General features: G+C 71.3%; 85 protein-coding genes and 1 tRNA gene (1 of these 86 cut by a window edge). 34 read left to right on the top strand and 52 right to left on the bottom strand.

All coding sequences use genetic code 11. The features are described from left to right. Both ACIA5G_RS32780 and ACIA5G_RS32775 read right to left on the bottom strand, forming a co-directional pair. Positions 1 to 650: the 5' portion of an ABC transporter permease gene (locus tag ACIA5G_RS32780; protein WP_395930223.1), read on the bottom strand. It extends 169 nt beyond the left edge of the window; only the first 650 of its 819 coding nucleotides appear in the window; its start codon is at positions 648 to 650; its stop codon lies off the left edge, out of view. A 184-nt stretch (positions 651 to 834) separates the two neighbouring features. Then, entirely contained in the window at positions 835 to 1,545 is a 711-nt protein-coding gene (locus ACIA5G_RS32775; RefSeq protein WP_395930221.1) for an MBL fold metallo-hydrolase, read from the bottom strand. A 113-nt stretch (positions 1,546 to 1,658) separates the two neighbouring features. On the opposite strand from ACIA5G_RS32775, the gene ACIA5G_RS32770 reads away from it, so the two are divergent. Then, positions 1,659 to 2,021: a hypothetical protein gene (locus tag ACIA5G_RS32770; protein ID WP_395930219.1), complete on the top strand. Its 363-nt coding sequence runs from the start codon at positions 1,659 to 1,661 to the stop codon at positions 2,019 to 2,021. A gap of 2 nt (positions 2,022 to 2,023) precedes the next feature. On the opposite strand, the gene ACIA5G_RS32765 is transcribed toward ACIA5G_RS32770, so the two are convergent. After that, positions 2,024 to 3,136: a hypothetical protein gene (locus tag ACIA5G_RS32765; protein WP_395930217.1), complete on the bottom strand. Its 1,113-nt coding sequence runs from the start codon at positions 3,134 to 3,136 to the stop codon at positions 2,024 to 2,026. Between the two features lie 334 nt (positions 3,137 to 3,470). After that, positions 3,471 to 3,983, bottom strand: coding sequence for a DinB family protein (locus ACIA5G_RS32760; protein ID WP_395930215.1), 513 nt, complete (start codon positions 3,981 to 3,983; stop codon positions 3,471 to 3,473). 51 nt (positions 3,984 to 4,034) lie between these two features. Here ACIA5G_RS32760 and ACIA5G_RS32755 point away from each other — a divergent pair, with 51 nt between their 5' ends. From ACIA5G_RS32755 to ACIA5G_RS32745, 3 genes are read left to right on the top strand one after another with little or no spacing between them, the layout of a single operon-like run. Beyond that, positions 4,035 to 4,895, top strand: coding sequence for a hypothetical protein (locus ACIA5G_RS32755; RefSeq protein ID WP_395930213.1), 861 nt, complete (start codon positions 4,035 to 4,037; stop codon positions 4,893 to 4,895). A 54-nt stretch (positions 4,896 to 4,949) separates the two neighbouring features. Continuing rightward, positions 4,950 to 6,620 carry an ABC transporter ATP-binding protein gene (locus ACIA5G_RS32750; RefSeq protein ID WP_395930211.1) on the top strand — a complete coding sequence of 557 codons (1,671 nt, stop codon included), beginning with the start codon at positions 4,950 to 4,952 and terminating at the stop codon, positions 6,618 to 6,620. Beyond that, positions 6,617 to 8,368, top strand: a complete 1,752-nt coding sequence (locus tag ACIA5G_RS32745) for an ABC transporter ATP-binding protein (protein ID WP_395930209.1) — start codon at positions 6,617 to 6,619, stop codon at positions 8,366 to 8,368. The genes ACIA5G_RS32750 and ACIA5G_RS32745 overlap by 4 nt, the downstream gene beginning before the upstream one ends. Before the next feature lie 62 nt (positions 8,369 to 8,430). On the opposite strand, the gene ACIA5G_RS32740 is transcribed toward ACIA5G_RS32745, so the two are convergent. Beyond that, the gene (locus tag ACIA5G_RS32740; RefSeq protein WP_395930207.1) at positions 8,431 to 9,297 is read right to left on the bottom strand and encodes a LysR family transcriptional regulator; all 867 of its coding nucleotides are present in this window, start codon (positions 9,295 to 9,297) and stop codon (positions 8,431 to 8,433) included. Between the two features lie 47 nt (positions 9,298 to 9,344). Between ACIA5G_RS32740 and ACIA5G_RS32735 the strand changes: the two genes are divergently transcribed. Further along, a complete protein-coding gene (locus ACIA5G_RS32735) occupies positions 9,345 to 10,001 on the top strand; it encodes a dihydrofolate reductase family protein (RefSeq protein ID WP_395930205.1) in 657 nt (218 codons plus the stop codon). Between the two features lie 13 nt (positions 10,002 to 10,014). Further along, on the top strand, positions 10,015 to 10,563 hold the full coding sequence (locus ACIA5G_RS32730) for a hypothetical protein (RefSeq protein ID WP_395930203.1): 549 nt from the start codon (positions 10,015 to 10,017) through the stop codon (positions 10,561 to 10,563). A 54-nt stretch (positions 10,564 to 10,617) separates the two neighbouring features. On the opposite strand, the gene ACIA5G_RS32725 is transcribed toward ACIA5G_RS32730, so the two are convergent. From ACIA5G_RS32725 to ACIA5G_RS32710, 4 genes are all read right to left on the bottom strand, one after another. Continuing rightward, positions 10,618 to 10,827 carry an MbtH family protein gene (locus ACIA5G_RS32725; protein ID WP_395930201.1) on the bottom strand — a complete coding sequence of 70 codons (210 nt, stop codon included), beginning with the start codon at positions 10,825 to 10,827 and terminating at the stop codon, positions 10,618 to 10,620. Between the two features lie 11 nt (positions 10,828 to 10,838). Next, complete coding sequence (locus ACIA5G_RS32720; RefSeq protein ID WP_395930199.1) at positions 10,839 to 11,864, bottom strand: ABC transporter substrate-binding protein; 1,026 nt, start codon at positions 11,862 to 11,864, stop codon at positions 10,839 to 10,841. A gap of 97 nt (positions 11,865 to 11,961) precedes the next feature. Then, positions 11,962 to 12,372: an aspartate 1-decarboxylase gene (gene panD / locus ACIA5G_RS32715; RefSeq protein WP_395930197.1), complete on the bottom strand. Its 411-nt coding sequence runs from the start codon at positions 12,370 to 12,372 to the stop codon at positions 11,962 to 11,964. After that, a complete protein-coding gene (locus ACIA5G_RS32710; RefSeq protein WP_395930195.1) occupies positions 12,372 to 30,509 on the bottom strand; it encodes an amino acid adenylation domain-containing protein in 18,138 nt (6,045 codons plus the stop codon). Before ACIA5G_RS32710 ends, panD begins: the two co-directional genes overlap by 1 nt. A 136-nt stretch (positions 30,510 to 30,645) precedes the next feature. Between ACIA5G_RS32710 and ACIA5G_RS32705 the strand changes: the two genes are divergently transcribed. The 3 genes from ACIA5G_RS32705 to ACIA5G_RS32695 are packed head-to-tail and all read left to right on the top strand — an operon-like array spanning position 30,646 to position 33,562. Beyond that, complete coding sequence (locus ACIA5G_RS32705; protein ID WP_395930193.1) at positions 30,646 to 31,683, top strand: FecCD family ABC transporter permease; 1,038 nt, start codon at positions 30,646 to 30,648, stop codon at positions 31,681 to 31,683. Position 31,684: 1 nt separating this feature from the next. Continuing rightward, entirely contained in the window at positions 31,685 to 32,743 is a 1,059-nt protein-coding gene (locus ACIA5G_RS32700; protein WP_395930191.1) for a FecCD family ABC transporter permease, read from the top strand. A 3-nt stretch (positions 32,744 to 32,746) separates the two neighbouring features. Beyond that, positions 32,747 to 33,562, top strand: a complete 816-nt coding sequence (locus ACIA5G_RS32695; protein ID WP_395930189.1) for an ABC transporter ATP-binding protein — start codon at positions 32,747 to 32,749, stop codon at positions 33,560 to 33,562. Between the two features lie 94 nt (positions 33,563 to 33,656). On the opposite strand, the gene ACIA5G_RS32690 is transcribed toward ACIA5G_RS32695, so the two are convergent. Beyond that, positions 33,657 to 34,976 carry a lysine N(6)-hydroxylase/L-ornithine N(5)-oxygenase family protein gene (locus ACIA5G_RS32690; protein WP_395930187.1) on the bottom strand — a complete coding sequence of 440 codons (1,320 nt, stop codon included), beginning with the start codon at positions 34,974 to 34,976 and terminating at the stop codon, positions 33,657 to 33,659. Between the two features lie 115 nt (positions 34,977 to 35,091). On the opposite strand from ACIA5G_RS32690, the gene ACIA5G_RS32685 reads away from it, so the two are divergent. From ACIA5G_RS32685 to ACIA5G_RS32665, 5 genes are all read left to right on the top strand, one after another. Continuing rightward, positions 35,092 to 36,036, top strand: a complete 945-nt coding sequence (locus ACIA5G_RS32685; RefSeq protein ID WP_395930185.1) for a methionyl-tRNA formyltransferase — start codon at positions 35,092 to 35,094, stop codon at positions 36,034 to 36,036. A 57-nt stretch (positions 36,037 to 36,093) separates the two neighbouring features. Then, a complete protein-coding gene (locus tag ACIA5G_RS32680; protein WP_395930183.1) occupies positions 36,094 to 38,184 on the top strand; it encodes an alpha-galactosidase in 2,091 nt (696 codons plus the stop codon). A gap of 118 nt (positions 38,185 to 38,302) precedes the next feature. Then, entirely contained in the window at positions 38,303 to 39,574 is a 1,272-nt protein-coding gene (locus tag ACIA5G_RS32675; RefSeq protein ID WP_395930181.1) for an extracellular solute-binding protein, read from the top strand. After that, the gene (locus tag ACIA5G_RS32670) at positions 39,556 to 40,527 is read left to right on the top strand and encodes a carbohydrate ABC transporter permease (RefSeq protein WP_395930179.1); all 972 of its coding nucleotides are present in this window, start codon (positions 39,556 to 39,558) and stop codon (positions 40,525 to 40,527) included. Before ACIA5G_RS32675 ends, ACIA5G_RS32670 begins: the two co-directional genes overlap by 19 nt. Then, complete coding sequence (locus ACIA5G_RS32665) at positions 40,524 to 41,345, top strand: carbohydrate ABC transporter permease (RefSeq protein ID WP_395930177.1); 822 nt, start codon at positions 40,524 to 40,526, stop codon at positions 41,343 to 41,345. Before ACIA5G_RS32670 ends, ACIA5G_RS32665 begins: the two co-directional genes overlap by 4 nt. A 460-nt stretch (positions 41,346 to 41,805) precedes the next feature. Here the strand turns inward: ACIA5G_RS32665 and ACIA5G_RS32660 are convergent, their stop codons facing one another. Further along, on the bottom strand, positions 41,806 to 43,443 hold the full coding sequence (locus ACIA5G_RS32660) for an ABC-F family ATP-binding cassette domain-containing protein (RefSeq protein WP_395930175.1): 1,638 nt from the start codon (positions 43,441 to 43,443) through the stop codon (positions 41,806 to 41,808). A 146-nt stretch (positions 43,444 to 43,589) separates the two neighbouring features. Between ACIA5G_RS32660 and ACIA5G_RS32655 the strand changes: the two genes are divergently transcribed. The 5 genes from ACIA5G_RS32655 to ACIA5G_RS32635 all read left to right on the top strand — a co-directional run bounded on the left by ACIA5G_RS32655 (position 43,590) and on the right by ACIA5G_RS32635 (position 49,235). Further along, a complete protein-coding gene (locus tag ACIA5G_RS32655) occupies positions 43,590 to 44,501 on the top strand; it encodes a PaaX family transcriptional regulator C-terminal domain-containing protein (protein WP_395930173.1) in 912 nt (303 codons plus the stop codon). A gap of 2 nt (positions 44,502 to 44,503) precedes the next feature. After that, a complete protein-coding gene (locus ACIA5G_RS32650) occupies positions 44,504 to 45,283 on the top strand; it encodes an enoyl-CoA hydratase/isomerase family protein (RefSeq protein WP_395930171.1) in 780 nt (259 codons plus the stop codon). 147 nt (positions 45,284 to 45,430) lie between these two features. Continuing rightward, a complete protein-coding gene (locus tag ACIA5G_RS32645) occupies positions 45,431 to 47,686 on the top strand; it encodes a glycosyl hydrolase family 18 protein (protein WP_395930169.1) in 2,256 nt (751 codons plus the stop codon). Between the two features lie 185 nt (positions 47,687 to 47,871). Beyond that, on the top strand, positions 47,872 to 49,044 hold the full coding sequence (locus ACIA5G_RS32640) for an alginate lyase family protein (protein ID WP_395930167.1): 1,173 nt from the start codon (positions 47,872 to 47,874) through the stop codon (positions 49,042 to 49,044). A gap of 117 nt (positions 49,045 to 49,161) precedes the next feature. Then, positions 49,162 to 49,235: transfer RNA gene (locus tag ACIA5G_RS32635), tRNA-Pro, on the top strand. A gap of 116 nt (positions 49,236 to 49,351) precedes the next feature. Here the strand turns inward: ACIA5G_RS32635 and ACIA5G_RS32630 are convergent. From ACIA5G_RS32630 to ACIA5G_RS32555, 16 genes are all read right to left on the bottom strand, one after another. Then, positions 49,352 to 50,557, bottom strand: coding sequence for a tyrosine-type recombinase/integrase (locus ACIA5G_RS32630; RefSeq protein ID WP_395930165.1), 1,206 nt, complete (start codon positions 50,555 to 50,557; stop codon positions 49,352 to 49,354). After that, positions 50,557 to 50,733, bottom strand: a complete 177-nt coding sequence (locus ACIA5G_RS32625) for a helix-turn-helix transcriptional regulator (protein WP_395930163.1) — start codon at positions 50,731 to 50,733, stop codon at positions 50,557 to 50,559. The genes ACIA5G_RS32630 and ACIA5G_RS32625 overlap by 1 nt, the downstream gene beginning before the upstream one ends. Then, positions 50,726 to 52,075, bottom strand: a complete 1,350-nt coding sequence (locus ACIA5G_RS32620) for a replication initiator (protein WP_395930161.1) — start codon at positions 52,073 to 52,075, stop codon at positions 50,726 to 50,728. The genes ACIA5G_RS32625 and ACIA5G_RS32620 overlap by 8 nt, the downstream gene beginning before the upstream one ends. Before the next feature lie 103 nt (positions 52,076 to 52,178). Next, the gene (locus ACIA5G_RS32615) at positions 52,179 to 52,397 is read right to left on the bottom strand and encodes a hypothetical protein (protein ID WP_395930158.1); all 219 of its coding nucleotides are present in this window, start codon (positions 52,395 to 52,397) and stop codon (positions 52,179 to 52,181) included. 21 nt (positions 52,398 to 52,418) lie between these two features. Next, complete coding sequence (locus ACIA5G_RS32610) at positions 52,419 to 53,096, bottom strand: DUF2637 domain-containing protein (protein WP_395930156.1); 678 nt, start codon at positions 53,094 to 53,096, stop codon at positions 52,419 to 52,421. Positions 53,097 to 53,118: 22 nt separating this feature from the next. Further along, positions 53,119 to 53,340 (bottom strand): hypothetical protein, encoded by a 222-nt coding sequence (locus ACIA5G_RS32605; protein WP_395930154.1) that lies wholly within the window; start codon positions 53,338 to 53,340, stop codon positions 53,119 to 53,121. Next, positions 53,337 to 53,762: a hypothetical protein gene (locus tag ACIA5G_RS32600; RefSeq protein ID WP_395930152.1), complete on the bottom strand. Its 426-nt coding sequence runs from the start codon at positions 53,760 to 53,762 to the stop codon at positions 53,337 to 53,339. Before ACIA5G_RS32600 ends, ACIA5G_RS32605 begins: the two co-directional genes overlap by 4 nt. Then, positions 53,759 to 53,980 carry a hypothetical protein gene (locus ACIA5G_RS32595; RefSeq protein ID WP_395930150.1) on the bottom strand — a complete coding sequence of 74 codons (222 nt, stop codon included), beginning with the start codon at positions 53,978 to 53,980 and terminating at the stop codon, positions 53,759 to 53,761. The genes ACIA5G_RS32600 and ACIA5G_RS32595 overlap by 4 nt, the downstream gene beginning before the upstream one ends. A gap of 2 nt (positions 53,981 to 53,982) precedes the next feature. After that, positions 53,983 to 54,336 carry a hypothetical protein gene (locus tag ACIA5G_RS32590; protein WP_395930148.1) on the bottom strand — a complete coding sequence of 118 codons (354 nt, stop codon included), beginning with the start codon at positions 54,334 to 54,336 and terminating at the stop codon, positions 53,983 to 53,985. Then, the gene (locus ACIA5G_RS32585) at positions 54,336 to 55,703 is read right to left on the bottom strand and encodes an FtsK/SpoIIIE domain-containing protein (RefSeq protein WP_395930146.1); all 1,368 of its coding nucleotides are present in this window, start codon (positions 55,701 to 55,703) and stop codon (positions 54,336 to 54,338) included. The genes ACIA5G_RS32590 and ACIA5G_RS32585 overlap by 1 nt, the downstream gene beginning before the upstream one ends. A gap of 100 nt (positions 55,704 to 55,803) precedes the next feature. Further along, a complete protein-coding gene (locus tag ACIA5G_RS32580) occupies positions 55,804 to 55,986 on the bottom strand; it encodes a hypothetical protein (protein WP_395930144.1) in 183 nt (60 codons plus the stop codon). Position 55,987: 1 nt separating this feature from the next. Next, on the bottom strand, positions 55,988 to 56,251 hold the full coding sequence (locus ACIA5G_RS32575) for a hypothetical protein (RefSeq protein ID WP_395930142.1): 264 nt from the start codon (positions 56,249 to 56,251) through the stop codon (positions 55,988 to 55,990). Positions 56,252 to 56,256: 5 nt separating this feature from the next. Then, positions 56,257 to 56,409, bottom strand: coding sequence for a hypothetical protein (locus ACIA5G_RS32570; RefSeq protein WP_395930140.1), 153 nt, complete (start codon positions 56,407 to 56,409; stop codon positions 56,257 to 56,259). Between the two features lie 43 nt (positions 56,410 to 56,452). Continuing rightward, positions 56,453 to 56,620 carry a hypothetical protein gene (locus ACIA5G_RS32565; RefSeq protein WP_395930137.1) on the bottom strand — a complete coding sequence of 56 codons (168 nt, stop codon included), beginning with the start codon at positions 56,618 to 56,620 and terminating at the stop codon, positions 56,453 to 56,455. A gap of 478 nt (positions 56,621 to 57,098) precedes the next feature. Beyond that, positions 57,099 to 57,749 (bottom strand): hypothetical protein, encoded by a 651-nt coding sequence (locus ACIA5G_RS32560; RefSeq protein WP_395930135.1) that lies wholly within the window; start codon positions 57,747 to 57,749, stop codon positions 57,099 to 57,101. A 287-nt stretch (positions 57,750 to 58,036) separates the two neighbouring features. Further along, positions 58,037 to 58,414, bottom strand: coding sequence for a hypothetical protein (locus ACIA5G_RS32555; protein WP_395930133.1), 378 nt, complete (start codon positions 58,412 to 58,414; stop codon positions 58,037 to 58,039). Between the two features lie 301 nt (positions 58,415 to 58,715). Here ACIA5G_RS32555 and ACIA5G_RS32550 point away from each other — a divergent pair, with 301 nt between their 5' ends. Both ACIA5G_RS32550 and ACIA5G_RS32545 read left to right on the top strand, forming a co-directional pair. Then, positions 58,716 to 59,384, top strand: coding sequence for a hypothetical protein (locus ACIA5G_RS32550; RefSeq protein ID WP_395930131.1), 669 nt, complete (start codon positions 58,716 to 58,718; stop codon positions 59,382 to 59,384). A 5-nt stretch (positions 59,385 to 59,389) separates the two neighbouring features. After that, positions 59,390 to 60,184 carry a hypothetical protein gene (locus ACIA5G_RS32545; RefSeq protein WP_395930129.1) on the top strand — a complete coding sequence of 265 codons (795 nt, stop codon included), beginning with the start codon at positions 59,390 to 59,392 and terminating at the stop codon, positions 60,182 to 60,184. A gap of 387 nt (positions 60,185 to 60,571) precedes the next feature. Here the strand turns inward: ACIA5G_RS32545 and ACIA5G_RS32540 are convergent, their stop codons facing one another. After that, the gene (locus ACIA5G_RS32540; protein ID WP_395930127.1) at positions 60,572 to 61,657 is read right to left on the bottom strand and encodes a hypothetical protein; all 1,086 of its coding nucleotides are present in this window, start codon (positions 61,655 to 61,657) and stop codon (positions 60,572 to 60,574) included. 385 nt (positions 61,658 to 62,042) lie between these two features. Continuing rightward, entirely contained in the window at positions 62,043 to 62,912 is an 870-nt protein-coding gene (locus ACIA5G_RS32535; RefSeq protein WP_395930125.1) for an NAD-dependent epimerase/dehydratase family protein, read from the bottom strand. Between the two features lie 339 nt (positions 62,913 to 63,251). Between ACIA5G_RS32535 and ACIA5G_RS32530 the strand changes: the two genes are divergently transcribed. Then, entirely contained in the window at positions 63,252 to 64,064 is an 813-nt protein-coding gene (locus ACIA5G_RS32530; RefSeq protein ID WP_395930123.1) for an SAM-dependent methyltransferase, read from the top strand. Here the strand turns inward: ACIA5G_RS32530 and ACIA5G_RS32525 are convergent. The 3 genes from ACIA5G_RS32525 to ACIA5G_RS32515 all read right to left on the bottom strand — a co-directional run bounded on the left by ACIA5G_RS32525 (position 64,054) and on the right by ACIA5G_RS32515 (position 66,154). After that, the gene (locus tag ACIA5G_RS32525; RefSeq protein WP_395930344.1) at positions 64,054 to 64,401 is read right to left on the bottom strand and encodes a ClpX C4-type zinc finger protein; all 348 of its coding nucleotides are present in this window, start codon (positions 64,399 to 64,401) and stop codon (positions 64,054 to 64,056) included. The genes ACIA5G_RS32530 and ACIA5G_RS32525 overlap by 11 nt on opposite strands. A gap of 47 nt (positions 64,402 to 64,448) precedes the next feature. Next, positions 64,449 to 64,841 (bottom strand): hypothetical protein, encoded by a 393-nt coding sequence (locus tag ACIA5G_RS32520; protein WP_395930342.1) that lies wholly within the window; start codon positions 64,839 to 64,841, stop codon positions 64,449 to 64,451. A gap of 92 nt (positions 64,842 to 64,933) precedes the next feature. Then, positions 64,934 to 66,154, bottom strand: coding sequence for a GDSL-type esterase/lipase family protein (locus ACIA5G_RS32515; RefSeq protein ID WP_395930121.1), 1,221 nt, complete (start codon positions 66,152 to 66,154; stop codon positions 64,934 to 64,936). A gap of 151 nt (positions 66,155 to 66,305) precedes the next feature. On the opposite strand from ACIA5G_RS32515, the gene ACIA5G_RS32510 reads away from it, so the two are divergent. Beyond that, positions 66,306 to 66,578 carry a hypothetical protein gene (locus ACIA5G_RS32510; protein ID WP_395930119.1) on the top strand — a complete coding sequence of 91 codons (273 nt, stop codon included), beginning with the start codon at positions 66,306 to 66,308 and terminating at the stop codon, positions 66,576 to 66,578. Here the strand turns inward: ACIA5G_RS32510 and ACIA5G_RS32505 are convergent. The 3 genes from ACIA5G_RS32505 to ACIA5G_RS32495 form a co-directional block, all read right to left on the bottom strand. Continuing rightward, positions 66,575 to 67,414, bottom strand: a complete 840-nt coding sequence (locus ACIA5G_RS32505) for a GH25 family lysozyme (protein WP_395930117.1) — start codon at positions 67,412 to 67,414, stop codon at positions 66,575 to 66,577. The genes ACIA5G_RS32510 and ACIA5G_RS32505 overlap by 4 nt on opposite strands. A gap of 99 nt (positions 67,415 to 67,513) precedes the next feature. After that, entirely contained in the window at positions 67,514 to 68,962 is a 1,449-nt protein-coding gene (locus ACIA5G_RS32500; RefSeq protein WP_395930115.1) for a radical SAM protein, read from the bottom strand. Next, positions 68,962 to 71,547 carry a glycosyltransferase gene (locus ACIA5G_RS32495; RefSeq protein WP_395930113.1) on the bottom strand — a complete coding sequence of 862 codons (2,586 nt, stop codon included), beginning with the start codon at positions 71,545 to 71,547 and terminating at the stop codon, positions 68,962 to 68,964. The genes ACIA5G_RS32500 and ACIA5G_RS32495 overlap by 1 nt, the downstream gene beginning before the upstream one ends. Positions 71,548 to 71,686: 139 nt before the next feature. Between ACIA5G_RS32495 and ACIA5G_RS32490 the strand changes: the two genes are divergently transcribed. The 4 genes from ACIA5G_RS32490 (at position 71,687) to ACIA5G_RS32475 (ending at position 75,241) form a co-directional block, all read left to right on the top strand. Continuing rightward, complete coding sequence (locus ACIA5G_RS32490) at positions 71,687 to 72,781, top strand: sensor histidine kinase (protein WP_395930111.1); 1,095 nt, start codon at positions 71,687 to 71,689, stop codon at positions 72,779 to 72,781. After that, positions 72,778 to 73,431 carry a response regulator gene (locus ACIA5G_RS32485; RefSeq protein ID WP_395930109.1) on the top strand — a complete coding sequence of 218 codons (654 nt, stop codon included), beginning with the start codon at positions 72,778 to 72,780 and terminating at the stop codon, positions 73,429 to 73,431. The genes ACIA5G_RS32490 and ACIA5G_RS32485 overlap by 4 nt, the downstream gene beginning before the upstream one ends. 99 nt (positions 73,432 to 73,530) lie before the next feature. Further along, the gene (locus ACIA5G_RS32480; RefSeq protein WP_395930107.1) at positions 73,531 to 73,920 is read left to right on the top strand and encodes a hypothetical protein; all 390 of its coding nucleotides are present in this window, start codon (positions 73,531 to 73,533) and stop codon (positions 73,918 to 73,920) included. A gap of 1 nt (position 73,921) precedes the next feature. Next, positions 73,922 to 75,241 carry a DJ-1/PfpI family protein gene (locus tag ACIA5G_RS32475; protein WP_395930105.1) on the top strand — a complete coding sequence of 440 codons (1,320 nt, stop codon included), beginning with the start codon at positions 73,922 to 73,924 and terminating at the stop codon, positions 75,239 to 75,241. Here ACIA5G_RS32475 and ACIA5G_RS32470 read toward each other — a convergent pair. Next, entirely contained in the window at positions 75,223 to 76,788 is a 1,566-nt protein-coding gene (locus ACIA5G_RS32470) for an alpha-L-arabinofuranosidase B (RefSeq protein ID WP_395930103.1), read from the bottom strand. The genes ACIA5G_RS32475 and ACIA5G_RS32470 overlap by 19 nt on opposite strands. A 275-nt stretch (positions 76,789 to 77,063) precedes the next feature. Between ACIA5G_RS32470 and ACIA5G_RS32465 the strand changes: the two genes are divergently transcribed. Continuing rightward, positions 77,064 to 80,717: a family 78 glycoside hydrolase catalytic domain gene (locus ACIA5G_RS32465; RefSeq protein ID WP_395930101.1), complete on the top strand. Its 3,654-nt coding sequence runs from the start codon at positions 77,064 to 77,066 to the stop codon at positions 80,715 to 80,717. 104 nt (positions 80,718 to 80,821) lie between these two features. Here ACIA5G_RS32465 and ACIA5G_RS32460 read toward each other — a convergent pair whose 3' ends face one another. After that, entirely contained in the window at positions 80,822 to 81,166 is a 345-nt protein-coding gene (locus tag ACIA5G_RS32460; protein WP_395930099.1) for a hypothetical protein, read from the bottom strand. A 179-nt stretch (positions 81,167 to 81,345) separates the two neighbouring features. Between ACIA5G_RS32460 and ACIA5G_RS32455 the strand changes: the two genes are divergently transcribed. The 4 genes from ACIA5G_RS32455 (at position 81,346) to ACIA5G_RS32440 (ending at position 84,197) form a co-directional block, all read left to right on the top strand. Next, complete coding sequence (locus tag ACIA5G_RS32455) at positions 81,346 to 82,605, top strand: cation:proton antiporter (protein ID WP_395930097.1); 1,260 nt, start codon at positions 81,346 to 81,348, stop codon at positions 82,603 to 82,605. Positions 82,606 to 82,748: 143 nt separating this feature from the next. After that, entirely contained in the window at positions 82,749 to 82,931 is a 183-nt protein-coding gene (locus ACIA5G_RS32450; RefSeq protein ID WP_395930095.1) for a CsbD family protein, read from the top strand. Positions 82,932 to 82,993: 62 nt separating this feature from the next. Continuing rightward, positions 82,994 to 83,875: an alpha/beta fold hydrolase gene (locus ACIA5G_RS32445; protein WP_395930093.1), complete on the top strand. Its 882-nt coding sequence runs from the start codon at positions 82,994 to 82,996 to the stop codon at positions 83,873 to 83,875. Positions 83,876 to 83,984: 109 nt separating this feature from the next. After that, complete coding sequence (locus tag ACIA5G_RS32440; protein WP_395930091.1) at positions 83,985 to 84,197, top strand: DUF2795 domain-containing protein; 213 nt, start codon at positions 83,985 to 83,987, stop codon at positions 84,195 to 84,197. Here the strand turns inward: ACIA5G_RS32440 and ACIA5G_RS32435 are convergent. Beyond that, positions 84,194 to 84,484 (bottom strand): ribosomal protein L7/L12, encoded by a 291-nt coding sequence (locus tag ACIA5G_RS32435; protein ID WP_395930089.1) that lies wholly within the window; start codon positions 84,482 to 84,484, stop codon positions 84,194 to 84,196. The genes ACIA5G_RS32440 and ACIA5G_RS32435 overlap by 4 nt on opposite strands. Before the next feature lie 53 nt (positions 84,485 to 84,537). On the opposite strand from ACIA5G_RS32435, the gene ACIA5G_RS32430 reads away from it, so the two are divergent. Next, positions 84,538 to 85,104, top strand: a complete 567-nt coding sequence (locus tag ACIA5G_RS32430) for an isochorismatase family protein (protein ID WP_395930087.1) — start codon at positions 84,538 to 84,540, stop codon at positions 85,102 to 85,104. 333 nt (positions 85,105 to 85,437) lie between these two features. On the opposite strand, the gene ACIA5G_RS32425 is transcribed toward ACIA5G_RS32430, so the two are convergent. Genes ACIA5G_RS32425 through ACIA5G_RS32415 form a run of 3 tightly spaced genes read right to left on the bottom strand, consistent with a single transcriptional unit; the run spans position 85,438 to position 87,624 of the window. Next, positions 85,438 to 85,770 carry an antibiotic biosynthesis monooxygenase family protein gene (locus tag ACIA5G_RS32425; RefSeq protein WP_395930085.1) on the bottom strand — a complete coding sequence of 111 codons (333 nt, stop codon included), beginning with the start codon at positions 85,768 to 85,770 and terminating at the stop codon, positions 85,438 to 85,440. 44 nt (positions 85,771 to 85,814) lie between these two features. Continuing rightward, positions 85,815 to 86,717: a serine hydrolase gene (locus tag ACIA5G_RS32420; protein ID WP_395930083.1), complete on the bottom strand. Its 903-nt coding sequence runs from the start codon at positions 86,715 to 86,717 to the stop codon at positions 85,815 to 85,817. Positions 86,718 to 86,748: 31 nt separating this feature from the next. Next, positions 86,749 to 87,624 (bottom strand): LysR family transcriptional regulator, encoded by an 876-nt coding sequence (locus ACIA5G_RS32415; RefSeq protein WP_395930080.1) that lies wholly within the window; start codon positions 87,622 to 87,624, stop codon positions 86,749 to 86,751. 146 nt (positions 87,625 to 87,770) lie between these two features. Here ACIA5G_RS32415 and bla point away from each other — a divergent pair, with 146 nt between their 5' ends. Next, on the top strand, positions 87,771 to 88,646 hold the full coding sequence (bla, locus tag ACIA5G_RS32410) for a class A beta-lactamase (RefSeq protein ID WP_395930340.1): 876 nt from the start codon (positions 87,771 to 87,773) through the stop codon (positions 88,644 to 88,646). Here bla and rimO read toward each other — a convergent pair. From rimO to ACIA5G_RS32355, 11 genes are all read right to left on the bottom strand, one after another. Then, positions 88,643 to 90,025: a 30S ribosomal protein S12 methylthiotransferase RimO gene (gene rimO / locus ACIA5G_RS32405; RefSeq protein WP_395930338.1), complete on the bottom strand. Its 1,383-nt coding sequence runs from the start codon at positions 90,023 to 90,025 to the stop codon at positions 88,643 to 88,645. The two genes, bla and rimO, sit on opposite strands and share 4 nt — an antisense overlap. Continuing rightward, positions 90,022 to 90,339, bottom strand: a complete 318-nt coding sequence (locus tag ACIA5G_RS32400; RefSeq protein WP_395930078.1) for a hypothetical protein — start codon at positions 90,337 to 90,339, stop codon at positions 90,022 to 90,024. The genes rimO and ACIA5G_RS32400 overlap by 4 nt, the downstream gene beginning before the upstream one ends. Before the next feature lie 94 nt (positions 90,340 to 90,433). Then, complete coding sequence (locus ACIA5G_RS32395; RefSeq protein ID WP_395930076.1) at positions 90,434 to 91,054, bottom strand: NAD(P)H-dependent oxidoreductase; 621 nt, start codon at positions 91,052 to 91,054, stop codon at positions 90,434 to 90,436. Next, a complete protein-coding gene (locus ACIA5G_RS32390; RefSeq protein WP_395930074.1) occupies positions 91,051 to 91,983 on the bottom strand; it encodes a TauD/TfdA family dioxygenase in 933 nt (310 codons plus the stop codon). The genes ACIA5G_RS32395 and ACIA5G_RS32390 overlap by 4 nt, the downstream gene beginning before the upstream one ends. After that, positions 91,980 to 93,242 (bottom strand): ATP-grasp domain-containing protein, encoded by a 1,263-nt coding sequence (locus tag ACIA5G_RS32385; protein WP_395930072.1) that lies wholly within the window; start codon positions 93,240 to 93,242, stop codon positions 91,980 to 91,982. The genes ACIA5G_RS32390 and ACIA5G_RS32385 overlap by 4 nt, the downstream gene beginning before the upstream one ends. Continuing rightward, entirely contained in the window at positions 93,239 to 94,501 is a 1,263-nt protein-coding gene (locus ACIA5G_RS32380) for an ATP-grasp domain-containing protein (protein ID WP_395930070.1), read from the bottom strand. The genes ACIA5G_RS32385 and ACIA5G_RS32380 overlap by 4 nt, the downstream gene beginning before the upstream one ends. Then, the gene (locus ACIA5G_RS32375; RefSeq protein WP_395930068.1) at positions 94,498 to 99,903 is read right to left on the bottom strand and encodes an amino acid adenylation domain-containing protein; all 5,406 of its coding nucleotides are present in this window, start codon (positions 99,901 to 99,903) and stop codon (positions 94,498 to 94,500) included. Before ACIA5G_RS32375 ends, ACIA5G_RS32380 begins: the two co-directional genes overlap by 4 nt. Next, a complete protein-coding gene (locus tag ACIA5G_RS32370) occupies positions 99,900 to 102,881 on the bottom strand; it encodes an amino acid adenylation domain-containing protein (RefSeq protein WP_395930066.1) in 2,982 nt (993 codons plus the stop codon). Before ACIA5G_RS32370 ends, ACIA5G_RS32375 begins: the two co-directional genes overlap by 4 nt. Positions 102,882 to 102,892: 11 nt before the next feature. After that, complete coding sequence (locus tag ACIA5G_RS32365) at positions 102,893 to 108,187, bottom strand: SDR family NAD(P)-dependent oxidoreductase (RefSeq protein ID WP_395930064.1); 5,295 nt, start codon at positions 108,185 to 108,187, stop codon at positions 102,893 to 102,895. Continuing rightward, positions 108,184 to 111,639, bottom strand: coding sequence for an amino acid adenylation domain-containing protein (locus tag ACIA5G_RS32360; RefSeq protein WP_395930062.1), 3,456 nt, complete (start codon positions 111,637 to 111,639; stop codon positions 108,184 to 108,186). Before ACIA5G_RS32360 ends, ACIA5G_RS32365 begins: the two co-directional genes overlap by 4 nt. Positions 111,640 to 111,705: 66 nt before the next feature. Beyond that, positions 111,706 to 115,143, bottom strand: coding sequence for an AMP-binding protein (locus tag ACIA5G_RS32355; RefSeq protein WP_395930060.1), 3,438 nt, complete (start codon positions 115,141 to 115,143; stop codon positions 111,706 to 111,708). Positions 115,144 to 115,343 lie beyond the last annotated feature (200 nt).

The following is a 115,343-nucleotide window of genomic DNA, read 5'->3' as shown; positions in this document are numbered from 1 at the left end:
TCCCCGACGATCAGCGCGAGCCAGGCGAGGCCGAGCGACTGCCGCAGCCCGACCAGCGCCTGGGGCAGCGCGCCGGGCAGGACGACGTGCCAGAGCCGTTCCGCGCGGCTGAACCCGAGCGCCCGTGAGGCTTCGACGAGGTCCGGGTCGGCGCCGCGGATTCCCGAGTGGACGTTCAGGTACAGCGGGAACGCCACGCCGAGCGCGACCAGCACGATCTTGGTCTCCTCGCCGATCCCGAACCACAGGATGAACAGCGGGATCAGGCCGAGGAACGGCAGGGTGCGCAGCATCTGCACCGGCGGGTCGACCAGCGCCTCGCCCCAGCGCGACAGCCCCGAGACGATGCCGAGGAGCACCCCGGTGATCGCGCCGAGCGCGAACCCGGCGCCGACGCGGCCGAGTGACACCGCGAACGCGTCACCGAGCTCTCCGCTGCGCGCGACTTCGACCCCGGCCTGCACGACCGTCCACGGTGAGCTGAGCTTGTCCGGCGGCAGGACACCGGTGGCCGCGGCGACCTGCCAGACGGCGACCAGCACGATCGGGCTGATCCAGCGCCGCAGGTCGAGCCGCCTTCGCGCGTTGCGAGGCGGCGCCTCGGCGGTCTTCCGGGCGCGCGTCAGCACGCCCGTGGTGGAAATCGACACGGATTTCTCCCGGGGACGGGGATGTTCGGGATTGCGTGATCCCGAGCTTCGAGCCCCGGCGAGGGGAAGTCAATCCGTGGACGCGTGCTCCCAGTCCGTGAACGCCCGGTGTTTCATCCCGTGGAACGGCGGCCGCGCCCGGCTACCCTGGAGCGGACCGGACCGGCCTAAGTGGACGAAGCCGTCAGCCGCCGAACATGACCTTCCACTCGTCCAGGGACCGCGGCCGGTAGACGAAGTTCGTGCGCTTCACCTCGGAGAGCGAGGCGGACGGCTCGGCCGAGTACTGGTGCCCGGGGTAGACGACGGGGTCCCCGGCCAGGCCGGCGAGCGCCTGGAGGCTGCGGTAGATCTCCTCGGCGTCCCCGCCGGGGAAGTCGGTGCGGCCGCAGCCTTCGAGGAACAGCGTGTCTCCCGAGACGAGCTTGTCCTCGACCAGGAAGCACTGGCTGCCCGGCGTGTGCCCGGGCGTGTGCAGCAGCCGGATGGGGATCGACCCGACCTCGAGCACGTCGTCGTGGTCGTGCGCGCGCAGGTCGGTGGCGGACACCCCGGTGACGCGGCGGACCCATTCGGTCTCGGCGCCGTTGACGTGGATCGGCACCTGCTCGACCGCGAGGAGCTCGGCGATCCCGGGCAGTGAGAAGCCGAGCATCTCACCGCCGACGTGGTCGGGGTGGTGGTGCGTCGCGAGCACACCGGTCAGCCGCATGCCATCGGCCTCGAGCACACCCAGCAGATCCTGAACGGCGTAGGCCGGGTCGACGATCACCGCTTCCTTGGTGTCCCGATCGCCGATGAGGTAGGCGAAGTTCACCATCTGCGTCGCCACGGGATCCCCGACAGCGAAGTCCCGCCCGGCGAGCAACTGCCGGAAGTAGAGCCGATCTGCCATGTCCACACCCTACGGGGGCGACCGGTGGGACGCCGGACGGTGCCTCGGCGATTGCCCGGCAGCTGCCCTCTTCGGAGTCGATCCGAGACCTGCGTCCCGGGCCTCTCAGGATATTGAGCAGCGCCAAATCTCGGGAAGGCAGTCGCGATGTCCGAGCGACGCCGACCGAAGTCAAAGTCGATCTGCTGCGCCGCAACCTCGAACAGTCGGGTTGGCTGACCACCGAAATCGAAGCGGAGTTCCAGCTCCAGATCATCGCCCTCGAGCGCATCAAGGCAGAAGCGGATGAGAACCAAAAGCTTGCGGCTCTGCACCAGGACGAGGCCGACGCCGTCCGTGCGGTCATCGAGAGCGCACAGGTGAAGGGCGAACGCCCGGTGAAGCGGCAACAGTGGCTGTTCTTCCTGGCCGGGCTCTTCTTCTCGATTCCCCTCGGCGTCGGGGTCAACTTCCTCTACGACCTCATCACGCACTGAGGTCACTCCGCCGCCCACTGGTGGACGGTCCCCTGGTGCAAGGCCGCATACGCCCGGTCGCGCAGGACGTTCGCCTCGTGGTCCGACAGCGTTGTACCCATCGGGCGGAGGACCAGCCTGATCAGCAGGTTCTTCTGGTCCCGGCGGGCGCCGAGGCGGGCCAGTGCCTGTGGTGGCAGCTCCGCACACGGCGTCTCCTGGCGGATCTCGACCGACTCCACGACCTCCGCATCGTCCCCCAGAGCATCGCGGACGCGGTCGCCGAGGTCCTCGGCTCGGTCGTCGGACGCGACCGCGATCGAGAGGTCGCGGCGGACCGGTGGGAGTGCCGACACCGGGCGGTACGGCTCGAGGCCGGTGAGCTGCGCGGCGACCGCCGGTTCGGCCGAACGCAGGAGGCGGATGTCCGGGATGCCCTTGAGCAGCATCAGCATCCGGTCGAGGCCCATGCCGAGCGCGAGGCCCGACCAGCCGTCGTCGAGGCCGGCTCGCTCCAGGACGGCCGGGTGGGCGAGCCCGCACTCGGCGATCTCGACCCACTCGCCGTTGTGGTCGACGTCGAGCTGGGCACCGTCCACTGTGTACGGATGATGGCGGTCCTCGAGCCGCCACTTCCGGTCCGGCAGGAGCGCCTCGAGGAGTGCTGCCACCAGGTCTTCCAGGTCGGCGCGGGTCATCGGCCGGCGGGTGACGCGCCACAGGTCGAGCTGGTGGGGTGTGCCGCTGTGCAGCCGGTCGATGCTGTCGCGGCGGTAGACGCCGCCCGGGCACACGAGCAGGACGTCGTCGACGGGGCTTGCGGCCAGTGCGCGCAATGCGGCCGGGATCATCGCGCTGGAGTGGCTGCGCAGCACGTGGCCGGAGTCGACGTAGCGGGTGTAGCGCGCGTCGCGGGTGACGTCGGCCGGGTCGTAGCCGAGGTTGTCGTAGTTGTCGGCGATCGTGACGATCCGGTCGCCCGGCCACCGCCGGACGGCGCAGTCCCACCGGCCGGCCACCGCCGCGACGGCACGGTCGACGACCAGCTGGATCGCGTGCGGCCCGGCCGCCGGGTCGGTGAGGTCGCGGACGGCGAGGTCGCGGATGAGCTGGGCCGGGGTGAGTGCTTCGGGCATGACGGAACCTCCAGGGTGTGCGGGTTGGCTGGGAGAAAAACGCTCCCCCTGGCCCGGAACACCGTGGCGAGGTCAGTGCGGGCACGACGGCCGAAGCGAACATCGTGGCGTCGGACCGAGCGGTTCAAGCCGCCCGAATCAAGCAGATCACCCCGGACCGACCGGATCGGACCAGGCCGTGCTGATCAGGCCACACAGACCGCGGACGTGGCACCGGAACCCCGCTGGCACCCGGAAAGGGCCAGGGGGCCGGTAAATCGGCGGTACTCCGCAACGACGGCCACGAACCCAGGATAGCGATCCCGTCATCCGGTTTACGCAACCGAACCCCCCGTCATTCACCCACCTCCCCGTCGGCCAGCTCACGTAGCACGTCCAGGTGCCCCACGTGCCGCGCCGTCTCCTGGACCACGTGGGCCAGCACCCAGCGGACCGTGAACTCCGACCGCCGCCGGGTCTTGTCGTCCGGCCCCAGCCTCCGCAGCGACTTCTCGGCCCGCGCCCACTCCGCCCGGTACGCCGCCACCACCGACGCCGGCGTGTCCTCCGGCTTCAGGTCCCAGCTCGGGTCCGGCGTCCCCGCCCACAACGACGGCAGGTCCGCTCCGCCCGCTTCGATCGACAGCCACCAGCGCTCGACCGCCGTCAGGTGCTTCAGCACCCCCAGCGCGCTCATCCGCGGTGACGTCGGCAACGGGGTCGCCGCCGCTTGCTCGCGGGTCAGGCCGGCCACCTTGTTCACCGCCGTGGCCCGCAAGAACTGCAGGAAGTCCAGCTGCAGGCGCAGCTCGTCGGTGGCCAGCCGGGCGGGCCACGAACGGTGCGTCTTCGAACTCGTGTTCGACATACCCGGAACCTACCGCGCGGGTCCGACAAAATTCGCCATAGAGTGATCGTCATGTGGTGGGGTCTGCTCTGCGCCCTGGGCGCGGCATGCGCGTACGGCGTCGCTTCGGTGATGCAGTCGGTCGCTGCGCGCGCGACGGACACCGGCGCCGACGGGGTCGACCCGAAGCTGCTGGTCCGCGTGCTCGGCCAGTGGAAGTTCGTGCTCGGGCTGCTGCTGGACGTCCTCGGGTTCGTCGCGCAGATCGTGGCCCTGCACGTGCTGCCGCTGTTCGTCGTGCAGGCCGCGCTCGCCGCGAGCCTCGCCGTGACCGCCGTCGCCGCGCGGTTCCTCGGGGTGCGGCTCGGCCGGCGGGAGTGGGCGGCGATCGCCGTGGTGTGCGCCGGGCTGGCGCTGCTCGGCGCCGCCGCGGAGAGCGAGGGCTCGGACCCGGTCGGGCTCGGGTTCCGGCTGGTGCTCATCGGCGCCGTCGTCGTGCTGGCCGGCGCGGGAATCGTCGCCGGGAAGGCGAACCGCCGGGTGCGGACGCCGGCGCTCGGGCTCGTCGCCGGGCTGTGCTTCGGCGTGGTCGCGATCGCCGGGCGGATCATCCCCAGCCTCGCGCCGCTGGACCTGCTCACCGACCCGGCGACCTACACCGTCGCGGTCGCGGGCGGGATGGCGATGCTGTTCTACGCGACGGCGTTGCAACGCGGGAGCGTCACCACATCGACCGCGATGATGGTGCTCGGCGAGACGGTGTTCCCGTCGCTGGTCGGCGTGCTCGCGCTCGGCGACCGCACCCGGCCGGGGTTCGCCGTGGTCGCCGTGGCGGGGTTCGTCCTCGCCGTCGCCGCCGCGCTCGCGCTGGCCCGCTTCGGCGAACCGGCGACCGAACCGCGAACTGAGACGAAGCCGACCGTTTCCCCGTGAGTTCCTTACTTAGACTAGCCTTACCTATCCACGGAACAGGACAGGGAGGCGCGGGTGAGCACGACCGGACGGGAAGTCCTCCGCCGTTCGATCGCCGGGCAACGCCGGTCGGTGACGCTCGCGTCGCTGCTGACCGCGGGCCACCAGGGCGGTGAGGCGCTGGTCCCGGTGGTGATCGGCGTCGTGATCGACCAGGCCGTCGCCGGCGGCTCGGTGGGCACGCTGCTGATCTGGCTGGCGGTGCTGGGCGTGCTGTTCGCCGCGCTGTCGACCAGCTACCGGCTGGGCGCCCGCTTCGGCGAGCGCGCCGCCGAACGCGCCGCCCACGAACTGCGCCTCGACCTCGGCCGCCGCGTGCTGCACCCCGGCGGCGGCGCCGAAGCCGGCAACCTCGCGGGTGAGCTGGTGAGCATCGGGACGGCGGACGCGAAGCGCGTCGGCCAGCTCAACGGCGTGCTGCCCTTCGGTGTTGCCGGCCTGGCCGGGCTGGTGGTCAGCGCCGTCGTGCTGCTCACCATGTCACTGCCCCTCGGCCTGCTGGTGCTGCTCGGCACACCGCCGATGCTGTACCTGGCGCACCTCATCGGGAAACCCCTGGAGCGCCGCAGCGAAGCCGAGCAGGAACGGTCCGCGTTCGCGTCCGGCATCGCCACCGACCTCGTCGCCGGCCTGCGGGTGCTGAAGGGTGTCGGCGCCGAACGCGCCGCCGTCGACCGCTACCGCCGGACCAGCCAGGACTCGCTGCGGGCGACGCTGCGCGCGGCGCGCGCCCAGGCCTGGCACAACGGCGCGCTGCTCGGGCTGACCGGCATCTTCATCGCCCTGGTCGCGCTCGTCGGCGGCAATCTCGCCGCGGCGGGCGACATCAGCGTCGGCGACCTGGTCGCCGCGGTCGGGCTCGCCCAGTACCTGATCACGCCGTTCTCGATCTTCTCGTGGGTGAACGGCGAGCTCGCCCAGGGCCGGGCGTCGGCCGGGCGCATCGCCGACGTGCTCAACGCGCCGCCCGCGGTCGGCGAAGGCACCGCGACGCTGCCGGAGCCGTCGGCCGGGCACGTGCGGCTGTCCGCGCTCAGCCGCGGCGCTCTGCTTGACGTCGACTTCGAAGCGCGGCCGGGTGAGCTGCTCGGTGTGGTCGCCACCGATCCCGCCGCCGCCACGGACCTGCTCGACTGCCTCGGCCGCGCCGCGGACCCCGCGACCGGCTCGGTGTCGGTCGACTCGGTCGACCTGTCCACTGTGGACCCGAGCCGGGTGCGCGAGGTGGTGCTGGTCGCCGCGCACGACGCCGACCTGTTCGCCGGAACGCTCGCCGAGAACGTGGAAGCCGGGCCCCGCGCCGCCGAAGCGATGTCCGCGGCCGCCGTCGACGAGGTGGCGAGCGCGCTGCCCGACGGCGTCGCGACCGCGGTCAGCGAACGCGGGAGATCCCTCTCCGGCGGGCAACGCCAGCGGGTCGCGCTGGCTCGGGCCCTCGCCGTGGACGCGCCGGTGCTGGTGCTCCACGACCCGACCACCGCCGTCGACACCGTCACCGAGGCCCGGATCGCCGCGGGCCTGGCCGAGCTGCGGCGCGGCCGCACCACGATCCTCGTGACCACCAGCCCGGCGCTGCTCGCCGCGACCGACCGCGTCGTCCTGCTCGACGACGGGCGGATAGCGGGCGAGGGCAGCCACACCGAGCTGGCCGGTCGCGCCGACTACCGGGCGGCGGTGCTGTCATGACCCGCGAACTCCTCCCCGTGGCCGACGGCCGCCGGATCCGCGCCGTGGTCGGCGAGCTGATCGGCCGGGCGAAGGGCCGCGCGACGGCCGCGTTCACGATGCTCGTCGCCGCGACCGCGATCGGCCTGCTCACCGCTCCCCTGCTCGGCCGCGTGGTCGACCTCGTCGCGACGCGCCGGCCGGCGAGCGAGCTGATCACGCCCGTCGTGGGCCTGGTGCTCGTCGCGCTCGGCCAGGCGGTCGCGACCGCGATCGGTGTGTCGCTGGTCGCGCGGCTGGGCGAGACGATCCTGGCCGAGCTGCGCGAACGGTTTGTCGAGCGCGCACTCGGGCTGCCGCTCGACCAGCTTGAGCGCGCCGGCTCCGGCGACCTCACCGCCCGCGTGACGAACGACGTCTCGGTTGTCGCGGAAGGTGTCCGGCAGGCGCTGCCCGAGCTGGGCCGCTCGGTGCTGACGGTGGTGCTCACGCTCGGCGCGCTGGCCGTGCTCGACTGGCGGTTCCTGCTGGCCGCGCTGGTGGCCGTGCCGATCCAGCTGTGGACGGTGCGCTGGTACGTGCCGCGCGCGAAGCCGCTCTACGCCGACCAGCGCGAGGCCGTCGGGGCGCAACAGCAGCAGCTGCTCGACACCATCGGCGGCGCGAAGACGGTCCGCGCGTTCCGGCTGACCGACGTCCACCTGGACCGCGTGCGGAAGCGCTCCGACACCGCCGTCGACCTGGCGCTGCGCGGGATCCGGCTGGTGACGCGGTTCTACGCGCGGCTCAACCTGGCGGAGTTCGTCGGGCTGTCGGCGGTGCTGGCGATGGGGTTCCTGCTGGTCGGGGCGGACGCGGTGACGGTCGGCGTCGCGACGGCGGCGGCGTTGTACTTCCACAGCCTGTTCGGGCCGATCACGACAGCGCTGGCGCTGGTCGACGACGCGCAGGCGGCGGCGGCCAGCCTCGCGCGGCTGATCGGCGTGGCCGACCTGCCCGCCGAGCGGGAGCCTGCGCACCCGGCACGTCCGGTGGATGCGTCGGTCAAGACGGCGGCGGCCGGGTATTCCTATGTGGACGGACACCCGGTGCTGCGCGAGATCGACCTCGGTGTGGCGCCCGGCGAGCGGGTCGCGCTGGTCGGCGCGAGCGGCGCCGGGAAGACCACGCTGGCCAAGCTGATCGCCGGTATCCACCGCACGGACACGGGTTCGGTCACCCTCGGCGGCATCTCGCTGGACGAGCTGGGCCCGGCGGCCACTCGCCGGACGGTTGCGCTGATCAGCCAGGAGGTCCACGTCTTCGCCGGCGCGCTGGCCGACGACCTGCGCCTCGCCCGCCCGTCGGCGACCGACGCCGAGCTGCGGGCCGCGCTGGCGAAGGTGGGGGCGCTGTCCTGGGTGGACAGCCTGCCGGACGGCCTCGCGACGGTTGTCGGTGAAGGCGGCCACCAGCTGACGGTGACGCAGTCCCAGCAGCTTGCCCTGGTCCGGCTGGTGCTCGCCGACCCGCCGATCGCAATCCTCGACGAGGCGACGGCGGAGGCGGGCAGCGCGGGTTCCCGCGTGCTGGAGGCAGCGGCCGCGGCGGCCCTGGAAGGGCGGACGGCCTTGGTGGTGGCCCACCGCTTGACGCAGGCGGCGGCGTCGGACCGGATCGTGGTGCTCGACGCGGGTGCCGTGGTGGAGTCCGGGACGCACGACGAGCTCGTCGCGGCCGGCGGTCAGTACGCCACGCTTTGGGCGGCTTGGTCCGGTCAGCGCGCCTGATGTCGCCACGCCGGCCTCGCATAACGGCGGCAGCGGGTGGGTCTAGAGGCGTCTGACGCCGCTCAGTCTCGCGTCTCAGCCGCCTCCGTCAGCGCCGCCAGCACAGCGGCAACCGCGGGCGGGTCGGGCGGATCCCCATAGGTCGCAGCGTGGATCCGGCGGCCGAAGCCGACGAGCTCGGTGGCATGGACATCCGGCCGCCGGTGGGCCCGGAGCGCAAGGCCGGGCAGGATCGCCACCCCGATCCCCGCCGCCACCAGCGACTGCACCACAACCATGTCGTCGCTCAGCGAGCCGAGGCGCGGGGTGAAACCCGCCGGCCGGCAGACGGCGATCAGCTCCTCCTGGCACCGGGCGCACCCGCCGATCCAGGCGGAGTCGCGGTGGTTCGCGAGGCTGTCGCCGGCCTGCCGGCTGATCAGGTGGATCGGGTCGTCCCCGATGTGCCGGAACCGGAACCCCTCGAGCGGGGCGTCGGCGTGGTGGAAGACGAGCGCGACGTCGATCTCGCCGTGCCGCAGCATCTGCAGCGCTTCGACCGGGTGCCGGTCGAACAGGCTCAGCTGGAGTCCGGGGTGCGCCCCGGCCAGCGCGCCGGCCGCCTTCGGGACGATCGTGGCCAGCGCGGACGCGTTGGCCGCCAGCCGGACCTGCCCCGCCTGCAGGCCGACCTGCGCGGCCAGCTCGGTGCTCGCCGCGTCGACCCGGCCCACGATCTCGGCGGCCCGGTTCGCCAGCAGCCGCCCTTCCGGGGTCAGCCGGATCCCCCGGCCGACCCGCTGGACCAGCCTGACCCCGGTGGTCGCCTCCAGCCGGGACAGGTGGTGGCTCACCGACGGCTGCGAGTAGTGCAGCTCCCGCGCCGCTTCGGTCACCGATTCGTGCCGGGCCACCGCGGCCAGCACCTTGAGATGGACCAGGTTGAACACTCATCAAGGTTATCAATGTGTCCGGCGCGGAATTGGCATTGGACGTCATGTCGGAACTGCTCCAAGCTGAGGTCCACAGCAAGGAGGGCAACACGATGACCAAGGTGACCTGCGATCTCACGATTTCGCTCGACGGGTACTCGGCCGGGCTCGGCCAGACCGAGCAGCGCCCCTTCGGCGACGACGGCGGTGACGGCTGGGGTGACAAGCTGCACGCTTGGTTCGGCGAAGGCGCCGAGGAGCACCCGGACGAGTTCGCCAGGATGATGACGGCGAAGGCGTTCATCATGGGGCGCAACATGTTCGGCCCGGTCCGGGGCGAGTGGGACCGCCAGTGGAAGGGCTGGTGGGGTGACAACCCGCCGTACCACGGCCCGGTCTTCGTGCTCACCCACCACGCGCGCGACCCGCAGCCGATGGACGGCGGCACCACGTTCCACTTCGTCACCGACGGGATCGAGGCCGCGTTCGAACGCGCCCGCGAAGCGGCCGGGGACGGCGACATCTCCATCCACGGCGGCGCGACCACGGTCAACCAGTACCTCGCCGCCGGCCTGATCAACGAGATCCGCCTGCACATCACCCCGCTGATGCTCGGCGCCGGCACGCGGCTGTTCGACGGCGTCCCGCCGCTGAACCTCGAGCAGGTGGAGGGGCGCGCGACGAACTCGGTCACGCACCTGATCTACCGCGTGCTGTCCTGACCAGGAGGAGATCGTGGAACCCGCCCTGCGGACCTTCATCAACGACGTCGACCGCGTGGTCGGCGCCACCGACGACGAGCACAAGATCACCGAGCACGTCGCGGAGCTGCTGACCGCGCTCCTGGCCGGCGGTTACCGGCTCCCGCCCGAGGTCACCCGGCCGTCGGCCGAGCACCACGTCAACTACCCGCTCCACATCGCTCCCGGCGACCGCTGGTGCTTGGCCGCCGTGGTCTGGAACGTCGGTCAGCGCACTCCCGTGCACGGCCACGACACCTGGGGCGTGGTCGGCATCCACTCGGGAGCCGAACGCGAGTTCCGTTACGCCAAGCCGGAAACCACCGGGCCGCTCACGCCGGCCGGCGAGCACGTGTGGGAACGCGGGCAGGTCACCGTGTGCTGCACGACCGACGATGACGTCCACGCGGTCGCGGCCGTCGGCGACGTGCCCACCGTCGGGATCCACGTCTACGGCGCGAACATCGGCACGATCGAACGCCGGTCGTACGACCCGGCGACGGGAGCGGTCCGGCGGTTCGTCTCCGGCTGGGACACCCCTTGACCCGCGACAACGCCGGGAACCCCGTGGGCTCCCGGCGTTCTCAGCGGGTGAAGCTCAGTTGTCCATGGCGTCGGCCAGGGACTTCGGCCGCATGTCCGTCCAGTTCGCTTCGACGTGGTCCAGGCAGGCCTGCCGGCTCTCCGGGCCGAAGGCGATCGTCCAGCCCGCCGGGACGTCGACGAACTCCGGCCACAGGCTGTGCTGGTTCTCGGCGTTCACCAGCACCAGGTAGGTGCCGGCGGGGTCTTCGAACGGGTTGGTCATGACGGGCCTCCTCAGGCGGTGATGTCGGTGCGGGCGCCCTTCACGACCTCGGTCAGCTTCTGGATGACCGGGGCCGCGAGCACCGGGTTGAACCGCGGCTCGGTCGACCAGTCGGCGAGCTGGTTCGCCTTGACCGGGGCCAGCTGCGCCCAGGTCGGGATCGCCGCCAGCTGCTGGCGGGACAGCGCGAACGTGCGGCTGTCGCTGAGGATCAGGTCGGCCGGGTACTTGCCCGCCTGCTCCCAGCTGAGCGTCTCGAAGTACTCGTCCGGGCCGGCGCCGTCGACGATGTCCATGCCCAGCTCGCGGTAGTAGGCGAGGTCGGCGAAGAACTCCGGCTTGCAGACGTACAGGTTGTCCTTGTCGCTGGACACCACGAGCACCTTGAGCCCCGGCTTGGCCTTGAGCGCGGCCTTGAGGTCGTCGGACGCCTGCTGGAAGTCGTCCTTGCCCTTCTTGATGGCGGCGGAGTTCGCGTCACCGCCGAGGGCCACGGCGAGCTGCTCGTAGCGTTCGATCACCTTCGGCAGCGTGACCTTGTACTCCGACATCGCCACGATCGGCGCGATCGCCTGCACCTTGGGGCCGAGGTCGTCCTTCAGCACCCACAGGTCGGTCGGCTTGGTGCCGGTCAGGCCGGTGACGACCAGGTCCGGCTTGAGCGCGGCGAACTTCTCCATGCTGAAGTCGTCCCACGCGTTGCCGATCGAGGTGACGGCGTTCAGGTCGATGTTGCCGGCCTGGATCTCCTTGGCGCCGTCGGCCGTCTTCTGCGGGCCGAACACGCCGAGCGGGTGGACGCCGTAGTCCCACAGCGCGGCGGCCGAGCTGGCGTAGGCCACCACCCGGGACGGACGCTGGTCACGCGCGGCCTTCTGGCCGCGGTCGTCGGTGAACTCCCAGGGACCCGAGGCGGCGGCCGCCGGCTTGTCGTTGCTGCTGCCGCACGCGGTGAGCGCCGCGGCCGCGGCGAGACCGCCGGTGCCGATCAGGAATCCACGCCGGCTGAGCCCGGCACCGCCTTGAAACACGGACATGAGAACCTCTCGCCAACGTTTAGGATAGGCACACCTTATTTAGGTGAGGCTGCCAAAAGCAACCGTCGCGACCTACCTGTGTCCACCCCCACCTGCGTCAATTCCGACCGGACAACTGCGCTTCCGCGCCAGGAACCGGCTCCGCGGGGTCGTGTCCGAGGTGGACCTGGCGGTTGTCGGCGTCGACGTGCACCACCCGGGGCCGGTGCCCGGCGCGCTCGGCCTCTTCGACCTGGGCGTAGGTGATGATGATGACCAGGTCACCGGGGTGCACCAGGTGCGCGGCCGCGCCGTTGATGCCGATCACGCCGGAACCCGGCTCGCCGGTGATCGCGTAGGTCTCCAGCCGGGCGCCGTTGGTGATGTCGACGATCTGGACCTGCTCGCCCTCGACGATGTCCGCTGCCGCCATCAGGTCGGCGTCGATGGTCAGGGACCCGACGTAGTGCAGGTCGGCCTGGGTCACCGTGGCGCGGTGGATCTTGGCGTTCATCAGGGTGCGCTGCATCAGCTTCCTCGGTTGTCGGTCAGCAGGGCGGCCAGCCCGGCCGCGGTGGGGGTACGGAAGAACTCGGCGATCGGGAGCTCGGTCCCGGTCCGCTCGGTGATCCGGGTGCGCAGGACCACGAGCAGCATGGAATGACCGCCGAGGGTGAACAGGTCGTCGTCGGCGCCGACGGCGGCGACGTCCAGCACCTCCGCGAAGACTTCGCAGAGGGTCTTCTCCAGCGGTGTTTCGGGGGCCCGGCCCCGGGCCTCGAACTCGGGCACCGGCAGCGCGGCCTTGTCGAGCTTCCCGTTGCGCGTCACGGGGAACGCTTCGAGGGGGACGATCGCCGCGGGCACCATGTACTCCGGCAGCGACCGGGCCACGAACTCCCGCAGCCGTGCCGGATCCGCGTGCGCCGGGGTGGTGTAGGCGACCAGCCGCTTGTCCCGGTCTTCGCGGACGACGACGAGCGCCTGCTCCACGTCGTCGTGCCGGGCCAGGGCCGTCTCGATCTCACCAGGCTCGATCCGGAAGCCGCGGATCTTGACCTGGTCGTCGGTACGGCCGAGGTACTCGAGCTGACCGTCGGGCCGCCACCGCACCAGGTCGCCGGTGCGGTACATCCGCTCCCCCGGCTCGAACGGGTCGGCGACGAACCGTTCGGCAGTCAGCGCCGGACGCTCGTGGTAGCCGCGGGCCAGCCCGGCGCCGGCCAGGTACAGCTCGCCGGGCACGCCCGCCGGGAGCGGGGTCAGGCCGCCGTCGAGGACGTACGCCCGGGCGTTGTGCACCGGACGCCCGACCACCGGCCGGTCCGCGTCCGAGAACCGCCCGACGAGCGCGTCCACGGTCGCCTCGGTCGGGCCGTAGAGGTTGTACGCCTCCGTGCCGGGCATCGACCGCAGCGATTCCCACAGAGCCTGGGACACCGCTTCACCACCGACACCGACCACACCCAGCGCGCACGTCCCGTCCTCGACCACGCCGGCCGCGGCCAGCTGCGCGAAGTGCGACGGCGTGAGCTCGAGGAAGTCGAGCCCGCGCTCCCGCACCACCGCGGCCAGCCGGTCGGGGTCGCGGCGGACGTCGTCGTCGACGACGTGCACCTCGTGCCCGTCGAGCAGCCACAGCTGCGGCTGCCAGGAGGCGTCGAAGAAGAACGCCCACGCGTGCCCGACGCGCAGCCGCCGCCCGCCCGCCGCGGCCACCGCCGGGCGGTAGAGCGTCTCGCGGTGGCTGTGGAACAGGTTCACCAGCCCGGAATGCGGGATGACCACGCCCTTCGGCTTGCCCGTCGAGCCGGACGTGTACAGCACGTACGCCGGGTTCGCGGGCGACGGCGGGGTCAGCGCCGCATCAGTGTCCACAATGTCCTCGACGAACAGCGCGCCCGGAACCGGCGAGGCCAATGCGCGGCTGGTCAGCACCAGCGCGGCACCGGCGTCGGCGAGGATCGCCGAGATCCGGTCAGCCGGCTGGTCCGGGTCCACCGGCAGGTACGCCGCGCCCGCCTTGAACACGCCGAAGATCGCCTCGACGACGGCCGCGGACCGCGGCAGCACGAGCGCCACGACCTTCTCGGGACCCGCGCCCTGCGAGGCCAGCCACCGAGCGAGGCGGTCGGTCCGCCCCGCGAACTCCGCGAAGGTGACGCTCGAGTCCGCATCACTCAGCGCGGTCGCCCCCGGCGTCGCCGCCACCTGCGCGGCCAGCCGGTCGACCACCGTCGGGGCCGCGGTGGTCAGTGGTTCCCCGGCGCCCCACTCGCGCACGATGCGGCGCCGCTCGGCCGGGTCGAGGACGTCGATCCGGCTCAGCCGCCGGTCCGGGTCCGCGACCACGGCGGTCATCAGCCGCACCAGCCGCTCGGTGAGCGTCCGGGCGGTCGGTTCGTCGAAGAGGTCGAGGCTGAACTCGAGGTCGCCTTCGATGCCCTCAGTCGTCTCGACCAGGTCGAACGACAGGTCGAACTTCGCCTGCCGCAGCCCGGTGTCCCGGTAGGCCGCGTCCAGCCCGAGCAGCCGTTCGGGCTCCGAGCCCGAGTGGTAGACCGCGAGCATGACCTGGAACAGCGGGTGCCGGGCCAGCGACCGGGCCGGGTTGAGCAGCTCGACGAGGTGCTCGAACGGCAGGTCCTGGTGGGCGTAGGCGGCGAGGTCGGCCTCGCGGACGCGGTCCAGGAGCTCGCGGAACGTCGGGTCGCCGGCGGTGTCGGTGCGCAGCACCAGGGTGTTGACGAAGAACCCGGCGAGGTCCTCCAGCGCGTGGTCGGTGCGGCCGGCGACCGGGGTGCCGAGCGGGACGTCGGTGCCCGCGCCGAGCCGGGTCAGCAGGGTCGCGAGGGCCGCCTGCAGCACCATGAACGTGCTGGTGTTGCTGCCGAGCGCCAGTTCGCGCAGGCCGCGGTGGACCTCGGCGGGCACGGTGAACGGCACGGTGGCGCCGCGGTTGGTCGAGCGCGCCGGGCGCGGCCGGTCCACCGGGAGCGCCAGCTCGTCCGGGATCCCGGCCAGGGTGTCCCGCCAGAACGCGGCTTGACGGCCGAGGAGGCTGTCCGGGTCGTCGGCGCGGCCGAACATCTCCCGTTGCCACAGCGTGTAGTCCGCGTACTGCACCGGCAACGGCGTCCACTGTGGACGCTCACCGCGCAGGCGCGCGGCGTACGCGGTGTCGAGGTCCCGCTTCAACGGCGGCAGTGACCAGCCGTCACCCGCGATGTGGTGCACCAGCAGCACGAACACGTGCCGCTCCGGCCCGGCCGACACGAGCGTCGCGCGCACCGGGATCTCGGCGTCGAGGGTGAAGCAGTACGACGCCGCGGCGGTGACGCTCTCGTCGAGGTCGGCCGTCGTTTCCGTGACCAGCACCGGCCGGGCGCGGTCGTCGCCCGGCGGCAGCACCACCTGGCTCGGTGTGCCGTGGTCCTCGACCAGGATCGTGCGGAGGATCTCGTGCCGGGTGACAACATCGCCCAGTGCGGCCCGCAGCGCGCCGGTGTCGACCGGTCCGGTCAGCTCCCACGCCCACGGGATGTTGTAGGTCGCGCTCAAGCCGTCCAGGCGGTCGAGGAACCACAGCCGCTGCTGCGCGAACGACAGCGGCAGGGTCTCCGGACGGGCCGCCGGCACCAGCGCGGGCCGGTTGCGGCGCCCGGGATCCAGGAGTTCCGCGAGGCGCGCCGGGGTCGGTGCGTCGAACACCGCGCGGATCGGGACCTCGACGCCGAGCAGCGCGCGGATCCGGCTGACCAGCCGCGTCGCCAGCAGCGAGTGCCCGCCGAGGGTGAAGAACCCGTCGTCCGGAGCGACCGCCGGGACACCGAGAACGTCGGCGAAGAGCTCGCACAGCGCCTGCTCGGCCGGGGTCCGCGCGACCCGGCCGGAGGTGCGGACCTCCGGGTCGGGCAGGGCTGCGCGGTCGAGCTTGCCGTTGACGTTCACCGGCAGCTCGGGCAGCACCACGATCGCCGACGGCACCAGGTACTCCGGCAGCCGCGCGGCGAGCGAGGCCCGCAACGCGGTCGGATCGACGCTGTCCCCGGACGGCACGACGTAGGCGATCAGCCGGTTCTCGCGGGCGATCACGACCGCCCGTGCCACCGAGGCGTCCGCTGTCAGCACGGCTTCGACCTCACCCGGCTCGACGCGGAAGCCGCGGATCTTGATCTGCTGGTCCGCGCGCCCCAGAAACTCCAGCGCGCCATCGGTCCGCCGGCGGACCTGGTCGCCGGTGCGGTACATCCGCTCCCCCGGCTCGAACGGCGAAGCCACGAACCGTTCCGCGCTCAGCGCCGGCCGGCCGAGGTAACCGCGCGCGAGGCCGGCGCCGGCCAGGTACAGCTCGCCGCGGACGCCCGGCGGAACCGGCCGGAGGGCCGCGTCGAGCACGTACGCGTGGGTGTTCGCGACCGGCCGCCCGATGGCCACCGGCCCGCAGACCTGCGCCAGGCTGTCGCCCGCGACTTCGGAACAGCCGTACAGATTGACCAGCTTCGCCGACGGCCACCGCCGTGCCACCTTCTCGGCGAGGGTGGCGGAAAGCGGCTCACCGCTGGTGATCCACGTGGTCACCGAGGTGAACGCGTCGGCCGGGGCGTCCTCGGCGAAGCTGTCGAGGAGGCTCGGGACGACCGTCAGCACCTGGGCACCGGACGTCCGCACGAGTTCGGCGAGCGCGTGCGGGTCGGTGGCCGTCACGTCGTCGGCGAGGACCACCGGGTCGCCCGCGACGAGCCCGCCGAGCAGCTCGGTCGAGCCGTCGATGAACGTCAGCGCGCTCTTGGCCACGCGTACGCCTTCGGCGAGGTCGCGGCCCCAGTGCAGCCGGTTGGCCAGCGCGCGCTGGGTCCCCGCGACCGCCTTCGGACGTCCCGTGGAGCCGGACGTGAAGATCACGTACGCCGGGTTGTCCGGGCTGATCGACGGCCACGCCGGTTCGGGCCCGGTGTCGCCGGGGCGCACCAGCCGATCCTCGAAGCCGTCCTCAGCAACGACCAGGTGCGGCTCGGCATCGGTGAGCATCAGCTCGACCCGCTCGGCCGGGTGGTTCAGGTCCAGCGGCAGGTAGGCGGCGCCGGTCTTGAGCACCGCCAGGAGCGCGACGACCAGGTCGGCCGACCGCGGCAGCGCGACGGCCACCACCCGCTCGGGCCCGGCACCGCGTGCGAGCAACGCCCGGGCGAGGGTCGTGGCCCGCGTGTCCAGCTCCGCGTAGGTGAGCCGCTCGGCGCCGAACACCAGCGCCGTCGCATCCGGTGTCCGGGCCACCTGAGCCGAGAACAGCTCCGCGGTCGTCTCCGCGGGAAGCGGCGTCGCGGGGTCGGCGGCGAGGCGCTCGTGTTCGGCGTCGGTGAGCAGGTCGATCGTGCCGATCCGGGTGTCCGGGTCGGCGACGGCGGCCCGCAGCAGCGTCCGGAGCCGGCCGAGGATCGCTTCGACGCTCGCGCGGTCGAAGACGTCGCTGTTGTACTCCGCGGTGCCGCGGATCCCGGCCTGGTTGCCGGGCCGCTCGCCGACGAAGAACACCAGGTCGGCCCGCGCGGTGCCGGTGCGGACCGGCTCCTCCGCGACGGTCAGCCCGGGGAGCGCGAGGTCGGCGACGGCGTTGTTCTGCCAGGCGAGCATCGTCTGGAACAGCGGGTGGTACGCGAGCGACCGGACCGGGTTCAGCGCCTCCACGAGCCGTTCGAACGGGACGTCTTGGTGGGCGTAGGCGTCAAGACTGCGGTCCCGCACGCGGGCGACGAGGTCGCGGAACGACGGGTCACCGCCGGTGTCCACGCGCAGCACCAGGGTGTTGACGAAGAAGCCGACGAGGTCGTCGAGGGCCTGGTCGGTCCGGCCGGCGATGGACGTGCCGATCGGGACGTCGGTGCCCGCGCCGAGCCGGGTGAGCACCGCGGTGAGGCCGGCGTGGACCACCATGAACACACTGGCGCCACACGCGCGGGCCAGGTCGACGAGCCCGCTGTGGAGCTCGGCGTCCCAGCCGAACGCGAACTGTTCCCCCTGGTAGGAGGCCTCCGCCGGGTGGGGCCGGTCAGTCGGCAGCTCGATCCGTTCGGGCAGGCCCGCGAGGGCTTCGCGCCAGTAGTCCAGCTGCGGTTCGATCACCGGCTCACCGAGGACGTCCCGCTGCCACAGCGTGTAGTCCGCGTATTGCACCGGCAGTGGTGTCCACTGTGGAGCCTCGCCTGCCTGGCGCGCGGTGTAGGCCGTCGCGAGATCCCGCCACAGCGGCGCGGTCGACCAGCCGTCCGACGCGATGTGGTGGAACACCAGCACCAGGACGTGCTCCTGGGCGCCCAGGCGGAGCAGCTCCGCCCGCAGCGGGATCTCGGACTCCAGCTCGAACACCGTGCGAGCCGCTTCGGACACGGCGTCGGCGAGCGTCGCGTTCGTGACCGTGCGGGTGGGCAGCGGGATCGTGACGTCGTCGAGGACCAGCTGCCGGGCTTCACGGTTGATCTCGGGGAAAACGGTGCGCAGCGCCTCGTGGCGTTCGACCACATCGGACAGCGCGATGCGGAGCGCGTCGGTGTTGAGCTCGCCGGTCAGCCGGACCGCGGTCGGCATGTTGTAGGTCGCCGACGGGCCTTCGAGCCGGTGCAGGAACCACAGCCGCTGCTGGGCGAACGACAACGGCAGCACGTCCGGCCGCGGCTCGGCGCGCACCAGCGCCGGCCGCGCCACCGCGGATTCCGATGTGGACATGAGGGCGGCGAGCCCCGCGACCGTCGGAGTCTCGAAGACTGACCGCACTTGCAGCTCAACACCGAACACCGCGCGCACCCGCGCGACCAGCCGCGTCGCCATCAATGAGTGCCCGCCGAGGGCGAAGAAGTCATCGTCAACGCCGATCGAAGAGGCGTCGAGAACTTCGGCGAACAGTCCGCAGAGGACTTCCTCGACCGGGGTCCGCGGCGCGCGGCCGGCGGTGACCGCCTGCTTGTCCGGGCTGGGCAGCGCCCGGCGGTCGAGCTTGCCGGAGGCGAGCAGCGGCAGCCGGTCCAGCACGACGAACGCCGAGGGCACCATGTACTGCGGCAACCGGTCGCGGACGTGCGCCCGCAGGGCCGTCACCAGCGCACTGGTGTCCCGTTGCCCGGCCGGGTGGTTGCCCAGGGTGGCGAGCGCGGCCCGGACCGGGCGGGCACGGTGGATCCGCGTCGGCTCACCGGTGGTGAACACGACTTCCAGCGAACCCTCGTGGGCGGTCAGCGTCGCATAGACGCGGTAGCCGAACCGAGCGCCCAGTTCCTGCAGCGTCTCGGGATCCACTCCGGACGGCTCGGCGTCCAAAGCGGACAATGCCGCGTCCGGATCCCCCTCGGCCAGAGCGGCGACGGCGGCCAGCTCCCCGGACAGCCGGGCGTTCGGCACCCCGGTGACCCGCAGCCGGGCCGGGTGCGCTTCGAGGAGCCGTTCCAGTTCCGCGACGGACTCGAACGTGACGACGTCTTCGTCGGCCGGAGCCGGCTTCGGCGCCTTCCGCAGCACGACGTCGTAGCGGTGCCGGGTCAGCTCGTTGTGCGCCTTGCCGCGCTTGACCCACAGGTCGACGTCGTCGAAGCCGTCCAGCTCGCGAGCCAGGGCCGAGAAGAAGTCCGGGTCGAGCACCAGCTCGCCTTCACGCGCGATGGCCTGGTCGACCGCCGCCGCGGCACGGCGGCCGTGACGCAGTTCCGTCGCCGTGCGGAAGGCCCGCAGCGAGCGCAGGTTCCGGATGTCGCCGAGGAACACGACGCCGCCCGGCCGGACCCGCGCGGCGGCGGTCCGGATCACCTCGGCGAGGTACTCGACGCTCGGGAAGTACTGCGCGACGGAGTTGACGATCACCGTGTCGAACGGCTCGTCCGGCAGCTCACCGAGGTCGTGGGCCGGCCGCGCCGCCAGGTGGACCTTGTCCGCGAAGGGTGTCCCCGCGAGCTCCCGCCGGAGGTTGGCGATCGCCTTCTCGGACAGGTCGACACCCCGGTATTCGTCGGCGTCCGGCGCGATCCGGGACAGGATCAGGCCGGAGCCGACACCGATTTCGAGGACCCGCTTCGGCGCGAGGGAACGGATCCGCTCGATCGTCGCCGCGTGCCACTCCCGCATCTCTTCGAGGGGGATCTCCGAGCCGTCGTAACTGGAGTTCCAACCGGTGAAGTTCTCTTCGAGTCCGCCCGAAGCCGCGTCGGTGAAGACGTTCTCGTGCAGCTCACGCCACTCGCCGACGTGGTCCAGCTCGGCTTCCTCGTCGCGGCCGGCCGCCGGCACGGCGTAGGCGATGAGCCGCCCGTCCTGCGCGAGCACCACGGACTGCCCGACGGCCGGGTGCTCGGTGAGCACGGCCTCGATCTCCCCCGGCTCGATCCGGTAACCGCGGATCTTGACCTGGTCGTCGGCGCGCCCCAGGAACACCAGCCGCCCGTCCGGCAACCACCTGACCAGGTCACCGGTGCGGTAGAGCCGGCCACCCGAGCCGAACGGATCCGCCACGAACCGCTCCGACGTCAACCCGGGCCGCCCGAGATAACCGCGCGCCAAGCCCGATCCGGCGAGGTACAGCTCCCCCACCACACCCGGCGGGACCGGCCGCAGTCCGGCGTCGAGCACGTACGCCCGGGTGCCGGGGTCGGGGATGCCGATCGGGACGACCGTCGCGTCCGCGAGCTCGACCGGGTCGCTCTCACCGAGGGTGGAGTTGGTCGTGGCCTCGGTCGGGCCGTAGGCGTTGAACATCCGCCGCCCCGGCGCCCAGCGCCGGACCAGGTCCGGCGACACCCGCTCGGTCCCGGCCAGCAGCACGCTGTCCCGTGGCAGGTCGCAGTCTTCCGGCATGGCGTCGAGCAGCGCGGGCGGCAGGATCATGAAGTCGACGCCGTGCTGGTGTGCGTACTCGGTCAGCGCCGGGCCCGCGACCCGCCGCTCGGCGGGCACGACGACCAGCCGGCCGCCGGAGAGCAGGCCGAGGCACAGGTCCCAGAAGGCGACGTCGAAGCTCGGCGACGCGAACTGCAGCACCCGGCTGTGCGGGCCGATGCCGAACCGCTCGACCTGCGTGGCGACCAGCTTCGCGACACCCGAATGCTGGAGGACAACACCCTTCGGCCGCCCGGACGAGCCGGACGTGTAGATCACGTACGCCGCGTTTTCCGGCTTGACCACCACGCTCGGGTCCCGAGTGGACATTCCGTCCAGCGCGGGATCGTCGAGCAGCAGCCGCGGAATCCCCGCGGGCAGCTTCGCTTCGATCTCCCGGGTCGTCACGACGCAGACCGGGCCCGCGTCCTCGACCATGTAGGCGATGCGGTCACCGGGATAGTCGACGTCGACCGGGAGGTACGCGGCACCGGCCTTGAGCACGGCCAGCTCCGCGACGATCATGTCGATCGACCGCGGCACGGCCAGCGCGACCACACACTCCGGCCCGGCGCCCCGCTCGGCCAGCAGGTGCGCGAGCCGGTTGGCGCGGGCGTCGACCTCGGCGTATGTCAGCTCGACGTCCTCGAACACGAGCGCCACGGAGTCAGGCGCTTCCGCGACGCGCCGGGCGAACAAGCCGGGGAACGTCTCGGTGCCCGCCGGCTCGAGGGACCCCGCCCATCGGGTCAGGACCTGGTCGCGCTCGTCCCCGGCCAGCAGGTCGAGGGCCCCGACCGGGCGGTCGGGCTCGGCCAGCGCCGCACGCAGCAGCACTTCGAGGCGGCGCAGGATCGCGTTCGCACCGGAGTGGTCGAAGACGTCCGCGTTGAACTCCAGGACACCCGCGATCCCGGCTTCGCGCTCGGTCAGCGAGATCGACAGGTCGAACTTGGACGTCCCGGTGGTCACCGGGATTTCGGTGACGGTCAGGCCGGGCAGGGTCACCTCGGCGCGGGTGTTGTTCTGGCCGGCGATCATCACCTGGAACAGCGGGTGGTAGGCCAGCGACCGCGCCGGGTTGAGCAGCTCGACGAGCCGCTCGAACGGCACGTCCTGGTGCGCGTAAGCGTCGAGGTTGCGTTCGCGGACCCGCGCCACCAGGTCGCGGAACGACGGCTCGCCGGCGGTGTCGACCCGCAGGACCAACGTGTTGACGAAGAACCCGACGAGGTCGTCGAGCGCCTGGTCGGTGCGGCCCGCGATGGGCGAGCCGATCGGGACGTCGGTGCCCGCGCCGAGCCGCGTGAGCAGGGCGGCGAGGGCTGCGTGCACCACCATGAACACACTCGCGCCGCATTCCCGGGCCAGTGCCGCCAGTCCGGTGTGGAGGTCGGCGTCCCAGGCGAAGGTGTGCAGCTCACCGCGGAAGGTCGCGGTGGCCGGGTGCGGCCGGTCCAGGGGCAGCTCGATCCGGTCCGGCAGGCCGTCGAGGGTGTCCCGCCAGTAGTCGAGCTGGGCGCTGAGCACGCTGTCCGGGTCGTCTTCGGTGCCGAGCAGGTCCTGCTGCCACAGCGTGTAGTCCGCGTACTGCACCGGCAACGGCGTCCACTGTGGGCGTTCTCCGCGCAGCCGGGCCGCGTAGGCGGTGGCGATGTCGCGCCAGAGCGGCGCCATCGACCAGCCGTCGGAGGCGATGTGGTGGAACACCAGGGCCAGCACGTGCTCGCGGTCGCTCAGCCGCAGCAGTTCCACACGCATCGGCGCGTGGCGTTCCAGGTCGAACGAACCGCGCACCAGGCCGGTGAGCGCGGCGTCGAGGTCGGTGACCTCCCGCACCGGCAGGTCGACCTCGCCGGCCGGGAGGATGTCCTGGTACGGAACGCCGTTGTGCTGCGGGAACCGCGTCCGCAGCGCCTCGTGCCGGGTGACCACGTCGGACAGTGCGGTCCGCAACGCGTCGACGTCGATCTCGCCTTCGAGGCGCATGATCAGCGGGACGTTGTAGGTGGCCGACGGCCCTTCGAGGTGGTGCAGGAACCACAGCCGCTGCTGCGCACCGGAAAGTGGCACCAGCTCCGGCCGGTCCACGGGGACGAGCGGCGGGCGCGCGGTCCCGGTGCCGGTCGCGAGCAGCGCGGCCAGGCCCGCGGCGGTCGGGCTCTCGAACACCGACCGGACTTCGAGCTCGGCGTTCAGGGTGGTGCGGATGCGGGCGATCAGCCGGGTGGCCAGGAGGGAATGGCCGCCCAGGGCGAAGAAGCTGTCGTCCGGACCGACCCGCTGCAGGCCGAGGACGTCGGCGAACAGCTCGCACAGCCGCCGTTCGACGGGGGTGCGCGGTTCGCGGTCGGACGTCGGCGCCACCGGGTCCGGTGACGGGAGCGCGCGGCGGTCGAGCTTGCCGTTGGCGGTCACCGGGAGCGCGTCGAGGACCACGATCGCCGAGGGCACCATGTGCTCGGGCAGCCGGTCGGCGGCCAGCGCCCGCAGGTCCGCGGTCAGGGTGCTGATCCGGCGGAAGCGGCCCGGGTTGCCGGTGTAGGAAAGCAGTGGTCCGGCGCCGGGCCGGAAAACACCGGCGGTTTCCCCGGTGGTGAACAGGACGTCGACCGAGCCGTCACCTTCAGCCGCCCAGGTGACGACCGTGCGGTAGCCCCGCGCGTCGCCGAGGTCGTACCAGTCTTGCGGGTTGACACCTTCGGTGGTGCGTCCATTCGGGACGCCGTCAACGCGGAGCGGACCGTCGCCGAGCCGCGCGGCGACCTCGTCCACGGTGGACACGTCGGTGCCCCACGTAAGCTCCTCGACCTCCGGGCTCTCGACGGCGGCCGGGTGAAGGACAACGTCGTAGCGGAACTGGGTGAGTTCGTTGACCCCGCGGCCGCGCTTGACCCGGATGTCGGCGGTGACGCCGTCGAGCCCGGCGAAGAACTCCGGCGCGACGAGGAGTTCCTTCTCCCGCAGGAGGTTCTGTTCGACGTCGCCGCCGCGGGCTTCGGCGACCGCGGTGTGGAAGGCGCGGACCTGGCGCAGGTCGCGGACGTCGCCGACGAACAGCGACCCGCCCGGCGCGAGCAGGGCGAGGGCCTTCCGCAGGACGTCCAGGAGGTAGGTCCCGCTCGGGAAGTACTGGACGACGGAGTTGAGGACGATCGTGTCGAAGAACCCCGTCGGCAGACCGGTGACGTCGGCGGCGTCGCCGGTGCGCAGTTCGACGCGGTCCGCGAGCACCGGGTCGGCCGCCACCCGCTCGCCCAGCGCCGTGATGACCTCGGCGGAGAAGTCGGTGCCCCAGTAGGACTCGCAGTGCGGCGCCAGCTCGGTCAGGAGCAGGCCGGTGCCGACACCGATTTCGAGCACGCGCCGCGGCCGGAGCTCGCGGATCCGCGTGACGATGGCGTCCCGCCATTCACGCATCTCGGCCCGCGGGATCGGCTCGCCGGTGTAGCTGGAGTTCCAGCCCTCGAACTCGTCGGTCGCGCCCGAGTACATCGAGTCATACAGTTCACGCCACTCGCCGACCTGCTCGGTTTCGGCGTCGGGCGTCGCCTCGACGTCGGCAGGCACGACGTAACCGACCAGGCGGACGTCGCCCGGGCGGTCCTCGCGGGCGACGACCACGGCGTGCGCGACGTCGTCGTGCGTGGCGAGGGTCGCGGCGATCTCGCCGGGCTCGACCCGGAAGCCGCGGATCTTGATCTGCTCGTCACCGCGGCCGAGGAACTCGAGGACGCCGTCGGGGCGGAAGCGGGCGAGGTCGCCGGTGCGGTACATCCGCTCCCCCGGCGCACCGAAGGGATCGGCCACGAACCGCTCCGCGCTCAGCCCGGCGCGGCCGAGGTAGCCCCGGGCCAGCTGGACGCCGGCCAGGTACAGCTCGCCCGGGGTGCCCGGCGGCACCGGCCGCAGAGCGGCGTCGAGCACGTAGGTGCGGGTGTTCCATACCGGACGTCCGATCGGGACGGTCGTGTCCTCGGTGGACGTGCGCCACGACGTCACGTCGACCGACGCTTCGGTGGGGCCGTAGAGGTTGTGCAGTTCGGCGGTCAGGACCTGCCCGAACTGCACAACCGCGTCGGCCGGCAGGGCCTCCCCGCTGCACAGCACCCGGCGCAGGCTCGTGCACTCCCCCGCCGTCGGCTCCTGCAGGAACACCTGCAGCATCGACGGGACGAAGTGGACGGTCGTGATCCCGCGTTCGCGGATCAGCCGGGCGAGGTAGGCCGGGTCCTTGTGGCCGTCGGGCCGGGCCAGCACCTCGGTCGCGCCGGTGACCAGCGGCCAGAGGAACTCCCACACCGAGACGTCGAAGCTGGACGGTGTCTTCTGCAGCACCCGGTCGTCGGCGGTCAGGCCGTATTCGTCCTGCATCCACAGCAGCCGGTTGACGATGCCCGCGTGCGGCACGACAACACCCTTCGGGCGGCCCGTCGAACCGGACGTGTAGATGACGTACGCCGGGTTCTCCGGCCGGAGCGCGACGTCGGTCAGCGGCCCGTCCGGGGTCCCGCTCAGCGTGTCCGGGTCGTCAAGCAGCAAGGCACCCGGCAGAGCAGTCTCCGCGGTGGCCAGCACCAGCGCCGGAGCGGCGTCCTCGAGCATGAACGTGATGCGGTCGGCCGGGTAGCCGGGATCAAGCGGCAGGTAGGCCGCGCCCGTCTTCAGCACGGCGAGGATGGCCGTCACCAGGTGTGTCGAACGTGGCAGCGCCAGGGCGACCACCCGTTCCGGCCCGGCGCCCCGCTCGGCCAGCACCCGGGCGAGGCGGTTCGAGACGGCGTCCAGCTCGGCGTAGGTCAGCTCCTCGTCCTCGAAGGCCAGGGCCGGGTGGTCCGGGGTACGCGCCACCTGGGCGGCGAACAGCTCGGGCACGGTGACCGCGGGAACGTCCTCGACGGCCCCCGACCAGGTCGCCGCCAGGCCGTCGCGCTCGGCCGGGGTGAGCACGTCCAGGCTGCCGAGCCGGCGGTCCGGCGCGGAAACGACCTGGCGCAGCAGCACTTCCAGGCGGTCGAGAATCCCGGTCACGGTGGCCCGGTCGAACACCTCGGTGTTGAACTCGGCCTGGCCGTGGATGCCGTCCGCCCGCTCGGTGAGGGAGAACCAGAGGTCGAACTTCGCGGTGCCGGTGCCGACGGGCCGCTCGGTGACGGTCAGCCCGGGCAGCTCCACGCCGGTGCCGGGGGTGTTCTGCCAGGCGAGCATGGTCTGGAACAGCGGGTGGTGCGCCAGCGACCGGGCCGGGTTCAGCGCTTCCACCAGCCGTTCGAACGGCACGTCCTGGTGGGCGTAGGCGTCGAGGCTGCGGTCGCGGACCCGCGCGACCAGGTCGCGGAACGTCGGGTCACCGCCGGTGCCGACCCGCAGCACCAGCGTGTTGACAAAAAACCCGACGAGGTCGTCCAGGGCCGGGTCGGTCCGGCCGGCGATCGGGGTGCCGATCGGGATGTCGGTCCCGGCGCCGAGCCGGGACAGCAGCGCGGTCAGGCCCGCGTGCACGACCATGAACGGGCTGGCGCCGCACGCCCGGGCGAGGTCGCCCAGCCCGGCCTGCAGGCCGGCGTCCCAGGTGAAGGTGAAGAACTCACCGCGGTAGGCGGACACCGCCGGGTGCGGCCGGTCGAGCGGGAGGGTGATCCGCTCGGGCAGGCCGTCGAGCGCCTCACGCCAGTAGTCGAGCTGCGCCGTCTCCTCACCGGCCAGGAGCTCGCGTTGCCAGAGTGTGTAGTCCGCGTACTGCACCGGCAACGGCGTCCACTGTGGAGCGTCACCGCGGAGGCGGGCGCGGTAGGCCGTGGCGATGTCGCGCCAGAGCGGCGACAACGACCAGCCGTCGGCGGCGATGTGGTGCACCACGAGGACCAGCACGTGCCGCCGGGCGTCGACGGTCAGCAGCTCGGCCCGCACCGGCACCCCGGCGCCGAGCTCGAACACCCCGCGGACCAGGGTGTCCACCCGTGCGTCCACTTCGGACTCCGTGACCGGGCGGACGGCCAGCGCCACGGTTCCTTCGGCCAGGACCTGCTGGTACGGCACACCGTCGGCGGCCGGGAACACCGTCCGCAGGGTTTCGTGCCGCTCGAGCACGTCGTTCAGCGCCGACCGCAGCGCGTCGACGTCCAGCTCACCGGCCAGCCGCATGACGAGCGGGACGTTGTAGGTCGCCGACCCGCCTTCCAGCCCATGCAGGAACCACAGCCGCTGCTGGGCGAACGACAGCGGCAGCCGCTCGGGCCGCTCGGTGACGCGGGTGAGCGGACGCCGCTCGGTGCCGGTCACGGCGCCGGCGAGCAGGTCGGCGAGCGCGGCCGGGGTCGGGGCGTCGAACACCGCTCGTACCGGCACCTCGGCGCCGACCGCCGCGCGGATGCGCTGGATCAGCCGGGTGGCCAGCAGCGAGTGCCCGCCGAGGGCGAAGAAGTCGTCGTCCGGGCCGGCCTGCGGGACACCGAGGACGTCCGCGAACATCTCGCACAACAGCTGCTCGACGGGGTTACGCGGCGCACGTCCCGGGCCGGCGCTGAACCGCTCCGGGCTCGGCAGGGCCTTGCGGTCGAGCTTGCCCGACGCGAGCACGGGCAGCTTGTCCAGCACGACGAACGCCGACGGCACCATGTACAGCGGCAGCCGGTCCCGCACGTGCGAGCGCAGGGACGCCACCAGTGCCCCGGTCTCCCGCCGGGCGGCCGGGTTGTTGGCGTACGACGCGGGTGTGCCCGCCTGGCCGCGCACCGGCCGATACGCGGCGGGGCCACCATCACCTCGGGTGAAGACGGCTTCCAGCTCGCCGCTGCCGGCCGCCCACGTCACCGCGACCCGGTAGCCGGCCCGTTCGCCGAGCCGGTGGAGGTCTTCGGGATCGACGCCGTCCCGGCGTTCGAGCGCGTCCAGCGCCGCCGCGGGATCACCTGCGTCGAGGGCGCGGACGGCGGCCAGTTCACCGGACAGCCGCGCGTCCGGTACCCCGGTGACGCGCAGCCGCTCCGGCGTCTCGGCGGCCAGGAACCGTTCCACCGCACCGAGATCACCGAACGCGACAACCTGCTCCTCGGCCGCGGCGGGCTTCGGCGCCTTCCGCAGCACGACGTCGTAGCGGTGCCGGGTCAGCTCGTTGTGCGCGGAGCCGCGCTTCACCCAGAGGTCGACGTCGTCGAAGCCGTCCAGGCCGCGGGCCAGCGCCGGGAAGAAGTCCGGATCGAGGACCAGCTCGCCCTCGCGGGTGATGGCCTGGTCGACCGCGGCGACGTCACCCCGATCGTGCCGCAGTTCGACCGCGGTGCGGAACGCCCGCAGCGAGCGGAGGTTGCGGATGTCGCCGAGGAAGATCGTCCCGCCCGGGGCGAGCAGGGCGGCGGCGGTCCGGACGACCTCGGCGAGGTAGTCCGCGCTCGGGAAGTACTGGGCGACGGAGTTGACGACCACCGTGTCGAACGGCTCGTCCGGCAGCTCACCCAGGTCGTGGGCCGGGCGGGCGGCGAGGTGGACCTTGCTCGCCAGCTCCGGCATCGCGGCGACTTCGCGCCGGACGTTCTCGATCGCACTCTCGGAAAGGTCGACACCCCAGTAGGTTTCGGCGTCCGGCGCGATCCGCGACAGGATCAGCCCGCTGCCGACGCCGATCTCCAGGACCCGCTTCGGGTGCAGCGCGCTGATCCGCTCGATCGTCGCCGCGTGCCACTCGCGCATCTCTTCGAGGGGGATGTCCGAGCCGTCGTAGCTGGAGTTCCAGCCCGCGAAGTTCTCTTCGATGCCGGTCGAGCCGGCGAGCATCTCTTCGTGGACGGCGTGCCACTCCTCGACGTGCCCCTGCTCGGCCGCCTGGTCGCGGTCGGGCACCGGCACGGCGTAGGCGACGAGCTGCCCGTCCTGCGCGACGACGACCGACTGGCCGACGCGCGGGTGCTCGGCGAGCACCGACTCGATCTCGCCGAGCTCGATGCGGTAACCGCGGATCTTGACCTGGTCGTCGGCGCGGCCCAGGAACACCAGCCGCCCGTCCGGCAGCCACTTCACCAGGTCGCCGGTGCGGTAGAGCCGGCCCCCCGAACCGAACGGGTCGGCGACGAACCGTTCCGCCGTCAGCCCCGGCCGCCCGAGATAACCGCGCGCCAAACCGGATCCGGCGAGGTACAGCTCCCCGACCACCCCGACCGGGACCGGCGCGAGGTGGGCGTCGAGGACGTACGCGCGGGTACCAGGGTCCGGGACGCCGATCGGGACGGCCGAGCCCGGCGCGACGGCCGGGTCGCACAGGCCGAGCGTCGAGTTGGTCGTGGCCTCGGTCGGGCCGTAGGCGTTGAACATCCGGCGGCCCGGCGCCCAGCGGCGCACCAGCTCCGGCGACACCCGCTCGGTGCCGGCCAGCAGCACGCTGTCCCGCGGCAGGTCACAGTCCTCGGGGAACTCGGCGAGCAGCGCCGGCGGGAGGATCATGAAGTCGACGCCCTTCGCGTGGGCGTACTCGGCGAGTTCGGGGCCGGGCACGCGCCGCTCGGCGGGGACGATCACCAGGCGCCCGCCCGACAGCAGGCCAAGGCACAGGTCCCAGAACGCGACGTCGAAACTCGGCGACGCGAACTGCAGCACCCGGCTGTGCGGGCCGATGCCGAACCGCTCGGACTGCGTCGCCACCAGCTTCGCAACACCCGCGTGCGACACGACAACACCCTTGGGCCGCCCGGTGGAGCCGGAGGTGTAGATCACGTAGGCCGCATTGGCGGGCACGATCTGCGCGGCCGGATCCGTCGCCGGCGCGTCGTCGAGAGTGATTTCCTCCAGCAGCAGGACGTCGCCGTCGAAGCGGTCGGCGAGGTCGCTCGTGGTCACCACGCACACCGGGCGGGCGTCGGACAGCATGAAGGCGATCCGCTCGGCCGGGTAGTCCTGGTCCAGCGGCAGGTACGCGGCGCCGGCCTTCAGCACGGCCAGCTCGGCCACGATCATCTCGATCGAACGGGGCACGGCGAGCGCGACGACCCGCTCCGGCCCGGCGCCGCGCCCGATCAGGACGTGGGCGAGCCGGTTCGCCCGCGCGTCGAGCTCGGCGTAGGTCAGCTCCTCGTCCTCGAAGACGAGCGCCACGGCGTCCGGCGCCTCCCGGACGCGGTCCGCGAACAACGCCGGCAGGGTCGACAGCGGCGTGGTGAGCCCGGTGGTGTTCCACTCGCCGAGGATCCGGCGCAGTTCCGGCTCCGGCACGAGGTCCAGCCGCGCGACCGGCCACTGTGGACGGCTCAGCGCGGCGGCCAGGAGGTGCTCGAGGTGCCCGAGCATGCGGTCCACAGTGGACCCATCGAGGACGTCACCGCGGTAACGGGCTTCGAGGACACCGTCCCGCACCGAGAGGACCAAGTCGAGCGGCAACGACGTCTCGGTGGTGAACCCGACGTTGACAACCACCGAACCGCCGCGGCCGCGTTCGGGCTGCAGCTCCCCGACCAGGTCGCCGAACGGAACTTCGTGCGCCAAGGCCTCCTCGCGAGCCTCGGTCACGCGCACGACGACGTCGTCGAAACCGGGCGAGCCGCCCAGGTCGACCCGAAGCGGCACGAGGGAACCGATGCCGAGCACCACGTCGGCCGTGCCCGCGTACCGGTGCAGCAGGACGACGAACGCCGACAACACGATCAGCTCGGCGTCGTCGCCCAGCGACATCGGGAGTTCGCGGGTGACCGAAGCCGACGGTGGCGCGGGTTCGGCGAGGTAGGGCCGGTCCACCGGCAGCGGGAGCTCCTTCGGCGCCGAGGCGAGGCGGTCACGCCAGAAGCCGAGCTCCGCCATCTGTTGCACAGCGTCACCGTTGCTCACCGGTAGACCAGCCTCCTGCTGCTCAAGACGCCCGGAACCGGGCATGTACTTAGGGCAACCTAACAAACCGACGGTGAGAACGCACTCCTGTACCATCGGTTAGCCTTACCTAAAATGAGTACCAGTCGGAGGTGCGGTGCGAACAGACCCCGGAGGGATCGCTCTCACGCGACGCCCGCCACACACGGGCCGCGCCCTCGGTCTGCTGGCCGCCTTCGGCGTCCTGGTCTTCCTGTGCCTGCTGAGCGTCTGGCTGGGGTCGAAGGAGATCTCGTTCGGCGCCGTCTGGCAGGTGCTGTGGCACAACGACGGCTCGGCCGACGCGGTGATCATCCACAGTGTCCGCATACCGCGGACACTGCTCGCGGTGCTGGTGGGCGCCGGGCTCGGCCTCGCCGGCTGCGTGATGCAGGCGTTGACCCGCAACCCGCTGGCGGACCCGGGGCTGCTCGGTGTCAGCGCCGGGGCCGCGTTCGCGATCGTGTTTTCGATCACCGTGCTCGGCATCAGCTCGGCCTACGGCTACATCTGGTTCGCCTTCGCCGGGGCGCTGGCCGCGACGACCGTCGTCTACTTCCTGGGCACGCGCGGCCGGGCCGGCTCGAGCCCGGTCAAGCTCGCGCTCGCCGGCGCCGCCGTCACGGCATTGCTCGCTTCGTTCACCAGCGCGATGGTGCTGTCGGACCCGGTGGCGCTCAACCGCTACCGCTTCTGGTCGGCGGGTTCTCTCGCCGGTGTCGACAGCGGCGCGCTGCTGCAGGTCCTGCCGTTCCTCGTGATCGGCGTGGTGCTGGCGATCGCGAGCGGACCGGCGCTGAACAGCCTGGCCCTCGGCGACGACGTCGCGATCTCGCTCGGCCGGAAGCTGGGCCCGCTGCGGCTGCGCGGCGCGCTCGCGATCACCTTGCTGACCGGCGCGGCCGTCGCCGTCGCCGGGCCGATCGTGTTCCTCGGCCTGATCGTCCCGCACGCGGTGCGGTTCGTCATCGGCACGGACCACAGCTGGCTGCTGCCCTACACCGCGGTGCTCGCGCCGTCCCTGTTGCTGGCCGCGGACATCCTCGGCCGGATCCTGGCGCGGCCCGGCGAGATCCGGGCCGGCGTCATCGTCGCGTTCCTCGGCGCGCCGTTCTTCATCTACCTGGTCCGCCGGCGCAAGTTCGCGGAGGCGTGACATGAGCCTGCTGCAGGTGCGCCGCGACCGCGTCACGTTCCGCCTCGAGAAACCCCCGGTGTCGGCGCGCGTCCGGCCCCGGCTGCTGGTCGTCTGCCTGGTTCTCCTGGTGCTGACGTTCGTGCTGTTCTGCGTCGGCATGACGATCGGCGACGTCCCGATGAGCGTGTCCGACGTCCTGTCGGGCCTCTTCGGCGGCAGTGACAGCGGAAACGGCTACATCGTGCAGGAACTGCGGCTGCCCCGGGCGCTCACCGGGCTGCTGGCCGGGATCGCGTTCGGCGCGTCCGGCGCGGTGTTCCAGACGATCACGCGCAACCCGCTGGCCAGCCCGGACATGATCGGCATCAACGCGGGCGCGGCCACCGCCGTGGTCGCCGGGATCTCGTTCGGCTTCGGCGGCGGGCTCGGCACCTCGACGCTCGGCCTGTTCGGCGGGCTGTTCACCGCGCTGCTGGTGTACGCGCTCGCCTGGCGGCGCGGCACCACCGGCTACCGGATCCTCCTGGTGGGCATCGGGATCTTCGCGATGTGCACCAGCCTGACCGACTACCTGCTGAGCAAGGCCCAGATCACCGAGGCGCAGGCGTCGATCGGCTGGATGGTCGGCAACCTCGCGAACCGCGGCTGGGAACACGTCATCCCGTTGCTGGGTGCGCTGTGCGTGCTGCTGCCGCTGGTGCTCGCGCTGTCGCGGTGGATGAGCACGCTGCAGCTCGGCGACGAGGTCGCCGCCGGCCTCGGCACCCCGGTGCAGCCGGTGCGGCTGGGCCTGCTGCTGGCCGGCGCCGGGCTGGTCGCGTTCGCGACGGCGTCGGCGGGCCCGATCTCGTTCGTCGCACTGACGGCGCCGCAGATCGCCCAGCGGCTGGCCCGGCTGTCGTCCCCGCCGATCACGGCGTCCGCGCTCACCGGCGCGGTCGTGGTGCTGGGCAGTGACATCATCGCGCGCGAGATCACGGCGTCGGCGCTGCCGGTCGGCATCGTCACCGGCGTGCTGGGCGCCCCGCTGCTGCTCTGGCTGCTGGCCAGGGCCAACCGATCCGGTTCCGGAGGCTGACACATGACATCGGACGCACCCTCGTTGCGCGTCGAGGGGCTACGGGTCGCCTACGACGACCGGGTTGTCATCGACGGCCTCGACCTCGACGTCCCGCCGGGTGAGATCACCGCGATCATCGGCGCCAACGCGTGCGGGAAGTCGACGCTGCTGCGCACGATCGCCCGCCTGCTGACGCCGAAGGCCGGCGGGGTGTACCTCGACGGCCGCTCGATCCACGACCTGCCGACCCGCCAGGTCGCCCAGCGGCTCGGGATCCTGCCGCAGTCGCCGGTGGCGCCCGAGGGCATGACGGTGGCCGACCTGGTCGGCCGCGGCCGCGCCCCGCACCAGAGCTGGTGGCGGCAATGGTCCACATCGGACGAAGGCGCGGTGCACGCGGCCTTGGCGGCCACGGAGATGACCGACCTCGCCGACCGGCCGGTGGACGAGCTCTCCGGCGGCCAGCGCCAGCGCGCGTGGATCGCGATGGCCGTCGCGCAGGAGACGCCGGTGCTCCTGCTGGACGAGCCGACGACGTACCTCGACCTGGCGCACCAGATCGACGTGCTCGACCTGGTCGTCGACCTCAACCGCGCCGAGGGCCGCACGGTCGTCATGGTGCTGCACGACCTCCCGCAGGCGTGCCGCTACGCCGACCACGTGATCGCGATGAAGGCGGGCCGGATCGTGGCGTCGGGCAAGCCGGTCGAGGTGATCACCGAGGAGCTCGTCGACGAGGTCTTCGACGTGCGTTGCCAGGTGACCCCGGACCCGATCAGCGGGACGCCGATGGTGATCCCGATCAGCCGTCACCACCCGGCGCCGGCGCGGCCCTGAAGCGCCCCAATGTGGCCTTCGGTGCGTCAGACGCAACCAAGGCGGCCTTCGGTGCGTCACACGCAACGAAGGCCGCCTTGGGGCGTTCGATTCTTTAGCGGGCGCTGACCGCGTACTCTCCCTCGGGCGCCGAGACCACCCGGCGGTCCACAATGGACTGCAGGATCTCCCCCACCCGCACCGCGGTGTTCGACAGCAGCGACGACGTGATGCCGTGCGTGTGCTCGGTGCCGCCCTGCAGGTAGATCCCGCCGCTCAGCACCGGCTCCGTGGTGAGGCGGTAGTCGCGTTCGACGCGCAGTCGACCGGACTCGTCGCGCGAGCAGCGGGGGCCGAGCTCGCCGAGCAGCGGCGTCGGGTCCGCGGGCCGGTAGCCGGTCGCGTAGACGACCGCGTCGGCCGCCAGCACCGTGCGCTCACCGGTGGTCAGCGACTCGACCGTCGCCGATACCGCCGTGCCCGTGTCGGCCACCTCGACCGGGCGCGAGACGTTGAACAGCCGCAGCCGCTCCACCCCCAGCACCTTCTCGCGGTAGACGCGGCGGTAGAGCTCGTCGATCAGGTCGACGTCGACGGCCGAGTAGTTCGTCGCGCCGTGGTAACGCATCAGGCGGTCCTTCACCGGCTCCCCCGCGCGGTAGAACTGGTCGACGGCGTCGGGGTCGAAGATCCGGTTCGCGAACGAGCTGTCGTCGGCCGGGCTGTAGCCGTACCGCGCGAACACCGCGCACACCTCGGCGTCCGGGAACTCGTCGTGCAGCAGCGCCGCGACCTCCGCCGCGCTCTGGCCGGCGCCGACCACGACGAACCGCCGCGGGTCGGTGCCGCGCAGGGCCTCGACGCGGAAGAGCAGCTCGCTGTTGTGCCAGACCCGCGGGCCCGCGGTGACGCCCTCGGGCAGCTGCGGCCGCAGACCCGTGCCCATCACCAGGTTCCGGGCCCGCAGCGAAGAGCCGTCAGAGGCTTCCACGTCGAAGTACGCGACCTCTTCGCCGTCGTACACCGGCGTCACCGAGACGACCTCGGTGCCGTAGGAGACGACGTCGTCGACCTTCGCCGCCGCCCACTCGAAGTAGTCGTGGAACTCGACCCGCAGCGGGAACAGGTTCTTGTGGTTGATGAAGTCGACCAGCCGCCCGACCGACTGCAGGTAGTTCAGGAAGCTGAACTCGCTGGTCGGGTTCCGCATGGTGACCAGGTCCTTGAGGAAGGACACCTGCATGGTCGCGGTGTCGATCAGCATCCCGCGGTGCCAGCCGAACCGCGGCTGCCGCTCCAGGAAGTGCGCGGTCACCGGCTCCCCCGAGCCGGCGTTGTGCTCGGCCAGCGCGATCGCGAGAGCCAGGTTCGAAGGTCCGAAACCCACCCCGACGACGTCGTAGATCGGGACCTGTTCGCCGGCCTCTGCAGTCATGTCGCTCCCTCGCACACTCCGGTACCGTTCAGGGAACCCTAACCTAACTTAGGCGAGCCTCGCCTAGTACGTTCGTGGTGATGTTCGTCCCCCGACTACGGAAAGGCATCTTCGAATGCGCGTGGCGATGTTCGGCTACCAGACGTGGGGGCACCGGACCCTCCAAGCGCTCGTCGACGCGGGGCACGAGGTCGCGCTCGTGGTCACCCACCCGAAGAGCGACCACGCGTACGAGCGGATCTGGGCCGACTCGGTCGCCGACCTCGCCGAGGCCAACGGCATCCGCGTCCTGCTGCGCAACCGCCCGGACGACGCCGAGCTGCTAGCCGAGCTGAAGACGGCGGACCTCGACCTGATCGTGGCGAACAACTGGCGCACCTGGCTGCCGCCGGAGATCTTCGAGCTGCCGCGCCACGGCACCCTGAACATCCACGACTCGCTGCTGCCGTCCTACGCGGGCTTCTCCCCGCTGATCTGGGCGATGATCAACGGCGAGCCCGAGGTCGGGGTCACCGCCCACATGATGGACGGCGAGCTCGACGCCGGTGACATCGTCCTGCAGCGGGCGATCCCGGTCGGGCCGGCCGACACCACGACCGACCTGTTCCACCGCACCGTGGACCTGATCGCGCCGATCACCGCCGAGGCCATCCAGCTCATCGAGACCGGCTACACGCCGGTGCCGCAGGACCGGTCGAAGGCCAGCTTCTTCCACAAGCGGGCGAAGCGCGACAGCCTGATCGACTGGACGTCCTCCCCCACGGACATCGAACGGTTCGTGCGTGCGCTGTCCGACCCGTACCCGAACGCGTTCGCCTACCACCGCGGCCAGGAGCTGCGCATTCTCCAGGCGTCGGTGTCCGAAGGCCACTACGGCGGCACCCCGGGCCGCATCTTCATCAAGGAGGGTGACGGCGTGGTGATCGTGGCCGGGCCGGACGCCCGCCGCGGCCAGTCCCCCGGCCTGCGGGTCGAGCGCGTCCGCACCGCCGACGGCACCGAGCTGGCCGCGCACGAGTACTTCGAGACCATGGGCGGGTACCTCACCGACCGTCCTTGACCGGTCAGCGGGACATCCTCTTGGCGGCCCGGCGGCCCCGGCAGCAGGATGTCCCGCATGGCCGGGATCAGCTTCCTCGAGGACCACCGCACGTGGGTGCTCACCGGGGAGTCGAGCACGTATGCGTTGCGGCTCAACGAAGACGACGTCCCGACCCACATCTACTGGGGTCCTGCGCTGTCCGATGGGGATCTGCCCGAGGTCATCGGGAAAACGCTTCCCTGGTGGGACGGCTTCAACGACCCGAACGAAGGGCTCGACGAGCTCGCCGCCGACGGCGGCACCCGGTACTGGACACCCGCACTGCAGGTCCGCTTCGGCGACGGCACGCGTAGCCTCGAATGGCAGTACCAAAACCACACCATCACCGGCGGGCACCTCGAGCTGGCGTTCACCGACCGCCACTACCCGCTGCGGATCACCCTTCACTACCGGCTGCGTGCAGACGTCCTCGAACGCTGGACCGAGCTGACCGCGGACACCGACGTCGAGGTCGTCCGGGCCGACTCGGCGACCTGGGCGCTCCCGGTCCTCGACGACTACCGGGTCAGCCACGTCACCGGCCGCTGGGCGGCGGAGACCCAGCTGCAGCGGGAACCCGTGCCGCACGGCGAAACCGTCTTCGCGAGCCGCCGCGGGATCACCGGCCACCACGCCAACCCGTGGGTCATGGTCGACGACGGCACGGCGACCGAGCACCACGGCGACGTCTACGGCGTCGCGCTGGCGTGGAGCGGGTCGTGGCGCCTGACCACCACCCGCTCGTTCACCGGACGGCTGACGGTCAGCGGCGGGTTCGGCCAGGACGGTGTTGTGCACCGCGTCGGCCCGGGGCGTCCGCTGAGCACGCCGGTGATCGCCGGCTTGTACACCCGCGGCGGCTTCGGCGCGGCGAGTCGCGCCTGGCACGCCTACGTCTTGAACCACGTCCTGCCGCACCCGGAAGAACTGCGTCCGGTGCTGTACAACTCTTGGGAGGCAACGGGATTCGACGTCAGCGAAGCCGGGCAGCGGGCCCTCGCCGAGCGGGCCGCGGCGCTCGGCGTCGAGCTGTTCGTGATGGACGACGGCTGGTTCGGCGCCCGCACCGGCGACCACGCCGGCCTCGGTGACTGGCACGTCAACCGCGAGCGCTTCCCCGACGGGCTCGCGCCGCTGGTCGACGCCGTGCACGGGCTCGGCATGCGGTTCGGCATCTGGGTCGAGCCCGAGATGGTCAACCCCGACAGCGACCTCTACCGCGCCCACCCGGACTGGGTGCTGCACCACCCGCACCGGCGCCGGTCGGAGCTGCGCAACCAGCTCGTGCTCAACTTCGCGCGTCCCGACGTCGCCGCGTGGGCGCACGAGTGGCTCGACCGGCTCGTCGGCGAGCACGGCGTCGACTTCCTCAAGTGGGACATGAACCGCCCGTTCAGCGAGGCGGGCTGGCCGGGTGCCGCGGACCCCGATCGCCTGTGGGTCGACCACACCAGGGCGGTGTACTCACTGCTGGACCGGCTCCGGGCGGACCACCCGGGCCTGCGGATCGAGTCGTGCGCCGGCGGGGGCGGCCGCGCCGACCTCGGTGTGCTCGCCCGCACCGACCAGGTCTGGACCTCGGACAACACCGACTCGCTCGACCGGCTGCGGATCCAGCACGGGTACGGCCAGCTCTACCCGGCCCGCACGATGTCGGCCTGGGTGACCGACAACCCGAACTTCGTCACCGCCCGGTCGGCGCCGCTGCGGTTCCGCTTCCACGTCGCGATGGCCGGCGTGCTCGGCGTCGGCGGCGACATCGTGCGCTGGCCGGCCGAGGACCTCGAGCTCGCCCGCGAGATGATCAAGCTGTACCGGGACATCCGGCCGGTGGTGCAGCACGGCGCGCTGTTCCGGCTGCGGCCGCCGTCCGGCGACGGGCTCATCGCGCTGCAGTATGTGCTGGACGACCGGGTGGTCGTCTTCGCCTACCGGCAGGCCGCGCACTTCGCCACGCCGGACCGGCCGCTGCGGCTCGACGGCCTCGTTCCCGCTCACCGGTACCTGGATCCGGATTCCGGGCGGACGCACAGCGGCGCGGTGCTCCTCGCGCACGGACTGCCCCTCGGCCTCCCGACCGGCGACTTCGCCAGCACAGTCGTCCGACTGAACCAAATTCGGCACTAAAGATCCGATCTATCGACCCGCCAGAGGCCACTTCGACGGAGTTCGACGCTTGACAGCCGATCATAGGTCCGATCGAATGCGTCATACATCACATATGGTGGGGCATGCGGGAGGCACGATGAGAAGGTCCTTGGCGCTGGGCGCGGCGGCGATCCTGGCGGTGAGCGCGTGCTCGGTCGGCTCGAACACCGGCAGCGGCGGCGGCGCGGAGATCACCTTCCTGACGTTCGAAACCCCTAACCTCACCCCCGCCTACTGGGACGCCGCGATCAAGCGCGTCACCGACAAGAACCCGGGCACCAAGGTCAAGAAGCTCGTCGCCCCGACCGCCGACGGGCGGACGTCGTACGCGAAGCAGCTGCTGCAGTCCGGCCAGTTCCCTGACGTGATGATCGCCGTCGACTCGGCGGGCTTCGCCGAGGCGGGCAACCTGTACGCGTGGACACCCGAGGAACTCAAGGACTTTCAGTTCCCCGAAGCCAATCCGGTCCACGGCAAGTACTACCAGTTGCCGGCCAACACCCAGACCATCCCGCCGGTCTACTACAACAAGAAGATGTTCGCCGACGCGGGCATCACCACGACCCCGAAGACCTGGGCCGAGCTCGAAGCCGACGCCGGAAAGCTCAAGGACAAGGGCTTCGCGCCGTTCACCATCGGCGGCGGCAAGGACGGCTTTCCCTCGTCGATGATCCTCTCCGGCCTGGTCAGCACCGAGGTGTACGGCGCGGTGCCGGACTGGCTGACCCAGCGCCGCCAGGACAAGGTGAAGTTCACCGATCCGGCGTTCCAGAAAGCGTTCGCCAAGCTGGCCGACCTCGCCGCGAAGGGGTACGTGGACAAGACCAGCGTGTCCCGCGACTACGCGGCGACCGAGCAGGCGTTCCTCGACGGCAAGAGCGCGATGTACCCGATGGGCAACTGGTTCGCCGCCAACGCCGACACGAAGAAGCACGATTTCGAGGTCGGCGTGTTCAACTTCCCGTCCGAGGACGGAAAACTCGTCGTCCCCGCCTACACCGGCGGCGGCATGATCGTGAACGCCAAGGCCGCGAACCTCGACGCCGCCAAGAAGTTCGCCCTCGGCTTCCAGCTCGACAAGGACCAGCTCGACGCGTCGGTCAAGGCCGACGGCCTGTTCCCCGCGATCAAGGGATACACCCCACCGGCGGGTGTCGGCCCGGTCTTCAAGGCCGGTTACGACCTCTACACCCAAGCCGTGCAACAGAACGCCGTGGTGCACGCCTTCCGCTGGGAGACCGCCGACGACGGGCTGCTGCCCGGCATGAAGGACAAGGTCGACCAGGCCGCCCAGGACGTCATCACCGGCCGCAAGTCCGTGGCCGACGCGTGCGCGTTCCTGGACACCGAGTGGGCGAAGGCGGGCTGACGACCTTGGCCGCCGTCGTCGCCCCGCCCGCTCCCCCGAAGACCCGCCGGGCACCCGCCCGCGGCAGGCGGCGCAAACCGGTCCTGCCGCGGGTGTGGCACTTCGTGTCGTTCGGCGCGCCGGGCGTGCTCGTCTACCTGTTTTTCGTGCTGGCCCCGATCCTGATCAGCTTCGGGTACAGCCTCACCAACTACAACCCGTTCAACCCGCCGGTGAAGTTCGTCGGTCTCGACAACTACACGCTGCTCTTCACCGACGAGCAGTTCCTCACCGCGCTGAAGGTGACCACGATCCTGACGCTCGTCGTGGTGATCGTCCCGAACGTCCTGGGTCTGGGCGTGGCTCTGCTGCTGGATCGGAAAGGCTGGCTGTACAACGCTTTGCGCAGCGTTTTCTTCACGCCGGTGATCCTCAGTTCAGTCGTCGTTTCGATCGTGTGGTCCCGGCTGCTCGACGACCAGGGGCCGCTCAACAGCGCGTTGCGCGCGCTGGGTGTCGAGCACCCGCCCGGCTGGCTGTCCGATCCGGACCTCGCGCTGTACTCCCTCGCGTCGATCGTGTGCTGGCAGATGCTCGGGTTCTGCGTCGTGGTCTACCTCGCCGGGCTGCAGGGCGTGCCGGCGGAGCTGCTGGAAGCCGCCGAGATCGACGGCGCCGGCCCGGTGCGCCGCTTCCGCGCGGTGACGTGGCCGCTGCTCGCGCCGTCACTGACGATCACCACGGTCGTGCTGCTGATCTCGGCGTTCAAGACCTACGACTACGTCAAGGTGATCACCAACGGCGGCCCGGGATCCGGCGCGACCGCGACGATCGCGTTCGACGTGCTGCAGACCGGGTTCGACTCGAACCACGTCGGTTACGCGTCCGCGATGGCCGTGCTGATGCTGGTGATCGTCGCGCTCGTGACGACGGTCGTGCTCAACTTCCTCCGCCGCCGGGAGGTGGACCTGTGACGCGTTCCTGGGTCCGGCCCACGGCCGCGCTCGTCGTCGGCGCGGTGTTCTTCGTGCCGCTGTACCTGGTGCTGGCCAACGTCTTCAAGCAGGGTGACCGGATCGCCGCGGCACCGGCGTCCCTCCCCGTGCCGCCGACGCTGGCGAACATCCACGCGGTGCTGACCCGGCCGGACGGGCTGTTCTGGGTCAGCCTGACCAACAGCGTCGTGGTCACGGTGCTGTCGATCCTGGTGCTGACGGTCCTCTCGGCGATGCTCGGGCACTACCTCGCGCGTTCGGGCAAGCGGTGGACGAAGGTCCTGACGCTGGTGCTGCTGGCCGGGCTGATGATCCCGCCGCAGGTCATCCTCATCCCGATCACCGACGTCCTGCGCGTCACGCACCTGATGGCGACGCTGCAGGGGCTGATCCTGTTCAACGTCGGGTACTACGTGCCGTTCGGGGTGTTCGTGTTCACCGGCTTCATCCGCGGTGTGCCGGTGGAGCTGGAGGAGGCGGCCCTGCTCGACGGCGCGAGCCGCCTGCAGGTGTTCTGGCGAGTAGTGTTCCCGCTGCTACGACCGGCGACGGCGTCGGTGCTGATCTTCCTCGGCGTGTGGATCTGGAACGACTTCATCGACCCGCTGATCATCCTCGGCCCGAGCCAGGGCACCACGATCACCACCGGCATCTACCGCTCGATCGGCCAGTACCAGGCCGACCTGGGCAGCGTGTTCGCGCTGATGTTCCTGGCCACGCTGCCGGTGCTGATCTTCTACCTGGCACTGCAGAAGCAGTTCGTCAAGGGCCTGACCGGCGGAGCGACGAAGGGTTGAGCGGTGCTTTCATGCGAGAGCACTGCTCACCCCGCTTTGCGCCGCGGTGCTCACATCCGAGAGCACCGCTCACTCGCAGCCTCGCGCCGTGCTCAGAAGCGAGAGCACCGCTCCCCTTCAGCCGCGCGGCCCGCAGAGCAGCACCTATCCTTCGAGAGCACCGCTCACCCCTACCCGCGAGCACCGTTCAGAACCGAGAGCACTGCTTCCAAGCAGCTTCCGCAAGGCGCGCCGAACCGAGAGCACCGCTCACTCGCAGCCCCGCGCCGTGCTCAGAAGCGAGAGCACCGCTCCCCTTCGCCCGCGCGGCCCGCAGAGCAGCACCCATCTTCGAGAGCACTGCTCACCCCAAGCCGCGAGCACCGTTCAGAACCGAGAGCACTGCTCCCGAACCGTTTCCGCAAGGCGCTCCGAACCGACAGCACTGCTCACTCGCCGCACGACCGAAGCAAACAGGCCGTCACAGCTCGCGAACCTTCCCACCGTCAACTTCCAACCGGCGGGTGACATGCACGGCATCCAGCATCCGCCGATCGTGCGTCACCAGCAGAAGCGTCCCCGGATACTCGTCCAGCGCCGCCTCGAGCTGCTCGATGGCCGGCAGGTCCAGGTGGTTGGTCGGCTCGTCCAGCACCAGCAGGTTGACCCCGCGCGCCTGCAGCAGCGCCAGCGCCGCCCGCGTGCGCTCCCCCGGCGACAGCGTCGCCGCGGACCGCAGCACGTGCGCCGCCTTGAGCCCGAACTTGGCCAGCAGCGTCCGGACCTCGGCGTCGGGCAGCTCCGGCACCTCACGGGCGAACGCCGAAGCGAGCGGGACGTCGCCGAGGAACAACTGCCGGGCCTGGTCGACCTCGCCGACCACGACCCCGGGGCCGAGGGCGGCGTTGCCTTCGTCGACGGCGACCCGGCCGAGCATCGCGGCCAGGAGCGTCGACTTGCCGGAACCGTTGGCACCGGTGATGGCGACCTTGTCCGCCCAGTCGATCTGCAGGTCGACCGGCCCGAGCGTGAACCCGCCGCGGCGGACGACCGCGCCGCGCAGGGTCGCGACCACCGCGCCCGCCCGCGGGGCCGCGGCGATCTCCATCCGCAGCTCCCACTCCTTGCGCGGCTCCTCGACGACCTCCAGCCGTTCGATCATCCGGTCGGTCTGGCGCGCCTTCGACGCCTGCTTCTCGGTGGCCTCGGTGCGGAACTTGCGGGCGGACTTGTCGTTGTCGGGCTGCTTCCGGCGGGCGTTCTTGACACCCTTCTCCATCCACGCCCGCTGCATCCGCCCTCGCGACTCCAGCGCGGACCTCGTCCCGGCGTACTCCTCGTAGTCCTCACGCGCGTGCCGCCGCGCGACCTCGCGTTCCTCGAGGTAGGCCTCGTACCCACCGCCGTAGACGTTCACCTGCTGCTGTGCGAGGTCCAGCTCGACAACCCGGTCGACGGTGCGGGCGAGGAACTCGCGGTCGTGGCTGACCAGCACGGTCGCCGCCCGCAGCCCGGACACGAACCGCTCCAGCCGGGCGAGCCCGTCGAGGTCGAGGTCGTTGGTCGGCTCGTCGAGCAGGAAGACGTCGTAGCGGCTCAGCAGCAGCGACGCGAGCCCGGCGCGCGCGGCCTGGCCGCCCGACAGCGACGTCATCAGCTGATCCAGGTCGACGGCCAGGCCGAGGTCGGCCGCCACCTCCGCAGCGCGCTCGTCGAGGTCCGCGCCACCGAGGGCGAGCCACCGGTCGAGTGCGGCGGCGTACTGGTCGTCCGCACCGGCTTCGCCCGCGGTCAGCGCTTCGGTTGCGTCGTCGAGCTCCGCCTGGGCCACCGACACGCCGGTGCGCCGCGCCAGGAACGCCCGCACGGACTCGCCTTCCCGCCGCTCCGGCTCCTGCGGCAGGTGCCCGACGGTGGCGGTCGGCGGGTTCAGCCGGATCTCCCCGCCGTCCGGTTTGGCGAGCCCGGCGAGGGTCCGCAGCAGCGTCGATTTGCCGGCGCCGTTGACCCCGACCAGGCCGACGACGTCGCCGGGCGCGACCACGAGGTCGAGCCCGGAGAAGAGGGTGCGGTCACCGTGGCCCGCGGCCAGGTCCTTCGCGACGAGAGTTGCGCTCATGAGGTAGCCGAGTCTACGGCCACGTGGTGAACTGTCAGATCAAGGTCAAAGCCACCGACTGTGTGTGTCCGGTGGCGCTTTGATCACTCAGTGTGGGTAACCTGTTCGGTTGTCGATACCCCCGCGCAGTGAGGTCGGTGAACAGCATGGGCGAATCCGCTCCCCCGGTCACCCTCGGCCGCAGGCCGAAACCGAGGGAAGGCCGCCCGTCCGCGCCACGCCCGCAGGTGAGCCGGCGCCGCGAGGTCAGCCACGCGAGCGCACGGTCGCTGCTGATGACGGTGCTCGGCGAGTACGCGCTGCCGCGTGACACGCCGGTCTGGACGTCGATGCTCGTCGAGGTGCTGGGCATCCTCGACATCGAGGAGAAGTCGGCGCGGCAGGCCCTCGCCCGGTCCGCGGCCGAAGGCTGGGTGGTCTCCGAGCGCGTCGGGCGCCGCGTGCGCTGGTCGCTGACGCCGCCGGGCCGGCGCCTGCTGACCGAAGGCGCCGACCGGATCTACGCGTTCGGCCGCGAGGAGCGCAGCTGGGACGGGCGCTGGCTGATGCTGATCGTCTCCGTGCCGGAGGCCAAGCGCGACCTGCGGCACCGGCTGCGCACCCGGCTGACCTGGGCGGGCTTCGGCTCGCCGGTGGCCGGCGTGTGGGTCAGCCCGGACCTGAGCCGCCAGCGGGAGGCCCAGCAGATCGTCAACGATCTCGGCCTCGAAGCCCAGGCGATGTCGTTCACCTCGGCCTACGGCGAGATCGGCGAGCAGGAGTCCATGGTCGCCCGGTCCTGGGACCTGACCGAGCTGAAGGACCGCTACGAGGACTTCATCGACCGGTTCACCGGCCTGCACCCCACCGGCGGCCGGGCGGTGCTGCGCGCCCAGACCGAGCTGGTGCACGAGTGGCGGCGGTTCCCGTTCCTCGACCCGCAGCTGCCCGCCGAGCTCCTCCCGGCGAAGTGGAGCGGCACAAAAGCGGGCGAACTGTTCCATCACAAACACGTCGACTGGCGCCCCGAGGCCCAGCAGTATTGGGACGACATCGTCGAAGCCGAAGAAGCAGGGTGAACATGACTGAGCAGGTCCGCCTCGATCGTGACGGCGGGCTCGCCGTCCTGACCGTCGACGCTCCGCCGTTGAACCTGTACACGGCTTCGCTGCAGGATTCGCTTTCCTCGGCGATCGGCTCACTCGAGGAGTCCCCCGCGCGGGCGCTGCTCGTCCGCGCCGAGGGCAAGATCGTCAGTGGCGGCGTGGACGTCTCGCTGTTCGACGCGCAGAACTCGCCGGCCGAGGCGAAGGTGCTGTTCGACGCGATGCTGGCGGTGCCGGACCGGATCGCGGCGCTGCCCTTCCCGACCGTGTTCGCGGCGCACGGCCTGTGCCTGACCTGGGCGTTCGAGGTCGCCGTGGCCTGCGACATCATCCTGGCCGCGCCGCGGGCGAAGTTCGGGCTCGTCGAGAAGGTCGTCGGCCTGACGCCGACCATGGGCGGCACCCAGCGGCTCGCGTCGCGGGCGGGTATCGGCCGGGCGAAGGAGTTCGTCATGACCGGCGACACCTACGACGCCGCGACGCTCGAACGCTGGAACGTCGTCAACCGCATCCTGCCGGACGAAGACTTCGACGCCGCGGCCCGGGCGTTCGCCCAGCGGCTCGCCGACGGCCCGACCCGCGCCCACGCCGCGACCAAGCGCGTGCTCGACCACTTCTCCGCCGGTGGCATCCCGGAGGCGAACGCGAACATCACTTCGATCGCCGCCGAGCTCTTCGAGACCGAAGACCTCCGCAACGCCGTGAAGTCGTTCCTCGCGGACGGGCCCGGGAAGGCGACCTTCGCGGGGCGCTGAACCGCCGTTCGGACAACGGTTTCCGCCGTTCGGGCGCGGGCCCGGGCTACTTGATCGATGTGGTCTGGACCGGTTGTCTCCCACCGGGCTACCTTCGGACATGGTCTAGACCACGTCCGTCTGTTTCGTGCCGCTTGGAGAACCGCCATGAGACGCACTCCCGCACGACTACGCTCCGCGCTCGCCGCCGTACTGATCGCAGTCGGCGGCGTCGCGGCGCTCGCACCACCTGCCGCCGCAGCCGGTTCGCTGACCGCCACCCTGGCGATGAGCGGCACCACCGGCACCTACACCGTCGCCAACACCGGCACCGCGTCGGTGAGCAACTGGGCGATCACCTTCAGCCTGCCCGCCGGCGTCACCGCCACCACCGGCGAAAACGGCACGGTGACCCAGAACGGCACCCAGGTCACCCTCACGCCGGCGTACTACATCGCGACGCTGGCGCCGGGCCGCAACACCTACCCGTACAGCCCGACCTTCCGGCTCAGCGCGGCAGCGACGCCGGCGCAGTGCCGCGTCGACAACGCCAACTGCGACGGTTCCCCGGACACTCCACCGAGCGCGCCGGCGAACCTGCGCCTGGTCGCGAAGACGACCAAGACCGTCGCCCTGGCCTGGAACACCTCCACCGCCGGCTCGCTGCCGGTGACCGGCTACGACGTCTACCAGGGCACGACGCTGGCCGCGTCGGTGACCGGGACCAGCGCCACGATCAGCGGGCTGACGCCGAGCACGGCGTACTCGTTCACGGTGAAGGCCAAGGACTCCAAGGGCACCACGTCATCGGCGAGCGCCGCGCTGGCCGTCACCACGAACAACCCGGCCGACGACACGCAGGCGCCCACCGCACCCGGTGGTCTCCGCTCGACGGCGGCCGACGCGACCTCGGTGTCGCTCACGTGGACCGCGTCCACCGACAACACCGGCGTCGTCAGCTACGACGTCTACCGCGGGTCGGCGCTGGCCACCACGGTGACCACGAACAGCGCCGTCGTGACCGGGCTGGCACCGTCCACTTCGTACACCTTCACGGTGCGCGCCCGTGACGGCTACGACAACGTTTCCGCGCCGAGTGCCGCCGTCACCGCGAAGACCGGTGACATCGTTTCGGGCTACGCGAAGGTCGGTTACTTCGTGCAGTGGGGCATCTACGGCCGTCAGTACTTCGTGAAGAACCTCGAGACGAGCGGCGCGGCGTCGAAGCTGACGCACCTGCTCTACGCGTTCGAGAACATCGACCCGGTGAACCTCACGTGCCTGTCCGGGGTCACGAAGGGCACCACGGCGAACCCGCAGGACCCGAACCAGGGTGACGGCGCCGGCGACGCCGAGGCCGACTACTCGCGGCCGTTCTCCGCGGCGCAGTCCGTCGACGGTGTGGCCGACACGGGCTGGGAGGCGTTGCGCGGCAACTTCAACCAGCTGAAGAAGCTCAAGGCGAAGCACCCGAACCTGAAGGTGCTCGTTTCCCTGGGCGGCTGGACGTATTCGAAGTACTTCTCGGACGTCGCGGCCACGGACGCGTCGCGCAAGAAGTTCGTCTCGTCGTGCGTCGACACGTGGATCAAGGGCAACATCGCGGCCTACGGCGGCGCGGGCGGCCCGGGCACCGCGGCGGGGATCTTCGACGGCATCGACATCGACTGGGAGTGGCCCGGCAGCGCCGACGGCCACCCGGGCAACCACTGGAGCCCGAACGACAAGAACAACCTGACCGCGCTGATGGCCGAGTTCCGCACGCAGCTCGACGCGTACGGCGCGACCACCGGCAAGCGCTACCAGCTGCAGGCGTTCACCCCGGCGGACCCGGCCAAGGTGGCTTCGGGCTGGGACCTGTCGAAGATCTTCAGCTACCTCGACGTCGCGAACGTGCAGGGGTACGACTTCCACGGCTCCGGCAGCGACAACTCGTGGGAGCCGAACCGCACCGGCCACCAGGGCAACCTGTACGCCGACGCGGACGACCCGTACAACTTCCACTTCAGCGCGGAAGCCGCGATCAACGCGTACACGGACGCGGGTGTCGACCCACGGCGGCTCACGCTCGGCCTGGCCTTCTACGGCCGCGGCTGGCAAGGCGTCGCCGCGGGCGGCAAGAACGGCGAGTGGCAGTCGGCAACCGGCGCGGCGCCGGGCCAGTTCGCCGAGGAAGCGGGCACCCGCGGGTATTCGAACCTCATCGCGAGTGTCCCGAACTGCACGGTGTACCACGACACGGCAGCCGTCGCGACGTCGTGCTACACGGGCAACGGCGGCCAGTGGTGGACGTTCGACGACGCGTGGTCGATCGGGTTGAAGACCACCTGGCTGAAGTCCCGCGGCCTGCTCGGCGTGATGGCGTGGGAGATGTCGGGTGACACCGGGACGTTGATGAACGCGGTCAGCGCGGGTCTCGGCTAACGGTACGGCTATTCAGCCCGCTGAACGGAAAACGCCTTCCGTTCAGCGGGCTGAACATTTTGTTCGTTCTTTCCTTCACGACACGAAGAAAGGCGGCTTCTCGTCTTGACTGACGGTGGTCTGGACCATAAAACTGGGCGCAGCGCGCTGGTGACCCACCTCACACCGTCGTCCGGAGGAGAGCCATGTCCCGCTTGAGAAAAGTCTGCACGCTCGCCGCCCTGGTCCCGCTCGCCCTGGGCTTGATCAGCACACCCGCGCCCGCCGCGCCGGCGACGTTCACCCACCCCGGGGTCCTGGTCAGCCGTCCGCAGCTGGACTTCGTCAAGGCGCAGGTGAACGCCGGCGCCCAGCCGTGGAAAGCCGCTTACGACCAGGCCAAAGCGAGTGCGTACGCATCGCTTTCGCGAACCCCCAAGCCGCGTTCGGTCGTCGAATGCGGCTCGTACTCGAACCCGAACTACGGCTGCACGGACGAGCGCGAAGACGCGATCGCGGCGTACACGGACGCCCTGATCTGGTACATCTCGGGCGACGCGAGGTACGCACAGAAGGCAATAGCGCTGATGGACGCGTGGTCGGCGACGATCACCAACCACACCAACAGCAACGCCCCGCTCCAGACGGGCTGGGCCGGATCGTCCTGGCCCCGCGCGGCGGAGATCATCAAGTACACGTACACGAGCTGGCCGAACTCCGGCCGCTTCGGCACGATGCTGCGCAACGTGTACCTGAACAAAATCATCAACGGCAGCAACAGCAACGGCAACTGGGAACTGTCCATGATGGAGGCCGCGGTAGGCATCTCGGTGTTCCTCGAGGACAAGACGAACTTCGACAAGGCGGTTACGCGCTACCGCAATCGCGTCGCGGCCTACGTGTACATCGCCTCGGACGGTTCTTTGCCGAAGACGGTCCCCGGCAGCGGCCTGTCGACGCGCGACCAGATCGTCGGCTACTGGCAGGGCCAGGGAACGTTCGTGGACGGCCTCACCCAGGAAACCTGCCGCGACTTCACCCACACGGGCTACGGCATCGCCGCGATCGCGGACGTGGCGGAGACGCTCCGCATCCAGGGCCAGGACGTCTACGGCACGGACGTGGGTGAGCGCCTGCGCCAGGCCCTGGGCTTCCAGTCGAAGTACCAGCTGGGCACAGCGGTGCCATCGTGGCTCTGCGGCGGCAAGCTGAACCTCGGCCTCGGCCCGGTGACGGAGGTCGGCTTCAACGCCCTCCACGGCCGCCTGGGCATCGCCATGGCGAACACGCAGACGCTCACGGAGCGCCAGCGTCCGGCGGGCTCGAACAACCTGTTCGTCGCGTGGCAGACACTGACCCACGCGGGCAACTCGGCTTGATCTTGGGTGCTGGTCCGCCTGACCTGTTTCCGCAGGTCAGGCGGATCGGGGGCCCTGGTTGCGGGCCGGGTTGGCGGGCACGCTAAAGTACTTTCACGCACTCAGCGAGTGCGGGTCCGGGCTGTGGCGCAGTTTGGTAGCGCACTTGACTGGGGGTCAAGGGGTCGCAGGTTCGAATCCTGTCAGCCCGACGGACAGGCCATCTCTACGCAGGTAGAGGTGGCCTTTTTCATGTCCATGGTCCGCCCGGGACGGCAAGAACCCAGGGGCATGCCACATACATGTCACACAGCCCCGGGGTCCCGGATCAAGCGGCCATCCCTGCCAGCGCGGCGGTACGCCGGGCGTCGAGCACGTCGGCCACCTCGTCGAGGCGGTCCGGGAACAGGTGCCCGTAGATGTTGAGCGTCATCGCGGCGTCGGAGTGCCCGAGCATCTGCTGAATGACCTTCACGTCAGCGCCGGCCGCGATCGCGAGGGACGCGGCGGTGTGTCGCAGCTTGTGCGGCGTCAGCCCGGCGACCTTGAGCTCGGCAGCTACCACCGCCGGATTGAACTCCCGGGTCCGCCAGTTATGCGAGCGAAGCGAGCCACCTCTCGCGGTGGTGAAGACGAGCGTGTCGTCCGGCCGGCCACCGATCACCCGGCGCAGCTCCGGAACCAGTGACGCCGGGATGGAGACCGTCCGCCGCTTGCCGTTCTTGGGCAGGCCCTCGTGCTGCACTCCCCCGACCTCGAAGAACGTCGACACCACGCGGATGCGTCGCTTCGCGAGGTCCACACGTCCAACTCGTAGCGCGGCAGCTTCACCCCACCGGAGGCCCGTGTACGCGAGGAGCAGGATCAGCGCCTTGTTCGCCTCAGCCGAAGCTGTCGGCCGGTCGTACTTCGTCCGCAGCTTCCCGGACGCCTCCGCCAGCATTTCGACCTGTTCGTACGTCAGGTACACGTGCTCGGCCTCCGGCCGAATCGGCAGCGTCACCCCGCGAGCCGGGTTACTCAAGATCCGGGTCGGGACGCACCATTCCAGCACCATCGCGAGTACTCGGTAGGCGTGGCGAGCCTGGGACGGCCCCAACCCGCTACCGCCGTCGCTCTTCGACCGGATCAGCTCGGCTACCCACAGCGCGATGTCCTCGCGCCCGACGGCGGTCAACGGCAAGTCGCCCCACCGAACCAACACGTGGTTGTCGAGCAGGCCCCGGTACTTCCACCACGTCGACTTCTTGAGGTCGTGTCGCGTGGTGAGCCACTTCTCCGCCATCGCCCCCACCGTCACCTTGGCGTGGTCTGGGTCGATGTAGGTGCCGGCCGCCAGAGACGCGGTCAGCTCGGCTTGCCGCTCCTCCGCTTTGGCCTTGTTCGGCGCGACCTCCGAGCGAAGCTTGCCCGCGCGGTCGTAGTAGCGGACGAGCCACCGGGCCGGCGGGGTGCGCCCCCTCGTCTTGGCCGCCTTAACCGAGTCTGCGAACCCCTTGGTCTTGCTGCGGTCATAGACCCACACGCGCGCCATCAGCAGGCCGCCTGTCCGTCGATCCAGGCGTCGACGTCACCCGGGCGGTAGCGGACGTACTTCCCGACGCGGAACCCGGCCGGGCCTTTGCCGGTCTTGCGCCACTGGTAGAGCGTGTTCACAGGGACCTGGAGGTAGGTGGACAGGTCTTCGATGCTGAGTAGACGGTCATTCATGGCGGTGTTCCTTGCTGTATTTGTGTTTGCGGTCGTCTTGGATGCGTTCGGCGATGCCGGCGGCCAGTTCACGTTCGGCGTCGTCGCGGTAGCCGGCTCCGTCGAAGCGCCAGTCGTTGACCACGGCGATCGAGTCGGCGCGGTCGTCGAGGCCGAGGCGTTTGAGCGTCTCGGCGAGCCGGAAGGCCCGGCGGTCACCGCGGATGGCTTTGAACGTCGTGGAGTACGCCATCGACTTGGTGAGGAAGTGGCCCCGGAAGGCCAGCATGTGCGCCCACCGGCGGAGCTTCAGATCCTCGTACGCCGACAGCTCCCCGAGGTCCCACGCGGTTTGGATGATGCGCCGGTGATGCGCGGTCACCGTCAGATGGTCAATGTCCAATTGGGACCGGATCGGGCGGTCGGCGGCTTCGCTCTTGCCGGTGCCCTTGGTGGCGTACTTGGCGATGTAGGCGGCGAGCCGGGCTTCGGAGATCTGGCCGTTGTCGTCTTCGAGTTCGGCGGACCCGGCCGGCTCGATCCGGCGGACGTCGACCTGCGTGCCCCAGGCCAGCCACAGCTCGGTGCCGTCCGGGTACGGGACGCGCACACGCACGGCCCCAGCAGCGGCGTAGACGGCGTCTTCGAGCAGGTCCGGTGTCGCCCACCCGGGAGCCGGTGACGTCGCGCCCTCGGGGCCGTCCAGGCGCACCACGGCGTGGAAGTGCACGAGCCCGCGCCGCTGGTATTCGGCGACCTTCCCGTAGGACAGCCGCGCCTGCTCGGCGAACTCGCGGGCCTTCAGGCCGGCGCGGCGGGCGATCTCCCGGCGCAGCCGCGTCGTGAAGCGCTGCCACAGCACGCCGGCGTGAGCCTGCCAGAGCACCGAGCCGACGTAGTCGTAGGTCTCGGGGTCCAGCGGTCCGCCGATGCGGGTGTCGTCGTCGTGGTGGTACTCCCCGCAGCCGCACGGCCGGCGTTTCCCGTTGCGGGTGACGTGGGCGGTGTGGACGGGTCCGAAGGACGGGGCGGTGAGGGTGACGAACGCGCGCGGCCGGTCGTTGACGGACTCGGGGATGCCCTTGTGGCCACCGACGAGGCCGGCGCGGATGAGGTGGAAGGCGTCGGCGGCGTAGCGGTCGGAGCAGGCCGGGCAGACTCCGGATCGGCGGTTGCCGCAGGGGGCGAAGATGTCGCCGCCGTGGTGGTGCAGGACGCGGCCGGTGGTGGCGTCCTGAAGCTGGTGGGCCCCGGAGAGCCGGATCGGGCGGGCGCAGCCGTTGACCGCGCGGACCTTGTTGCGCCAGTCCTGGTAGTCCCGGGCGCGCACACGGGCGGCGAGACGGTCGTCCAACGTCAGCATGTCGGAGCCTTTCGGTGGGCGGGCATGAAAACGGCGCGGGAGCCGGCCGGAGTGGTGACCGAGCTCCCGCGCCGTCGGCGGGGGCGCGTTGCGGAGAGACGGGTTACGTCGAGAGGGACAGGTCGTAGGCAGCGTGGGCCACCCGCCGCATCTCTTGCCCCTCGTCTTCGTAGATGCAGGCCAGGTCGCCCGCCACTTCGGACAGGCGGCGCAGCGCTTCGCGGTCGCGTCCGCCGGTCTCCTTCATCACTTTCGCGTTGAGGTCGTCGTACTCTTCGTGGAGGCGGGTGAGTTTTTCCAGCAGTGTCTGTGATTTCTCCATGGCGCGGTCCTTTCGGGACGGTCAGGTGGTGGTGAGGTCGTGCAGGATCTGGGCGGCCATCGGTTCGGGGATGCGCACGACGCGGCGGATCTCCTCGATGGTCAGCTCGCGCCCTTCGTTGCGGGCGGTCTGGGCGACGGTGTTGATTCGGCTGGTCAGCTCGGCGGGTAGCTTGAGCCGGGGCCGGGCCGGGGCGGCCACGGTGGCCGGTGCCGGTGGTGCGACTAGGTCGGTCCGCGATGCAGTCACGTTGACTGCCTCGGGAGTCGGAGCAGCCTCGGGGGTCGCTGGGGTCTCAGGGGCCGGGGTGCGGCGCATGAGGAGCTTGACGACCACGAGGAACCCGAGTGCCGGCATCGCGGCGACGAGCCAGCCGGCCGGGGTGGGTTCGGCGAGCGCGACTTGAGCGGCCATCTGCACCCCGAACCCGGCCACGAGCACCACCATGGGAAAGGTGAGCTTGCGTGTCCCGCCGGCGCGGTGGTCGCGCTGGATCTCGAACCCGGCGACGATGACGATGCCCTCGATCACCACGGCGTCGGCCCAGGCGATCCAACCGAGCTGTCCGTGATGGATGGCCCAGTCGTGAGTGTGGGTGAACCCGGCTGCCGCGCCGATGCTGCCCAGGACCACGGCGACCAGGACACGCACGATGTCCACCAGCCGACGAGCCTTGTTCGCACTGTCCGCAGTGGACATGATGAGTCTCCTTTCGGAACGGTTAGCGCTTCGGGAACATCGCCCCGTCGAGGGCGAGGCCGGCGAGTCGCCGGAACTCAGCGGCCTCTTCCTCGTGGATGGTGGCGATCTCGTCGGCCAGTTCGGACAGTCGTAGGAACGTCGAGTGCCCTTGGTCGGTCGCCTCTTCGCCTTTGACGCAGGTGTCGAGGAACTCCTCCTGGAGATCGCGGAGCTTCCGCATGTTCGCGTTCGTGTCGGTCACGAGGTGCCTCCAAGAGGTGTGAGGTTGGACCAGCGCTGGAGCATGTCCCGGCCGCGTCGGGTCAACCGCAGTGGCAGCACGGGTTTGCGGACGACGCCGTGTAGGCAGGAGATCGTTTCGCGGGCTGGGCTGCGTTCGATGTAGCCGATGGACATCAGGTGCATGACGATGTCGTCGTCCTGGGCGGCCCGGCAGTGGCCCTCGCCGTCGAGGACCATCACGCGGTCGGTGTCGTCCAGCAGCCCGAATCGGCCGTCGTGGACTTCCGCGAGCACGTCCTTGGCGACGAGCGGGTTGCCGGGCGTCCCGAGTGTCTTACGGCGTCCTCGGGCCGGTGGGCAGGCGCGGCCGGGAGCCGGTGGCGGCGCAGGGGTGGGGGTGCCGAATAGGCCGAGCTGTCCGGGATCGGTGCGGCGGGTCATCGGATGCGCTCGCGTCCGATGTCGCCGAACTCGCGGTTGCGGAACTCGGTGACTCCGAGCACCATCCCGAGCCCGACGAGGGCGAACACCGCCGCGACGATCCAGAACAGCACGGACCAGCCCTGTGCGAGGTAGATCAGCCAGAGTGCGAGCGCGGCCGGAACACCGTACTTGGCGTAGAGCCAGGCTCGCCACACGTAGAAACCGAGACGCCACATGGTCAGTCCTCCCTTTCTGGGCGGTGGTTCGGGCAGAAGACGAGCTGCTCGGAGGTGCACATCCAGCCGGGCTCCGGGGCCAGGTACTGCACGACGCCTTGCCAGTCGGAGAAGCACCACTCGTCCCGGTCCGGGAACTCGCCGCAGACCACGCAGCGGGTGTAGTAGGCGGTGTCGTACTCCACGATCCGGGCACCGAAATCACCCGGCAGCGGCACGTGCACGAGCGCTCGTTGGGCGTCCGGCAGGTACCGGTACAGCCGCTGGTTGGTTTGCTCGGGCCAGCCCCGTCGGTCCCGCACGAGCACTTCGTAGTGCGGCGCGTGCACGACCGCCGGGAAAACGACCGCGGTCATCAGGCCACCACCGTGAGCCCGGCCATCGGGCGGCCAGAGCGGATGAACGCGATCAGCTCGTCGATCTCGCGGTCGTCGACGTAGGCGGCGCGGACGCGCTGCGGGACGCGGGTGCGCTGCCGGATCACGAACCCGATGCCAGCGGTGTCCGGAACGTTCGGGATCTCGTCGGCCAGTGCGCCCCGCAGCCGAGCGCCGTCTCCCAGGACCATGTCCACATGCGACTGCGCCGTGACCCGCAGACATACCCGGGTTGGGAACAGCTCCCGGACCGGGACGACGTCCTTGGTCGGCTCCTGCACCAGCGCGCGCATGAAGTGCCCGGTGGCGCGGCCCTGAGAGCCGACGATCGCGAGCTGCTTCCGCAGGTTCCGGGCGATCGCGCCGTCGCCGTAGGCCAGCAGCGCGCCGATCTCGTCGATGATCAGCAGGTTCAGTGGGGTCTCGCGGGAGACCTCGATCTTGCGGCGGCCGGTGGCGGCGAAGGACTGCTGCACACTGCGCAGGTCCGCGATGTACTCCTCCACCAGGTCCGCGCAGGTCTCCTCGGTGTCGGCGTAGCGGTAGGCCACGTCCGCGTCACCGAACTTGCGGAACTCGAGCTGCTTGGGGTCGCAGATCCACAGCCGGACCAGCCCGTCCCGGATCAGCGGAGCCAGCGCGCGCAGCTCGGACAGGATGATCGAGTTCTTGCCCGCTCCGGTCGCGCCGGCCACGAACAGGTGCGTCCGGGTCCGCAGTCGCCAGTCCGTGCCGTACTCGGTGTCGCCGACGTAGATGTCGTCCAGGTCGACCGCGTGGGACTCCTCGGGCATCTCCGGGGCCGGGATGGTCTCGGTGAACGGCTCCGACCGTTCGATGACCAGCGCGACGTAGCCGGGCTTCGGGTGCTCGAACGCGATCCGCTGCACCTTCAGCGTGTCGGCAAGTCGCTCGAGGTTCTCCTCGATCGAGCGGCGCCCCTGCCCCCGAGCCAGCGCCAGCGTGACCACGTCCACCGACGGGGAGTAGGACCGCAGCCGGGTGATCCGCGGGAACAAGTCCTCGCCGGTCTTGCGGTCGGTGACGTACATGTCGCACGCCCGCAGCGCCCGTATGAACCGCGGTCCGAAGTAGGCCGACCAGCGGCGACGCCAGGCCCGCAGCCGGGGAGCCGCGTAGTGGTCGAAGGTGTCCGGGTGCGCGCGGTACCAGCACGTCAGCGCGCCGGCCGTGCCGCCGGTGATGCCGCCGGTGACGCTCCAGCCCAGCTCGATCCCGGAGGCGAGGACGCCGGCCGGTGCCACGGTGGCGGTGGGGTGGCGAAACAGCCACTTCAGCGCGCGGAATTCGGTCCCGGCCTTGCGGGACGACTTGGGGGTGTTCATGGTTGGTGGTCCTCTCGAACAGCACGAGACCGGCCCCGCGTCCCGTGATGGGAGGTGGCGGGGCCGGTCTCGTGCGCAACGGATCATGTGTGGTTGTGGTTCAGGACGTGATCGCCGTGCGGGCGTCGGTCAGCTCGGTGGCCAGCGTGCCCATCGAGCGGGCCATGCGGTCGTGCGCGGCCTTGAAGCCGTTCTTGTGCAACGGCATTCCGCGCATCGACTCTTTGACCTGGGTGAGCGTCGTGGCGAGGTCTTCAACGACCCGGTCGACCTGGTGTGCCATGTCAGAACCTCCAGTCTCGGGAGATCAGCTCGGCTTCGTGCTTCTTGCCGAGCACGCGCAGCCGGTCGAGGTCGTCGAACGCCTTGGTGCGCATCGACCTCAGTTCGTCCTGGGTCGCGATGGTCCAGGACTCGCCCGGCGCGGCGTCGTCGTAGCGGTCGATCAGCTTGTCGACCTCGGCGAGGACCTCGGCGGTCAGGTCGAGAGTGTTCACGAACGTGGCGTAGCGCTCCTGTGCCCGCCGGTTGAATGCCTTGATCTGCATTGCCCTTACCACCCTTCCGGCTGGTTGTAGACGCCCCAGATCAGCCCGGACAGCTCGATCTTTACCGGGTTCAGCAACGCGTCCACTTTCGCCTTGACCTTGCTACTGGCATCGGATGCGTCAAGCGCGTCACTCGCCTTACACAACGCGACCAGCACGCACATCACCTCAGCCGAGTTCGTCCTGTGGTCCATCTCGCCTTTACCCTTCGCGTGTTGTGGCGACCAGGCCGGCCGCCGAAGTCAGGTCTGCCGCGAGGAACCGCACCGCGTTTCCGACCGCGACCTTGATCTCTCGATCCGGGCTGGTGGCCACGAACGCGCGGTACGCCTCGTTCGCCGCCGTGATGATCGCCAGGATTTCCGGCATCTCAGCCCCCGTTCCGAATCACGTGTCGTGCGTGCTCCAGGCCATCGCAGAACCCCGACTGCCACGCCAGGTTCTCCGTCGGCTCCGCCAACGCGGCGGTCCGTTCCCGCTCCAGCCGAGCGGCGAGCATGCGGATCACCACGCCGACCTTCACCGGGCGGCTCACCGGCCGGCCCGCCACGCCAACGCCAGCCCCGAGACCAGCGCGAGCACCCCGAACACCGGGGCCGCTACGATCAGCAGCCCCACCAGCACGAGCCAAATCAAGTACGTCAACACCGTTCTCCTCCTCACATTGGCCACTGAGCGCCGCACACGGTGCACGTGGCAATCCGTGTCGGTGACAGCCAGAAACTTGCCGAACAGACGTGGTTGGTTTCAGGAGCCCCGCTTCGGGCCGTGCGGGTCATACGACGACAACCCACCCCGAACCGCATTCATCCCACCCATTCGCCTACTCCTTCCGCTCGAACTCGATTTATTCGTCGTCTTCTGCCGTGAACTCGACTCCGCAGCGCCCGCAGAGAATCGGCGCTTCGGCGAGCGTGCTTTTCGCGACCCGGATCTTGCGGTCGCAGTCGCAGGAGGCCACCGCGAGGTTGCTGCTGCGCGCCTTGCCCGGGGCGATCACTTCGGCGTGCCGGAACGCCACCAGGGCGGCCTTGATCAACTCCACTTCGCGCCGGTAGCGGTTGGACGTCTTCGTCGGCACGCAAGTGACGCTCCAGCCGATGCGCGGGTCCTCCTCCAGGATCAACCCGAGCTCCTCGCCCAGGGCCTTGAACCGCTTGTTGTGGTAGCGGCCCTGCCGCGAGGTGTCCTTGACCTCCCGCGTGTGCGCGATCCCGTGTGCTGCCTCGTGCAGCAGCGTCCCGAGCACCTCTTCGGCGGCCCGCTGGAGGCCCTCGCCTGAGACGAACAGCTCGGGGACCCGGTCGGTGTCGCCGACCTGCCAGCGGCCGGCCGCGAAGTGCCCCAGCCTGGTTTCGCCGCGCCGGGACCCGAGGGTGCCGGACCCGATCGTGATCACCACAGCCGGAACGTCCGGGTGCTGGTCGCGGATCGCTGCCCACGTCGTGTCGAACGCCGACACCAACCGCGCGGTCACGCATTCCGTCGTGTCCACCATCGCGTAGCCACCTCCGCGTTTTGACACTTAAGTGTCAAAGTCCCGAATTCTGGTAAAACCCAAAGACCTCCGGATGAACTGCACCGGAGGTCAATGCGCGCCACCACAAATGGCGCGGATTTAGGCATGGATCGGCCCACTCTGTATTTGTCAAGGAACGAGAAGTGCCCTTGCCCGACTCGAAAACGGGCGGCCAACCGACTTGGGAAGGGCTCCAGGGTGGTGATGACGCAACGGCCGGGGAGGTGGCCGCGCGAACCGGTCACCCACCGGTCATGAGGCCGGAATCAGGCGGCGCGCTGCGCAGCACCCGCTCCGGCGGGCTTGAGACCCATCGCCTTGAACCACAGACCCGAGCCGGTGATCCGGCCGTCATCTCCCGTCGTCTGCCACGTGTTCAACACCGGGTCGATCAGCTCCACGTAGGAGCCTTCCTCGAACCCCTCCCCCGGGTCCGTCGCAAGCGTCACCTTGATCTCTTCGCCCTTGCCCGGGCGGCGTCCCTCCACCGGACGCGGCTTCGCGAACAGCATCACCACGAACGCGGGCACGCCGTCCCGGTCTGTCGCCGGGGTCAGCTCCCCCTTGACTTCGCGCATCTTCATCGTCGGGGCTTCGGTGACCATGAACCGGTAGCCCGAGCTGACGAACGGGATGTCCTGCATGTCCAAACCTCCTGGTCAAGCCCTTCGGTGTAGGCCCCCTAAACACCGAAGGCAAGCTGTTGTCGGTCATCGTTGAGGGGGTCTAAACACGAAGGTACGCCGCCCTCGCGTCAGGTGTCAAGGGGGTCTAAACTTTCGATCCATGGAGGCCGAGAGCGAGTTCGAAAGAGTCCGCAGCGACCCGGACCCGATCCGGCGAGGGCAGCGCGCGTCATCGCTGCTCGTCGTCTACCAGCAGCGCGCGACCGAGCTTGCCCGGCTCCGCAAGGAGGCCATCGAGGAGGCCCACCGGCTTCGCGGCATGAGCTACACCGAGATCGCGGCAGCTCTCGGGATCACCAAGGGCCGAGTGACACAGATCCGGTCAACGGCTCCCGGACCCGAGCGCGCGTTCTTTGGCGTCGGACCGGTGGCGATCGGAGTCCCCTGGCGCTACCAGACGACCGACCGAGAACGCCCGCTCATCGCTGCGGAAGACGCGCAGACCGGCGAACGGCTCGAACGACTCGTCGAGAGCCTCTCGCTGGCCGTCACCCGATTCCAGATCGAACCGGACCGCGAGGCTCTCCCGGACGGTGACGCCATCGTCGTCTGCGGTCCGAAGTCGGCCCCGGTCGCCGCGAACCTCATGGAGCGCGACCCCGTCCTCAGTATGATCAAGGACAGCGGCCGTTGGTGGATCCAGCACGAGCAGAGCGGCGAGCGGTACAGCTCCCCCGCCGACGATGCCCCAGCCAAATCAACCGACATCGCCTACGTCGCCCGCCACCGGGTCGGAGGGCGAACCGTCGTGCACATCGCCGGCATCCACGGCATCGGCTCACTCGGTGCCGCGCACTACCTGACTGGCCACCTCGCCGAGCTGTTCAGCGACACCCGCGAGCAGGAGTGTTCCCTGATCGTTCGATCCACATACGACGGACTCACGATCACCGGGAGCGAACTCGCCGCTGGCCCGTTCCGGTGGTGAGCCGGATGCACGTGGCCACCGCGCAGCTACCCCACATCGACGCCAGCGATGACAAGATCTTTCTCACGCCCAACGCTGTCATCGTCTTGGACGGCGCATCCGCGTTCCGACCGGTGCCCGTCCCCGCATCCACCTATGCCGCCGATCTCGGGCAGCACATCGCCGACGGCTTGCTGGGTGAGCCAAACGCCGACCTCCGCGCCGTAGTGCGCGACGCGATCGACGCAACAGCGCGAGCACTCGCACTCGAACCCGGGAACTCGCCGTCGAGCACGGTGGTGATCCTCCGCCGGCGGGGTGACCAGGTAGACGCGCTCGCACTCGGGGACAGCGTGATCATCCTCCCCGGGCAGATCATCACCGATCAGAGGATCGATGACCTCGACCTTGAACAGCGGCGGAAGTACCGCGAGCGGCTTGCATCCGGAACCGGCTACGACGAAGCCCATCGGCACCTGCTGCGCGAACTCCAAACCCAGCAGGCGGCCCAGCGGAACACAAACGGCGGTTACTGGATCGCAGAGGCCAATCCGGAAGCTGCGATCCACGCTGTGACGGCAATCTTCCCTATCGAAGACGTACCGTGGGCAATCCTTGCGACCGATGGTGCCCACGACGTGATGACCCACCTCGGTATCGACGACTGGCCGAAACTGTCCCAAGCGGACGGCCCTGAGCTCGCAGCCATCCTTGAGCGCTGCCAGTCCTGGGAGGACGAAGCCGATCCTGACGGTGTCGAACTCCCCCGCGCTAAGCGGCATGACGACAAGACCGTCGTCGCGGTCGACCTCCGCGTGTAGTCCTCGGTGGCCACTGTGTTCAGAGTTTCTTTTCTTGTTCAAGGCGGCCCCTCCGGGGCCGCGCCGCTATCGGCCGGCACGCGCGGGGCCCGCCTCCGGCACCCACGCGACCGTCCGGCGGCTGTACCGAGGGCCGCAGCTCAAGAAGAACGGAGTGTCCTCGCCGGACGGGCAGGTCTCCGAGATGGCCGACTCGGGCGCGGCGGTTGCGTCCGTGTGCGGCCAAACGGCATCTCGACGACCTCCCGGAGGGCTATCACGCCGCGTCAAGGGGGCAGCCGAGCAGGCACGCGGCAGTCGAGCTAAAAGAGCCCCCTTGACACAGCGTGATCGGGCTGCGCCAGGTCGACGAGATGCCGAAAGGCCACCCACTAGTTTTTGGAACCTTTATGCCAGACCGTAAAGAAGTCGATGACTTTCCAGCGTCATAAATTCTTCGCGAGTATAAATCAAGATTTTTGGTGTTTCCTGGAACAAATCAGCCACCCTGCCGAGTTGATGACGAAAGCGACCAATTCGCTCCATTCCAATCTCGTCGTCCTCGATGACAATAATCAAGACTGGCTTAAATGACTTAGCCGAAAACATATCGTGACCCCGAAGGCTACGGGCAGCAAGTACGCACTGAATAAGCGCGTGATAGTAACGAACAGGAGTCGTGGAGCGAAGTGACTTGAGCTCTAGCGCAAAACCTTGTTGCGAGGCCGGGTCGACCGCAACCGCATCGATATAAATCCCCGCCTCGTCAGCATCTCGCCCGACAGGCAAGATCTGAGCGCCATTGACCACGTTATTCTCACCGAAAAGCGCTGAAAGTTTCTGAATAAAAGTAGTCTCCAGCATCATTATCTCATTGCGAGCATCAACCCTGGATACGGAGCTCTTCGACGAAGGCGCAGTCGTCGAAGTTGAGCGGTCTTCCGGAGCCGGACTCTCGCCAGCACCAGACCCAGGCGGCGATTCCACTTCGGATTGAGCATCGTCGACACCCTCAGGGCGCGTGATAGGTTCGTACTCAGGTGCACCCGATGCGCTTTCCGACTCCTCCCTCGCCGACTCTTTTAGGGCAGCTTCGACAGCACGCTCTCGTTCCACAGCTTTCAACTGCTCAGAGGCACGTAGGCCTTCAAGCTCAACTTGAACCTTTGCAGCTTCACTCTCTTCTTTCCGGTCAATGACTTTTTGCTTCCTGGACCAGCCTTTCAAGCCGAAACCCGCTAACCCAACACCCAGTAGGGCAAGTGCTCCAAGAACAAAAGGTGACCACTGAAATAAGAAGAGGATAATGTGCTGTTTTTTATCTAAGGCGAGTCGTCCAACTTCGCTCGACTCATTGATTTTCTTCTGTTCAACAAGTAGATCGTTCTGCATTTGAAGAATGAAGCCGCCAACGGCAATCGAAGCAACAACAACTGCCACTCCGAGCGTCGCAAGATACTTTCGCAGATGCCCCTGATCGGTCGGCGGCAGCAAGTGGACTCCTGATCATGAGGCAACTCTGACCGACGTACTCTATAGGGTATCGCCACACCGTCCAACCAGCGCCCAGCGCAACACCCGTCGATCCAGTTGGCCTTGACCACAGCCGGGGACCTCACATGTCACATCCATGCCATACCGCAGGACCGAACGAAGCCCCACAACGGCCGACGACAACCGACATCGGTCCAGGTCAAACGGCATATCCAACGCCCCGCAAGAGGCCCAGCCGCTTCTCGATTAGAGCAAGGGGTCGCAGGTTCGAATCCTGTCAGCCCGACGGACAGGCCATCTCTACCCAGGTAGAGGTGGCCTTTTTCATGCCCAGGCCAGCTACGGCTCCGTCTTGATCCCTCGGTATCTCAAAGCGACGCTGAGGTCATCGCAGGAAGAACCCCGTGCGCCAGCTTGGGTGCTGCGGCCTCCAGCCCAGTAAGCGGGCCAGACCGTTGGACGCTCCCCGCTGCCACCCCTGACGCCCGGAACCTCCTGGAGGAACCGGCGCTCCTACTGCCGCAGCTATCGCTGGGAGCCAGTCGCGGGCGGCGGCCGGCTCGTCGTCCACGATGTTCACCGCACCCGATGGCCACTCCAGCGCCGAAACAGTCGCAGCCGCCGCGTCCTCGAGATGGATGAAGGACGACATCGCATCGTTGGCCGCGACAGCTCCCAGGACCGGGGCCGCCGGATGGGAAGCGCCGGCGCGCAGCACTTCGGAGATCAAACCCTCTCGGTGGTACCACGTTCCGGGGCCGTACAAGAGGCCGTAGCGCAGCACCACGTGAGACGGCACCTCGGAAGTCGCGGACTCCAAGGCGGCGACGCCGCCGACCGTTGTTGCGCGGGGTGAGGGAGCCGAGAGATCCAGAGGGACGTCCTCTGAGGCTGGGGAATCGCCTAGCGCGTAGGCCCACGCCACCGACTGCGAGACCATCCGCGGCACCGCCGCCAGCAGGGCCGCGTCGACGAGGTTACGGGTGCCGATCCGGCGGATTCTTGCGTTGTCCGCGGAGGTTCCGCCTCGCAACGCCGTCAGCTCGTGGATGATCGCGTCCGGGGCGGCCGAGGCCACCGCCTGCTTGACCGCCTCCGCGTCGAACACGTCCAGCTGCACCGGCGTGGCGCCCCAGGAGCGCAACGAAGACGAGCCGGTGCGGGTGGTGCCGGTCACCTGGTGACCGGCCGCGAGCAGGCGGGCCGTTACTGCCCTGCCGAGGACTCCCGTGGCGCCGGCGACGAACACGTGCATGGGACTGCCTTTCTTAACTGGGACGGAATACGGCGGCGGTTGGTGATCCAGACGACGTGGGCCGCGGGTGCGAGCGGGTTCGGCGTCCATGACGCCACGCTAGGAGCCTTCCGACCGAAAACGCGTGCCAGTTCCGGACCCGAAATCTGGACCAGTGACCGAGTGCTCCTGCCTGGGCCGACGAGCGGCTCGGCTGGATCGTCGAGGACGACCGAGACGGCGAGTTCCGCGGACGGCGCACGCCTGTCCGGCCGCGACTGACCTGAATCCTTCAACACCGATCCCCGGGAAGGCGCGACCCGCTATGGTGGGCCGCGCCGTCAAGCGTAGGGGGACGACGTGACCGATCAGGAAGGCGTGGACTGGATCCCGCCCGGGGCCGACATCTCCCGGCCCAGTGCCGCCCGCATCTACGACTACCTGCTCGGCGGGGCGCACAACCTCGCCGCCGATCGGGATGTCGCGCAGCGGCTCGAAGCCATCCAGCCCCAGGTCGCCACCGTGGCGCGGCGCAACCGTGCGTTCCTGCGGCGGGTGGTGCGGTTCCTGCTCGACCAGGGTATCCGGCAGTTCCTCGACCTCGGGTCCGGGATCCCGACCGTCGGCAACGTGCACGAAGTCGCGCAGGACGTCGATCCCGCGGCCAAAGTCGTCTACGTCGACCACGAACCCGTTGCCGTGGCGCACAGTCTCATGCTGCTCAAGGGCAACCGCCACGCTTCCGCGCTCGAAGCCGACGCCACCGACCCCGCCGCCGTGCTGGCGTCCGAGCCCGTCGCGCGGCTCCTCGACCTCGGGAAACCCGTCGGGCTGCTGGCCATCACGCTCGGGCACTACCTGCCGCCCGAGCCGGACGTCCGCGGGGTGTTCGCCGCCTACCGGGACGCGCTCGCGCCCGGGAGCCACCTCGCGCTCACCCACCTGACCAACGACTTCGCCGTGCTGCGGGATCCGCGGGTCGCCGAAACGATGAAGTCCACGCAGGACCACATCTACCCGCGGTCGCGCTCCGAGGTGCTGGCCCTCTTCGAGGGCTTCGAGCTTGTCGAACCGGGCTTGACCACCTCGGCGAACTGGCGGCCGGACCGGTTGGCGGCTGTGGTGGATCCCGAAGAGGACGGCCTCTACGCCGGCGTCGGCGTTAAGCCGTAGCCGAACCGAAGCGCTCCCACGCCGACTGCCTGGTCATCCCCAGAGCCTCGCCGATCTGCGCCCACGTGCCGCCCAGCGAACGCGCTTTCCCGACCCACGCGGCCAGGTTCTCCTGCACCTGCGCACTCGCGGCTGCGACCGGGCGCAGGTTCGACAGCACCTGCTCGAGCGGGAGGTCGTGCTCCCACGGCGCGATGTGCGGCGCCGATGCCGGCTTGCCCTCGATCACGGAAACGCACAGCTGCACACAACCGTCGCAGATGAGCACACCCGGGCCGCTGACCAGCACCTCGACGTCGGTGTTGGGCTTCCCGCAGAACGAACAACGAGCGATCACAGTGGTCACCACGGCTGCCTCCCTTGTCAGGAGGCACCTTACGAGCGTCAGGCGGTCCCTGACAACTCCCGATCCGCACCCAGAAACGCCGATGTCCAACCGGCGAGCTCGGTGAGCCGGGCCGTCAGCTCTTCGATCTCCGCCCAGCGGCGGTGTTCCCGTTCGAGGTCCGGGACCAGGAAGTCCTCCACCACCAACAGGAGCGTGGCGATCTCGTAGGCGACGTCGGCCAGCTGCAGGAACGGCCGGTATTCGGTCTCGGCGCCGGTTCCGTGCCGCGCGGCCCAGTCCCGGGCGCCGTGCCCGGCCGTGCGGCACACGGCCACCAAGGTGCGCCGGAGGTCGCCGCGGCGGGACTCCGGTTTGCCTTCCGTCAGCGGGGCGACGTTCCAGGCCACCGACAGCAGGCAGCACCCGGCGTCGTCCATCGAGGTGTTCATCACCGGACGTACTTTGCGGACCCGCGGGCACAATCCTGCCGTTCCGACTCGCCCGGTCACGCCATCGTGTGAAGAACCGGCCCCGATCGGGGTCAGCGAGCGAGCATCGGCAGCGAGACGAAGTCGGCGAGCGCCTGCTGGCCGGCAGCGTTGGCGTGGATCCCGTCGCCGTTGTCGTAGGCCGGGAGAATGCTGTTCGGCTTCAGCGGATCCTTGAGCACCTCGTCGAAGTCCACCACCCCGGAACACAGCCCACCACAGGTGTTCCACCGCTGGACGAACAGCGCGATCTCGTGCCGGTCCAGGTTGGCCTGGTCGCCGTACCCCGGCCGTGGCGTGCTCGGCGTGACGTAGACGGCGATCCCGGCCGCGCGCAACCGCTGGAACACCGCCCGGTAGCTGTCGAGGATCGCGGTCGCGTCGCAGCCGAATGCGAGGTCGTTGGTCCCGTAGTAGTAGATCACCGAGGTGACGCCGTGCAGCGCCAGGACATCGCGGTCGAGGCGGCTGGCCGCGTCCAGCCCGGTGATGGCCGGCGGCGAGCTCGGGCACGTCTTCGCGCTGGTGGTGCCCGAGACGCCGGCGTTGGCGACGGCGAGCGGGGCCGAAGCGGCGACGATCCGGCGGGCGAGGTCGTCGGTCCAACGCCGGTCCGCGCCGAGCTGGGTGCAGCCGGGGCCGCAGTTGGTGCTGCCGATGCCGTCGACGACCGAGCTGCCGAACGGGACGACCGTGCCCTTCAACGCCGTGTTGTGCACGTCGACGGCGCTGACCACGTAGGTCGAGCCCACCGTCGAAGAGAAGGCCGCGCCCGAGACGTCGGTCGTGTGGTCGCCCGACCCCGGCGCGGTGAGGTAGTTGTCCCGCAGGCCCGCGCCGTGCCGGCCCGGGACGGCGGTGCCTTCGACCGACATGCTGACGGCGAGGTTCGTGTCCGGGCGCGTCGCGAGCCTGGTCTCGTCGCTCCAGACCTCACCGCCGGCGGGGATCGTGACCGCGGGCCGGCCGGCGAAGGTCAGGTCACGCGTCATGGTCACGGCCGCGCCGTCCGCGCCGGGGCCGGCCGTGGCGTGCCCGATGGTCAGCGGGCCGGTGCCGAAGGTGTTCTGGAACCGGACGCGCACCGCGTCGCCGCCCTGGCTGAGGTGGGTGATCATCCGCAGCGACTGGCTGGTGACCGGCGTGTCCGCCCGGCCGTCTTGCGACTGGGCCCACGAGGTGAACCACGCCGGCCGGGCCCCGGCGGCGCCCGGCGCGGATACTACGACGGCCGCGGCCACGGAAACCGCGATCAGCAGGGCGATCCGGCGCACGGCGCCTCCCTCGTCCACAAAGGACACCCGGGGTGACACCGTCGTCACCGCTTCTGACCGATCGTAGGGAGCCGGTCACAGGGCGACAAGGACGCCGAGGGGGTCTTGTCCGATCTTGTCAACCACGGCGGTTTGGAGTTCGATCGGTGAAATGACACTTCGAGGCCTGCCGCGACCGGGCGAACCCGCACCGAGGCTCTTCGGCGAACCGTACGAGACGCCGGACGGCACCACCGTCATCACGGTCAGCCGGCCGCCCGGGGTGTTCGCGATCCGCGAAGGCCAGGCCAAGTGGGAGCCGGCGGTCGACGCCACCCTCGTCGCGGTGCTGGCCGTCACCACCGGGCTCGTGGCCGCGACGCTCGGCACCCTCGCCGTGCTCCGCCGGCCGCCGTGGCCGGACCTTTCCGGCTGGCGGCGTTAGGCCTGCTGGCCCGCCGCCAGCGCCTCCACCCGGCCCATCGGCCCGTTGTAGTAGTTCTGGTCCCCCGGCAGGCCGCCGCCGCGGGCGAACTGCCAGATGCTCTGCTTGTCCCAGCCCGCCGGCAGCTCGCCGACCTCCGGGCCGTACCGCGCCAGCCACAGCGGATCGGTGTTGCCGAACCGGTCGGTGTTGCCGGTGCACGCCTTCCACCACGACGTGCTCGTGTAGATCAGCGCGCTGCGCTTGGCCTTCGCCAGGTACGTGCGCGTGAAGTCCGTGATCCACGCGGTCATGTCGGCCGGGCTCTTGCCGTAACAGGCGTCGCCGTACGGGTTGTACTCGATGTCCAGTGCGCCCGGCAGGGTCTTGCCGTCCGCGCGCCAGCCGCCGCCGTGGGTGATGAAGTACTCCGCCTGCTCCGCGCCGCCGGAGACGTCCGGCCGGGCGAAGTGGTACGCCCCGCGGATCAGGCCCGCCGCGTGGGCGCCGTCGTACTGGCCGGCGAACTGCGGGTTCTGGAACCCGGTGCCCTCGGTCGCCTTGACGTAGGTGAACTTCGCGCCGGCAGCGGCCGCGGCGGGCCAGTCCACCGGGCCCTGGTGCCCGCTGACGTCGTGCCCGAGCGTCTGCCCGGCTGCGTCGGCGCGGGCACTCCCCTGCACGCCTTCGTGCGCGGCGATCTGGGAGCCCGCGAAGTTCGTGTCGGCCAGCGAGTAGTCGGGTGCGGCTTCGGCCGGCACGGCGACGACCGCGGTCGCGAGCGCGGCCAGCACACCCGCTCCGGCGAGCCTCGCCGGCCACCGCCGATCGTCGTGTCCGGCAACGGTTCGGCTCATCGGGGCTCCGATCTCGGTACGGGCACGTCCGAAGCCCATGCTGCCTGCCTTGATCGCTCCCCGCGAGCCTTCTGTCACCCGATGTAGTGATCTTGGTCTTCAGAGCTCGGTGGTGATGATGGCTTCCACCAGCACTTCGCCCTCCCGGGTCAGTTCGATCACGCCGTCGTCCGGCCGCAGCTCGACGAGGCCCCGCGAGGCCAGCGAGCGGAACTTCCCGAGCCACGGCTCGGCGAACAGCGAACGCCCGGGGAACCGCGCGGTGTGCAGGGAATCCCGCAACGGCTGCAACGTCGTCAGCGCCATCTTCACCGCCCGTGCCTCCTGCGCTTCGGGCGTGAACCGCGTCGCCGACCCGAGCGGGATCCGGCCCGCCTCCACGGTTTCGATGTAGCGCTTCGAGTTGACGTCGGTGATCGCCTCCGACGCGCGGCAGCTCGAGCTGCCGCCCAGCCCGATCGCCACCTCGGCCTCCTGCTTGTCCTGGTCGACCATGATGGACTTCCACTTCTCCGGCCCGAGGCCGTCACGCGCGAAGTACATCGTCGGGTGCTCGGTGTACCCGGCCGCGCGCAGGCCGTCGGTGAGCAGCTCCCGCATCTGGTACTGCTCACCGAGCGTCGGCCAGCGGTGGCCGTCGCGCACCAGCTTGTCCCGGTAGGACGGCAGCTGCCACGCGGCCGGCTTCTCGCCGGTGACGCCGGTGCGGGTGTCGCTGTAGGACGCCAGGTGCAGCTTCGTGCACACCACCGCCGTGACCTCGTTCTCCAGCACGACGTCCAGGTCGCGGCGGACGCTGTCGAGGGTCTGGTCGAGCAGGCCGTACATCAGGTCGATGCTGACCCAGTCGAACCCGGCCCGCTGCGCGTTCCGCACGAAGTCGACGCACATCTGCGCGCTGTGCTCACGCCCGCACAGTTCCAGCACGTGGTCGTCGAAGGACTGGACACCGCTGGACAGCTTGGTGCAGCCCAGGTCCCGCAGCAGGTCGAGCTTGGCCGGGGTGAACGTGCTCGGGTCACCTTCGAAGCGGATCGTCGTGTCGGCGGTGAAGCCGAAGTTCTCCCGGTAGAAGTCCAGCAGGCGGCGGATCTCCGGCTCCGGCAGCAGCGACGGCGTGCCGCCGAAGACGTTGAACTCCCCCACTTCGGCGCCGGCCAGGTGCGGCACGGTGTCGAGCCACATCCGGGCTTCGGCGATGTTCAGGTCGACCCAGTGCTTCGCCTTTTCGTACTGCACTTCGGGTTTGCCCTTGACCAGCACCACCGGGTACTGGCAGAACCGGCAGCGGTAGGCGCACGTCGGGATGTAGGACCAGAGGTGGATCGGGCCCGCCGAAGCCAGTTGAGCGTCGAGGTCGCGGAGGAAGTCCTCGGGAGTGCCCGGGACGTTGCCCGGGAACACGTGCGCCCCGAACGGGTCCTCCTGCACAAAATCGAGCAGGTGCCGGTTCTCCGGCGCTTCGAGGACGTCGAGCACGGCCGGCCGCGGCCACGCGGGGTTGATGCCGTGCAGCGAGCCGATCGCCGCTTCGTAAGCGAGCGTCATCAGAACACCCCTCCGTTGCCGAAGTAGTTGTGGGCTTCGCCGGATTCCCGGTCTTCGCAGTAGTAGTGGACGAATTCGGCGAAGCGTTCCTGCGGGATCTCCGCCAGGCACGGCGGCAGCGGTGGCGGCTGACCGATGTCCTCGCCGACGTGCTTGCGCAGGCACGCGAACAGCTCGTCGGCGAATTCGAGGTACAGCCGGTACGACGGTGTCTTATACGCGTGGATCGGCGTGAAGTCGACAACGCGCATCTCGTCGCGGATCTCGGCGATCCGGCGCGCCAGCCGGGCAGCGAGGTCGGCGCCGAAGAACCCGATGACGGCGTCGTCCTCCAGCAGCGTGGGTGTCAGCAGCACCGGCAGGATGGTGTTCTTCGGCGTGAAGTCCTTGATCGAGAACTCCCACGCCTGCTTCGCCTCGGCCTCAGTGAGGTCGACGGCGGTCGTCGGCACCGACGGCCGGATGTCGCGCATGACGATGATGCCGTCCGAGCCGTAGGCACGGCCCGCGATGACCTCGTCGATGGCGTGGTCGACCCGGCGCGGGTTGATCTCGACCCGCGAACGCGGCGCGTAGGTGATCGCGTCGCCGCCGCTGGCGACCTTGATCCCGAAGTCCCAGTCGTCGGACAGGTGGTTGACGAACTTCCCGTCCTGCAGCTGGTAGAAGATCTCGATCCCGCCGGCGCGCTCGTAGGCGTCACGCTCGACGGCGAAACCCTTGCCGTCGGGGAAACCGCCGAAGAGCGCGAACGTGACGGCGCGGCACCGCAGTGTCCGCTGGATCGCGTCCCACAGCCGCGGCCGGCCGGTGAAGTGCGCGGCGTCGTAGTAGTAGTCGCAGACGCCGATCGCGGCCTTGCTCGTCTCCATCGCGGCGAACAGCTCGCTCAGCCAGTGCGCGTCGACCCGGCAGTCCGCGTCGGCGGACACGAGGTAGAACCGCTCCCCCGGGTCGGTGTCGGGCCGGTTCCGGCTGCGCGCCGCGGCGAAGTCCATGCCCGCCCGCCGCGCGCACGAGACACCCTGCTCGGGCTCGGCGATCACGTGCAGCGCCAGGTCCGGGTGCGCCGCCGCGAAGGCGTGCGCGATGGCCACGGTGTCGTCCGTCGAGTTGTTGTCGACCAGGACGACCTCGTACCGGTTCTTGTCCAGCGGCGCGTCGCCGTCACGCTGGTCGTGCAGCGTCCGCAGCACCTCCGGCAGGTTCGCGGCCTCGTTGTACACCGGCAGCACGACGCTCAGCCGCGTGCCGGCGCCCATCGGCGGCGGGTACAGCCGGTCCACCAGGTCGTCGACGACCCGGGTGCCGAACCGCGCCTGCCCGAGTTCGGAGTTCGCCCGCACCACTTCCGCCCGTTTCCCTTCGTCGGTGATCAGCTCGGCGACTTCGCGAGCGAACGCCGCGTCCGGCAGGTCGCGGGTCCGGATGTCGAGCACCGGCGCCCGGAACCCCTTGCTGCCGTAGACGACGTCGTACAGCTCGTACCCGCTCGTCACGTACGGCGTCCCGGAGGCGATCGCTTCGCTGACCGGGTTGCCGTAGCTCTCGTAGTCGTAGGAGGTCAGGAACAGCACCACCGTCGTGTGCGCGAGGAGGTCCCGCACGGAGTAGCGGCCGGGGACGGCGGTGTCGTACGGCGTCAGCCAGCCGCCGAAGACAACGCGGTCACGCACGCCGAGGCGGTCCGCCAGTTCGGCGAGCCGGACGTGCTCGGCGGGCGCCTCGGCGACGTCACCCGCGACGAACAGCCAGGCGTCCGGCAGCAGCGCGAGCAGGTGGAGGTCCCGGTCGATGCGCTTCTGCGGGATGATCCGCGTGATCCGGGCGAGCAGCGGGACACCGCCGGGAATGCCGTGGTCGCGCCGGAAGGCCGCGTTGCGGTGGTCGACGCGGGCGGGGGCGATGGTGAAGGCGTTGGGCAGGACGTCGATGTTCCGCAGGTCCGGCACCCACTCGAGCGTCCGCGCCCGCGCTTCTTCGTGCAGGGCGAAGTAGTGGATGTGCGGGGAGTTCCGCGGCGCGGGCACCCCGGGGTACGGGAACTGCCCGTACTTGGCGATCCCCGGCTCGCTCTGCCACATCAGGTCGTGGTCGCGCCAGAACACGAACCGGCCGAGCCGGTGGCGGGCGCCGTAGCGGTCGATCGCGAGGTAGAGCGCTTCGGTGTAGGTGATGTTCTCCGGCAGGGTCCCGTTCTCGACCATCACCATGGTCACGCCGAGGCGTTCCCAGGTGGCGACGATCCGATCGGCCAGCGCAGCGGCGATCCGGTCGATCTCCGGCCGCAGGGTCTCGTCGCCGCGCTGGACGACCTGCGCGAGCACCCGTTCGGCGAACTCGCCGTGGTAACCCTCGATCCGGTCGACGTCCTCGACGCGGTCGAGCGTGACCCACTCCGGCAGCAGACCGGCTTCGTCGCGGTAGGGCCGGAAGAAGGCGCCCTTGTCGGCCTTGATGTCGTACCCGAGGTCGAGGTGGACGCGCAGCCCGCGCAGGGCCGGCCGGCGCGCTGTCTTGAGGAATTCGACCACGACCCCGGACAGCGGAGTGGCGTCGAAGGACACGCCCCAAAGGACTGACATCGATGTCGGACTCCCGTCTCGGCTTCGCCGTCCGGTCAACCCTAACCGGGCCCGGCTCCGGGGGCCGCGTGAGCGGGGAAGCGCTTTCCTTTTGCCAGTAGTGGTTGACCACGGGCGCCGGACGCCCCAGCATGACCGCATGAACCGGGCCCTCGGGGTGCTGACCTGCGGCGCCTTCCTCTCCGTTGTGCTCGGGGTCCTCGGTTCCGGGGAGCCCGTGCTCTCCCTCGTGCTCGGCGCCGTCTTCACCGCGCTCGCCACCCTCGGCTTCGGCTGGGTCCTCGACCGGCACCGGCCGGCCTGGTCGGCCGCCTACGTCGCCGTCCAGCTGCCGCTGGCCTTCGTGATCTTCACGATCAACGCCGGGGTCGGGGCGACGCTGTTCCTCGTGGTGCTGGTCAGCCAGTGCGTGGTGCTGCGGCTGCCGCTGCCGGCGATCGCGCTGGTCATCGCCGTGGTGCCGCTCGTGCACCTCGGGATGTCGCTGGGCGAAGGCCTGCGCGAAGGTCTCGGCACGCTCGTGTCGGTGTTCTTCGCGGCCGTCGTCACGGAGCTGCTCCTGCGGGAGCAGCGGTCCCGCGGCGAGCTTGCCGAGGCGCACGAGAAGCTGCGCGACTACGCGACCCAGGCCGAGCGGCTCGCGACGGCGCAGGAGCGCAACCGCGTCGCGCGGGACATCCACGACGGGCTCGGGCACTCGCTCACCGTCGTCCAGATGCAGGTCAAGGCGGCGCGGGCGGTGCTGCCGACCGATCCCGGCAAGGCCGACGAGGTGCTCGCCAAGGCGCAGGAGCAGGCCGAGAACGCCCTGGCCGAAGTGCGCCGTTCGGTGAAGGCCCTGCGCGAACCGCGGACGACGCCGCCCTTGCCGGAGGCGCTCGAAGCCCTGGCCGCCGAGACTTCGGCGGCCGGCGTCCCGGCCGAGCTGACGGTGTCGGGCACCGAACGGGAGCTGCCGGACGAGCAGCGCGAAGCCCTCTACCGGGCGGCGCAGGAAGGCCTGACGAACGTCCGCAAGCACGCGGCCGCCGGCCGGGCCGACGTCGTGCTGGACTTCGCGGAGTCGACGGTCCGGGTCGAAGTCCGTGACAACGGCGCCGGCACCGAAGGCGCCGCGTCCCCCGGCTTCGGCCTGCTCGGCCTCCGGGAACGCGCCGAGCACCTCGGCGGCTCCCTCGACTTCACCTCGGCTCCCGGCCGGGGCAGCGCCCTATCCATGGAGGTCCCGGGATGACCCCGGTCCGCGTCCTGCTGGTCGACGACCAGGCCCTCTTCCGCGAAGCCCTCGGCACGCTGCTGGCCACCAACGAGGGCATCACCATCGTCGGCGAGGCGGGGAACGGGGAAGAAGCCCTGGCCCGGGCCGCCGAGCTCGCGCCCGAAGTCGTGCTGATGGACCTGCGCATGCCCGTGCTCGACGGGGTCGCCGCGACGAAGCGCCTGCGGCTCGAACACCCCGGCGTCCGGGTCATCGCGCTGACCACCTTCGACGACGACGAAGACGTCTTCGCCGCCCTGCGCGCGGGCGCCGTCGGCTACCTGCTCAAGGACGTCTCCTCGGCGCGGCTGGTCGAGGCGGTGCTGGCCGCCGCCCGGGGCGAGTCGGTGCTGCAGCCCTCAGTCGCGGCGAAGGTCGTCGCCCGCTTCGCGCAGCTGTCCGACCCGGCCGAGCCTCGTCCGCAGCCACTGGTCGTGCCGCTGTCGGAGCGCGAGCTCGAAGTGCTTCGCCTGCTCGCGGACGGCCGCAGCAACCGCGAGATCGCCTCGACGTTGTTCCTCGCCGAAGGCACCGTGAAGAACCACGTCACGAACCTCCTGGGCAAGCTCGGCGCCCGCGACCGCACCCAGGCCGCGCTGCGCGCAAGGGACCTCGGGCTGCTCTGAGCCGGTCACGTGACCCCGGCCGTGACTTCCGGCACCTGGCAGCGGGGCCCGGACCGGCGATTCTCGTCCGGAGCGAAACCGCACTGGAGGGAACCCGAGATGACCACCACCGCCCCACCCCGGACCACCGCCCGCAAGCTCGCCCGGTTCGCCGGGCACTACGTCGAGATGGTCGTCGCGATGATCGTCGGCATGATGGCGCTCGGCGCGCTGTGGCCGGCCGCCTGGCTCGAGCGCCCCGACGTCGACGCGATCGTGATGGCCACGAACATGACCGTCGCGATGGTGCTCGTGATGGCGCTGCGACGGCACTCGTGGCCGCGGATCGCCGAGATGTCCGCGGCGATGTACCTGCCGTTCGTGGCGCTGCTGGTGCCGTACTGGCTCGGCGCGATCTCCGGCACGACCCTGATGGTCGCCGGGCACGTGATCATGTTCCCGTTGATGCTGGCCGCCATGGTGTGGCGCCGCGCCGAGTACTGGCACTGACGTGCGTACCGCGCTGAAGCGCATCGCACTGGTCCTCGCCGCGGTGGTCGCCGTGCTGGTGGTCCCCGGAGCCGGCGCGACGGTCTCCGCGCTGAGCGCGTTCGGCGCGCTCTACGCCCCCGGCCCATCGCGGCCGGCCCCCGTCGCCGCACCGCCCCCGCACGACCCGGCCAAGCCGACCGCGGTGGTCGTCATCGGCGCTCGCGGGGCCGTCGTCTCCGACGTGCTCGCGCCGTACGAGATCCTCGCCTCGACCGGCCGGTTCAACGTCTACACCGTCGCGCCGGACCACGAGCCGAAGCCGCTGACCGGCGGCCTCGACCTGCTGCCGGACCTGACCTTCGACGACCTCGCCGGCCGGCTCGGCCCGAAGGCGCCGGACCTCGTGGTCACGCCCGCGCTGCCGGACGTCGGCGAGCCCAGCACCGACGTCGCAACCGCGTGGCTGCGGGCCCAGGCCGCCCACGGCGCGAAGCTGCTGGGCGTCTGCAACGGCGGTGGTGTGCTCGCCTCCGCCGGCCTGCTCGACGGCCGGCCCGCAACCGCGCACTGGCTCAAGGTCGACACCTGGGCCGCCGAGTACCCGGCCGTGCACTGGGTGCGCGGGCAGCGGTTCGTCGACGACGGTGACGTCGTCACCACCGCCGGGATCCTCTCCGGCATCGACGGCACCCTGCACTGGGTCGAGCGGCTGGCCGGGCAGCCGGTGGCGGCCGCCGTCGCGACGACGATCGGCTGGCGGCACTACGGCACCACCGTGCCGGTGACACCCGCGGCGTCGATGCCGGACGCGGTGGCGATCGTCAACGCCGGCTTCCGCTGGAACCCCGACGAGATCGGCGTGCTGCTGGCGAACGGCGTCGGCGAGCTCGAGCTCGCGTCGGTGTTCGACACCCAGGGCCAGTCGCTGTCCTCCCGCACGATCGCCGTCAGCGCCGACGGAGCCCCGATCCGGTCGCGGCACGGGCTCACGTTCCTGCCGCGGACGAGCCTCGCCGGCGCGGACCTCGATCGGCTGCTCGTCCCGGGCGCGACGCGCGGGGTCACCCCGCCGCCCGGCGGGCCGGCCGCGGAGTACGTCCACGACCGGCCCGGCTTCGCCTACGACACCGCGGTGAGCGAGCTTTCGCGCAGCACCGACGTCGCGACGGCGCGCTGGACGGCGAAGGCGCTGGAGCTGCCCACCGACGGGGTGGTGTTCGAAGGCCGGGCCTGGCCGTGGCTGCCTACCGCGCTACCGGTCGTCCTGGTCCTGCTGGGTGCCGGAGCCGTCTTCGTGGTGATCCGGCTCCGGCGCCGCCGTCAGGGCGCCCAGGGCTGACCGACGACCCAGCTGACGTCGTCGTTGTACGACGCCGCGGCGTCCCAGGCGTGGGCGCCGCTGGTGTCGGCGATGTAGACGGTGTTGTTGTAGTGCCGCAGGTACTTGCCGGCGTAGTTGTAGGACCGGAACGACGTGCCCTGCCCGTTCTTCCCGGCGACCGGGCAGAACGTCGCGTCGGCGCGGAACGCGGCGCTGCCGTCCATCGGCTGCCGCAGCACCTGGAAGTTGAAGTGGCGCAGGAAGTCCCCGGGGTAGTTGCGCGACTCGAACGACACGCAGGACGCGTCGGCGAGGCCCCGGCGGATGACCCAGGTGGCGTCCCCCTTGTCCAAAGTGGAGCTCCCGGACGCCACGGGCGAGATCACCGTGTTGTTGTTCTGGTGGCGGATGTAGTCACCGGTGCAACACGCGGTGGTCGCGCGGACGGAGATCTCCGAGGCCGGGTTCAGCGAGCCGGTGCTGCCGGTCGGGCCGCCGTAGCCGACCGACACGACGTTCGCCTGGACCGCGTTGTCCGCCGCGTCGGTCGGCAGCCCGGCGGTCATCACCCCTTCGAAGAACGACCCGATCGAGCCGTTGCTGTTGTCCCCGCCGGTGCCCAGGACGATCGCGCCCTCCTGGTGCATCGGCGAATACCCGCCCAGCGTCGGCTCGGGGCCGGCGTAGGTCGTCCGGAGCCCGCCGGACTGGGCGTTGCCGTCCTTGAGCGCGAAGAAGTTCTGGCCGTTGTTCTTCAGCAGGGCCGTGACGAACGGGGCGGTGATCCCGGTGTTGGCGGTGTTCTGGCTCCCGCCGGCGCTCGACTGGAACAGCCCGTTCTCCAGGTCGGCCTGCACCCAGGGACCGGCGCCGTGGCAGGGCTGGAACCAGCATTCGGTGCCGAAGTTGAGGGCGTCCATGTGGCCGTTGCCGGTGTCCTGGTTGTTCGTCTCGGCGTTGCCGTAGTCGAAGCAGCAGGCGCCGTTGACGTGGGTGCCGGAGGTGATCATGTACATGCCTTCGGGCCGGCCGTTCGTCGCGACGCCGGAGGTCGTGTTGTCCCGGTAGCCCATCCGGCCGGAGAACGAGGCGCCGTAGACCTGGTGGCCGCCCGCCGTCACCGGCAGGGCGTCCGCGGGCACGCCGGTGTCCTGTCCGCCCGCGCCGCCGGGCCCCTCGATCGTCAGGTCGTTGTGCCGCGGCGACTGGTCGTAGAGCTCGGTGATCAGGCAGGTCGTCCCGGCGCAGAAGGAGTCCTGGGCGGCGGCGTTGGCGTAACCGCCGGCCGTCAGCAGGCCGATATTGGTGCGCGCGGCGTCGGAGGCCCGCTGAACCTGGTAGAGCGGGCCGTTGTACGCGGCGTAGAGGGCGCGCGTGGTGCTGTGCGCGGCGACGCACGGGGTGCCCGCCGCGCCGTAGATGTCGCACGGCAGCGAGGCCGCGGCCGACGCCGTCGTCGCGGTCGTGAGGCTCGCGAGCACGAGCGCCGCGATGCCGGCCAGCACACCGAAGAACCTTGATCGACTGTTAGCGCTAACATTATTGTTGTCTCGACGCTGAGACATAAAAGCCTCCAAAGCGGGACCAGAAGATGTGAGCGTTACCAGAAGGCACTATGCAACCCGCTCCCCCGTTTCGTCAACGTTCCGGTTCGGCGCGGACCCCGCCTCCGACCGGCCTAAAACGATTTAGGAATCAGCCTTCGACGGCGAACCGATTCACCGGCCATGCGCCCCGGTGGAGTATTGCCAACATGTGTTCTGCTCATTACAGTCACATATCACGCTCCATTGAAACGTTTTAACTCCAGCCGCCTCATCCCCGCCGTAAGGGAGCCCGCATGCTGCCCTCGAAGCTCTGGCGCGCGACCACCACCACGCTCGCCGCGATCCTGGTCCTTTCGGCCGCTTCGGCACCTCCGGCCGGGGCCGCCCCACCGGTCGACCTGGCCGGCGCGCACTGGATCTGGTACCCGGAAGGTGACGCCCGCGTCGCCGCGCCGGCCGCGACCCGGTACTTCCGCACCACGTTCACCGCCCCCGCCGGCCCGGCCACCGACGCCCAGTTCGTCGTGACCGGCGACGACACCGCCGACGTCTGGCTCAACGGCCGGCCGCTCGCGTCTTCGGCGCGGACCACGGACTCGTGGCGGTCGGCGCTGCCGGTGGACCTCCGGTCCGCGCTCACCCCCGGCGTCAACACCCTCGCCGTCGCCGTCCGCAACGCCGGCGGCCCGGCCGGGCTCCTCGGCCGGGTGCGGGTCACGACCGCGTCCGGCACCACCGAACTGACCACCGGCGCCGGCTGGAAGAGCGCGACGACCGCACCGGCCGGCTGGGAACAGCCGGGCTTCGCCGACGGGACATGGGCCGCGGCCGCGGATCTCGGCGCCTACGGAGCCGCACCCTGGGGCACCGGCGTCACCACGCCGAACCCCTCGGCGGCGTCCCCGCTCTCGGTCGCGAGCGCCACGGTCGGGGAGCGGGTGAACCCGATCGGCGTCGACCCCGCGCAGCCGCGGTTCGGCTGGAAGCTGGCGTCCTCGGCGTCGCAGCAGCGGCAGTCGGCCTACCAGCTCGTGGTGTCCGCCAACGGAAGTGACGTCTGGGACAGCGGGCGGGTCACGTCCGCGCAGCAGGCCGACGTCGCCTACGGCGGTCCCGCGCTGGGCTCGCTGACCGCGTACACCTGGCGCGTCCGCGTCTGGGACGGCCAAGGCCGGATGGGCGGCTGGAGCCCGGTGCAGCGCTTCGAAACCGCGTTGCGCGCCCCGGCGACCGAGTGGACGGGCGCGTTCCTCGGCCGCGCCGCGGCGGGCCCGGACCTCGCCGGGGCGAGCTGGATCTGGTACCCGGAGGGAGATCCGGCCGGTGGTGTGCCGCCGTCGACCCGGTTCTTCCGCAAGTCGCTCACCCTGGCGGCCGCGCCGTCGAAGGCCACCCTGGTCGTGACCGGTGACGACAGCGCGACCGTGTGGGTCAACGGCACCCAGGTCAGCGACTCCCCGCGGGTCACCGACTCGTGGAAGACGGCCGCCGTCCTCGAGGTCGGGAACCTGCTGACGGCGGGCGCGAACACCATCGCCGTCCGGAGCGAGAACACCACGCAGAGCCCGGCCGGGACGATCGCCAAGCTGACCGTCCCGGGTGGACCGACAACGGTGACCGACGCTTCCTGGAAGGCGAGCCAGGCCGGCCCGGACGGCTGGCAGTCACGCACCTTCGACGACAGCTCCTGGCCGGCCGCGCAGGCCGTGGCCGCGTACGGCAGCGGGCCGTGGGGTGCGAACGTCGCCGTCAGCGCCCCCGCTCCCCTGCTGCGCAAGAGCTTCAGCGTCACCAAGCCGGTCGCGAGCGCGCGGCTGCTGACCACCGCGCTCGGGCTGCAGGAGACCCACCTCAACGGTGTCAAGGTCGGCGCGGAGGTGCTCGCTCCCGGGTGGACGGACTACGCAAAACGGGTGCAGTACCGCGTTTCCGACGTCACCGGGCAGATCCGCACCGGGGAGAACGTGCTCGGCGCGATGGTCGGCAACGGCTGGTTCTCCGGCAGTGTCGGCATCGCGGGCAGCCAGAAGTACGGCACCGAGCCCTGGTACTCGGCGCAGCTGCGGCTGACCTTCACCGACGGCACCAGCACCACGATCGCGTCGGACGGCACGTGGAAGGCCGGGGACGGCCCGATCCGCGCCGATGACCTCTACCAGGGCGAAACCTACGACGCGCGGCTGGTGTCCGGCTGGGACCGCCCCGGCTTCGACGACCGCGGCTGGGCGGCACCCCGGATCCGCACCGGCGCCAAGCCGAACCTGGTGGCCCAGGTGGACAACGGCGTCACCGTGCAGCAGGAGTTCAAGCCCCTCGCGTGGACCCAGCCGAAGCCGGGTGTGTGGGTGGCCGACCTCGGCCAGAACTTCAGCGGCTGGAACCGGCTTTCGGTGACCGGTCCGGCCGGCACCACGGTGACCATGCGGCACGCCGAGGTGCTCAACCCGGACGGCACGATCTACACCACGAACCTGCGCGCCGCGCAGGCCACCGACCGGTTCACCCTCGCCGGCACCGGCGGCGCCGAGACCTACGAACCGCGCTTCACCGTGCACGGCTACCGGTACGTCGAGCTGACCGGCCTGCCTTCGGCGCCGACGGCGGCCACCCTCACCGGGCGGGCGATGTGGACGGCTGGCGCGCAAGCCGGCACCTTCACGACGTCCAACACGCTGGTGAACCAGCTGCAGCACAACATCCTGTGGGGTGAGCGGTCCAACATGCTGTCGGTGCCCAGCGACTGCCCGCAGCGTGACGAGCGGCTCGGCTGGACCGGCGACATCGGGATCTTCGCCGGCACGTCGACGTTCAACCTCGACGTGGCGAACTTCCTCGGCAAGTTCAGCGACGACCTGGTCGACGCGCAGCACGCCGACGGGGCGTTCACCGACGTCGCGCCGGGTGTGCTGGACGGCTCGGGCACGGCCGGCTGGGGTGACGCGGGCGTCATCGTGCCCTACACCCTGTGGCAGCGCTACGGCGACACCGGCGTGATCACCAAGCACTTCGACGCCATGGTCAAGTGGGTCGAGTACCTGCGCTCGACGTCCGGGGCCGACCTGATCCGCGACCACCAGACGTTCGGGGACTGGCTCAACGTCAACGACAACACCGCGCAGGACCTGATCTCGACGGCGTTCTTCGCGTGGTCGTCACGGCTGGTGTCCCGGATGGCGGCGGCCACCGGGCGCACGGCCGAAGCGACGAAGTACGGGACGCTCGCCGACCAGATCGGGACGGCGTTCACCAACCGGTTCTCGGCGGCGGACGGCACGGTCGGCGCGAACACGCAGACCGGGTACGTGCTGGCGCTGGCGTTCGGGCTCCTGCCGGCTTCCCGCGTGCAGCCGGCAGCCGACAAGCTGGCGGCTCGGGTCGCGGCGGCCGGCGGGCACCTGAGCGTCGGCTTCCTCGGGGTGGAGAACCTGCTGCCGGTGCTGGCCGCCAACGGCCACGCCGACGTCGCGTACCAGGTGCTGCTGCAGCCCGGGTTCCCCGGCTGGGGCTACATGATCGGCCACGGCGCGACGACGATCTGGGAGCGCTGGGACGGCATCAAGCCGGACGGATCGTTCAACGATCCCGGGATGAACTCGTTCAACCACTACGGCCTCGGCTCGGTCGGCGACTTCCTGTACCGGTCGGTCGGCGGCCTGGCCCCGGCTTCCCCGGGTTACGCGTCCCTGCTGGTGGCGCCCCGCCCGGGTGGCGGCCTGACGTCGGCGAAGTCGGCGTACGAGACGCCGTACGGCGGCGCGGTCAGCGACTGGTCGATCTCGGCCGGGAAGCTGACGTTGCGGGTGACGGTGCCGGTCGGCGGGTCGGCGACGGTGCAGGTGCCGACGTCCCAGCCGGGTGCGGTCACGGCGCCTCCGGAGGCGGTGCCGTCAGCGGCGGGGACGTACTTCGTGCCCGCGGGTTCGTACGTGTTCACCGCCCCGGCGTGAGCCCGGGCTGACCAGCGCCCCAAGGCGGCCTTGGTTGCGTCTGACGCAACCAAGGCCGCCTTGGGTGCGTGAGACGCAACAAAGGCCACATTGGGGCGCTTCGGTCAGTGGCGCAGGGCGAGGTTCAGCACGTCGCCAGCGTGGTCCAGGCAGTCGACGCAGATCACCGCGTCGCGCGCTGTGCAGTCGACACGCAGGAGCGGGCGCCGGAGGCCGAGGAACGTCCGGCGCTCGCGGCGGCCGCAGAACTCGCAGACCGCCGCCAATGGTGACGTCACCGCCGCCAGCACGTCGCCGGCTCCGGTCCGCCGGTCCGCGCCGTCCCCCGCGACGCGCAACCCGGCCTGCACGCAGTCCAGGCAGATCGGCCCGGCCTTGCCGGGCACTCGCGGGCCGCCGGTCCGGCCGCAGAACCGGCAGGGCCGGCCGGCCCCGTTCGTCGCCGTCACCGCGGCCTCCTCACGCCCGCCGGAAAGTGCCGGAAGGCCTTCGGAAACCACGCTACTCGGCCCGGCGGCCCCCGGCCGATCGCGCTGCGCCCGCGAGAACCCCGGCTTAGGCTCGGTCGGACCCGGCGTCGCGGATCTCCCCACCCGGTGGCACAGCACGAACCTGGCAGGAGGCCACCGTGTCGTCGTTGACCGTGCTGTTCGGCGTGGCCGGGCTGCTCGCCCTCGCCGCGGCGATCGTGCCGAAGCTCGTCGCCGACCGGCCCTTCTCGGTGCCGCTGGTGATGCTGATCGCCGGGATCGTCCTGGGCCTGCTGCCGCTGCCCGCCCCCTACGGCAACGGCTGGAGCGACCCCGCCGCCCACCTGCACGGCGTGGAGACCTTCACGCAGATGGGCATCCTGGTCGCGCTCGCCGGCGCGGGGCTGTCCGTCGACCGCCCGTTCGGCCTCAAGCGCTGGGGCTCGACGTGGCGGCTGCTCGCGCTCACCATGCCGCTGTCGATCCTGGTGATCGCCGCGCTCGGGTACTGGTGGCTCGCGCTCGCGCCCGGTGTCGCCCTGCTGCTCGCCTCCGCGCTGGCGCCGACCGACCCGGTGCTGGCCGGCGACATCGGCGTGCCGCACCCGGACGTCGAGCCGGAACTGGCCAGGGACAACGAAATCCGCTTCACGCTGACCACCGAAGCCGGCCTCAACGACGGCCTGACCATGCCGTTCGTCCTGCTCGGCCTGGCGCTCGCGGGCAGCGAGCCGGAGCTGGACGTCTCCTGGGTGCTGGTGGACCTGCTGCTCCCCCTGGTGATCGGCGTGGTCATCGGCCTCCTCGCCGGGCGGGTGCTGGGCTGGGCGATCTTCCGCGTCACCTCGGACCGGTTGCGGCTGGCCGAGTACGGCGACGGCCTGGTCCTGCTGGCCCTCGCCTTCCTGCCGTACGCGCTCGCGGAGGTCGCGCACGGCAACGGTTTTGTCGCCGTGTTCGTCGCGGCGGTCGCGGTCCGGACGCAGGAGCGGTCGCACGACTACCACGGTGTCCTGCACGCCTTCGGCCACCAGCTGGAACGGCTGTTCGTGCCGCTCGCCCTGCTCGGCCTCGGGCTGGCCATGGGTGACGGGCTGCTGGCGGGCCTGCGGGTGATCGAGGTGGTCATCGCCGTGCTCGCGGTGCTGGTCGTCCGGCCCGTCGTCGGCTGGCTTTCGCTGCTCGGCTCGTCCGCGGGCCGGCCGGCCAAACTGGCGATCGCGTTCTTCGGCGTCCGCGGCATCGGGACGCTCTACTACCTCGCCTACGCGCTCAACCAGGCCTCGATCCCGCAGCAGGACGTGCTGTGGCGGGTCGGCGCACTCGCCGTCGCCGTCTCGGTGCTGGTCCACGGCATCCTCGCGGAGCCGGCCATCAAGCGGATCGAGCGGATGGGCGGGCACCTGCCGGCCCGTTGAGCCCGGTCGGCGGCGGCGTGACCGTCCTCACGGCGCTCACCCGGTTGTGATGTGTAGACGGCGAACCGGCGGGTAATCGGAGGACAAGGCCCTTTTGGCGACTGGCCGATCCGGAAATGTCGCCACAACGGAAGGTGCATCCGATGAACGACAAGTTCGAGAACAAGGGCGAAGAGCTCAAGGGCCGGGCCAAGGAAGCCGTCGGCGACGCCACGGGCAACGAGCAGTGGCAGGCCGAAGGCAAGGCCGACCAGGCCAAGGGCTCCCTCAAGCAGGCCGCCGAGAAGGTCAAGGACGCCGTCAAGGGTGTCAAGGACAAGAACTGACGCTTTCTCCGCTGCCGCACCCCGGATTTCCGGGGTGCGGCAGTTTTTGCTGGGGGTGAATCGTGTTCGACGGCTTCACGCTCGACCACGTCGACGTCGGCGGGGTGACGCTGCGCGTCCGCCACGGTGGTTCGGGTCCGCCGCTCCTGCTGGTGCACGGGCATCCGCGCACCCACACGACGTGGCACCGGGTCGCCCCGCGGCTCGCCGAGCGGTTCACGGTCATCTGCCCGGACACCCGTGGTTACGGCGAATCGGCCAAACCGCCGACCGACGAAGACCACACGCCCTACAGCAAACGCGTCATGGCGGCCGACTGCGTCGCTTTGCTGCAGCAGCTGGGACATTCCCGCTTCTTCGTGGCGGGTCATGACCGCGGCGCCTACGTGGCGACGCGGCTCGCGCTCGACCACCCGTCGGTGATCCTGGGCGCGGCGATCCTGGACGCCGTCCCGATCGGGGAAGCCCTCGCCCGCTGCGACGCGCGGTTCGCGCGGGAGTGGTTCCACTGGTTCTTCTTCGCCCAGCCGGAAAAGCCCGAACGGGTGATCACCGCCGATCCCGACGCCTGGTACAACGTCGGCACCAAGAACACGCCGGAACGGCTGGGCGAGGACAACTTCGCCGACTTCCACCGGGCGATCCACAACCCGGCCACGGTCACCGCAATGCTCGAGGACTACCGGGCGGGCCTGGGTGTCGACCGCGCGCACGACGACGCCGACCAGGCCGCCGGCAAGCGGATCACCTGCCCGGCGCTGGTCCTGTGGTCCAGCGACGACGACCTGGAAGACCTCTACGGCGACGTCCTGGCGGTCTGGCGCGGCTGGACGACCGACCTCCGCGGCCACGCGATCAAGTCCGGGCACCACATGGCGGAGGAGAATCCGGCTGCTCTGGCCACCGCTCTTGGCGACTTCTTCGGCGGCCTGCCCGCCGGTTGAGCCGTTCCCGCTGCGGATCACGGCGCACTTCGGATCCTTTGTGGACGCCCCCGGCGCACGCTCGTCGTCGGCCGGGTTTCGGGCCGCGCACGGCGGGTACGCGCAGGTCATGTCTGCTCCGGACCGATCCAGTCTCGAACAGCACCTCGCCGGGACGCGGTACCCGTGCGGCCGTGACGAGCTCCTGCGCCGGGCCGCCGCGGCCGGTGGCGGGGACGCCGTGCTCGGCTGCCTCGGCGGCCTGCCCGACCGCGACCGGTACGACGACTTCGCCGCGGTGTGGGAAGCGGTGTCGGCGAAGCACGTCGGCGGTGCGCCCTAAGCCATCCGCTCCACCGCGTCGCGGGCCTCCTTAAGGTCCGCGCCCGTGCTCTCGCGGTAGGCCTTGATCGCCTGGATCTTCTTGCCTTCGCGCAGCAACGCGGTCACTTCGGTCAGTCCGGGCTCGTCGACGGTCACCCCCAGTCCTTCGGCGATCGCGTCCAGCTTCCGTTCCATCCGCGCCAGGCGGCGGTCGACGCGGGTCAACCGGCGGTCCGTGGCCGAAGACCCGACGGCGACGACCACGACGAGCGCGACCACACCCAGCAACAGCATCCCGTAGTCCATGGCGGGTCATGCTACTTCCGGAAATCGTCGGTGGCCGCGGTTAAGGTGAGCCCATGACCACGCTGACCGATCGTCCGAACACCGCCCTGCTGGTCGTCGACGTGCAGAACGGTGTCATGCGCGCCTCCATCGAGAGTGAGGCCGTCGTCGCCAACATCGGCGCCCTGGTGGAGAAGGCCCGCGCCGCGGGTGTCGAAGTCGTGTGGGTGCAGCACACCAGCGAGGAACTGCCGCGCGACAGCGAGACCTGGCAGTACGTGCCCGAGCTGGTGCGGCGCGAGCAGGAACCGCTGGTGCACAAGACCTACGGCGACTCGTTCGAGGACACCGCCCTCGAGGCGGAGCTGGCTGCGCGCGGCATCGGCAAGCTGCTGGTCGCGGGCGCCCAGACGGACGCGTGCATCCGCGCGACCCTGCACGGCGCGATCACCCGCGGCTACGACGCGACCCTGGTCTCCGACGCGCACACGACGGAGGACCTGTCGGCGTACGGCGCGCCGCCGCCCGCCCAGGTCATCGCGCACACCAACCTCTACTGGCAGTTCCACACCGCGCCGGGCCGGACGGCGGGCACGGTGGCGACGGCCGACGTGGACTTCGCGGTGAAGGCGCCGGCCTGATCGGGCTCCGTTTGCTGCGGGGCTTCGGCACATGCGTGGCGGGAGTCCGCGGTGGTGCAGTGCGGTGAACGGTCGAGGTGCGGGTGGACCGCTCGCGGCACCGCGACCTGTACGCACGGTTGCGTTCCGGGGTGTTGACGGCGGTTCTGGCCGGGCGTGATCGGTCTGGCTGCGGGCGTTAACGAGGTCGCTGGGTCGAAGCGCGACGCACCCAATGTGGCGGGGGGGGGGGGGGGGGGGCCGCCCCCCCCCCCCCTTGGGGGGGGGGGGGGGGCCCCCCCCCCCCCCCCGCCACATTGGGTGCATTCCCCGCCACCGGCGCCGCCGCGCGGACTACTCCCCGCGCTTGAAGCCGTACGCGCGCTCCACTTTGGCCACTTCGATGTGGTAGTCGGCGTACCACTGCTCGTGCCCCTGCCGCTGGGCCTCCAGGTGCTCGGGGTGCTGCTTCCACGCGGCGATCGACTCGGCGTCGCGGTAGTACAGCACCGTCAGCTCGCGGCCGTCGTCGCCGGTTTTCGACTCGCGGCCCAGGTAGCCGGGCTGGGCGCGGCAGAGTTCGGCCATGCGCTCGTCCATGGCCGCGTACCCGTCGAGGTGGTCGGTGTCGAGGGCGCTGCTGACGATCACCGCGTAGTACGGCGGCTCGGGTCGGGTGAAGGACATCGCCGGAGCGTAGGCCCGCAAAACCCGGTCCCCAACCGGTTTTCTCACGCACCGCGCAGGTGGTCACGCAGCGCTCGCGCCACCCGGGCCATCAGCACCTCCGCCTCGGGCTGCAGCACCGCCGGGACCCGGGACTCGGTCAACGCCACCACGCCGAACACGCACCCGTCCGCGTGCTCGACAACACCCGCTTCGTGCCGCATGTTCAGCAGCGTTCCGGTCTTCGACGACCACTTCGCCGCGTCCGAGGCGAAGTCGGGGGTCAGCCGGTGGCGGATCACGTTGTTCACCATCAGCTCCCGCACGCCCGCCGCCACCGACGGGTCGATCTTCGACGGTGTCCACAACGCCTGCAGCAGGTCGAGCAGCGCCCGCGCGGACGCGGAGTTGGCCCGGGTGACGTCGAGCTGCGGGAGCCGGTGGCCCTGCCCGGCGGTGCCCGCGCCGATCGCGAGCGAATGGGCGAGGTCGGCTTCGCCCGCGTCGAAGCGCTCGGCCGGGGTTTCGACGAGGTCGCGCATCGGGTGCCGTACGGCGATGCCGCGCAGGTCCCACTCGGTCAGCATCCGCGCGACTTCGGCCGGCGGTGTGAAGTCGAACAGGACGTCGGCCGCTTCGCCGTCACTGAGGCACGTGCTCAGGTAGAGCAGGTCCTCGACGGCGACCCGGGCCGGGTGCCGGAACCGGGTCAGCCCGATGGGCCCCGGGGTGGTGACGCGGCCGGGCGCGACTTCGACCTGCGTCGCGCCGTCGAGCTCGCCGCGGCGGATGCGCTCCAGCGTCGCCGCGGCGAGGGGGACCTTGACCAGCGACGCGATCGGGTACACCCGGTCCGGGTCGATCCCGAGCTCGAGCCCGGACCTCAGGTCGCGGACCAGGAAGGAGCCGCGCAGGCCGCCTTCGTCCAGCTCGTCGCGCAGCTGCCGGACCAGGGTCTCGGCGGTCATGCCGCCTCCTTTTCGGACCGGAAAGCAGTCCTCATGCGGCCTCCTCGGCACCCAGACAACGCCCGACGGCGGCCCGCAGCACGGTCCGCAACCGATCCGCGTCCTCACCCAGCGCCGCCGCTACGGCAAAGCCGCGGGCGAGGTCCAGCTCGCCGATCGGCCGCCAGTGCAACCCCAGCTCGACGGCCTGCGCGGCCGAGCACACCACCAGGTCCGCCGAGCCGAACACCTCCGCGGCCGCCGACGTGAGCGACCCGGCCACCACGACCTGCGCCGGCGGCAGGCCGACGGCGTCGCGGACCCGCAGCACCCGGTCCCGCACGTGCGGGACGTCGTCCTCGGGCTGGATCCACACCCGGCGCCGCGGGCCGCCGGAACGCCCGGTTCGCAGGGTCTCCAGGTGCACCACCCGGCCGGCCGGCGGAGCGACCGCGGCCAGGCCGAGCGGCACGGACCACACGCCTTCCCCAGCGGGGACGGCGGTGAGCGCGGCCCGCACCTCCTGGGTCCGGACCAGCTCGGCCCGCTCCGCCGGCGGTGCGGCGCGGAATTCCAGGTGGACCTCCAGCGCACGGGCCTCGGCGGCCAGTTCGGCCAGTTCGCGCACCCCGCAGGTGTCGGGCACCGCCACCCGCATCGGCCGCAGCCGGGCGCGCTTCGCGTCGTGCTCCATCGTGTCGGCCAGCTGCACGAGCCGCTGGGCCGACGGCAGCATGTCACGCCCGAACGGCGTCAGCCGGGCCCGGCGGGTCGAGCGGTCGAAGAGCCGCTCGCCGAAGTGCCGTTCCAGCGCGGCGATGCGCCGGCTGGCGACCGGCTGCGGGATGCGCGCGAGCGCCGCGCCCGCCGTGAAGCTCCCCGTCTCGCTCACGCTCACGAACGCCCTGCAGCCGCCGACCAGGTCCACCACCTCACTCTATGCGACTTTGGCATCGAACCGCGTGTTTCCGTCTTGGACAGCATGAGCGGATCCGGTGAGACTGCGGATGTCGATCAAGACCGGAAGGAAGCCCCGTGCCGTTCCCCCACGTCCGGTGGGCCGCGCTCGCCGCGCTGGTCCTAGTGCCGCTCACCGCCTGCGCCGCCGAAGCCCCGGCACCGGCCGCGCCGACACCGCCGACAACGGCGTCGTCCGCCACCGCACAACCGCAGCCGGACTTCGCGCCGCTGGAGCGCGACTTCGACGCTCGTCTCGGCGTGTACGCCGTCGACACCGGCTCAGGCCGCGAGGTGACCCACCGCGCCGACGAGCGCTTCGGGTACGCCTCGACGCACAAGGCGTTCTCCGCCGGAGCCGTGCTCCAGCGCACGAGCCTCCCGGGGCTCGACAAGGTGCTGAAGTACCCGCGAGCGGACCTGCAGCCGAACTCGCCGGTCACCGAGAAGCACGTCGCCACCGGCATTTCCCTGCGTGACGCGATGGACGCGGCTCTGCGCTACAGCGACAACACCGCCGCGAACCTGCTGTTCCGCGAGCTCGGCGGGCCGGCCGGGCTCGCCGCCGCCCTGCGCGGGATCGGCGACACGACCACCCACGTCGACCGGATCGAGCCCGGCCTCAACGACCTCGCGCCGGGCGACATCCGGGACACCAGCACACCACGCGCGATGGCCGGCAGCCTGCGCGCGTTCACCCTCGGCACCGCGTTGCCGCCGGAGAAGCGGACCGTGCTCACGGACATGATGCGGGCCAACACCACCGGCGGGGCGCTGATCCGCGCCGGCGCGCCCGCGGGCTGGGCCGTCGCCGACAAGACCGGAACCGGCGAGTACGCGACGCGCAACGACATCGCCGTCGTCTGGCCGCCCGGGCGCGCCCCGATCGTGCTGGTGGTCATGACCGACAAGAAGACCGCCGACGCCGAGCCCGACGACCGGCTGCTCGCCCAGGCCGCCAAGCTCGTCCTCGACGGCTTCCGCCAAAACTAAGGGAGCAGGCGCGCTTCGAGGTCGATGCCGTTCGTCCCGGTGACCTCGGCCCGCACCAGCGAACCCGGTTCGGGCGCCCCGCCGGGGAACGTCACGTCGCCGTCGATCTCCGGGGCCTGGTGCGCGGCCCAGCCGCGGCCGGCCGTCCCGACGACCACCTCGACCACCGAGCCGACCCGTTCCCCGGCGCGGCGGGAGCCGAGGTCGTCGGCGAGCAGCGACAGTTCCTCGACCCGCTCGGCGAGCACCGGAGCCGGCACCTTGTCCGGCAGGTCCAAGGCTTCCGTCCCGTCCTCGTCCGAATAGCCGAACACGCCGATGGAGTCCAGCCGGGCTTCCTCCAGGAACCGCTTCAGTTCGGAAAAGTCGGCTTCGGTCTCGCCGGGGAAGCCGACGATGAAGTTCGAGCGCACCCCGGCGTCCGGCGCCACCGTCCGGATCCGGTCGAGCAGGTGCAGGAACCGTTCCCGGTCGCCGAACCGGCGCATCCGCCGCAGCACCGGGCCGCTGGCGTGCTGGAACGACAGGTCGAAGTACGGCGCGACACCGGGTGTGCCGGTGATCGCTTCGACGAGGCTCGGGCGCAGCTCCGCGGGCTGCAGGTAGCTCAGCCGGACGCGGTCGACGAACCCGGCGAGCCTCGGCAGCAGCTTCTCCAGTGCTTGGAGGTCGCCGAGGTCCTTGCCGTACGACGTCGAGTTCTCGCTCACCAGCACCAGTTCCCGCACGTCGTGGCCGGCCAGCCATTCGGCTTCGGCGAGGATCTCGGCGGGTGTCCGGGACACGAACGCGCCGCGGAAGCTCGGGATGGCGCAGAAGGTGCAGCGCCGGTCGCAGCCCGACGCCAGCTTCAGCGACGCGATCGGGCCGCCGCCGAGCCGGCGCCGCAGGACCGGCGGGCCGCTCGCCGGGCCGGTGCGCTCGGTCGTGTGCCCCGGAACGTGGGCGACGACGGCCGCGGGCCGCTCGACCGGCGTGATCGGCAGCAGTGTCCGCCGGTCGCGCGGGGTGTGCGCGGGGCGGGTGACGCCCTGCAGGACGTCGCCGATGCGGTCGCCGATCTCCGGGTAGTCGTCGAACGACAGCACGGCGTCGGCTTCCGGGACGGCGTCGGCGAGTTCGCGGCCGTAACGCTCGGCCATGCAGCCGACCGCGACGACCTTCGCGCCCTTGCCCGAGGCGGCGAGGACGGCGTCGATGGACTCCTTCTTCGCCGCTTCGATGAAGCCGCAGGTGTTCACGACGACAACGTCGGCTTCGGCGCCCGGTTCGGCGAGCTGCCACCCCGAGTCGTCCAGGCGCGCGGCCAGCTCGTCGGAGTCGACCTCGTTGCGCGCGCAGCCCAAGGTGACCAGGGAGACGGTGCGCACGCGGTTCAGTACGCGACGATGGCGACGGTCGGCGGCTTCGAATCGTTCACCGCGGCCACGATGCTCCCGCGCCCGCTGCCTTCATCGCCGATCGCCGTGGTCTGCACCAGCACCGGCGCGTCGATCGCGGGCGCGACGACGCTCAACGGGAGGTAGGCGGTGACCACGAGGCCGCTCGCGAGCAGCACCCGGGCGATCTTCCGGCGGCGGTCACCGGCTTCCTGGACGCTGACGCACTTCCCCCACTGCTGCCCGGCCGGCGCCGCCGGCGTGGTCTCCTGACGGCGACGACGTTCTTCGGCCATCCGCTCGAGATCACTCACGGTTCCCCCTCGACGAGTCCGGTGCCGGTCCGCCCGAGAATCGCACGCCGCGGGAAAGCCGCTCAAGGACTTCACCGGAACTGGCCGGAAGCGGTCAATGGCCGCCGAACAGGCGCGTCACCTCGGCTTCGACGTCGCGGAGCCACGAGTCGCGGCGATCCGCGCCGGCGTCGGCGACGACCCGGAGCACCAGCCGGGTCACCTCCGGCTCGCCGAGGTAGGGCGCGAGGCAGCGCCGCCAGATCGCGTCGAGCGGGTCGCCGAACAGGGTCCGTTCGCGCTCTTCGGTCGTGTCGGAAGTGTTGACGACCAGCAGCCGCCGCAAGGTCAGCAACGACTCGGGCGCGCCGCCCGCGTCGTCGAGGCGGTAGGCGACCCCGGGCACGAGGATCCGGTCGAGCCAGCCGCTGAGGATCGCCGGTGGTTTGCCCCACCAGTTCGGGTGGATCGCGACGAGCCCGGCGGCGTCCCGCAGTTCCTCGCGGTGCTGCCGCACCAAGGGATCCGGTTCGGCGGCGAGGAATTCTTCCGCGCGGGTGCCGCTGGTGTAGGCCTCTTCCGCGGTCAGCACCGGGTCGAAACGTTCCGCGTACAGGTCGTGGAACCGCACTGAGCGCCCGAGGCGGGTCAGCGTGTCGACGACCCGCTCGGCGAGCGCGTGGTTGAGGCTCCCCGGCCGGGGGTGGGCGAGCAGGACCACCACCGGAGCGGTCATCCGGTCATCGCCACGAGGATGCGCCGCCGGCCGGTGAACGGCTCGCGGCCGTGGGCCATCAGCATGTTGTTGATCACCATGATGTCACCGGCCTGCCAGGGGAAGGCGAAACTCACCTCGTGGTAGACCTCCCGGATCTTTTCGAGGTCCGCCACCGGGATCGGGCTGCCGTCGGCGAAGTAGGCGTTGCGCGGCAGGTCGGCCTCCGGGTACAGCTCCAGCAGCGCCTCGCTCACCTCCTCGCCGAGGCTCGAGACGTGGAAGAGGTTGGCCTGGTTGAACCACACGGTCCCGCCGGTGTGCGGCTCGGTGACGAACGACGGCCGGACGTGTCGCGTGCGCAGCCCGTCCTCGGTCCATTCGAAGGTCTGGCCGTTGCGCACGCAGTACTCCTCGACCACCGCGCGGTCCTCCGTCTGGAAGGCCTCCTGCCAGGTCAGTCCCAACCCTTCGCGGAACGCACGCGTGTAGGTGACGCCGCCCGCGAACCGCTCGCGAAGGTCCTCCGGCAGCTGCCGGTACATCGCCCGGCTGTCCGCGATCGGCGTGGCGCCGCCGGTTTCCGCCGCGGTGTCGCACAGGAAGAACAGCCGTGCCGGCCAGCTCGCCGAGTAGGAGTTCTCGTTGTGCATCGGGATCGACTCGGCCGGCGGGTACTCCGTCGAGGTGTAGATGTTGCCCGCCACCGCCGACCGCGGGGTCGACCGCTCGGTGTAGGTGAGCAGCGCCCCGCCGATCGTCTCGGTGACCCGGTTGAACAGGTCGAGGTCGGCGGGCAGGCCGCGCAGCAGGATCGCGCCGTGGTCACGCAGGTGCGCCTGCAGCCGCGGCAGGTGGGCCTCCACCGCCGCGAGGTCGGTGGCCGGGTGGACGGCGATCCGGGTGTGGTTGGTGCCTTCGAGCTGCGGCACCGTGAGATCGGCGGTCATGACTCCTCCAGTTCGAATCGGACCAGCTTGGTGGCCTCGGTGTGCAGCGCCGCCAGGTCGTCGACGTCGGCGAAGCCCGCGACGAGGACGTTGACGGCGTAGATCTCCTGGTCGTCGGTGAGCACCTGGCCGGGCGAGACGATGGTGACGACGTCGAGGACCTCGGGCAGGTCCGCGACCTGGTCCGTGCCCTCGACGCGCACCAGGCGCCCGGCGCCCTCGGCGTAGACGATCAGGTAGCCGACCGGCACCGGCAGCCCGGCACTCCGCGCGGGCGGCGGGGTGCCGAGGGCGAGCGAGACGGCTTCGGCGGTGACGTCGATGCCCGTGGCGAGCTTGAGCAATGCGGGCTGGGCTCCCCCGGCGCACCGCCCGGCGTTCACCTCGACGACCACCGGCCCGCGCGCCGCGTCGTCGATCACCTCGACGTGCGCGACCGTGTTGTCCAGCCCCAGCGCGAGCACCGCGGCGGTTGCCGCCTGTTCGATCCCGGCCGCCCGCTCGGGACCCAGCCCGAACGGCGGGCAGACCATCGCGAGCTCGAACTTCCGGTCGTCGATCAGTGGTTTGCCGACCACCGTGACGGGCTCGGCCACCCCGTGGCGGACCAGGACGTCGACGGCGTACTCCGGACCGTCGAGCAGGCTCTCCACGAGGAACACCCGCAGCGGGTCGACCAGTCCTGGCAGCATCCGGTGGTAACGCGCGTCCGGGGACTGCGGGAGCCGGGTCGCGAGCAGGTCGTACGCCGCGGCCAGTTCGTCCACTGTGGACACCGTGCGGACGAGGGTGCTCGCGGCGCCGTTGACCGGCTTGACGATCGCCGGGAGGCCGACCTCCTCGGCGATCCTGGCCGCGTGGGCCGGATCGGCGAACAACGCGCACCGGGGACCCGGCAGCCCCGCTGAAGCCAGGGCCTGCCGGACGGCGAACTTGTTGTGCGCCAACGCGAACACGTCCGACGGACACCGGCCGAGGCCGAGCAGCTCGGCAACCCGGGCGGTGCTCGCGATGATCCCCTCGGCGGCGGTGAGCACCGCGGCGGGTTCCCGGTCGCGGAGCGCGTCGGCGACGGCCGCGGCGTCCCGGACGTCCTCGACCACAACGAACCCGTCCACGAGCAAGGCCAGCTCGGCCCGCTCGGCGTCGTCGAGGGGTTCGGTGACCAGCTCCGCCCGGAAGCCCTCCCGACGGACCGCGGCGACCACGTCGCGGATCCAGTGCCCGCGCGTCTCGCGGACGACGAAGGCGGTCTTCACGAGACCTCCAACCGGATGAGCTTGCTCGCCTCCGCGTGCAGCGCGACGAGGTCGTCGTGGTCGGCGAACCCGGCGACGACCAGGTTCACCGCGTACGTCTCCTGCTCGTCGGTGAGCACCTGGCCCGGCGACACCGTGGTGACCAGGTCGACCACCTCCGGCAGGGCGGCGACCTCGTCGAGCCCGCCGATCCCGGTCAGCGTGCCCGAGCCGGACGCGTACAGGATCAGCATCCCCAGCGGGATCGGCAGCTTCGCCGGTGCACGCTCCGGGCGCGGCGCTCCCAGCGCGAGAGCCGTCAGCTCGGCGAAGACGTCGATGCCGGTTCTCAGCTTCGCCAGCAGTGGCATGATCGAGCCCGCCGGCCGCCCGGCGTTGACCTCGACGATCGTCGGGCCGCGCTCCTCGTCGTCGATCACCTCGACGTGCGCAACCGTGTTGTCCAGCCCCAGCGCGAGGACCGCCGCGGACGCCGCGGAAGTGACCAGCGCCGCCCGTTCTTCGGCCAGGTCCGCCGGCGGGCAGGACAGGACCAGTTCGAACTTGCGGTCGTCGACCAGGGGCTTGTCGAGGATCTCGACCGGCTCGGCCACGCCGTCGCGGATCAGCACGTCCACCGCGTACTCGGGACCGCGCAGCAAGCCCTCGACCAGGAACGTCGACGACGGATCCAGCGATCCCAGGAGGCGGTGGTAACGCGGGTCCGGCGACTCGGGCAGCCGGGCGGCCAGCAGCTCGTACGCGGCCGCCAGCTCGTCCACCGTGGACACCGTGCGGACTAGGTTGCTGCCCGCGCCGTTGACCGGCTTGACGATCGCCGGCAACCCCACCCGCGCCGCCACCCCGGCGGCGTCCGACGCCGCGGAGATCAGCGCGAACCCGGGCCCGGGCAGCCCGGCCGCCGCGAGGGCTTCCCGGACGGCGGACTTGTCGGCGCACAGAGCGAACACCGAGGCCGGGCACCGGGCCACCCCGAGCAGCTCGGCGACGCGGGCGGTGCTCGTGATGGCCCCGTCGGAACCGGTCAGCACGGCGGCGGGCGCACCGACGGTCGAGCGGATCTTCTCGGCGACGGCTTCGGCGTTGTAGACGTCGTCGACCGCCGCCACGTCGTCCACCACCGCGGCCAGCGACACGCGCTCGGCCGCGTCCACCGGAGGCGCGAGCAGCACCGCGCGGTGGCCGGCCGCGTGCACCGCGGCGGCGACCTCGCCGACCCAGTGCCCGCGCGCCTCCCTGATCAGCACCACGACACTCATGCGGCCGCCTTCCCCGCGAGCTTCCGCTCCCGTTCCTGCGCGCCGACGAGGTCGTCGGGCAGCGAGTCGGGCACCTCGGTGTCGAAGCGGCGCAGCAACTTCACCGCGAACCCGCCGACGTTGATCAGCAGCAGGATCAGCGCGTAGACGACGTAGGCGAGCCCGACCCCGCGGCCCTCCCCGGTGCCGAGCACCGCGCCGACCGAGCCGGCCAGCGCGCCGTCCGGCGTCAGCAGGGGTGAGAACCAGCCGACCGCCAGCGGTGCGAGCACAGCGAACCCGATCGGCAGGGTCGACCAGGTGATCGTCTGGTTGATCGCGAACACCCGGCCGTGGTACCGCTGCGGCACCTTGACCTGCACGAGCGTCGCGTAGATGCCCTGGGACACGGCCATCGCCGCGGCCAGCAGGAACACCCCCGCGGCCACCACGATCAGCGACGGCCGCAGCCCCATCACCAGGCTGCCGGCGGCGATGCCGACGTTGCCCACGAGCACACCGACCATCCGCCGGTTCCGCGGGCCGCCCCACAGGGCCATCCCGATGCCGCCGGCCACGGCGCCGACCGCCTCGGCCAGCGCGACCTGCGCGACGTCGGTGACCGTGCCGAACGACAGCACCAGCGGCGAGACGAGCACCAGCGCGGGTGCCAGGAACACGTTGGCCAGCGCGAAGTACAGCAGCATCGTCCGGAAGCCGCGGTGGTTCCACGAATACTTCAGCCCACCGGCGATCGCCGTCAGCAGCGGCTCGCGCGGCCGCCAGCCGAGCAGGTCGGGGAACCGGACGAACAGCAGGCTGACGATGGCGAAGACGTAGCTCACCATGTCGAGGACCAGGATCCCGGACAGCTGGATCGCCGCCAGGAGCCCGGCCGCGATCACCGGCATCAGCAGCTGCGCAAAGCCGTTGGACAGCTGGGCGAGGCCCATCGCGTGCCCGAGGTACTGCTTCGGCACGAGCTGCGCGACCGACGACTGGTAGGCGATCCGCTGCAGTGATCCCGCGACCGACCCGAGCGGGATCAGCACGTAGAGGAACCACAGCTGCAGGTTGCCGGCCGTCAGCAGCAACGCCAGCGCGAGCTGGATGACACCGGCGACGGCGCTGGCCGCGATCATGATCTTCCGCCGGTCACCGCGGTCGACCAGGGCGCCCGCGACGGGCAGGATCAGCACCCCGCACATCAGCGCGAGGGCCCAGAGCAGGCCGAGGTCGGTGACCGAGCCGGTCTTCGTGTAGAGCCAGATCGGCACGGCGAACGACGTCAGCGCCGAGCCGGTCGAGGAGACCAGCTGGCCGACGGTGACCGTCACGAACCGGGCCAGGCTCGGCTTCACCGCGGGTTTCTCGTCCACCGCCGCCCGGTGGGTGTCGTGCACGGCCCACCCGGCGTCTTCCCCGCGCGCCGAGACGTGCAGCTCGCCGGGATCGTCGAGGGCGGGGTGGACGCGGGTGACGATCTCGGCCAGCTCGTCCGCGCGGTAGCGGAGGAAGAAGTGCCCGGCCTGGTCCAGCACCACCAGCGCCGTGCGGTCGGTGAGGAACTCCCACTCGCGGTAGCGCTCGGCGTAGTAGTCGGTGACGGGATCCTCCGAGCCGACCACCGAGATGATCGGCGCACGCAGCTTGGCGACCCGGGCGTCGAGCAGGCCGCTGAAGTACTCCTCGGCGGCACGGCTGTCGGCGCGCATGTTGCTGATGATCCGGTCGGCCTGCGCCGGGTCGAGGTCGTCGGTGTCGACGCCCATGCCCTTGAGCCAGTTCGCGTAGTACCGGTTGCTGCGCAGTTTTTCGAGGCGCGTGCGCAGGGTGCCGACGGCGCCCTTGATCCGCGCGAACGGGAAGATCGCGCCGATGTGGACAACTTCCAGCTCACGGCCGCGTTCCTCCAGCCGGCGGGCGACGCCGACGGCGAGCGCGTTGCCGACACCGCAGTGGCCGTAGATGGCCAGCGGGCCGTCGATCCTCTCAAGGACCTCGTCCGCGAGCCGCTCGACCAGTTCGTCGAACGGGACGGCTTCCTCGGTCAGGCCGACGTCGTGGCCCGGGATCGCCACCGAGAACAGCGAATATCCGCCGGGCAGCGCGTCCGCGAGGGGCTGGTAGACGATCGCGCTGCCGCCGCCGTACGGAAAGCAGACGTAGGTGAGCGTCGGCTTCGCGATCGGCTTGGTCAGCTCGTACAGCAGGTGCCCGGAGTCGTCCCGGTCACCGTCCAGGAACACGGCCAGCTCGCGGATGGTCCGGTGCTGGAACAGGTCCATCACGCCCGCTTGGTGCCCGGCCTTCGCGATCCGCGCGACGACCTGCGTCGCGAGCATCGAGTGGCCGCCGAGGTCGAAGAAGTCGTCGTCGGCGCCCAGTTCGTCCACCTTGAGGACGTCCCGCCAGATGTCGGCGAGAAGGACTTCCAGGGGTGTCGAGGGTGTGACGAGTTCCTTGCTCGCGTCGCGACCGGCGACCGGTGCGGGCAGGGCCTTGCGGTCGAGCTTCCCGTTGGGCGTCAGCGGAAGATCGTCGAGGGTGACGAACGACGGCGGGACCATGTAGTCCGGCAAGGTCTGTTTCAACGCCGTCCGCAGCGACCCGGCGTCCGCGTCGCCGACGACGTACCCGACCAGGCGCTTGTCCCCCGGCGTGTCCTCGCGGACGATCACCGCCGCGTCCCGGACGCCGTCCTGCTCGCGCAGGGCCGTCTCGATCTCCCCCAGCTCGATGCGCAGGCCGCGCAGCTTGACCTGGTGGTCGATGCGGCCGAGGAAGGCGAGGGTGCCGTCCGGGCGCCAGTGGGCGAGGTCGCCGGTGCGGTACATCCGGCCACTGTGGAACGGGTCGGGCACGAACTTCTCGGCCGTCAGCTCGGGCCGGTGGTGGTAACCGAGGGCCAGTCCGGCACCGGCGATGTGCAGTTCTCCCGGTACGCCGACCGGACAGGGATTGCCGCGCTTGTCCAGGACGTAGATCCGGGTGTTGCGGATCGGTGCGCCGATCGGCACCGACGCCACCTCGGCGAGCGCCTCGGGGGTGCAGTGCCAGGCGGTGACGTCGATGGCGGCCTCGGTCGGGCCGTAGAGGTTGTGCAGCTCGCAGTGCGGCAGCCGGGTCGTGAACTGCCGGGCCGCGTCCAGGGGCAGTTCCTCGCCGCTGCACACGACCCGCCGCAGCGCCGGGACCGGCTCGGCCCCCGGTTCGGCCAGGAACAAGGTCAGCATCGACGGCACGAAGTGCGCGGTGGTGATGCCCTCGCTCGTCAGGAGTTCACGCAGGTACGCCGCGTCCTTGTGGCCGCCGGGCTCGGCGAGCACCAGCCTGGCCCCGGTCATGAGGGGCCAGAAGAACTCCCACACCGAAACGTCGAAGCTCGCCGGGGTCTTCTGCAGCACCGAGTCCGACGCGTCGAGGCCGTACGCGCGCTGCATCCAGTCGAGGCGGTTGACGATGCCGCGGTGCCCGTTCGGCACACCCTTCGGCCGGCCGGTCGAACCGGAGGTGTAGATGACGTACGCCGGATCGTCCGGCCCGGCCAGGACTTCGGGTACGGTGTCGGCGCCTTCGGGCAGGTCGTCGAGGACAACGACGGTCGCGTCCCCCGGCGGCAGGGTGTCCCGTAACGAGGCCTGGGTGAGCACGACCGGTGCGGCCGCGTCTTCGAGCATGAACGCGAGCCGGTCCGCCGGGTACTCCGGGTCGAGCGGGACGTACGCGCCGCCCGCCTTGAGCACCCCGAGCAGGCCGGTGACCAGCTCGAACGACCGGTTCGCGAAGACACCGACCAGCGTGCCCGGGCCGACGCCCAGCTCGCGCAGGCGGTGCGCAAGACGATTGGCCCGGTGGTCCAGCTCGCGGTACGACAGCGACTCGCCGCGGAAGGTCACCGCGGGCGCGTCCGGGGTGCGGGCCACCTGGGCCTCGACGAGTCCGTGAAGCGTGCCCGGCGGGATCTCCCCCGCCGTGTTGTTCCAGGTTTCGAGCACCAGCTCACGCTGGTCCGGCCCGAGCAGGTCCAGTTCGGACACCGGACGCGCCGGGTCGGCGACGATCGAACGCAACAGCGTGACCAGGCGGTCCGCCATGCCGGCGACGGTGTCCGTGCCGAACAGCGCGGTGTTGTGGACGAACTTGCCGATCAGCCCGGACTCGATCTCGATGGCGTGGAACTCGAAGTCGAAGCGGGTGGCGGGCAGGTCCATCGGCAGCCAGCGGAAGTCCACTTCGGACGTTCCGGCCGCGTTCATCCGGCCCATCTCGTAGTTCTGCAGCGCGAACATGGCCTGGAACACCGGCGAGCGGCTCACGTCTCGCGGCACGCCGAGGGCGTTGACCAGCCGCTCGAACGGGACGTCGGCGTGGTCGAACGCGTCGAGCACGTGCCGCCGGGTCCGGTCCAGCAGCTCGGTGAAGCTCGGGTCGCCGGCCAGCTGGGCCCGCAGCGGCAGCATGTTGACGAACATGCCGACCACACCCTCCAGCTCGGGCAGCCCGCGCCCGGCCGACGACGATCCGACCGCGAAGTCCTCCTGCCCGGAGTAGCGCGACAGCAGGAGCTGATAAGCGGCGAGCAGGGTCATGAAGAGCGTGACGCCGTGTTCGCGGCTCAGTTCGCCGAGGGCGCGGGCGAGGTCCTTCTCGACGAAGAACTCGTGGATGGCGCCGTCGAACGTCTGGGTCGCCGGGCGCGGCCGGTCGGTCGGGAGCTCCAGGGGTTCGACCCCACGGAGGGTTTCCTGCCAGTGGTCCAGCTGCCGGTCGAGTTCGGCGCCGGTGAGCGTCCGGCGTTGCCAGTGCGCGAAGTCGCCGTAGCCGATGGACAGCTCGGGCAGCCCGGCCGCCGTGCCGTGGTAGTGCGCGGCGAGGTCGCGCAGCAGCAGGTCGACCGACCAGCCGTCACCGGCGATGTGGTGCGTGCACACGGCGAGGAGGTGCTCGTCGCCGGAGATCCGCACCAAAGTCGCCCGCAGCAACGGGCCCGTTGCCAGGTCGAACGGCTCGGCCGCGGCGGCATCGACCGCGGCTCGAGCCGTCTCCTCGTCACCGGCCTCCACAATGGACAACGGCACGGTGACGAGCGGTTCCAGGCGGACGGACGGCTGCCCGTCCTCCCCCGCCGGGAACCGCATCCGCAGTGCCTCGTGCCGGGCCGGCAGCGCGTCCAAGGCGGCTTGGAGCGCGACGACGTCGAGCCGTCCGGTGAGGCGGATCGGCACCGGGATGTGGTACGACGTCGTCCCGGGCGCGAACTGCTCCATGAACCAGACGCGTTCCTGCTGGTAGGACAGCGGGACGGGGTCACCGTCCGGCCGCCGGGTGATGGTCGCGGCCGGCTCGGCGCGCCGCCGCAGCCGCCGTTCCAGCAGTGCTCGGCGCGCCGCCGCGCTGCTGGTCTCGTCGATCGTCGTCACGCCTGCTCACCTTCGGCCAGCTGGGCCCGGACCTCTTCGTCGCTGAGCTGGTCGAGGTCCTCGGCCAGCCGCCGCTCGACCTCGGCGGCGAGGCCCGCCACCGTGGTGAACGAGAAGAGGCCGCGCACCGGCAGTTCGACACCGACCTGCTTGCGGATCCGGGCCATCGCCCGGATCGCGAGGAGGGAGTTGCCGCCGTGGGCGAAGAAGTCGTCGTGCACCCCGAGCTTCTCGACCCCCAGGAGTTCACCGAGCACCTCGGCGACCAGTTCCTCGGCCGCCGTGCTCGGGGCGACGTACTCCGCCGCCCCACCGAGCTGCGGGTCCGGGAGCGCGGCCCGATCGAGCTTCCCGCTCGCGGCCACCGGCAAGGCGTCCAGCGTGACGAACACCGTGGGCACCAGGTACTCCGGCAGGGTGGCCCGCAAGGCTTCGGCCGCGCCGTCCGCGTTGCCGGCGACGTAGCCGACCAGGGTGCCTTCGCGGACGGCCACCGCGGCGTCGCGGATCTCCGGCAGCTCGCGCAGCGCGGCTTCGACCTCACCGGGCTCGATCCGGTAGCCGCGCAGCTTGACCTGGTCGTCGATGCGGCCGAGGTACTCGAGGGTGCCGTCACGGCGCCAGCGGACGAGGTCGCCGGTGGTGTACATCCGCCCGAACGGGCCGTCCGGGAATCGTTCCGCGGTCAGCTCGGGCAGCCCGAGGTAACCGTCGGCGAGCTGGGCGCCGGCGAGGTGGAGCTGTCCCGCGACCCCCGGCGGGACGGGCCGCAGCCGGTCGTCGAGGACGTGGACGCGGGTGCCGGGGATCGGGCGGCCGATCGGCACCGGGCCGGCGACCGGGCCGTCGAGCCGGTGGGCGACACAGCCGACGGTCGCCTCGGTCGGGCCGTACTCGTTGGTGACGGTCGCGGCGCACTGCGGCACGACCTCGCCGAAGAGCGCCTCACCACCGAGGACCAGGTCCCCGGTCGGGTAGGACTCCTCCGGCAGCACGGCGAGGTGGGTCGGGGTCGCCTTGAGGAAATCGGGCCGGCCTGCGTCCACAATGGATCCACCGGCGGTGAGCGGGCCGAGCAGCGTCGTGACGGTCAGGTCGAAGGACGCCGACGTGTGCAGCAGCGCGCGACCGGCGAGGCTCGGGTAGGCCTCGCGCGCCCAGCCGAGGTAGGTGGCGAGAGCACGGTGACCGACCTGCACGCCCTTCGGCCGTCCCGTCGAGCCGGACGTGTAGATGACGTAGGCGATGTCGTCCGGGCCGGGCGGCGCCGGGTTCTCGTCGGACGAGTCCGCCCACACCGCCGGGTCACTCAGGTCCAGGGTCTCGGTGCTGACGAGCGTGCCGCCGCTGGTGAGCACGACGCGGGCCCCGGCGTCGGCCAGGACCAGGGCCTGCCGCTGCGCCGGGTTGGCCGGGTCGAGCGGGACGTAGGCGGCACCGCTCTTCAAGGCGCCCAGGATGCCCACGACCAGGTCGGCCGAGTTCGGGGCGCAGACCCCGACCACCCCACCACTGCCGAGGCGGTGCGCGACCCGGTTGACGCGCGTGTTCAGCTCGGCGTAGGTCAGCCGAACCCCGCCGAGGTCGACCGCGACCGCGTCCGGCGTCGACCGCACCTGCTCCTCGAAGCGCGCGACGAACAGCGGTGCGTCCGAAGTGGACGAACCGCTCCACTCCGCCACCTGTGCGCGCTCGGCGTCCGACAACAGCGGAAGGTCGGCCACCAAGGTCGCGGGATCCTCGACCGCCGCGGTGAGCAGCCGCAGGAACCGGTCCACCATGGACTCGGCGGTGGCCCGGTCGAACAGGTCGGTGCGGTAGAGCAGCCGGCCACCGGTTGCGGTCAGGTCGATCGCGACGTCGTCCTTGGCCGTGGCGTAGCGGACCGGCTCGATGCCCGACTCCGGGATGAAGTTGAACCCGATCTGGTACAGCGCCTGCACGGCCGGGTCGCGCTCCGGGCGCACCTCGTCGGCGACCAGCTGGAACGGCACGCGGCCGTGCTCGATCGCGTCCAGCACCGCGGTGCGGACCCGGCCGACCAGTTCGGCGAACGCCGGATCCCCGCCGCAGTCGACGCGGATGGCCAGCTGGTTGACGAACATGCCGATCAGCGGCGCCAGCTCCGGCAGGTCCCGCCCGGCGACCGGCACCCCGACCACCACGTCGTCCGAAGCGGACAGTCGTGACAGCAGCGCGGTGTAGGCGGCCAGCAGCACCATGAACGGCGACGCCGACAGCCCGCGGCCGGTGTCGACGGCCCGGCCGAGCAGCCCGTCCGGCAGGGTGAAGTCGACCTGGTCGCCGGCAAAACCGAACTCCGCGGGCCGCGGCCGGTCGGTGGGCAGGCTGTGCACGGGCGGGAGCCCGGCCAGCCGTTCGCGCCAGTAGTCCAGCTGGGACCGCACGAGCGGCACCTGGCCCCGCTGCCAGGCCGAGTAGTCGGGGTACTGGATGGCGAGCTCGGGCAGCCGCGGCAGCCGGCCCTCGGCGGCCGCGTTGCACGCCTCGTTCAGCTCGGCCGCCAGGACCAGCACCGAACCGGCGTCGAAGACCGTGTGGTGCACGACGAACGTGAGAAGCCAGCCGGCGTCGGCGAGCCGGCACAGCTGGGCCCGCCACGGCGGCGCGGCGTCCAGCGGGATCGGACGGCGCGCGATCGCCTCGGCGAGTTCCGCGGCCCGCTGCTCGGCGTCCGGGACCGTCCGCAGGTCGTGCACCTCGGGCTCGATCGGCACGGTGGCGTGCACGATCTGGACGAGCTCACCGCCGTCCATCCGGAACGCCGTGCGCAGCGCTTCGTGGCGCCCGACGACCACGCCGATCGCGGCGCGCCACTGCCCTTCGGTGAGCGGCAGGTCCTGCCGCACCTGACAGGGCAGGTTGTACACCGGGGACGCCGGGTCCAGCTGGTTCGACAGCCAGATCCGCTCCTGCCCGAACGAGGCCGGGAACGTCCATTCCTTCGTGTCGGTCATGGTCTCCTGCTTCAGCGCTCGAGCTTGGGGATGGCGGTGGGGGCGGGTTCGGCGGCGGCCGCGGCGCCGGCGCGCAGCTCCTCGATCCGCTCGACCAGCGTGGCCACCGTGGAGGATTCGAACAGCGTCTTCATCGCCAGCCGGGCGCCGGTGGTCTTGCGGACCTGCGCGATCAGCTGGATGGCGACGAGCGAGTTGCCGCCGAGGGCGAAGAAGTCGTCGTGGATGCCGATGCGCTCGACGCCGAGCACCTCGGCCCACTGGCGGGCGATCTCCGCCTCGAGGTCGGTGCGCGGGGCGACGTAGTCGTCGGTCGCGAGCGGCGCCGCCGGCTCGACTGCCGCTTCGGGTTCTTCCAGCCCTTCGGCGGTGACCCGGCGGTCGAACAGGTCGCGCACCGGACGGGTGCTGATCACGACCTGCCCGCCGAGGCCGGGGGTGAGCGCCCGCAGGAACGCCTCGGCGCCGTCGACCGGCCGGATCCCGGCCGACTCCGAGTCCACAGTGGACTTCGCGACCGGGGCCGCGAGCCCGCCGCTGACCGCGCCTTCGTCGACCTGGCGCAGCACGAAGTCCTCGATCTCGACGAGCACACGTCCGTTGTCGTCGCACAGCGTCAGGTCGGCGGCGACCACCTGGTCACCCCCGCCGTCCCGATACCGCAGGTGGCTGTGGAAGCTCGCCGGGAGCGCCTGGTGCACAACCACCCGGCCGTAGCTCATCGGCAGGTAGGTGCCACTCCCCCGGCCGCGGCCGAACGCGGTCGCGACGTCGAGCAGGGCCGGGTGCAGTGCCCAGCCGGTGTCCCCCGCCGCCGCTTCGGGTGCGACGAGCGACGCCAGCTCCTCGTGCTCGCCGACGTGGTGGGTGCGCAGCGCGGCCCACCGCGGGCCGAAGGTGACCATGCTGGTCCGGCCGGTGCCGAACGCCTTGCCGTCGTCGAGCACGTCCGTCCGGGCGCGCACCGCGTCGAGGTCCACAGTGGACGTCGACGGCGCCGGGACCCAGCCCGCGGAGCCACGGACGTGCACCTTGGTCACCCCGGCCGCGCGGCTGGTCACCGCGAAGCCGTCACCGTCGAAGCCGACCCGGTACTCCGCGGTGGTGCCTTCGGGCACCGAGAACGGCTCCAGGAACGCGACGTCACGCAGTTCGACGACGTGGTCGTCCCCCGGTTTCGGCAGGGCCGCTTCGACCGCGGCCCGCACCGTCTCCAGGTGGCCGGTGCCCGGCACGACCGGGACGCCGGCGATCCGGTGCTCACCGAGCAGCCAGTGCCCGGCCGCCGAGACCAGGCCGTGGCAGTCGCCGCCCGTGCGCGTGGTGAGCACGGGGTGCGCGACCGGGTCGTCGGCGCGGGTGCGGGTGGAGCGGATCGCCGTCGGCGCGGCGACCTCGGCGGCCATCCCGACCTCGTCCCAGCCACCCCAGTTGTGCGAGACGACGCGGGCCTGCCAGCCGTGGTCGCCACGCGCGTAGGCGTCGAGGAAGTTGTTGGCCGCGCAGTAGTCGACCTGCCCGAAGTCGCCGGACACCGCGGTGACCGACGAGCACAGCGCGACGAAGTCCATCGGCAGGTCGGCGAACGCCCCGGCGAGCGCCAGGGTGCCGGCGATCTTCGGCGCGAGCACCGCTTCGGCGGCCGCTCGCTCCTTGACCTCGGCGACCCCACCGCCGGGCAGCCCGGCCGCGTGCACGATGCCGTCCAGCCCGCCGAACTCACGCTCGGCCAGCTCGCGGACCTCCCGCAACCGCGCCGGATCGGTGACGTCGGCGGCGAGCACGTGCACCATCGCTCCGGCGGCCTCCATGCGCCGGACGGCGAGCATCGCGCGCCCGGCCCGGTCGGTGCCGCCGGGTGCGGCGAGGTGCGCGTCCCACTCCTCCCGCGGCGGGAGCCCACCGCGGGTCAGCAGGATCAGCTTCGCCCGGACCCGCAGCGCGAAGTCCTCGGCGAGGGTGACACCGATGCCGCCGGTGCCGCCGGTGATCAGGTACCGGCCGCCTTCGCGCAGCACCGGCGGCGCTGCTTCGGGGACCGTGAGCTGCGTGTGCTCGAGAACCCAGCGACGGCCGCGGCGCAGCGCCACCTCGGCCGCGGCGTCCGCCGGGCCGAACAGCTCGGTGACCACCTCCGCGGACGCGGACTCGACGTCGATCCGCCGCACCACCGTGCCGGGGACCTCCAGGGGCAGCACCCGCGCGATGCCGGCGAGGGTCGCGTGTTCGGGCCGGGTGAGGTCGGTGCCGGTGACGTCGGCGGTGCCGGTGCTCAGCACGTCGAGCCGCACCGGCTCGCCCCACGCCTGGACGAGGTTGAGGACGCTGAAGAACCCGCGGTCCTGGGCGGCCATCCCGGTCTCGGCGCCGCCGAGCGCCCACGCGTGCACAACCCGCTCGGGACGGGTGCCGAGCGCGGCGACCAGTTCGTCGTAGTCCGCGCGGGCGCCGGGCCGGACGGTGAACCCGTTTCCGGTCGCGGCGAAACCCGCACCCGGCCGGACCTCGGTGACCACGACCCCGGCGTCGCGCAGCAGGCCCGCCACGACGTCGTCGTCGACGAAGGCGAGGCACGACGTGAACGGCTCGCGCCGCAGCTCGGGCCCGGCCTGCCGCCAGGACGGGACGGCGAACCACTCTTCGAGAGGCAGCGGTCCGCTCGGCCGCACCGGCTCGACGGCCGTGCCCGCGGGGTCGGCGTCGACCCAGTACCGCTTGCGTGCGTACGGATAGCCCGGCAGCGGAACACGGCGCCCGTATGTCATCAGGCCGACGGGCACTCCGTGCGTCCACAGCAGACCGGCGGCCGCGTGGAGCGTTTCGACGTCGCCGTCACGCTCGGTGCGGCCCGGCAGGCTCGGCTGCGGCGCGGGCAGGCCCTTGGGCACCTGGCCGCGGGCCAGCCCGGCCAGCTGGTGGCCCGGCCCGCACTCGACGAGCGTCCACCGCTCGCCCCCGGCGAACAGCGTCCGGACGCAGTCGCCGAACCGGACCGCCTGCCGCAGGTGCGCGGCCCAGTACGCCGGGTCGGTGGCCTGGTCGGCGGTGATCCAGTCACCGGTCAGGTTCGACAGGAACGGCAGCGCGGGCGCCGAGCGCGGCACCGCGGCGACCGCTTCGGTGAACTCCGCGAGGATCGGGTCCATCATCGGCGAGTGGAACGCGTGCGACGTCACCAGCTCGCGGCACTGCACGTCACTGGACTTGAGCAGGGCGGCAAAATCGGCCACGGCTTCGGTGGGACCGGCGACAACGCAGGTGCCGGGCCCGTTGACCCCGGCGATCGCAAGCCCTTCGGGCAGCCGCTTCGTGACGGACTCCTCGTCGAGCTGGACGGCGAGCATCGCGCCGGCGGGCATCGCCTGCATCAGCTCACCGCGCCGGACGACCAGCCGCAGCGCGTCGGCCAGGGTGAACACCCCGGCCACGGTGGCCGCGACGTATTCGCCGACGGAGTGGCCGATCATCGCTCCCGGCCGCACACCCCAGCTGCGCCACAGCATCGCCAGCGCGTACTCGACGACGAACAGCGCGGGCTGGGTGAACCGGGTCTCGCGCAGCTTCGCGTCCCCGCCGCGCTCGAAGATCAGCTCCTTCAGGCCCTCGACGCCGGCCAGCTCGCAGCACTCGTCGACGGCCGCGGCGAACACGGGCTCACTGCGGTACAGCTCGGCGCCCATCCCCGCGTACTGCGAACCCTGTCCGGAGAACAGGAACGCCACCTTGAGCTCGTCCGCCTGAGCGGTGAGGAGCCGGCGCGGGTCGCGCAAGCCGTCCACCGCGTCCTCCGGGTCTCGGGCGACCAGCGCCGCCCGGTGCGGGTACTCGGTGCGTCCCGCCGCGAGGGTGTGCGCGACGTCGGCGAGGTCGAGGTCGACGTCTCCGGCCAGCCGGTCGGCGAGCCGCTCGACCGCCGCGGACAGCGCTTCCGCGGTCTTCGCGGAGACTCGCAGCAGCTGCGCCGGGTGCGGCCGGTGGGTGCGCTGCGGTGCCGGCGCCTCCTCCAGCACGACGTGCGCGTTGGTGCCGCCGACGCCGAACGAGCTGACACCCGCGCGGCGCGGAGTGGCGGCCGCCTCCCACTTCGTCACGGTGCGCGCCGGGTAGAACGGGCTGCGCGGGAAGTCGATGCCCGGGTTGGGTTCTTCGTAGTTGATGGTCGGCGGGATGAGCCCGTGTTCCATCGCCAGCACCGTCTTGATCAGCGCCACCACGCCGGCGGCCTGGGACAGGTGGCCGATGTTCGACTTCACGGAGCCGATGGCGCACCAGCCGGTGTCCGACACGCCGTGACCGTACACAGTGGACAGTGAGGTGATCTCGATCGGGTCGCCCAGCGCGGTCCCGGTGCCGTGGGCCTCGACGTAGCCGATCGAGCGCGGGTCGACCGCGGCCATCCCGACCGCCTGCGCGATCGCCTCGGTCTGCCCGGCGACACTCGGCGCGGAGAAGCCGACCTTCGTGGCGCCGTCGTTGTTGATCGCGTTCCCGAGCACCACCGCCCGGATGTGGTCGCCGTCTTCCAGGGCCTGGGCCAGCCGCTTGACCAGCACCACCCCGACGCCGCTGCTCCACACCGTGCCGTTGGCGCCGGCGTCGAACGCGCGCACGTGCCCGTCCGGCGAGGTGAAGCCTTCGACCCCCATGTACCCGATGCCGTGCGGCATCTCCAGGTTCACACCGCCGGCCAGCGCCATGTCGCACTCGCCGTTGCGCAGCGCCTCGCAGGCCAGGTGCACCGCGACCAGCGACGTCGAGCAGGCTGTGTGGACGGACAGGCTCGGGCCGCGCAGGTTGAGCTTGTAGGACACCGACGTCGTCAGGTAGCTCGGCTGGTTGCCGGTCGACATCCCGATGCCGCCGTGCTGCGACGCCATCACCCGCTCGTTGCGCAGCAGGTTCTCGATCAGGTAGCCGGTCCGGCCGGTGCCGCCGTAAACGCCGATCGCCCCGCGGTAGCGGGCCGGGTCGTACCCGCCGTCGGTGAGTGCCGAGTGGCAGGCTTCGAGGAAGACGCGGTGCTGCGGATCGGTGATCTCCGCTTCACGGCTGGTCATGCCGAACAGCTCGGCGTCGAACTCGTCGAAGCCGTCGACCATCGTCGTCGCGTTGACCCAGCTGGGATCGGCCAGCGTTTCCGGGTCGGCGCCGCGGGCCAGCAGCTCCTCGCGGGTGGCCGGCCGGATGGACTCGACGCCGTCGACGAGGTTGCGCCAGAACTGCCGGAGGTCGCCGGCGCCCGGGACGCGGGCGGCCATTCCGACGATGGCGATCGGCTCGGCGCCGGGTTCGGGGTCGTGGGTCACTGGGCTTGCTCCTGTTCCTGGCCGGTCGTGCCGGCACCGCGGCGGGGTCTTCTGGACGGGGTGCGCCCCCGGCGGGCGGCGACCCGCTCGGCGGCGCGGGCGAGCTCGGGGCTGGTTGCGGGCCTGGCGTGCAGGTAGGCCGCCAGGGCGCGGACCGTGGGGTGGCTGAACAGCTCGACGACCGGGATGCGGCGGCCGAGCCGGTCGGTGAGCTGCGCGTGCACCTTCATCAGGGCGAGCGAATGGCCGCCGACGTCGAAGAAGTTGTCGGTGACCCCCACGCGTTCGACGCCGAGCACTTCTCGCCAGGCCTGCGCGATCACCGCCTCGGTGGCGGCGAGCACGGCGACGTCGGTGACCTCCGGCGCGGGCGCCGGCCGCGCGCGGGTCATCGCGTCCGGCGCGGCGGTGCGCACCGAGGGCCGCGGGGTCGCGGGCAGGCAGCTCCCGACCGGCCGGTCCGGCGCGGCGGCCAGCCCGGCGAGCAGGTCCGCGTAGTCCGCGGCGAGCGCGGTCATCCGGGCGGCGTCGAACAGGTCCGGGTTGTAGAGCAGCTCGACGCCGTCGCCGAGAACGTAGACGGTCAGGTCGAACGGCGAGCCCGGCTTGGCGACGGGCAGCCAGCCGGCCCGCACCCCGGGCAGCTCCAGGCGCGGCTCGGTGAAGTTCAGGATGTTCACCATCACCTGCACCAGCGGGGCTTGCGCGGGGTCCCGGCCGACGCCTAGCGCCTCCACGAGCCGGTCGAGCGACGCCGCCGGGTGCGCGGTCGCGGCCAGCAGCTCGGCCCCGCCGCGCCGGGCGTGCGTGGCGAAGTCCGCGTTGTCGTCCGCCCGCAACCGCACCGGCAGGATGTCCACGAAGAACCCGGCGAGGTCCTGGGTCTCGGGGAGCTGCCGGTCGGCCACGACGGTGGCGACCAGGTGGTCGTCCCCGCCGGTGAGCCGGTGCAGCAGCTGCCCGAACGCCGCCAGCAGCACCCCGGCCCGGGTGGTCCCGGTGCGCGCGGCGAGGTCCCGGACGGCCTCGACGGCGCCGTCCGGGAACGCCTGGTGCACACTCGCGCCGCGGTAGGTCTGCACGGCGGGCCGCGGCCGGTCCCGCGGAAGGTCCACTGTGGACGGCGCGCCGGCCAGGTGTTCGGTCCACCAGGCGAGGTCCACGGCTTCCCGGCGGCTGTCCCGGTCCGCACGCCACGCCGCGTAGTCCGCATAGGACGCGACGAGCGGCGGCAGCGACGCACCGGCGTAGGCCGCGGAGAGATCGGCGCAGAACACGTCCTGGGACCAGCCGTCGAACACGGCGTGGTGCAGCGTGAAGCCGAGGACGTGGTCGTCCGGCCCCAGTTCGTACAGCCGGACCCGCCACGGCGGCTCCCGGTCGAGGTGCAGGGGCGTCGCCGCGTCGACGGCCAGCCGGTCGGCGAGGAAGGGCTCGGTCAGGCTGGTCATCGGCACCGGAACGTCCTCCGGCGGCACGCAGTCGGCGTGCGGGACGCCGTCGACCGGCCGGATCCGCCAGCGCAGCACGGCGTGCCGCTCGGCCACCGCACGCAGGGCGGCGCGCAGCCGCACCACGTCCAGCCGGCCGGACAGCCGGAACGCCATCGTGATGTTGTACGGCGCCGAGCCGGGGGCGAGCTGGTCGAGGAACCACAGCCGGCGCTGCGGGGGTGACAGCGCGGGCGCGTGCCCGGTGGTCAGGCCCGGCCCGCCGAGCGGAGCGGCCGCGGCCACCCGCTGTTCGAGACCGCCGAGGGTCCGCCCGGCGAAGACGTCCTCGGCGGAGACGTCGGCGGCCAGCTCCGAGCGCAGGGCCGCGACCAGGCGCATCGCGGCGATCGAGTCGCCGCCGGCCAGCAGGAAGTCCGGCCCGGCGCCGGCCCCGAGCACCTGCCGCCACACCCGGGCCACCGGTGACGCGGGTTCGGCTTCCCCCGGTTCGGGCGGGACTTCGGCGAGTGCGCGCAGCGCGGGCCGGTCGATCTTGCCGGTGCCGGTGCTGACCGGCAGCAGGTCGAGCCGCCGGATCACCGCCGGGCGCATCGCCTCGGTGAGCCGGTCGCCGGCGTACGCGCGGATATCCTCATCGGACGGTGCCGAGGCCGGGGTCAGGAACGCGACCAGCCGGGTGCCGCCGGGGCCGGGCACGGCCTCGACCGCGACGGCGTCGACCCCGGGGTGCGCGCCGAGTGCGGCTTCGACCTCGCCCAGCTCGATCCGCTGCCCGCGCACCTTCACCTGCCGGTCGGCGCGGCCGGCGAACTCCAGGCGGCCGTCGGGCCGCAGGCGCGCCAGGTCGCCGGTGCGGTAGGCCCGCTCCCCCGGCTCCCGGGGGTCGTCGACGAACTTCGCCGCGGTCAGCTCGGGGCTGCCCAGGTAACCCGCGGCCACCCCCGGCCCGCCGATGAGCAGTTCCCCGATCTCACCCGGGGGCACCGGCCGCAGGTCGTCGCCGACGACGTGGGCGTGGTGGTTCGGCGTCGGGGTGCCGAGCGGCAGCGGGTCGGCCGGGCAGCCGGTGACCTCGTCGGTGACCACCACGACGGTCGTCTCGGTCGGGCCGTACACGTTGAAGAACCGGCGGCCGGGCAGCCAGCGCGCGGCCAGATCGGCGGGCACCGGCTCACCACCGCAGGCGATGGTCCGCCAGCCGGGCACATCCGCGGGGTCGAGCAGCGACAGCAGCGTCGGGGTGATGAACCCCCAGTCGACCTGGTGCTCGACCACGAACCGGCGGAGCCGTTCCGGGTCGGCCCGGTCGGCCGAGCCGGCCAGCTGCACGGATCCGCCGACGGCCAGCGACACGAAGACGTCCATCGTGAAGGCGTCGAACCCGGGTGAGGAGATGCCGAGCGCGCGGCTGCCGGGGCCGATGCCGAGCCGGGCGGCGAACCCGGTGACAAACGCGACGATGTTGCGGTGGCTGGTGAGCACGCCCTTCGGCCGTCCGGTCGAGCCGGACGTGTAGAGCACGTGCGCGGTGTTCTCCGGACCGGCCGGGCAGGTGCCGGGCGCGGCGGGCGGAGGCACGTCGAGCGCCTCGATCCCTTCCACCGCGCCGAATTCGGCGACCGCGGCGTCCCCGATCACCAGGGAAACCCCGGCGTCGGCGGTGATCCCGGTCAGCCGCGCCCGCGGCCCGCCCGGGTCGAGCGGGACGTAACAGCCACCGGAGAGCAGCACACCGAGCACGGTGGCCACCAGCGCGGGCCGCCGGTGGGCACAGATCCCGACCCGGGTCTCCGGGCCGGCGCCGCGCTCGCGCAGGGCGGCCGCCACTCCCCAGGCCGCGGCGACGAGCTCAGCGTAGGTGAGCCGGACGTCGCCCTGCCGCACGGCGAGCGCGGCCGGCGTCCGCCGTGCCTGCGCCAGGACCAGTGCGGCGACCGTGGTGTCCGGATAGGACAGTGACGGGCCGTGGATGCCCACGACGGGCAACGTGTCAGTCACGGTGAACTCCCCAGTTCGGTGTGCGGCCCGGGACCGCGGTGGCGGCCGGGCGGTGGAGCTTGCGGGTCACGGGTGGTTTCCCGGGACCGGCGGGTCGATCCAGCACCTGCTGCGCCGGAACGGGTGGCCGGGCAGCGGCACCCGGCCCGGCTCCGCGCCGTCGTGGCGGGCGGCCCAGTCGACGTCGGCGCCGCCGACCCAGCGGACGGCCAGCTCACGGGCCGCACCAGGCGGCCCGGCCAGGTCACCGCCGTCGGCGAGGAGCGTGTCGAGGGCTTCGACGGCCTCCGCCGCGGTCGTCGCGACCACCGCCGCGCGGCAGGCGAACTCGCGGCGGCCGACCGCGAGGGTGTAGGCGACGTCGGCGAGGTCGGGCGGGTCGGTGGCGAGCCGGTCGCGCAGTGCGGAAAGCGTCTCGCGCCGGGCTTCCTCGTCGCGCGCGGACACCGGCAGCACGTACGGGCCGTCGGCGGTGACCCGCGGCCCGGTGGCCGGCGGCTCTTCGACGACCACGTGGACGTTGGTGCCGCCCAGGCCGAACGCGCTGACCCCGGCGACCCGCCGCGGCGCCTCCGGCCAGTCGGCCGCCTTGACGGGCACGTACAACGGCCCGCCGGCCAGGTCGACCTCCGGGTGCGGCGCGGTGAAGTGCAGGTTCGGCGGGATCACGCCGTGGCGCACGGAAAGCACGGTCTTGATCAGCCCGGCCACCCCGGCCGCCGCGTCGAGGTGCCCGATGTTCGTCTTGACCGAGCCGAGGGCGCACGTGCCGGCCGGGACGTCCCGGTACACGCGGTTCAGCGCGGCCACCTCGATGGCATCACCCAGCGGGGTGCCGCTGCCGTGCGCCTCGATCAGCCGGACCTCCGCCGGGTCGACCTCGGCCACGGCCAGCGCCTCGGCGACGGCCGCCGCCTGGCCCGCCGGCCCCGGCACGGCGTACCCGGCGCGCTCGGCGCCGTCGTTGGTCATCGCCCAGCCGGGCAGCACGGCGTGGATGTGGTCGCGGTCGGCCAGTGCGTCGGACAGCCGCCGCAGCACCACGACCCCGGCGCCGGAGCCGAAGCCGGCGCCGTCGGCGGCCGCGTCGAACGACCGGCAACGGCCGTCCGGCGAGGCAAGCCCGCCCGCGCGGTACCGCGGCCAGGTGATGCTCACCCCGCCCGCGAGTGCGAGGTCGCACCGGTACTCGGCGAGGCTCTGCGCGGCCAGCCCGACCGCGGCCAGCGAGCTGGAGCAGGCGCTTTGGACGGCCACCGCGGGCCCGGTCAGCCCGAGGCGGTAGGCGACCTGGCCGGGCAGGTGGTCGGTGAGCTGGCGGCCGAGGAGCCGGCCTTCCCAGTCGTCGGGGTCGACGTCGCCGGTCACGGCCGGGTTCCCGAACAGGTGGAACAGGAAGTACCGGTTCACCCCCGCCGAGGTGAAGACGCCGACCGGGCCGTGTTCCTTCGCCGGGTCGCGGCCCGCGTCTTCCAACGCCCGCCAGGCCGTCTCGAGGAACAGCCGGTGCTGCGGGTCGGTGCGAGCCGCTTCTTCCCCGGTGAACCCGAAGAACGCGGCGTCGAAGTCCTCGACGCCTTCGATCCGGCCGCCGGCGCGGACGTGCGCGGGGTCGGCGCGCAGGCCGGGGCCGATGCCGAGGGCGGCGAGCTCGTCGTCGGTGTAGTCGTGGATCGTGTCGGCGCCGGCGCAGAGGTTCCACCAGAACGCCGCCGCGTCCGGCGCGCCGGGGAACCGGCAGGCGAGCCCGACGACGGCGATCAGGTCGCTGCCGGGCTCGTCCACCTCGCCGGGGGCCGCCGCCACGCGTGGCTCGTCCGAAGTGGACGGTTCGAGGTACGCGGCCTGGGCCGCGACCGTCGGGTGTTCCAGCAGGCCGAGCAGCGGAACGTCGACCCCGAACTCCGCGGCCAGCCGCTGCTGGACCCGGCCCAGCAGCAGCGAATGCCCGCCGACGTCGAAGAACGCGTCGCCGGTGCCGATCCGGTCGTGGCCCAGCACCGCGCACCAGATCGTGTGCACGCGCCGCTCGGCCGGGGTCATCGGCCCGGCCACCACCGGCGCGGCCGGACGTGGGTCCGGAAGCGCTTCCTCGTCCAGCTTGCCGGTGACCGTGAGCGGGAACGCCGCGACCACGGTCACCGCCGACGGCACCGCGTGCGCAGGCAGGACGCCGGCCAGCGCGATCCGCAGCGCCGGCCCGTCCGGGCGCGCGTCCGGCGCCGGGACGACGTAGGCGAGCAGCTCGCCGTCCCGGACGACGGCTCGCGCCCCGGTGACTCCGGGCTGCTCACCGAGCCGGGCCTCGACCTCGGTCAGCTCGACGCGGAACCCGCGCACCTTCACCTGCCGGTCCAGCCGGCCGAGGCAGACGAGGGTCCCGTCCGGCAGCACCCGGCCGAGGTCGCCGGTGCGGTAGCTGCGGACGCCGTCGGCGCCGGTCGTGAAGGCCGGGCTCGGCTGGTCGAAGTAGCCGTCCACCAGGTACCGGCCGCTGACCTCGAGCTCGCCGCCGTCGAGCACGGTGAGCGTGTAGCCGGGCAGCGCGGCGCCGATCGGCAACGGACCGGTGGTGTCCGGATCGACGTCGGCGGCGGTCAGCCGGTGCTGCGCGGCGAAGGTCACCTCGGTCGCGCCGTAACCGTTGACGTACACACAATCGGCGGCGAAGCGGCCGCGGCGGACGTCGGCGTAGGTGGCCTGCTCGCCGCCCAGCAGGACGGTCCGCACCGACGGCAGGTCGCCGTCGAGGGCCTCCAGCAGGTAGCGGTAGACCGTCGGCGTCGAGTGGTAGACGGTCACCTCGTGCCGCGCGAGCTCGCGCGCCGCGTGGGCCACCCCGTGGGCGCGGACGTCGACCGGCACCACGGTGGCGCCGGTCAGCAGCGCCGGGTAGAGGTCCGGGATCGCCGCGTCGAAGCCGAAGGACGCCAGCAGGCTGACCCGGTCGGCGGCGGTGATGCCGAGCGTCGCGATCTGGTTGCCGACCACGTGGAGCAGGTTGCGGTGGGTCTGCGCGACCGCCTTCGGCGTGCCGGTGGACCCGGAGGTGAACAGGACGTAGGCGGGCGCGTCCGGGTCCGGGTCGGGCACCGGCAGCGGCGCGGTGTCCGACCCGGACCGGACGACACGCGCGGACCCCGTGCGGCACAAGGCTTCCGCGAGATCGGCGTGCGCGGGATCGGCGAGCACGGCCGACACGCGCGCCGCGCCGACCTGGTGGGCGAGCCGGTCCCGCGGGAACGTCGGGTCCAGCGGGACGTAGGCACACCCGGCGGCGAGGGTGCCCAGGATCGCGGCGATCGCGGCGGTGCCGTGCCCGGTGAGCAGGCCGACGAACTCGCCCGGCCGGACCCCGGCGTCGAGCAGCCGGGCGGCGTGCCCGCCGGCCAGCTCGGCCAGCCGGGCATAGGTCACCGCCGAGTCGTGCTCGACCACGGCGATCCGGTCGGGCGACTGCTGGGCGATTCCCGCGAAACGGTGGATGCAGCCGGCTTGCGTCATCGCTCGGTGACGGCCCCCGACGGCGAATGGGCGCGCGGAAACCACGGCGGTGACGTCGACTTCATCTCACTCCCCAGTGCGATTCAAAGCGAAGAATCACGCAAGGTTAAGGGTCACGAAGCCGAAGCGGGATACGTAATCCGCAGAGTTGAGCCGAATGGCCCATCGATCTCACCCTCGACGTGGCATTTTCCCACGTC

The organism is Amycolatopsis sp. NPDC051758 (assembly GCF_044453095.1).
GTDB lineage: Bacteria > Actinomycetota > Actinomycetes > Mycobacteriales > Pseudonocardiaceae > Amycolatopsis.
The sequence above is the reverse complement of the archived record's forward strand: the minus strand, read 5'-3'. Positions and strand labels throughout refer to the sequence as shown.

Bases quoted from the DNA above. Each gene is read 5' to 3' on its own strand.
- ACIA5G_RS32755 (WP_395930213.1), top strand. From the start codon at position 4,035: ATGTGGTGGGGTCTGCTCTGCGCCCTGGGCGCGGCATGCGCGTACGGC.
- ACIA5G_RS32510 (WP_395930119.1), top strand. From the start codon at position 66,306: ATGACACTTCGAGGCCTGCCGCGACCGGGCGAACCCGCACCGAGGCTC.
- ACIA5G_RS32675 (WP_395930181.1), top strand. From the start codon at position 38,303: ATGAGAAGGTCCTTGGCGCTGGGCGCGGCGGCGATCCTGGCGGTGAGC.
- ACIA5G_RS32590 (WP_395930148.1), bottom strand. From the start codon at position 54,336: ATGACCGCGGTCGTTTTCCCGGCGGTCGTGCACGCGCCGCACTACGAA.
- ACIA5G_RS32575 (WP_395930142.1), bottom strand. From the start codon at position 56,251: ATGCAGATCAAGGCATTCAACCGGCGGGCACAGGAGCGCTACGCCACG.
- ACIA5G_RS32725 (WP_395930201.1), bottom strand. From the start codon at position 10,827: ATGACCAACCCGTTCGAAGACCCCGCCGGCACCTACCTGGTGCTGGTG.
- ACIA5G_RS32640 (WP_395930167.1), top strand. From the start codon at position 47,872: ATGTCCCGCTTGAGAAAAGTCTGCACGCTCGCCGCCCTGGTCCCGCTC.
- ACIA5G_RS32595 (WP_395930150.1), bottom strand. From the start codon at position 53,980: ATGTGGCGTCTCGGTTTCTACGTGTGGCGAGCCTGGCTCTACGCCAAG.
- ACIA5G_RS32620 (WP_395930161.1), bottom strand. From the start codon at position 52,075: ATGCTGACGTTGGACGACCGTCTCGCCGCCCGTGTGCGCGCCCGGGAC.
- ACIA5G_RS32555 (WP_395930133.1), bottom strand. From the start codon at position 58,414: ATGCAGGACATCCCGTTCGTCAGCTCGGGCTACCGGTTCATGGTCACC.
- ACIA5G_RS32745 (WP_395930209.1), top strand. From the start codon at position 6,617: ATGACCCGCGAACTCCTCCCCGTGGCCGACGGCCGCCGGATCCGCGCC.
- ACIA5G_RS32450 (WP_395930095.1), top strand. From the start codon at position 82,749: ATGAACGACAAGTTCGAGAACAAGGGCGAAGAGCTCAAGGGCCGGGCC.
- ACIA5G_RS32600 (WP_395930152.1), bottom strand. From the start codon at position 53,762: ATGACCCGCCGCACCGATCCCGGACAGCTCGGCCTATTCGGCACCCCC.
- ACIA5G_RS32700 (WP_395930191.1), top strand. From the start codon at position 31,685: ATGAGCCTGCTGCAGGTGCGCCGCGACCGCGTCACGTTCCGCCTCGAG.
- ACIA5G_RS32615 (WP_395930158.1), bottom strand. From the start codon at position 52,397: ATGGAGAAATCACAGACACTGCTGGAAAAACTCACCCGCCTCCACGAA.
- ACIA5G_RS32610 (WP_395930156.1), bottom strand. From the start codon at position 53,096: ATGTCCACTGCGGACAGTGCGAACAAGGCTCGTCGGCTGGTGGACATC.
- ACIA5G_RS32545 (WP_395930129.1), top strand. From the start codon at position 59,390: ATGCACGTGGCCACCGCGCAGCTACCCCACATCGACGCCAGCGATGAC.
- ACIA5G_RS32760 (WP_395930215.1), bottom strand. From the start codon at position 3,983: ATGTCGAACACGAGTTCGAAGACGCACCGTTCGTGGCCCGCCCGGCTG.
- ACIA5G_RS32680 (WP_395930183.1), top strand. From the start codon at position 36,094: ATGGCCGGGATCAGCTTCCTCGAGGACCACCGCACGTGGGTGCTCACC.
- ACIA5G_RS32560 (WP_395930135.1), bottom strand. From the start codon at position 57,749: ATGGTGGACACGACGGAATGCGTGACCGCGCGGTTGGTGTCGGCGTTC.
- ACIA5G_RS32465 (WP_395930101.1), top strand. From the start codon at position 77,064: ATGCTGCCCTCGAAGCTCTGGCGCGCGACCACCACCACGCTCGCCGCG.
- ACIA5G_RS32765 (WP_395930217.1), bottom strand. From the start codon at position 3,136: ATGCCCGAAGCACTCACCCCGGCCCAGCTCATCCGCGACCTCGCCGTC.
- ACIA5G_RS32470 (WP_395930103.1), bottom strand. From the start codon at position 76,788: ATGTCTCAGCGTCGAGACAACAATAATGTTAGCGCTAACAGTCGATCA.
- ACIA5G_RS32650 (WP_395930171.1), top strand. From the start codon at position 44,504: ATGACTGAGCAGGTCCGCCTCGATCGTGACGGCGGGCTCGCCGTCCTG.
- ACIA5G_RS32520 (WP_395930342.1), bottom strand. From the start codon at position 64,841: ATGAACACCTCGATGGACGACGCCGGGTGCTGCCTGCTGTCGGTGGCC.
- ACIA5G_RS32395 (WP_395930076.1), bottom strand. From the start codon at position 91,054: ATGACCGCTCCGGTGGTGGTCCTGCTCGCCCACCCCCGGCCGGGGAGC.
- ACIA5G_RS32550 (WP_395930131.1), top strand. From the start codon at position 58,716: ATGAGCTACACCGAGATCGCGGCAGCTCTCGGGATCACCAAGGGCCGA.
- ACIA5G_RS32735 (WP_395930205.1), top strand. From the start codon at position 9,345: ATGTCGGAACTGCTCCAAGCTGAGGTCCACAGCAAGGAGGGCAACACG.
- ACIA5G_RS32425 (WP_395930085.1), bottom strand. From the start codon at position 85,770: ATGTCCTTCACCCGACCCGAGCCGCCGTACTACGCGGTGATCGTCAGC.
- ACIA5G_RS32495 (WP_395930113.1), bottom strand. From the start codon at position 71,547: ATGTCAGTCCTTTGGGGCGTGTCCTTCGACGCCACTCCGCTGTCCGGG.
- ACIA5G_RS32645 (WP_395930169.1), top strand. From the start codon at position 45,431: ATGAGACGCACTCCCGCACGACTACGCTCCGCGCTCGCCGCCGTACTG.
- ACIA5G_RS32505 (WP_395930117.1), bottom strand. From the start codon at position 67,414: ATGAGCCGAACCGTTGCCGGACACGACGATCGGCGGTGGCCGGCGAGG.
- panD (WP_395930197.1), bottom strand. From the start codon at position 12,372: ATGCAGCGCACCCTGATGAACGCCAAGATCCACCGCGCCACGGTGACC.
- ACIA5G_RS32490 (WP_395930111.1), top strand. From the start codon at position 71,687: ATGAACCGGGCCCTCGGGGTGCTGACCTGCGGCGCCTTCCTCTCCGTT.
- ACIA5G_RS32440 (WP_395930091.1), top strand. From the start codon at position 83,985: ATGTCTGCTCCGGACCGATCCAGTCTCGAACAGCACCTCGCCGGGACG.
- ACIA5G_RS32480 (WP_395930107.1), top strand. From the start codon at position 73,531: ATGACCACCACCGCCCCACCCCGGACCACCGCCCGCAAGCTCGCCCGG.
- ACIA5G_RS32435 (WP_395930089.1), bottom strand. From the start codon at position 84,484: ATGGACTACGGGATGCTGTTGCTGGGTGTGGTCGCGCTCGTCGTGGTC.
- ACIA5G_RS32380 (WP_395930070.1), bottom strand. From the start codon at position 94,501: ATGAGTGTCGTGGTGCTGATCAGGGAGGCGCGCGGGCACTGGGTCGGC.
- ACIA5G_RS32580 (WP_395930144.1), bottom strand. From the start codon at position 55,986: ATGGCACACCAGGTCGACCGGGTCGTTGAAGACCTCGCCACGACGCTC.
- ACIA5G_RS32535 (WP_395930125.1), bottom strand. From the start codon at position 62,912: ATGCACGTGTTCGTCGCCGGCGCCACGGGAGTCCTCGGCAGGGCAGTA.
- ACIA5G_RS32500 (WP_395930115.1), bottom strand. From the start codon at position 68,962: ATGACGCTCGCTTACGAAGCGGCGATCGGCTCGCTGCACGGCATCAAC.
- ACIA5G_RS32685 (WP_395930185.1), top strand. From the start codon at position 35,092: ATGCGCGTGGCGATGTTCGGCTACCAGACGTGGGGGCACCGGACCCTC.
- ACIA5G_RS32690 (WP_395930187.1), bottom strand. From the start codon at position 34,976: ATGACTGCAGAGGCCGGCGAACAGGTCCCGATCTACGACGTCGTCGGG.
- ACIA5G_RS32625 (WP_395930163.1), bottom strand. From the start codon at position 50,733: ATGAATGACCGTCTACTCAGCATCGAAGACCTGTCCACCTACCTCCAG.
- ACIA5G_RS32660 (WP_395930175.1), bottom strand. From the start codon at position 43,443: ATGAGCGCAACTCTCGTCGCGAAGGACCTGGCCGCGGGCCACGGTGAC.
- ACIA5G_RS32565 (WP_395930137.1), bottom strand. From the start codon at position 56,620: ATGCCGGAAATCCTGGCGATCATCACGGCGGCGAACGAGGCGTACCGC.
- ACIA5G_RS32390 (WP_395930074.1), bottom strand. From the start codon at position 91,983: ATGACCGCCGATCTCACGGTGCCGCAGCTCGAAGGCACCAACCACACC.
- ACIA5G_RS32585 (WP_395930146.1), bottom strand. From the start codon at position 55,703: ATGAACACCCCCAAGTCGTCCCGCAAGGCCGGGACCGAATTCCGCGCG.
- ACIA5G_RS32695 (WP_395930189.1), top strand. From the start codon at position 32,747: ATGACATCGGACGCACCCTCGTTGCGCGTCGAGGGGCTACGGGTCGCC.
- ACIA5G_RS32420 (WP_395930083.1), bottom strand. From the start codon at position 86,717: ATGACCGCCGAGACCCTGGTCCGGCAGCTGCGCGACGAGCTGGACGAA.
- ACIA5G_RS32775 (WP_395930221.1), bottom strand. From the start codon at position 1,545: ATGGCAGATCGGCTCTACTTCCGGCAGTTGCTCGCCGGGCGGGACTTC.
- ACIA5G_RS32370 (WP_395930066.1), bottom strand. From the start codon at position 102,881: ATGACCGACACGAAGGAATGGACGTTCCCGGCCTCGTTCGGGCAGGAG.
- ACIA5G_RS32630 (WP_395930165.1), bottom strand. From the start codon at position 50,557: ATGGCGCGCGTGTGGGTCTATGACCGCAGCAAGACCAAGGGGTTCGCA.
- ACIA5G_RS32355 (WP_395930060.1), bottom strand. From the start codon at position 115,143: ATGACGCAAGCCGGCTGCATCCACCGTTTCGCGGGAATCGCCCAGCAG.
- ACIA5G_RS32720 (WP_395930199.1), bottom strand. From the start codon at position 11,864: ATGTCCGTGTTTCAAGGCGGTGCCGGGCTCAGCCGGCGTGGATTCCTG.
- ACIA5G_RS32485 (WP_395930109.1), top strand. From the start codon at position 72,778: ATGACCCCGGTCCGCGTCCTGCTGGTCGACGACCAGGCCCTCTTCCGC.
- ACIA5G_RS32430 (WP_395930087.1), top strand. From the start codon at position 84,538: ATGACCACGCTGACCGATCGTCCGAACACCGCCCTGCTGGTCGTCGAC.
- ACIA5G_RS32655 (WP_395930173.1), top strand. From the start codon at position 43,590: ATGGGCGAATCCGCTCCCCCGGTCACCCTCGGCCGCAGGCCGAAACCG.